General features: G+C 68.9%; 106 protein-coding genes and 1 tRNA gene (2 of these 107 cut by a window edge). 57 read left to right on the top strand and 50 right to left on the bottom strand.

The genetic code is table 11. The features are described 5' to 3' along the window. Positions 1-1970: the 5' portion of a carbon starvation CstA family protein gene (locus GDJ08_RS15805; protein ID WP_153165229.1), read on the bottom strand. Its footprint begins 112 nt before the window's first position; the window shows 1970 of its 2082 coding nt (coding positions 1-1970); the start codon lies at positions 1968-1970; the stop codon falls past the left edge of the window. Positions 1971-2232: 262 nt separating this feature from the next. Between GDJ08_RS15805 and GDJ08_RS15800 the strand changes: the two genes are divergently transcribed. After that, positions 2233-3084, top strand: coding sequence for a pirin family protein (locus GDJ08_RS15800; RefSeq protein WP_136003115.1), 852 nt, complete (start codon positions 2233-2235; stop codon positions 3082-3084). 59 nt (positions 3085-3143) lie between these two features. Here the strand turns inward: GDJ08_RS15800 and GDJ08_RS15795 are convergent, their stop codons facing one another. The 4 genes from GDJ08_RS15795 to GDJ08_RS15780 all read right to left on the bottom strand — a co-directional run bounded on the left by GDJ08_RS15795 (position 3144) and on the right by GDJ08_RS15780 (position 7827). After that, the gene (locus GDJ08_RS15795; RefSeq protein ID WP_153165228.1) at positions 3144-3605 is read right to left on the bottom strand and encodes a hypothetical protein; all 462 of its coding nucleotides are present in this window, start codon (positions 3603-3605) and stop codon (positions 3144-3146) included. A 250-nt stretch (positions 3606-3855) separates the two neighbouring features. Then, entirely contained in the window at positions 3856-4578 is a 723-nt protein-coding gene (aqpZ, locus tag GDJ08_RS15790) for an aquaporin Z (protein ID WP_136003117.1), read from the bottom strand. A gap of 101 nt (positions 4579-4679) precedes the next feature. After that, positions 4680-5543, bottom strand: coding sequence for a pirin family protein (locus GDJ08_RS15785; RefSeq protein WP_136003193.1), 864 nt, complete (start codon positions 5541-5543; stop codon positions 4680-4682). Positions 5544-5763: 220 nt separating this feature from the next. Next, positions 5764-7827 (bottom strand): 3-hydroxyacyl-CoA dehydrogenase NAD-binding domain-containing protein, encoded by a 2064-nt coding sequence (locus GDJ08_RS15780; protein ID WP_153165227.1) that lies wholly within the window; start codon positions 7825-7827, stop codon positions 5764-5766. 237 nt (positions 7828-8064) lie between these two features. On the opposite strand from GDJ08_RS15780, the gene rpoE reads away from it, so the two are divergent. The 9 genes from rpoE (at position 8065) to recO (ending at position 16750) form a co-directional block, all read left to right on the top strand. Beyond that, entirely contained in the window at positions 8065-8685 is a 621-nt protein-coding gene (gene rpoE / locus GDJ08_RS15775) for an RNA polymerase sigma factor RpoE (protein ID WP_136003119.1), read from the top strand. Positions 8686-8693: 8 nt separating this feature from the next. Beyond that, positions 8694-9563 carry a sigma-E factor negative regulatory protein gene (locus GDJ08_RS15770; protein WP_229296543.1) on the top strand — a complete coding sequence of 290 codons (870 nt, stop codon included), beginning with the start codon at positions 8694-8696 and terminating at the stop codon, positions 9561-9563. Positions 9564-9649: 86 nt separating this feature from the next. Continuing rightward, positions 9650-11176, top strand: a complete 1527-nt coding sequence (locus GDJ08_RS15765; RefSeq protein WP_136003121.1) for a DegQ family serine endoprotease — start codon at positions 9650-9652, stop codon at positions 11174-11176. 167 nt (positions 11177-11343) lie between these two features. Next, the gene (gene lepA / locus GDJ08_RS15760; protein WP_017356783.1) at positions 11344-13134 is read left to right on the top strand and encodes a translation elongation factor 4; all 1791 of its coding nucleotides are present in this window, start codon (positions 11344-11346) and stop codon (positions 13132-13134) included. A gap of 24 nt (positions 13135-13158) precedes the next feature. Beyond that, positions 13159-13953 (top strand): signal peptidase I, encoded by a 795-nt coding sequence (gene lepB, locus GDJ08_RS15755; RefSeq protein ID WP_017356784.1) that lies wholly within the window; start codon positions 13159-13161, stop codon positions 13951-13953. A 32-nt stretch (positions 13954-13985) separates the two neighbouring features. Further along, entirely contained in the window at positions 13986-14369 is a 384-nt protein-coding gene (locus GDJ08_RS15750) for a DUF4845 domain-containing protein (RefSeq protein WP_017356785.1), read from the top strand. Continuing rightward, positions 14359-15039 (top strand): ribonuclease III, encoded by a 681-nt coding sequence (gene rnc, locus GDJ08_RS15745; RefSeq protein WP_017356786.1) that lies wholly within the window; start codon positions 14359-14361, stop codon positions 15037-15039. Before GDJ08_RS15750 ends, rnc begins: the two co-directional genes overlap by 11 nt. Continuing rightward, positions 15036-15932 (top strand): GTPase Era, encoded by an 897-nt coding sequence (gene era / locus GDJ08_RS15740; protein WP_153165225.1) that lies wholly within the window; start codon positions 15036-15038, stop codon positions 15930-15932. The genes rnc and era overlap by 4 nt, the downstream gene beginning before the upstream one ends. A 95-nt stretch (positions 15933-16027) precedes the next feature. Further along, positions 16028-16750 carry a DNA repair protein RecO gene (gene recO / locus GDJ08_RS15735; protein WP_136003124.1) on the top strand — a complete coding sequence of 241 codons (723 nt, stop codon included), beginning with the start codon at positions 16028-16030 and terminating at the stop codon, positions 16748-16750. Positions 16751-16766: 16 nt separating this feature from the next. On the opposite strand, the gene GDJ08_RS15730 is transcribed toward recO, so the two are convergent. Continuing rightward, the gene (locus tag GDJ08_RS15730) at positions 16767-17492 is read right to left on the bottom strand and encodes a response regulator (protein WP_136003125.1); all 726 of its coding nucleotides are present in this window, start codon (positions 17490-17492) and stop codon (positions 16767-16769) included. A 128-nt stretch (positions 17493-17620) separates the two neighbouring features. Here GDJ08_RS15730 and rlmD point away from each other — a divergent pair, with 128 nt between their 5' ends. Then, a complete protein-coding gene (gene rlmD / locus GDJ08_RS15725; RefSeq protein WP_153165224.1) occupies positions 17621-18955 on the top strand; it encodes a 23S rRNA (uracil(1939)-C(5))-methyltransferase RlmD in 1335 nt (444 codons plus the stop codon). 23 nt (positions 18956-18978) lie between these two features. Here rlmD and GDJ08_RS15720 read toward each other — a convergent pair whose 3' ends face one another. Further along, positions 18979-19623, bottom strand: a complete 645-nt coding sequence (locus GDJ08_RS15720) for a hypothetical protein (RefSeq protein WP_153165223.1) — start codon at positions 19621-19623, stop codon at positions 18979-18981. Between the two features lie 59 nt (positions 19624-19682). Between GDJ08_RS15720 and GDJ08_RS15715 the strand changes: the two genes are divergently transcribed. The 8 genes from GDJ08_RS15715 to GDJ08_RS20375 all read left to right on the top strand — a co-directional run bounded on the left by GDJ08_RS15715 (position 19683) and on the right by GDJ08_RS20375 (position 25475). Then, on the top strand, positions 19683-20174 hold the full coding sequence (locus GDJ08_RS15715) for a CYTH domain-containing protein (RefSeq protein WP_153165222.1): 492 nt from the start codon (positions 19683-19685) through the stop codon (positions 20172-20174). Between the two features lie 138 nt (positions 20175-20312). Next, positions 20313-20963, top strand: a complete 651-nt coding sequence (locus GDJ08_RS15710; RefSeq protein WP_153165221.1) for a DsbA family oxidoreductase — start codon at positions 20313-20315, stop codon at positions 20961-20963. 100 nt (positions 20964-21063) lie between these two features. Continuing rightward, positions 21064-22071, top strand: coding sequence for a beta-N-acetylhexosaminidase (gene nagZ / locus GDJ08_RS15705; protein WP_153165220.1), 1008 nt, complete (start codon positions 21064-21066; stop codon positions 22069-22071). Further along, on the top strand, positions 22071-22625 hold the full coding sequence (locus tag GDJ08_RS15700; RefSeq protein WP_017357286.1) for a hypoxanthine-guanine phosphoribosyltransferase: 555 nt from the start codon (positions 22071-22073) through the stop codon (positions 22623-22625). The genes nagZ and GDJ08_RS15700 overlap by 1 nt, the downstream gene beginning before the upstream one ends. Continuing rightward, on the top strand, positions 22625-23371 hold the full coding sequence (locus GDJ08_RS15695) for an S-methyl-5'-thioinosine phosphorylase (RefSeq protein ID WP_026070968.1): 747 nt from the start codon (positions 22625-22627) through the stop codon (positions 23369-23371). The genes GDJ08_RS15700 and GDJ08_RS15695 overlap by 1 nt, the downstream gene beginning before the upstream one ends. 88 nt (positions 23372-23459) lie before the next feature. Further along, a complete protein-coding gene (locus GDJ08_RS15690) occupies positions 23460-23666 on the top strand; it encodes a cold-shock protein (protein ID WP_017357288.1) in 207 nt (68 codons plus the stop codon). A gap of 88 nt (positions 23667-23754) precedes the next feature. Beyond that, a complete protein-coding gene (locus GDJ08_RS15685) occupies positions 23755-24990 on the top strand; it encodes an FAD-dependent oxidoreductase (protein ID WP_153165219.1) in 1236 nt (411 codons plus the stop codon). Between the two features lie 215 nt (positions 24991-25205). Next, positions 25206-25475: a hypothetical protein gene (locus GDJ08_RS20375; RefSeq protein ID WP_153165242.1), complete on the top strand. Its 270-nt coding sequence runs from the start codon at positions 25206-25208 to the stop codon at positions 25473-25475. 30 nt (positions 25476-25505) lie between these two features. Here the strand turns inward: GDJ08_RS20375 and pdeM are convergent, their stop codons facing one another. From pdeM to GDJ08_RS15660, 4 genes are read right to left on the bottom strand one after another with little or no spacing between them, the layout of a single operon-like run. Continuing rightward, positions 25506-26150 (bottom strand): ligase-associated DNA damage response endonuclease PdeM, encoded by a 645-nt coding sequence (gene pdeM, locus GDJ08_RS15675; protein WP_153165218.1) that lies wholly within the window; start codon positions 26148-26150, stop codon positions 25506-25508. After that, a complete protein-coding gene (locus GDJ08_RS15670) occupies positions 26140-28584 on the bottom strand; it encodes a ligase-associated DNA damage response DEXH box helicase (protein ID WP_153165241.1) in 2445 nt (814 codons plus the stop codon). Before GDJ08_RS15670 ends, pdeM begins: the two co-directional genes overlap by 11 nt. Positions 28585-28598: 14 nt before the next feature. Beyond that, positions 28599-30203, bottom strand: a complete 1605-nt coding sequence (locus GDJ08_RS15665) for an ATP-dependent DNA ligase (RefSeq protein ID WP_153165217.1) — start codon at positions 30201-30203, stop codon at positions 28599-28601. After that, positions 30200-31207, bottom strand: coding sequence for a ligase-associated DNA damage response exonuclease (locus GDJ08_RS15660; protein ID WP_017357467.1), 1008 nt, complete (start codon positions 31205-31207; stop codon positions 30200-30202). The genes GDJ08_RS15665 and GDJ08_RS15660 overlap by 4 nt, the downstream gene beginning before the upstream one ends. A gap of 109 nt (positions 31208-31316) precedes the next feature. On the opposite strand from GDJ08_RS15660, the gene GDJ08_RS15655 reads away from it, so the two are divergent. After that, on the top strand, positions 31317-32945 hold the full coding sequence (locus GDJ08_RS15655) for an acyl-CoA dehydrogenase family protein (protein ID WP_153165216.1): 1629 nt from the start codon (positions 31317-31319) through the stop codon (positions 32943-32945). Positions 32946-33024: 79 nt separating this feature from the next. Here the strand turns inward: GDJ08_RS15655 and GDJ08_RS15650 are convergent, their stop codons facing one another. The 3 genes from GDJ08_RS15650 to GDJ08_RS15640 all read right to left on the bottom strand — a co-directional run bounded on the left by GDJ08_RS15650 (position 33025) and on the right by GDJ08_RS15640 (position 35204). After that, positions 33025-33429: a hypothetical protein gene (locus GDJ08_RS15650; RefSeq protein ID WP_136003133.1), complete on the bottom strand. Its 405-nt coding sequence runs from the start codon at positions 33427-33429 to the stop codon at positions 33025-33027. Between the two features lie 133 nt (positions 33430-33562). Continuing rightward, on the bottom strand, positions 33563-33904 hold the full coding sequence (locus GDJ08_RS15645; protein WP_136003134.1) for a hypothetical protein: 342 nt from the start codon (positions 33902-33904) through the stop codon (positions 33563-33565). A 124-nt stretch (positions 33905-34028) separates the two neighbouring features. Beyond that, positions 34029-35204, bottom strand: a complete 1176-nt coding sequence (locus GDJ08_RS15640) for a thiolase family protein (protein ID WP_017356163.1) — start codon at positions 35202-35204, stop codon at positions 34029-34031. A gap of 176 nt (positions 35205-35380) precedes the next feature. Here GDJ08_RS15640 and GDJ08_RS15635 point away from each other — a divergent pair, with 176 nt between their 5' ends. Further along, a complete protein-coding gene (locus GDJ08_RS15635) occupies positions 35381-38233 on the top strand; it encodes an autotransporter serine protease (protein ID WP_153165215.1) in 2853 nt (950 codons plus the stop codon). A gap of 73 nt (positions 38234-38306) precedes the next feature. On the opposite strand, the gene GDJ08_RS15630 is transcribed toward GDJ08_RS15635, so the two are convergent. Continuing rightward, positions 38307-39404 carry a Glu/Leu/Phe/Val dehydrogenase dimerization domain-containing protein gene (locus tag GDJ08_RS15630; RefSeq protein WP_136003136.1) on the bottom strand — a complete coding sequence of 366 codons (1098 nt, stop codon included), beginning with the start codon at positions 39402-39404 and terminating at the stop codon, positions 38307-38309. A gap of 309 nt (positions 39405-39713) precedes the next feature. Between GDJ08_RS15630 and GDJ08_RS15625 the strand changes: the two genes are divergently transcribed. Continuing rightward, entirely contained in the window at positions 39714-40844 is a 1131-nt protein-coding gene (locus GDJ08_RS15625) for an HDOD domain-containing protein (protein WP_136003195.1), read from the top strand. Positions 40845-40850: 6 nt separating this feature from the next. Here the strand turns inward: GDJ08_RS15625 and GDJ08_RS15620 are convergent, their stop codons facing one another. The 3 genes from GDJ08_RS15620 to GDJ08_RS15610 form a co-directional block, all read right to left on the bottom strand. Continuing rightward, positions 40851-42428: a phospholipase D family protein gene (locus GDJ08_RS15620; protein ID WP_153165214.1), complete on the bottom strand. Its 1578-nt coding sequence runs from the start codon at positions 42426-42428 to the stop codon at positions 40851-40853. Between the two features lie 60 nt (positions 42429-42488). Further along, positions 42489-43199 carry an rRNA pseudouridine synthase gene (locus GDJ08_RS15615; protein ID WP_017356540.1) on the bottom strand — a complete coding sequence of 237 codons (711 nt, stop codon included), beginning with the start codon at positions 43197-43199 and terminating at the stop codon, positions 42489-42491. Positions 43200-43260: 61 nt separating this feature from the next. Continuing rightward, a complete protein-coding gene (locus GDJ08_RS15610) occupies positions 43261-43758 on the bottom strand; it encodes a YgjP-like metallopeptidase domain-containing protein (RefSeq protein ID WP_017356541.1) in 498 nt (165 codons plus the stop codon). A gap of 74 nt (positions 43759-43832) precedes the next feature. Between GDJ08_RS15610 and GDJ08_RS15605 the strand changes: the two genes are divergently transcribed. Together GDJ08_RS15605 and GDJ08_RS15600 are read left to right on the top strand one after the other, a co-directional pair. Next, complete coding sequence (locus GDJ08_RS15605; RefSeq protein WP_017356542.1) at positions 43833-44387, top strand: DUF2058 domain-containing protein; 555 nt, start codon at positions 43833-43835, stop codon at positions 44385-44387. Between the two features lie 124 nt (positions 44388-44511). Beyond that, the gene (locus GDJ08_RS15600) at positions 44512-44778 is read left to right on the top strand and encodes a DksA/TraR family C4-type zinc finger protein (RefSeq protein ID WP_017356543.1); all 267 of its coding nucleotides are present in this window, start codon (positions 44512-44514) and stop codon (positions 44776-44778) included. 10 nt (positions 44779-44788) lie between these two features. On the opposite strand, the gene GDJ08_RS15595 is transcribed toward GDJ08_RS15600, so the two are convergent. Together GDJ08_RS15595 and GDJ08_RS15590 are read right to left on the bottom strand one after the other, a co-directional pair. Next, positions 44789-45370: a mechanosensitive ion channel family protein gene (locus tag GDJ08_RS15595; RefSeq protein ID WP_017356544.1), complete on the bottom strand. Its 582-nt coding sequence runs from the start codon at positions 45368-45370 to the stop codon at positions 44789-44791. 79 nt (positions 45371-45449) lie between these two features. After that, a complete protein-coding gene (locus GDJ08_RS15590; protein ID WP_153165213.1) occupies positions 45450-45638 on the bottom strand; it encodes a hypothetical protein in 189 nt (62 codons plus the stop codon). A 122-nt stretch (positions 45639-45760) separates the two neighbouring features. On the opposite strand from GDJ08_RS15590, the gene GDJ08_RS15585 reads away from it, so the two are divergent. Genes GDJ08_RS15585 through GDJ08_RS15575 form a run of 3 tightly spaced genes read left to right on the top strand, consistent with a single transcriptional unit; the run spans position 45761 to position 47771 of the window. Then, on the top strand, positions 45761-46345 hold the full coding sequence (locus GDJ08_RS15585) for an RNA polymerase sigma factor (protein ID WP_017356546.1): 585 nt from the start codon (positions 45761-45763) through the stop codon (positions 46343-46345). Continuing rightward, entirely contained in the window at positions 46342-46875 is a 534-nt protein-coding gene (locus GDJ08_RS15580) for a hypothetical protein (protein WP_017356547.1), read from the top strand. The genes GDJ08_RS15585 and GDJ08_RS15580 overlap by 4 nt, the downstream gene beginning before the upstream one ends. Positions 46876-46886: 11 nt before the next feature. Further along, complete coding sequence (locus GDJ08_RS15575) at positions 46887-47771, top strand: DUF4097 family beta strand repeat-containing protein (protein WP_026070840.1); 885 nt, start codon at positions 46887-46889, stop codon at positions 47769-47771. A 48-nt stretch (positions 47772-47819) separates the two neighbouring features. Here the strand turns inward: GDJ08_RS15575 and GDJ08_RS15570 are convergent, their stop codons facing one another. The 3 genes from GDJ08_RS15570 to GDJ08_RS15560 all read right to left on the bottom strand — a co-directional run bounded on the left by GDJ08_RS15570 (position 47820) and on the right by GDJ08_RS15560 (position 50001). Continuing rightward, complete coding sequence (locus tag GDJ08_RS15570) at positions 47820-47999, bottom strand: hypothetical protein (protein ID WP_017356549.1); 180 nt, start codon at positions 47997-47999, stop codon at positions 47820-47822. 11 nt (positions 48000-48010) lie between these two features. Further along, positions 48011-48310, bottom strand: coding sequence for a YkgJ family cysteine cluster protein (locus GDJ08_RS15565; protein WP_082316410.1), 300 nt, complete (start codon positions 48308-48310; stop codon positions 48011-48013). A gap of 320 nt (positions 48311-48630) precedes the next feature. Continuing rightward, complete coding sequence (locus GDJ08_RS15560) at positions 48631-50001, bottom strand: Hsp70 family protein (RefSeq protein ID WP_153165212.1); 1371 nt, start codon at positions 49999-50001, stop codon at positions 48631-48633. Positions 50002-50132: 131 nt separating this feature from the next. Between GDJ08_RS15560 and GDJ08_RS15555 the strand changes: the two genes are divergently transcribed. Then, positions 50133-50468, top strand: a complete 336-nt coding sequence (locus tag GDJ08_RS15555) for a zinc ribbon domain-containing protein YjdM (protein ID WP_136003141.1) — start codon at positions 50133-50135, stop codon at positions 50466-50468. A gap of 9 nt (positions 50469-50477) precedes the next feature. Here the strand turns inward: GDJ08_RS15555 and GDJ08_RS15550 are convergent, their stop codons facing one another. Then, complete coding sequence (locus tag GDJ08_RS15550; protein WP_153165211.1) at positions 50478-51629, bottom strand: tetratricopeptide repeat protein; 1152 nt, start codon at positions 51627-51629, stop codon at positions 50478-50480. Between the two features lie 245 nt (positions 51630-51874). On the opposite strand from GDJ08_RS15550, the gene GDJ08_RS15545 reads away from it, so the two are divergent. The 4 genes from GDJ08_RS15545 (at position 51875) to GDJ08_RS15530 (ending at position 54793) form a co-directional block, all read left to right on the top strand. Then, positions 51875-52480, top strand: a complete 606-nt coding sequence (locus tag GDJ08_RS15545) for an HD domain-containing protein (protein ID WP_153165210.1) — start codon at positions 51875-51877, stop codon at positions 52478-52480. Between the two features lie 50 nt (positions 52481-52530). Then, complete coding sequence (locus GDJ08_RS15540; protein ID WP_026070810.1) at positions 52531-52725, top strand: oxidoreductase-like domain-containing protein; 195 nt, start codon at positions 52531-52533, stop codon at positions 52723-52725. After that, the gene (locus GDJ08_RS15535) at positions 52722-53369 is read left to right on the top strand and encodes a DUF998 domain-containing protein (RefSeq protein WP_229296539.1); all 648 of its coding nucleotides are present in this window, start codon (positions 52722-52724) and stop codon (positions 53367-53369) included. The genes GDJ08_RS15540 and GDJ08_RS15535 overlap by 4 nt, the downstream gene beginning before the upstream one ends. Before the next feature lie 80 nt (positions 53370-53449). Further along, complete coding sequence (locus GDJ08_RS15530; RefSeq protein ID WP_153165209.1) at positions 53450-54793, top strand: virulence factor family protein; 1344 nt, start codon at positions 53450-53452, stop codon at positions 54791-54793. A 296-nt stretch (positions 54794-55089) separates the two neighbouring features. Here GDJ08_RS15530 and mprF read toward each other — a convergent pair whose 3' ends face one another. Next, a complete protein-coding gene (mprF, locus tag GDJ08_RS15525) occupies positions 55090-57648 on the bottom strand; it encodes a bifunctional lysylphosphatidylglycerol flippase/synthetase MprF (RefSeq protein WP_153165208.1) in 2559 nt (852 codons plus the stop codon). 158 nt (positions 57649-57806) lie between these two features. Here mprF and GDJ08_RS15520 point away from each other — a divergent pair, with 158 nt between their 5' ends. Next, positions 57807-58154 (top strand): RidA family protein, encoded by a 348-nt coding sequence (locus GDJ08_RS15520; RefSeq protein ID WP_017357406.1) that lies wholly within the window; start codon positions 57807-57809, stop codon positions 58152-58154. Positions 58155-58176: 22 nt separating this feature from the next. Here the strand turns inward: GDJ08_RS15520 and rnfB are convergent, their stop codons facing one another. The 9 genes from rnfB to GDJ08_RS15475 form a co-directional block, all read right to left on the bottom strand. After that, positions 58177-58611, bottom strand: coding sequence for an Rnf electron transport complex subunit RnfB (gene rnfB, locus GDJ08_RS15515; RefSeq protein WP_017357407.1), 435 nt, complete (start codon positions 58609-58611; stop codon positions 58177-58179). Between the two features lie 25 nt (positions 58612-58636). Further along, complete coding sequence (locus GDJ08_RS15510) at positions 58637-59227, bottom strand: HAD family hydrolase (protein ID WP_017357408.1); 591 nt, start codon at positions 59225-59227, stop codon at positions 58637-58639. Positions 59228-59284: 57 nt separating this feature from the next. Further along, the gene (gene metG, locus GDJ08_RS15505) at positions 59285-61354 is read right to left on the bottom strand and encodes a methionine--tRNA ligase (RefSeq protein WP_017357409.1); all 2070 of its coding nucleotides are present in this window, start codon (positions 61352-61354) and stop codon (positions 59285-59287) included. A gap of 193 nt (positions 61355-61547) precedes the next feature. Then, complete coding sequence (locus GDJ08_RS15500) at positions 61548-61991, bottom strand: DUF2147 domain-containing protein (protein ID WP_017357410.1); 444 nt, start codon at positions 61989-61991, stop codon at positions 61548-61550. A gap of 99 nt (positions 61992-62090) precedes the next feature. Then, positions 62091-62510: an SMU1112c/YaeR family gloxylase I-like metalloprotein gene (gloA2, locus tag GDJ08_RS15495; protein ID WP_017357411.1), complete on the bottom strand. Its 420-nt coding sequence runs from the start codon at positions 62508-62510 to the stop codon at positions 62091-62093. Further along, positions 62507-63592 carry a serine hydrolase domain-containing protein gene (locus tag GDJ08_RS15490; RefSeq protein WP_153165207.1) on the bottom strand — a complete coding sequence of 362 codons (1086 nt, stop codon included), beginning with the start codon at positions 63590-63592 and terminating at the stop codon, positions 62507-62509. Before GDJ08_RS15490 ends, gloA2 begins: the two co-directional genes overlap by 4 nt. A gap of 17 nt (positions 63593-63609) precedes the next feature. Continuing rightward, the gene (locus tag GDJ08_RS15485) at positions 63610-65532 is read right to left on the bottom strand and encodes a DUF885 domain-containing protein (RefSeq protein ID WP_017357413.1); all 1923 of its coding nucleotides are present in this window, start codon (positions 65530-65532) and stop codon (positions 63610-63612) included. A gap of 95 nt (positions 65533-65627) precedes the next feature. After that, a complete protein-coding gene (locus GDJ08_RS15480) occupies positions 65628-66401 on the bottom strand; it encodes a queuosine precursor transporter (protein ID WP_017357414.1) in 774 nt (257 codons plus the stop codon). A 1-nt stretch (position 66402) separates the two neighbouring features. Continuing rightward, a complete protein-coding gene (locus GDJ08_RS15475) occupies positions 66403-67080 on the bottom strand; it encodes a DUF502 domain-containing protein (protein WP_017357415.1) in 678 nt (225 codons plus the stop codon). Between the two features lie 120 nt (positions 67081-67200). Between GDJ08_RS15475 and GDJ08_RS15470 the strand changes: the two genes are divergently transcribed. After that, a complete protein-coding gene (locus GDJ08_RS15470) occupies positions 67201-68457 on the top strand; it encodes a hypothetical protein (RefSeq protein WP_229296538.1) in 1257 nt (418 codons plus the stop codon). 20 nt (positions 68458-68477) lie between these two features. Here the strand turns inward: GDJ08_RS15470 and GDJ08_RS15465 are convergent, their stop codons facing one another. From GDJ08_RS15465 to trxA, 4 genes are all read right to left on the bottom strand, one after another. Further along, positions 68478-68951, bottom strand: coding sequence for a DUF4442 domain-containing protein (locus GDJ08_RS15465; protein WP_017357014.1), 474 nt, complete (start codon positions 68949-68951; stop codon positions 68478-68480). A gap of 70 nt (positions 68952-69021) precedes the next feature. Continuing rightward, positions 69022-70653: a CHASE2 domain-containing protein gene (locus tag GDJ08_RS15460; protein WP_423666208.1), complete on the bottom strand. Its 1632-nt coding sequence runs from the start codon at positions 70651-70653 to the stop codon at positions 69022-69024. Continuing rightward, on the bottom strand, positions 70650-72311 hold the full coding sequence (locus tag GDJ08_RS15455; protein ID WP_229296537.1) for a FecR family protein: 1662 nt from the start codon (positions 72309-72311) through the stop codon (positions 70650-70652). The genes GDJ08_RS15460 and GDJ08_RS15455 overlap by 4 nt, the downstream gene beginning before the upstream one ends. A gap of 143 nt (positions 72312-72454) precedes the next feature. After that, a complete protein-coding gene (trxA, locus tag GDJ08_RS15450; protein ID WP_153165206.1) occupies positions 72455-73318 on the bottom strand; it encodes a thioredoxin in 864 nt (287 codons plus the stop codon). A gap of 143 nt (positions 73319-73461) precedes the next feature. On the opposite strand from trxA, the gene GDJ08_RS15445 reads away from it, so the two are divergent. From GDJ08_RS15445 to GDJ08_RS15410, 8 genes are all read left to right on the top strand, one after another. Next, positions 73462-74073 carry a DUF998 domain-containing protein gene (locus GDJ08_RS15445; protein ID WP_136003151.1) on the top strand — a complete coding sequence of 204 codons (612 nt, stop codon included), beginning with the start codon at positions 73462-73464 and terminating at the stop codon, positions 74071-74073. Positions 74074-74229: 156 nt separating this feature from the next. Beyond that, positions 74230-76875 (top strand): leucine--tRNA ligase, encoded by a 2646-nt coding sequence (leuS, locus tag GDJ08_RS15440; RefSeq protein ID WP_017356012.1) that lies wholly within the window; start codon positions 74230-74232, stop codon positions 76873-76875. A 103-nt stretch (positions 76876-76978) separates the two neighbouring features. Beyond that, the gene (locus tag GDJ08_RS15435) at positions 76979-77575 is read left to right on the top strand and encodes an LPS-assembly lipoprotein LptE (protein WP_017356013.1); all 597 of its coding nucleotides are present in this window, start codon (positions 76979-76981) and stop codon (positions 77573-77575) included. Positions 77576-77602: 27 nt separating this feature from the next. Continuing rightward, positions 77603-78640: a DNA polymerase III subunit delta gene (holA, locus tag GDJ08_RS15430; RefSeq protein WP_136003152.1), complete on the top strand. Its 1038-nt coding sequence runs from the start codon at positions 77603-77605 to the stop codon at positions 78638-78640. A gap of 3 nt (positions 78641-78643) precedes the next feature. Further along, positions 78644-79309, top strand: a complete 666-nt coding sequence (gene nadD, locus GDJ08_RS15425; RefSeq protein WP_136003153.1) for a nicotinate-nucleotide adenylyltransferase — start codon at positions 78644-78646, stop codon at positions 79307-79309. A 58-nt stretch (positions 79310-79367) separates the two neighbouring features. Further along, positions 79368-79802, top strand: coding sequence for a ribosome silencing factor (gene rsfS, locus GDJ08_RS15420; RefSeq protein WP_136003154.1), 435 nt, complete (start codon positions 79368-79370; stop codon positions 79800-79802). An 84-nt stretch (positions 79803-79886) separates the two neighbouring features. Next, positions 79887-80357 (top strand): 23S rRNA (pseudouridine(1915)-N(3))-methyltransferase RlmH, encoded by a 471-nt coding sequence (rlmH, locus tag GDJ08_RS15415; RefSeq protein ID WP_136003155.1) that lies wholly within the window; start codon positions 79887-79889, stop codon positions 80355-80357. Positions 80358-80426: 69 nt separating this feature from the next. Next, positions 80427-80503: transfer RNA gene (locus tag GDJ08_RS15410), tRNA-Asn, on the top strand. A gap of 201 nt (positions 80504-80704) precedes the next feature. Here GDJ08_RS15410 and GDJ08_RS15405 read toward each other — a convergent pair. From GDJ08_RS15405 to GDJ08_RS15395, 3 genes are all read right to left on the bottom strand, one after another. Beyond that, a complete protein-coding gene (locus tag GDJ08_RS15405) occupies positions 80705-83503 on the bottom strand; it encodes a TonB-dependent receptor (protein WP_153165205.1) in 2799 nt (932 codons plus the stop codon). A gap of 174 nt (positions 83504-83677) precedes the next feature. Further along, positions 83678-84346: an energy transducer TonB gene (locus tag GDJ08_RS15400; RefSeq protein WP_153165204.1), complete on the bottom strand. Its 669-nt coding sequence runs from the start codon at positions 84344-84346 to the stop codon at positions 83678-83680. 211 nt (positions 84347-84557) lie between these two features. After that, on the bottom strand, positions 84558-85292 hold the full coding sequence (locus tag GDJ08_RS15395; RefSeq protein ID WP_153165203.1) for an SIMPL domain-containing protein: 735 nt from the start codon (positions 85290-85292) through the stop codon (positions 84558-84560). A 130-nt stretch (positions 85293-85422) separates the two neighbouring features. Between GDJ08_RS15395 and GDJ08_RS15390 the strand changes: the two genes are divergently transcribed. Genes GDJ08_RS15390 through tldD form a run of 4 tightly spaced genes read left to right on the top strand, consistent with a single transcriptional unit; the run spans position 85423 to position 92922 of the window. Further along, positions 85423-86031 carry a Maf-like protein gene (locus GDJ08_RS15390; RefSeq protein ID WP_153165202.1) on the top strand — a complete coding sequence of 203 codons (609 nt, stop codon included), beginning with the start codon at positions 85423-85425 and terminating at the stop codon, positions 86029-86031. Continuing rightward, a complete protein-coding gene (gene rng / locus GDJ08_RS15385) occupies positions 86024-87511 on the top strand; it encodes a ribonuclease G (RefSeq protein WP_136003158.1) in 1488 nt (495 codons plus the stop codon). Before GDJ08_RS15390 ends, rng begins: the two co-directional genes overlap by 8 nt. Positions 87512-87556: 45 nt before the next feature. Further along, positions 87557-91423: a YhdP family protein gene (locus GDJ08_RS15380; RefSeq protein WP_153165201.1), complete on the top strand. Its 3867-nt coding sequence runs from the start codon at positions 87557-87559 to the stop codon at positions 91421-91423. 53 nt (positions 91424-91476) lie between these two features. Beyond that, positions 91477-92922, top strand: coding sequence for a metalloprotease TldD (gene tldD / locus GDJ08_RS15375; RefSeq protein ID WP_017355120.1), 1446 nt, complete (start codon positions 91477-91479; stop codon positions 92920-92922). An 80-nt stretch (positions 92923-93002) separates the two neighbouring features. On the opposite strand, the gene yjgA is transcribed toward tldD, so the two are convergent. Next, positions 93003-93614, bottom strand: a complete 612-nt coding sequence (yjgA, locus tag GDJ08_RS15370; protein WP_136003161.1) for a ribosome biogenesis factor YjgA — start codon at positions 93612-93614, stop codon at positions 93003-93005. Positions 93615-93682: 68 nt separating this feature from the next. Here yjgA and pmbA point away from each other — a divergent pair, with 68 nt between their 5' ends. Both pmbA and GDJ08_RS15360 read left to right on the top strand, forming a co-directional pair. Continuing rightward, positions 93683-95050, top strand: a complete 1368-nt coding sequence (gene pmbA / locus GDJ08_RS15365) for a metalloprotease PmbA (protein ID WP_136003162.1) — start codon at positions 93683-93685, stop codon at positions 95048-95050. Between the two features lie 75 nt (positions 95051-95125). Continuing rightward, entirely contained in the window at positions 95126-95509 is a 384-nt protein-coding gene (locus tag GDJ08_RS15360; RefSeq protein ID WP_017355123.1) for a DUF4870 domain-containing protein, read from the top strand. 107 nt (positions 95510-95616) lie between these two features. On the opposite strand, the gene GDJ08_RS15355 is transcribed toward GDJ08_RS15360, so the two are convergent. Genes GDJ08_RS15355 through GDJ08_RS15335 form a run of 5 tightly spaced genes read right to left on the bottom strand, consistent with a single transcriptional unit; the run spans position 95617 to position 100418 of the window. Next, positions 95617-96495: a polyprenyl synthetase family protein gene (locus GDJ08_RS15355; protein WP_017355124.1), complete on the bottom strand. Its 879-nt coding sequence runs from the start codon at positions 96493-96495 to the stop codon at positions 95617-95619. Continuing rightward, entirely contained in the window at positions 96485-96745 is a 261-nt protein-coding gene (locus GDJ08_RS15350; protein WP_136003164.1) for an exodeoxyribonuclease VII small subunit, read from the bottom strand. The genes GDJ08_RS15355 and GDJ08_RS15350 overlap by 11 nt, the downstream gene beginning before the upstream one ends. Before the next feature lie 36 nt (positions 96746-96781). After that, on the bottom strand, positions 96782-98080 hold the full coding sequence (gene tilS / locus GDJ08_RS15345; protein ID WP_153165200.1) for a tRNA lysidine(34) synthetase TilS: 1299 nt from the start codon (positions 98078-98080) through the stop codon (positions 96782-96784). A gap of 56 nt (positions 98081-98136) precedes the next feature. Continuing rightward, positions 98137-98706: a WG repeat-containing protein gene (locus tag GDJ08_RS15340; protein ID WP_229296536.1), complete on the bottom strand. Its 570-nt coding sequence runs from the start codon at positions 98704-98706 to the stop codon at positions 98137-98139. Next, positions 98706-100418: an alkaline phosphatase gene (locus GDJ08_RS15335; RefSeq protein WP_153165199.1), complete on the bottom strand. Its 1713-nt coding sequence runs from the start codon at positions 100416-100418 to the stop codon at positions 98706-98708. Before GDJ08_RS15335 ends, GDJ08_RS15340 begins: the two co-directional genes overlap by 1 nt. Before the next feature lie 149 nt (positions 100419-100567). On the opposite strand from GDJ08_RS15335, the gene GDJ08_RS15330 reads away from it, so the two are divergent. The 7 genes from GDJ08_RS15330 (at position 100568) to GDJ08_RS15300 (ending at position 107868) form a co-directional block, all read left to right on the top strand. Further along, the gene (locus GDJ08_RS15330; protein ID WP_017355798.1) at positions 100568-101896 is read left to right on the top strand and encodes a dicarboxylate/amino acid:cation symporter; all 1329 of its coding nucleotides are present in this window, start codon (positions 100568-100570) and stop codon (positions 101894-101896) included. Between the two features lie 356 nt (positions 101897-102252). Then, complete coding sequence (locus GDJ08_RS15325; RefSeq protein WP_153165198.1) at positions 102253-102783, top strand: hypothetical protein; 531 nt, start codon at positions 102253-102255, stop codon at positions 102781-102783. Next, the gene (locus GDJ08_RS15320; RefSeq protein ID WP_229296535.1) at positions 102780-103418 is read left to right on the top strand and encodes a hypothetical protein; all 639 of its coding nucleotides are present in this window, start codon (positions 102780-102782) and stop codon (positions 103416-103418) included. Before GDJ08_RS15325 ends, GDJ08_RS15320 begins: the two co-directional genes overlap by 4 nt. Positions 103419-103462: 44 nt before the next feature. Continuing rightward, positions 103463-104896, top strand: coding sequence for an adhesin (locus GDJ08_RS15315; RefSeq protein ID WP_153165197.1), 1434 nt, complete (start codon positions 103463-103465; stop codon positions 104894-104896). 134 nt (positions 104897-105030) lie between these two features. Continuing rightward, a complete protein-coding gene (locus GDJ08_RS15310) occupies positions 105031-105741 on the top strand; it encodes a C39 family peptidase (protein ID WP_136003169.1) in 711 nt (236 codons plus the stop codon). 9 nt (positions 105742-105750) lie between these two features. Further along, entirely contained in the window at positions 105751-106512 is a 762-nt protein-coding gene (locus tag GDJ08_RS15305) for a hypothetical protein (protein WP_153165196.1), read from the top strand. Positions 106513-106557: 45 nt separating this feature from the next. Beyond that, entirely contained in the window at positions 106558-107868 is a 1311-nt protein-coding gene (locus tag GDJ08_RS15300; protein WP_017355803.1) for a hypothetical protein, read from the top strand. A 19-nt stretch (positions 107869-107887) separates the two neighbouring features. On the opposite strand, the gene GDJ08_RS15295 is transcribed toward GDJ08_RS15300, so the two are convergent. The 3 genes from GDJ08_RS15295 to GDJ08_RS15285 form a co-directional block, all read right to left on the bottom strand. Next, the gene (locus GDJ08_RS15295; protein WP_153165195.1) at positions 107888-109231 is read right to left on the bottom strand and encodes a sigma-54 interaction domain-containing protein; all 1344 of its coding nucleotides are present in this window, start codon (positions 109229-109231) and stop codon (positions 107888-107890) included. Between the two features lie 247 nt (positions 109232-109478). After that, entirely contained in the window at positions 109479-110249 is a 771-nt protein-coding gene (locus tag GDJ08_RS15290) for a C40 family peptidase (protein WP_017355805.1), read from the bottom strand. Between the two features lie 131 nt (positions 110250-110380). Beyond that, positions 110381-110923: a C40 family peptidase gene (locus tag GDJ08_RS15285; protein WP_026070738.1), complete on the bottom strand. Its 543-nt coding sequence runs from the start codon at positions 110921-110923 to the stop codon at positions 110381-110383. 110 nt (positions 110924-111033) lie between these two features. Between GDJ08_RS15285 and GDJ08_RS15280 the strand changes: the two genes are divergently transcribed. Together GDJ08_RS15280 and GDJ08_RS15275 are read left to right on the top strand one after the other, a co-directional pair. After that, positions 111034-111513 (top strand): FKBP-type peptidyl-prolyl cis-trans isomerase, encoded by a 480-nt coding sequence (locus tag GDJ08_RS15280; protein WP_026070739.1) that lies wholly within the window; start codon positions 111034-111036, stop codon positions 111511-111513. A gap of 88 nt (positions 111514-111601) precedes the next feature. Beyond that, a protein-coding gene (locus tag GDJ08_RS15275) for a DUF418 domain-containing protein (RefSeq protein WP_153165238.1) crosses the window boundary here: on the top strand, positions 111602-111766 show its 5' end (the start). Its footprint extends 1095 nt past the window's final position; the window shows 165 of its 1260 coding nt (coding positions 1-165); it begins with the start codon at positions 111602-111604; its stop codon lies off the right edge, out of view.

Below are 111766 nucleotides of genomic sequence, written 5' to 3'. Positions count from 1 at the left end.
GAGAACACCACGAACAGGAACAGCACGGTCAGGCCGGTGTTGACGTAGGCGTTGACCACGATCTGATTCATCTGCCCGACGGTCTTGGCCGGCGCGGTGATGGTGCCGGTGGCGATCGCATCCTGGAACTTGTGCGCCTGGGCGAGGAAGCCCTGGGCCGGGTTGCTGTCGAATATCTTGATCAGCCCGGCGTAGGTGGTGCAGATCAGCAGCCATACCGCCGGCACGGCCGTGACCCAGGCGAAGCGGTCGCGCTTCATCTTGAACAGCACCACTGTGCCCAGCATCAACGCGATCCCCGCCAGCATCTGGTTGGAGATGCCGAACAGCGGCCACAGCGTCTGGATGCCGCCGAACGGATCGACCACGCCGGTGTAGAGCAGGTAGCCCCACAACGCCACACAGCCGCCCGTGGCGATGATGTTGGCCGTCCAGGACTCGGTCTTCTTCAGTGCGGGGATGAAGTTGCCCAGCAGGTCCTGCAGCATGAAGCGGCCCGCACGCGTACCGGCATCCACTGCGGTGAGGATGAACAGCGCCTCGAACAGGATCGCGAAGTGGTACCAGAACGCCATCATCGCGTTGCTGCCGCTGGGGATGGCTTCATGCAGGATCTGCGCGATGCCCACGGCCAGCGTTGGTGCGCCACCGGCGCGGTGCAGGATGGTCGGTTCGCCGATGGCCGCCGCAGTGGCCTGCAGCTGCTCCGGCGTGATCGTGAAGCCCCACGTGTTGGTGATGTAGTGCGCGGCCGATACCGCATCGGCACCGATCACCGCGGCCGGGCTGTTCATCGCGAAGTAGATGCCCGGATCGATGATCGAGGCCGCCACGAGCGCCATCACCGCCACGAACGATTCCATCAGCATGCCGCCGTAGCCGATGTAGCGCATGTGGCGTTCATTGGCGAGCAGCTTGGGCGTGGTGCCCGAGGCAATCAGCGCATGGAAGCCTGAGACCGCGCCGCAGGCAATGGTGATGAACAGGAACGGGAACATCCCGCCTTTCCACACCGGGCCGTCGCCGCTGGCGGCGAACTGGGTCAGCGCCGGCATCTTCAGTTCGGGCATGACGATCAGGATGCCGATCGCCAGCGCCACGATGGTGCCGATCTTCAGGAAGGTGGACAGGTAGTCGCGCGGGGCCAGCAGCAGCCACACCGGCAGCACCGAGGCGACGAAGCCGTAGCCGATCAGCATCCAGGTGATCTGGATGCCGGTGAAGGTGAAGGCCGGGCCCCACACCGGATCGGCCGCGACCTTGCCGCCGTACCAGATGGCCAGCAGCAGCAGGATCAGGCCGACGATGGAAATCTCGCCGATCTTGCCCGGGCGGATGTAGCGCATGTAGATGCCCATCAGGATCGCGATGGGCATCGTGGCGATCACCGTGAACATGCCCCAGGGGCTCTCCGCCAGCGCCTTGACCACCACCATCGCCAGCACCGCCAGGATGATGATCATGATCAGGAACGCGCCGAACAGGGCGATGGTGCCGGGCACCTGGCCCATTTCCTCACGCACCAGGTCGCCCAGTGAACGGCCGTTGCGGCGGCTGGACAGGAACAGGATCATGAAATCCTGCACCGCGCCGGCCAGGACCACGCCGACCACCAGCCACAACAGACCCGGCAGGTAGCCCATCTGCGCGGCCAGCACCGGACCGACCAGGGGGCCGGCGCCGGCGATGGCGGCGAAGTGGTGGCCGAACAGCACGTGCTTGTTGGTCGGGACGTAGTCCAGGCCATCGTTGTTGATCACCGCCGGTGTCGCCCGGGTCGGGTCGAGCTGCATCACCTTGTCGGCGATGAACAGGCTGTAGAAGCGGTACGCGATGAGATAGATGGAGACCGCGGCGACCACGATCCACAAGGCATTGATGTGTTCGCCCCGGCGCAGCGCGACGGTGCCAAGACAGAATGCGCCGAGCAGCGCGAGCGCCGCCCAGCCCAGCTTGGAAAAACCTTTCATGAGTGTGCGTCTCCCTGGAGAACATCGTAAGAGTCCGCCTTGGCACCGACAGGGTCAATGCGAAGACGGGGGCGTGCCGCTAGTACTTTGGTCGTAGGTCGCAACGCGGGCGGCGTGGGGATGCGGACAGCGGCAGCGGTCATGCGCGCGGCCTGCACGGTGGGCGCACGCCACCACTGGAACAATCGGTTGCGGGCGTGGCGGTTGGCGGCAGCGGGCGCGGCGCCCATGTTGTATCCCGTCCCCACCCGTCGGAGTCGACATGAGCAGCCCCAACCCCGTGCGCGTGCTGCGCACCATCCGTGGCATGGCCACCTCCGATGGCGCCGGCGTGCGCCTGACGCGCGTGATCGGCGGGCCGTCGCTGCCCGACCTGGATCCGTTCCTGCTGCTGGATGAATTCGGCACCGATCGCGCCGAGGACTACATCGCCGGCTTCCCGAGCCACCCGCACCGTGGCTTCGAGACCGTGACCTATATGCTCGATGGACGCATGCGGCACAAGGACAACCACGGCAACGAGGGGCTGCTGACTCCCGGCAGCGTGCAATGGATGACCGCCGGGCGCGGCTTGGTGCATTCGGAAATGCCCGAACAGGAATCCGGCCAGATGCGCGGCTTCCAGCTGTGGGTGAACCTGCCGGCGCGCGACAAGATGACCGACCCGAAGTACCAGGAGTTCGCGCCCGAGCGCATTCCGGTGGCGCAGCCGGCCGACGGCGTGCAGGTGAAGGTGATCGCCGGGCAGGTCGGCGACGTGACCGGGCCGATCGTCCAGCCGGCGACCGATCCGGTGTACCTGGACATCACCCTCGGCGCCGGTGCCGGTTGGTCGTACGATCTGCCGGATGGGCACAGCGCCTTCGCGTACGTCTTCGAAGGCGGGCTGACGGTCGGGCAGGGCGAGGATGCGCGGCCGGTGGCACGCCAGGAGCTGGCGGTGCTCGGCGGCGGCGAGCGCCTGGACCTCCAGGCCGGTGCCGACGGCGCGCGGCTGATCCTGGTGGCGGGCCGGCCGCTGCGTGAGCCGGTGATGCGCCACGGGCCGTTCGTGATGAACACCCGCCAGGAGCTGATGCAGGCCTTTGTGGACTTCCAGGAAGGCCGTTTCTGAGCTCCTGACACCCGGAAGCGGACGGTGACGCCGAGCCTGGCTCGGCGGCTGCTGCACCGTCAGCGCCCCGCGGCAACCGCCGTCGGCGTCAGGTTCATTCCTTGGGTGAGCGACTGCAGCGTGTCCAGTTCCTGCGCGTTGTCGGCGTACAGCGCGATCTGCGCATAGCGGTTCTTGTCGAACTTCACCACCGCCACGCGGCGGGTGTCGTAGCCCGGCGGTTTCTGGCCGCCCAGGTCCGGCTGGTACCAGTACATCGACTCGCCGGCGAAACCGCCTTTTTCCTGGCGCAGCGTACGGGTCAGGGTGAGCGCGGGATCGCGCGCACTGAGAATCAGGCTCAGCACCTCGCGTCCATCGGCGGTGCTGGCCTTGCACAGCATGAAGTCGGACTGTGCCTGCTGATGCCATTGCAGGCCGCTGCCGGCAGGCAGCGAAGGACACTCGGACGGCGATTGCGCCCATGCCACGGCGGCGGACGACAACAGGCTCAGGCATACAGCGGCGCGCAGGACGTTCATGCTTTCCCCCAGGGTCGGAATGGCCGGGTCCGCGTCAGGCAGGCGCGATCCGGTGGCCGCGGAAACCCAGGCCGATGGCTGCGCATATCCCCATGCGCGTCCCGGAGGCGCCAGCCGTCAGGTGACGGACTGGTGATTCGGACGGTAGCGGAATGTGATTCGATCTACAAATATCAGTTTCAAATGAATGTGAATCCGTAGTGCAGCGTGCCCTATCGGGCAGCCCGTGGCGGCCTGCCCGTCGCCCGGCTCAGCGCGGCTCGGCGCCGATCCATTTGCAGGCCACGCCGCCGATCAGGCCGCCCAGTACCGGTGCCAGCCAGAACAGCCACAGCTGCCCGACCGCGCCACTGCCGGCGAAGAACGCCACTGCGGTGGATCGCGCCGGGTTCACCGAGGTATTGGTGACCGGAATGCTGATCAGGTGGATCAGCGTCAACGCCAGGCCGATCGCGATCGGGGCGAACCCGGCCGGTGCCCGGCCATGCGTGGACCCCATGATCACGATCAGGAACACCGCCGTCAGCACCACCTCGCACAGGAAGGCGGCCGCCACGCTGTACCCGCCAGGCGACAGTGCACCGTACCCGTTGCTGGCGAATGCACCGGCCTGGCTGCCATCGATGGCGAAGCCGGGTGCGCCCGAGGCGATCTGCAGCAGAATGACGCCCGCCAGCAGGCCACCGAGCACCTGGGCGACGATGTAAGGCACCAGGTCGCGCGCCGGAAAGCGGCCGCCGGCCCAGAGGCCGATGCTGACGGCCGGGTTGAAGTGCGCGCCGGACACATGGCCGAACGCATAGGCCCCGGTCAGCACGGTCAGGCCGAAGGCCAGCGCCACGCCGAGAAACCCGATGCCGAGGGGATTGCCGTCACCGCCGAACGTGGCCGCCAGTACCGCACTTCCACAACCACCCAGCACCAGCCAGAACGTGCCGAGGAACTCGGCCGCAAGTCGCTTGCCCATGCTCATCGATGCCTCCACGCGGTCTGCCCGGGATGGGCAGGCAGACCGTAGCTGAATCGATGTTCATCGGTGTGAGTGTGGCGTCAACGTGCCGACGAACGGCAGGGTCAGGCCTGCGGCAGGGGAATGAACTCTTTGTCGTCGCCGGGAATGGTGCCGAAGGCGCCGGCTTCCCAGTCGTGCTTGGCCTGCTCCAGGCGCTCCTTGGAACTGGAGACGAAGTTCCACCACAGGTGGCGCGGGCCATCCAGCGGTTCGCCGCCCATCAGCATCGCCTTGACCGGGGTCTTGGCGCGCAGGCGGCCGCGTGCGCCCGGTTCGGGCAGGATCAGGTGCTGGGCCGGCACGTCCACGCCGTCCAGCTGCGCCTCGCCTTCGAGGATGTACAGCGAGCGCTCCACGTGGCCGGTATCCAGATCGATCTCGCCGTCCGGGTCCAGGTCGATGGCCACGTTGAGGGTGTCGCTGAACACCTTCACCGGCGACTCCTCGCCGTACGCACGCCCGGCGATCACGCGCAGCCAGGCACCGTTGCGGCGCTGCTGGGGCAGGGTGGCGGCGGCATGGTGATGGAAGGCCGGGTCGGTTTCTTCGGCGCTCCTGGGCAGCGCGATCCAGGTCTGCATGCCGTGCAGCGGATGGTCGTGTTCGCGCTCCACCGGCGGGGTGCGCTCGGAGTGGGCGATGCCGCGGCCGGCGGTCATCCAGTTGACGTCGCCGGGACGGATCACCTGGTCCGAGCCGAGCGTGTCGCGGTGGCCGATGGCGCCGGACCACAGAAAGGTGACCGTGGCCAGGCCGATATGCGGATGCGGGCGCACATCGATGCCGGTACCGGCACCGAGCACGGCCGGGCCCATCTGGTCGACGAACACGAACGGCCCGACGCTGCGTGCCTGCAGGGTAGGCACCGCGCGGCGCACCTGCAGGCCGCCGATGTCGTGCACGCGGGGGGCGATGATGGTGGTCATGCGGGCGATCTCGCTGGCGGGGACAGACGCAAGGATGGCATGCGGGTGGGGCAGGCGCATGACCCGTGCGGGCAACAGGGTGTTGCGTTGGGCGGGTCAAAGGCCGTGGTGCGGCGGCCCGTGACCGTCTGACGCGCAGACAGCAACGCCACCTTGCGGTGGCGTTGCTGCATCCGTAGCGCCGGGGTCTATCCGGCGGCCCCTGATCGTGCGGCGTGCGTCAGATCACCGGCTCGCGCAGCACCGCATCGTCCCAGCCCGGGCGCGGTGCGAAACGGTCGCCGTAACGCTGCTGCAGCGCCTTCAGGCGTTCCACCAGCACATCGGCGCCGGTGGCGCGGATGTACTGGATCGGGCCGCCGCGGAACGGGGCGAACCCGGTGCCGAAGATCACGCCCGCATCGAGCAGGTCGGCGTCGGCGACCACGCCTTCGTGCAGGCAGGCCACGGCTTCATTGAGCAGCGGCAGGATCAGGCGGTCCTCAAGGTCGGCAGGCACTGCGTAGCCCGCCGGCACGTCCGGCTTCTGCGCGCGGCCGTTCTCCCACTTGTACAGGCCCTGGCCATCCTTCTTGCCGCGCTTGCCCTGTTCAACGGTCTGCAGGGCGGCGGGAATCTGCAGGCCCAGGAACGGTGCCAGTTCCTTGCCCACGCCGGCGGCCACGTCGAGACCGACGGTGTCGAGCAGTTCGATCGGGCCCATCGGCATGCCGAACTTCACCGCCGCCTTGTCCAGCACCGGCCCGGGAACGCCTTCGGCGTAGGCGGTGGCGGCTTCGAGCATGTACGGGAACAGCACGCGGTTGACCAGGAAGCCGGGCGTGCCGGCCACCGGCACCGGGAACTTGCCCAGCGCCTTGCAGAACGACGCCAGCCGGCGCTCGGTTTCCGGGGCCATGCCGTCGTGGTGGATGATCTCCACCAGCGGCATCTGCGCCACCGGGTTGAAGTAGTGCAGGCCGGCGAACTGGGCCGGGCGCTGGATGTGGTCGCGCAGTTCCACCAACGGAATGGAGGATGTGTTGGTGGTCAGCAGTGCGTCGGCCTTCATCGTCGGCTCGAGCGTCTGGTACAGGCTGCGCTTGGCGTCGGCATCTTCGATGATCGCTTCGATCACCAGGTCGGCCACGGCCACGCCGTCGCCGGCCAGGTCGGCCTTGAGCCGCGCGGCCACGGCCGGGCGCTTGCTCTCGTCCTTCACCTTCCTGGCGAACAGCGCCTGCGCGCGTTCCATCGCCGGGTCGATGAAACGCTGTTCGCGGTCCTGCAGGGTCACGTTGAAGCCCTTGTAGGCCGACCAGGCGGCGATGTCGCCGCCCATCACGCCGGCGCCCACCACGTGCACATGGGTGATGCCGTGGTCCTTGCCGCCCAGCGCCTTCAGCCGCTCGGTCAGGAAGTAGATGCGGATCAGGTTGCGCGCGGTCGGGGTGCTGGCCAGTTTGACCACAGCTCGGCGTTCGGCATCCAGGCGGGTCTGGATCGGGCTGCCGCCGGCGCGCGCCCAGGTGTTGATCAGCGCGTAGGGCGCCGGGTAGTGCTCCTTGCGGGCCTTGCGCGCGACCTGCTTGGCCATCTGCGGGGCCAGCAGCCTGCGTGCCAGCCAGGTGTTGGTCGCCCAGGCGGTCGCGCGCTGCTTGAACGGGCGGGTCGTGCCGGTCAGCGCCAGCGCCACGGCGGTATCGAGCAGCACGGCCGGTGCCACCACCTTGTCGACCAGACCGATGTTGCGCGCAGCCGACGCCGACAGGTTGCGGCCGGTCAGCATCATGTCCATCGCCGCCGGCGCGCCCACCAGCTGCGGCAGGCGTGCACTGCCGCCCCAGCCCGGGAAGATGCCCAACTGGGTTTCCGGCAGGCCGATCCGGGTGGAGGGGTCGTTGGAGGCCACCCGGTAGCGGCAGGCCAGCGCCAGCTCGGTGCCGCCGCCCAGGCAGTGGCCGTGGATCGCCGCCACGGTCGGGCAGGGCAGCTCGGCCAGCTTCTGGTATGTGCTCTGGCCGCGGCGGATCGCGTCATTGACGGTACCGCGCCGGTCGAACTCCTGGAACTCCTTCAGGTCCGCACCGGCGATGAAGCCGGCCGCCTTGATCGACTGGATGACCACCGCCTTGGGCGGGTCGATGGCGATGCGCTCGATCAGGTCGCCCAGTTCCAGCAGCACGTCCTGCGACATGGCGTTGACGCTGCTGTCCTGGCGGTCGAGGCTGAGCACCACGACACCATCGTCACGGATCTGCGGGTGCCAATGTGAGAAGCGGAGCCCATCGAAGCCTGAGAGCATGGGACGTTCCATCCGGTTGTGTATGGAGAAGGGGGCTATGATCCAGAGGTTGTTTCCTCCCCGTCAAATCCCTATAGCTGGGGGGAGAACGACCGCCGGTTCACTGCCTGGATCGGAAACCTTAACGGAACGGTGGTTAAAAGCTGGTGCGGCGTCGTTGATCGGTCGCTGAACTTTTCCCGGGATTGGCAGTCTCATTGCCCGACGTCGGTTGGGCTGACAGGAGTGCGGCCCCCAATGGCCGAGGTTGAAACACCACAGGAGCTGGACCTGGAACTGGTCCGGCGCGTGCAGCGCGGCGAAAGTGCGGCGTTCGATGTCCTGGTGCGCAAGTACCAGCACCGGATCGTCGCCCTGATCGGGCGTTACATCGCCGACTGGAGTGAATGTCAGGACGTGGCCCAGGACACTTTCGTCCGCGCGTATCGCGCGATCGGCAGTTTCCGTGGCGACGCCCAGTTCTATACCTGGTTGCACCGGATCGCCGTGAACACTGCCAAAAACCATCTCGCCGCCCACAACCGCCGCCCGCCCACCGATGACATCGACATCGGGGACGCCGAGCAGTACGACAGCGGCACCCGCCTGCGCGACACCGACACGCCCGAGCGCGAACTGATGCGCCAGGAGCTGGAACAGACGGTGATGAAGGCGGTGGCGGCATTGCCGGAGGAACTGCGTTCGGCCATCACCCTGCGCGAGGTGGATGGCATGAGTTACGAGGAAATCGCGCAGAAGATGGGGTGCCCGATCGGCACCGTGCGGTCGCGGATTTTCCGTGCCCGCGAAGCCATCGACACTGAACTTCGGCCGCTGCTGGATATCGGCAGCGCCACCCGCGAGAAGAGCCGCGTATGACCCCCAAGATGCCTACCCCTGGAAACGCCGGCACCCCGCCGGACAAACTCGATGCCCACAACCGGCAGCAGCTGTCGGCGCTGATCGACGGCGAACTGTCGGCCGATGAGGCGCGCTTCATGCTGCGCCGGCTGGAACACGACGAGGCGCTGTCCGGCTGTCACGAACGCTGGCAGATGCTGGGCGATGTGCTGCGTGGGCAGGCCTGCGCGCCGGCGCCGCAGGCGTTCGCCGAGCGCATCCGCGTGGCGGTGGCTGCCGAGCCGCGACCGCAGCCGCAGCCGGCTGCCGCGCCGGCCACGGTGCGTCGCAGCGGCTGGCGTCGGTGGGGCGGCGGCGCTGCCCTGGCCGCGTCGGTGGCGGCGGTGGCCATGTTCATGACCCGCGAGCAGCTGCCCGGCGAGACCCCGCTGCCTGCGCCGACCACGGTGATCGCCAGCCAGGCCGAGCTGCCGCCGGCGCCGCCCGCCGCCCCGGTCGCCCCGGCCGATGCCGCCCTGGCCGTGGCCGCCGCGCCCGCCGCTGCGGTCGCGGCGGCCAGCCGCCGACAGGACGTGGCGGCCGCGCGCCGCAACAGCGCCACCCGTACCCAGCAGGCCGCGCGCGGTGCGCTTGAGCGCAGTGCCGAGCCGCAGCGCGCTGTCGCCGCCAGCCCCCTGCCGGTAGTGCCGGCTGCGGCCGCGCGCGCCTATCCCTTCGGTGACGTCGGCAGTCTGCAGGCCAAGCCCTGGCCACGCTCCACGCTGGCCCCGGCCGGTGGCGGTGCACTCAATGCCAGCTTCTCCACGCAGGAGCCACGCGCCGCGTTCTATCCCTTCGAGCCGCGCCTGCAGGAGGCCGAACCGGCCGTGCCGGCCAGCCGCAGCCATCGCGACTGAGCCGCGTGGCATCCCGATGTTCGCGCTGCGGCCGTACGGCCGCAGCGTCCCTCTCCCTTTCTTCCTGACCCGGAGGCTCGCGTCTGATGACCCCTCGCATGCGTAAGCAGGCTCTGTCCCTGCTGGCCCTGTCCCTGACTCTTCCCCTCGGGGCATGTGCCCAGTCGCCGTCCCCGACCGCGCCGGTCGCCGCGGCCCCGGCCGCGGCGCCGCGCGCGCCGGCCCCGCAGCTGGTCAGCGGACTGCCGGACTTCACCCACCTGGTCGAACAGGTCGGGCCCGGCGTGGTCAACGTCGAGACCACCATCGTGCGCAACAACCGCGCGGCCCGTGCGATGGGCCCCGGCGATGAGGACATGCCCGAATTCTTCCGCCGCTTCTTCGGCCCGGACTTCCAGATGCCCGGCCAGCCGGGCGGGCAGGGCGAGGCCCCCCGCGGGCGTGGCATGGGCTCGGGCTTCATCATCTCGGCCGACGGCTATGTGCTGACCAACTACCACGTGGTCGCCGATGCCAGTGAAGTGAAGGTCAAGCTGGGCGACCGCCGCGAGTTCACCGCCAAGGTGATCGGCAGCGACCAGCAGTACGATGTGGCCCTGCTCAAGATCGACGCGAGGAACCTGCCGACCGTGCGGGTGGGCGATTCCAATACGCTCAAGCCGGGTCAGTGGGTGGTTGCGATCGGCTCGCCGTTCGGCCTGGATCACTCGGTCACGGCCGGCGTGGTCAGCGCGGTCGGCCGCAGCACCGGCGGTCCGGACCAGCGCTACGTGCCGTTCATCCAGACCGACGTGGCGATCAACCAGGGCAATTCGGGCGGCCCGCTGCTCAACACCCGCGGTGAAGTGGTCGGCATCAACTCGCAGATCTTCTCCGCCTCGGGCGGCTACATGGGCATCAGCTTCGCGATCCCGATCGACCTGGCGATGGGCGCGGTCGAGCAGATCAAGACCTCCGGCCGGGTCAGCCGTGGCCAGCTGGGGGCCGTGGTCGAGCCGATCGACGGATTGAAGGCCCAGGGCCTGGGCCTGCCCGACAGCCGTGGCGCGCTGGTCAACCAGATCGTGCCCGGCAGTGCGGCGGCCAAGGCCGGCGTGGAAATCGGCGACGTCATCCGCTCCGTCAACGGCAGCATGGTCAATGCCTGGTCGGATCTGCCGCCGGCGATCGGTGCGCTGCCGCCGGGCAGCAAGGTGCGCCTGGGCGTCGTGCGCGATGGCAAGGAGCGCGAGCTCACCGCCACCCTGACCGAACTGGCCGAGGACGCCGAGCGCGCCAGCAGCCGTCCGGCGACGGCCGACGCGGCCACGCCGCAGACCGGTGCCAACGCCCTGCTGGGCCTGGAGGTGATCGACCTGACCGCGGCCCAGCGCAAGCAGCTGGGCCTGGAGTCCGGTGAAGGCGTGCGCATCACCCGGGTGACCGGCCAGGCCGCGCGGGACGCGCAGCTGTCGCAGGGCATGGTGATCCTGCAGGTCGGGCGTACCCCGGTCGGCAGCGTGGCGGCACTGGATCGCCAGCTGTCGGGCTACAAGAAGGGTGACGTGGTGATGCTGCTGGTCCGCACCGGCGCCGGCAACAGCGCGTTCGTGGCGATCAAGACGGGGCAGTAACCCCCGCCACTGCTGCGTTTCCGGGCCCGCTTCGGCGGGCCCGGTCGTTTCTGGCCGGTATTGGCGACAATCGGACGTAGGCCCACGCGGGAGCCGGCCGGCCATGCGATAATGTGTCGTTATCCTGACGACGCGACGCGCCGCCGCCACCTATGTCCTCTGATTCGATGCGGAACATCCGCAACTTCTCCATCATCGCCCACGTCGACCACGGCAAGTCCACGCTGGCCGATCGCATCATCCAGCTTTGCGGTGGCCTCCAGGCCCGCGAGATGGAGGCGCAGGTGCTCGACTCCAATCCGATCGAGCGCGAGCGCGGCATCACCATCAAGGCCCAGTCGGTCTCGTTGCCGTATGTCGCCAAAGACGGCCAGACCTACCACCTGAACTTCATCGACACCCCCGGGCATGTCGACTTCTCCTATGAAGTCAGCCGCTCGCTGGCCGCCTGCGAAGGCGCGCTGCTGGTGGTCGATGCGGCCCAGGGCGTGGAAGCGCAGTCGGTGGCCAACTGCTACACCGCGGTGGAGCAGGGGCTGGAAGTGGTGCCGGTGATCAACAAGATCGACCTGCCTACGGCCGACATCGAGCGCGCCAAGGCCGAGATCGAGGCCGTGATCGGCATCGACGCCACCGATGCGGTGCCGGTCAGTGCCAAGACCGGCCTGAACGTGCAGGACGTGCTGGAGGCGATCGTGCATCGCATTCCGCCGCCGGTGCCGCGCGATACCGACAAGCTGCAGGCGCTGATCATCGACTCGTGGTTCGACAACTACCTGGGCGTGGTCTCGCTGGTGCGTGTGATGCAGGGCCAGATCAAGGCCGGCGACAAGCTGCAGGTGATGTCCACCGGCCGCAACCACCAGGTCGACAACGTCGGCGTGTTCACGCCCAAGCGCAAGGTGCTGCCAGCCCTGCGCGCCGGTGAAGTGGGCTGGGTCACCGCCAGCATCAAAGATGTCCACGGCGCGCCGGTCGGCGACACCCTGACCCTGGCGGCCGATCCGGCGCCCAAGCCGCTGCCGGGCTTCCAGGAAATGCAGCCGCGCGTGTTCGCCGGCCTGTTCCCGGTGGATGCCGAAGACTACCCGGACCTGCGCGAAGCGCTGGACAAGCTGCGCCTGAACGACGCCGCGCTGCGGTTCGAGCCGGAAAGCTCCGAGGCGATGGGCTTCGGCTTCCGCTGCGGCTTCCTCGGCATGCTGCACATGGAAATCGTGCAGGAGCGCCTCGAGCGCGAGTACAACCTGGACCTGATCAGCACCGCGCCGACCGTGGTCTATGAAGTGCTCAAGACCGACGGCTCGATCATCAACATGGACAACCCGGCCAAGCTGCCGCCGGTGAACCAGGTCGAGGAAATCCGCGAGCCGATCATCCGTGCCAACGTGCTCACGCCCGAGGAGTACATCGGCAACATCATCAAGCTGTGCGAAGAAAAGCGTGGCAGCCAGATCGGCATCAACTACCTCGGCAGCCAGGTGCAGATCAGCTACGAGCTGCCGATGGCCGAAGTGGTGCTCGACTTCTTCGACAAGCTCAAGTCGGTCAGCCGCGGGTACGCCTCGCTGGACTACCACTTCGTGCGTTTCGACGCCGGTCCGTTCGTCCGTGTGGACGTGCTGATCAATGGCGACAAGGTCGATGCGCTGTCGCTGATCGTGCACCGCAGCCATGCCGACCGCCGCGGCCGCGAGCTGTGCGAGAAGATGAAGGACCTGATCCCCCGACAGATGTTCGACGTGGCCATCCAGGCCGCCGTGGGCTCGCAGATCATCTCCCGCACCACGGTCAAAGCCATGCGCAAGAACGTTCTGGCCAAGTGCTATGGTGGCGACGTTTCGCGCAAGAAGAAGCTGTTGGAGAAGCAGAAGGAAGGCAAGAAGCGCATGAAGCAGGTGGGCCGCGTGGAGATCCCGCAGGAAGCCTTCCTGGCCGTGCTGCAGATGGACAAGTAAGGCACCCGATCCCAAGGACACCGCATGAAATTGTTTGAAATCCTCCTGGTCGTACTGACGCTGGCCTCCGGGCTGATCCTGCTGGCCGACAAGCTGTACTTCGCCAGGCGCCGTGCCGCGCGTGCCGGCCTGCTGGATTCCGAACCGGTGCTGGTCGACTACTCCCGGGCGTTCTTCCCGGTGCTGGCGATCGTGCTGGTGGTGCGCAGCTTCATCGCCGAGCCGTACAAGATTCCGTCCAGCTCGATGATGCCCAACCTGCTGATCGGCGATTTCATCCTGGTCAACAAGTTCTCCTACGGTCTGCGCCTGCCGCTGAACAACGCCAAGATCGTTCCGCTGGGCGAGCCCAAGCGTGGCGACGTGGTGGTGTTCCACTTCCCGGGCCATTCCGACGCCGACCCGGCCAAGGGCGAGAACTTCATCAAGCGCGTCATCGGCGTGCCGGGGGACGAGGTCGCCTTCCAGGGCGATGGGCTGATCCTCAATGGCGAGCCGGTCAAGTACGACAACAAGGGCATCTACGCGGGCCACCTCGGCCAGGGCGACGGCAGCACGCTGCTGGTGGAGCACCTGCCGGGCCGTACCCACACCGTGCTGGAGACCGACTACCCGCGTGGCCAGGGTCAGTGGACCGTGCCGGCCGGCAAGTACCTGGTCATGGGCGACAACCGCGACAACAGCGACGATGGCCGCTTCTGGGGCCTGCTGCCGGAGGAAAATCTCCGTGGCAAGGCGTTCCTGATCTGGCTGAACTGCTCGGGCTGGTTCTGCAAGGACGGCTTCGAGCCGTCGCGGATCGGCTCGACCATCAACTGATCCATCACACCGGCGTATCTGGGGAGAACGCAATGAAGACGATGAACACGCAGCGCGGCATGACCCTGACCTCGTTCCTGGTCGTCCTGATCGTGGTTGCCTTCGGCCTGTACATCGGCATGAAGCTGTTCCCGATGTACCAGGAGTACTACTCGGTGCGGTCGGCGATGAAGAGCCTGGCGAAGGAGCCGGGGGTGGGCAACATGGAGCCCGGGCGTGTCCAGGACCTGTTCTTCAAGCGTCTGTACATCAACTACTCCGAGAACGTGAAGCCGGCCAACGTCACATTCGATCGCATCGATGGCGGCTGGAACATGAAGGTCAACTACGAAGTGCGCCGGGCAATGATCGGCAACCTCGACGTGGTGGGCCGGTTTGATACCAACCAGGAATTGACCCGTAGCGGTGCCGAATAAACCTTTCCAACGCGGTGACCTGATCGGTCACCCCTTCCGCGATCCGGGTCTGCTGCAGCAGGCCCTGACGCATCGCAGTGCCGGTACGCCCAACAATGAGCGGCTGGAGTTCCTTGGCGACAGCATCGTCAACATGATGGTGGCCCAGGCGCTTTACGAGCGGTGGCCCAAGGCCGACGAGGGCGCGTTGACCCGCGCCCGGGCCGAGCTGGTGCGCGAAGGCGCGCTGGCGGTCATCGCCCGCACCCTGCAGCTGGGCGACCGGCTGACGCTGGGACCCGGCGAGATGAAGTCCGGCGGCCAACGCCGGGACTCGATCCTGGCCGACGCGCTGGAGGCGGTGGTCGCGGCGATCTACCTGGACGCCGGCTTTGCCGCCTGCCAGACCGTGGTGCTGCCCTGGTTCAGCCCCTCGATGGAGGCGCTGCCGGCCACGGGCAAGCCGGAGAAAGACCCCAAGACGCGCCTGCAGGAATGGCTGCAGGCCCGACAGAAGGCGCTCCCCCAGTACGAACTGGTGTCAGAATCGGGTGACGATCACGCCAAGACCTTCCGGGTACGCTGCGGCGTAACCGATCCTGCCGTCAGCACCGAAGGCGAAGGTGCCTCGCGACGGCTGGCCGAACAACAGGCGGCCGCCGCCGCCCTCGAGCAACTGGATTCCAAGTGAGCGAAGCAACCCCCCATCGTAGCGGCAGCGTGGCCGTCATCGGCCGCCCCAATGTCGGCAAATCCACTCTGACCAACGCCCTGGTCGGCGCCAAGGTCAGCATCGTGTCCAACCGGCCGCAGACCACGCGCCACCGGCTGCTCGGCATCGCCAGTTATCCGGAAGGGCAGCTGGTGCTGGTCGACACGCCCGGGCTGCACAAGGTGCAGAAGCGCGCCATGAACCGGGTGATGAACCGGGCGGCGCGCGGCTCGCTGGAAGGTGTCGACGCCGGGCTGCTGGTGATCGAGGCCGGCCGCTGGGACGAGGAAGACACCCTGGCCTTCAACGTTCTCAGCGATGCGGGCGTGCCGGTGGTGCTGGTGGTCAACAAGATCGACCGCCTCAAGGACAAGGGCGCGTTGCTGCCGTTCCTGCAGGAAGTGACCACCGGCCGCAGCTTTGCCGCCGTGCATCCGATTTCCGCGCAGAAGCGCAACGGCTTGGACGCGCTGGTGCGCGACGTGCTGAAGCTGCTGCCCGAAGCCCCGCCGATGTTCGGCGAGGACGAGATCACCGACCGCAGCCAGCGGTTCCTGGCCGGTGAGCTGGTCCGCGAGCAGCTGATGCGCCAGCTGGGCGAAGAGCTGCCGTACGCCACCACGGTGGAGATCGAGCGCTTTGTCGAAGACGGCAACCTGCTGCGCATCGGTGCGGTGATATGGGTCGAGCGCGAAGGCCAGAAGGCGATCGTGATCGGCAAGGGCGGTACCCGCCTGAAGGATATCGGTGCCAAGGCCCGCATGCAGATGGAACGTCTGTTCGGTGCCAAGGTGTTCCTGGAAACCTGGGTGCGCGTGCGCGAGGGCTGGTCCGACGACGAAGCCGCGCTGAAGGCCTTCGGCTACGAATGAACCGCCCCGGGCGCGCGCAGCGGCGCGGCGTCCGTCGTGTCCCGGCGTGCGCCGCGGTGGGACCCCACCGGCCGGCGCCGGTCGGGAGGTAGGCCGTGCGCATCGAGGATGAACCCGCCTTCGTTCTGCACGCCCGCCCGTGGCGGGAGACCAGCCTGCTGGTGGAAGTGCTGACCGAGCAGCATGGTCGCATCGGCCTGCTCGCGCGGGGCGTGTCCAGTGCCCGCAGCCAGCCGTTGCGGGCGGCCCTGCAGCCCCTGCAATGGATCCGGCTGACCGCGGTACAGCGCGGCGAACTGGCGCAGCTTCGCGGTGCCGAGGCACTCGACGCCGCACCGCGGCTGCTGGGCGATGCGATGCTCGCCGGCTTCTACATCAATGAACTGCTGCTGCGGCTGGCACCCCGCCAGGACCCGCTGCCCGACCTGTACGACGCCTATGCCGTGGTGCGCCAGCGGCTGCGCGACGGCGACCCCCTGGCATGGACCCTGCGCCGCTTCGAACGGGATCTGCTGGATGCGCTCGGGGTGGGGTTCGACCTGAGCCATGACGGCGATGGCGAGCCGCTCGATCCCGCTGCCCGCTACGAACTCGACCCGGGCGATGGCCCGCGCCGTCTGCTCAGTGACCGGGGCGCCGACCAGCGACGCGGGGCGGCCACCGGCAGCGCGCTGCTCGCGCTGGGCGCTGACCGTCTGCCCGGCGCGGAGGACCTGGCCAGCCTGCGCCGCAGCATGCGCACGGTGCTGCTGCACCACCTCGGGGGCCGCGGCCTGAAATCCTGGGAAATGCTCGACGACCTGTCACGCCGGCGCTAGCGCCGGGGGCTGAGACTCAATGCAGCAGGGCTTCCACCGCCGCGCGGAACTGGGTCTGTGCGCCGCCGGACTCCGGTGCTTGGTGCAGCTGGCGTACCGCCCGGGCCAGGCGCGCGGCGCCGACGAAGCCGCAACTGGCCTGCAACCGGTGCAACTGCCCGCGGAGGGCCCGTACATCCTGCTGCAGCAAGGCCTGCGCGACGGCGTCGCGCACCCCGGGCAATTCGGCCAGGAACAGTTCGCGCAGGGCGATGAGATGGTTGCGCTGCCCATTCAGGGCTGCCAGGGCGGTGGTTTCATCCCAGTCCTGGCGCTCGTTCTCGGTGCTGCTCCCGGGACCGGCCGCCATGCCGCCGGGGCTGTTGACCAGCGCGCGGCGCACCGCCTTGAGCAGCTGTTCGCGGGTCAGAGGCTTGATCAGGGTCTCGCTGAAGCCGGCCTCGCGCAGCCGGGCATGGATGCCGCTGTCGCCATCGGCGGTATGCGCCAGCGCCGGGGTGTCCGGCCGCGAACGGCGCAGGGCCTGCAGCAGCTCGGTGCCGTTGCCGTCGGGCAGGTTGACGTCGATCAGCCACAGGTCATGGCCGCCGCCGTTGGCGCGGTCCATTGCGCTGGCCAGCGAATCGGCGGTATCGACCTCGGCGGGCAGGGTCTCCAGCGCAGCCTTGAAGAAGCCGCGGCTGATGGTGTCGTCCTCGACGAGCAGGAATCGGGGCATGGGATCCCGCGGGGTCATCTGCATTGGGGCTGCCTCCATGTCAGCTGTGTCCCATATTAAACACGTCCGGGGCCGCTGCAAACGGTTTCCGAGCAGGGCAATGCCTCCATCTGCGACAATACGCACCCTTTTTGCCCGCAGCCTGTTGCCACGTGGCCCGAACCCGCTCCCGCCTCGACCGTACGCCCTTCCAGACCGACATCCTCGACCTCAGCCACGATGGCCGTGGCGTGGCCCGCCGTGATGGCGAGGGTGGCAAGGTCACCTTCATCACCGGCGCGCTGCCGGGCGAAGTGGTGACCGCCGAACCGACCGCCCGCAACCGCCACTTTGACGAGGCGCGGACGCTGGAGGTGGTGACCGCCTCGCCGCAGCGGGTGACGCCGCGCTGCCCGCATTTCGGCGTCTGCGCCGGCTGCGTGCTGCAGCACCTGGAGGAATCGCAGCAGATCGTGGCCAAGCAGCGGGTGCTGATGGACAACCTGACCCGTATCGGCCACGTCACCCCGGGTACCGTGCTGCCGCCGCTGGTCGGCGACAGTTGGGGCTACCGCCGCAAGGGCCGGTTCTCGGTGCGTCGGGTCGAGAAGAAGGACAAGACCCTGGTCGGCTTCCGCGAGCAGGACCCGCGCTTCGTCGCCGATCTGTCGCAGTGCCTGACCGTGATCCCGGAGATCGGCAGCAAGGTCGGCGCGATGGCCACCTTCATCGAGACCCTGGACGGCAAGCGCGATATTCCGCAGGTTGAGTTCATCGCCGGCGACGACGCGATCATGCTGACCATCCGCCACATGCAGCCGCTCAGCGACGCCGATCGTGCGGCGTGGACCGCCTTCGGGCAGGAACACGGCTTTGCGATCTCGCTGCAGCCCGGCGGCGTGGAATCGGTGCAGCCGCTGTGGCCGGCCGAGGTGCCGCTGTCGTTCAAGCTCGCGCCGTGGGATGTCGAGCTGGCCTTCCGGCCGCTGGACTTCATCCAGGTCAATGCATCGCTCAACGTGAAGATGATCGCGCTGGCGCTGGAACTGCTCGACGCCGGCCCGGACGAGCGGGTGCTCGATCTGTTCTGTGGCCTGGGCAACTTCACCCTGCCGCTGGCGCGTACCGTGCGTGAAGTGGTCGGCGTGGAAGGTGATCCGGGACTGGTCGCGCGTGCACGGGAAAACGCCGAGCGCAATGGCCTGTCCAACGCCCAGTTCCACGCCGCGGACCTGACCCAGGACCAGCGCCAGACGCCGTGGATGCGCCAGGGCTTCGACAAGCTGCTGCTGGACCCGCCGCGCTCGGGGGCCATCGAAGTGCTGCAGCAGCTGCCGCTGAAGCAGTTCAAGCGCATCGTCTACGTCAGCTGCCATCCCGGCTCGCTGGCGCGCGATGCGGGCTATCTGGTCAACGAACAGGGCTTCACCCTGGTCTCGGCCGGCGCAATGGACATGTTCCCGCACACCGCGCACGTGGAAAGCATCGCGGTGTTCGAGAAGCGCTGACGCCCGTTCGCCGGCCGCGTCCGCTACTGCGCCGTGGCCGGTGCGTTGTGCCACTGTCCGTCCCCCCACACGAACGCCATCGGCTGGCGGCCGCGCTCGCTGGCGACGATGGCGTCGACCTCGCATTCGATCACCGGCGCGTCCTCGCCGATGTCGCACGCATGCACCGCGACCACGTCGGCCGTGCGCGCCGCCTGTGCCAGCTCGGCACGCGCGGCAGGGTCGGCCTCCTGCGCGGCGCGCGCGATGAATGCCTCGCGCAGCAGGACCTGCACACGCTCCTGCGGCGGCACCGGCACCGGCACCGGGATCCGGCGCTGTTCGACAGGCATCGTCCAGCGCTGCTCCGTGTAGACGAAGCGCAACAGGCGATACACCGGCTCCGGACCCGCCTGGGCGGTCGTGATGCAGTCCACCGTGGCCGCGGCGGCGCCGTCGAGCGGCATGCAGCTGGACAATCCCAGCAGGCGGGGACGAAACGCGTCGGCGACCATGCGGCTGCTGTCGGTGGCGGGGCGGTCGGCGATGGCGGCATCGAACAGCGCGTCCATCGCCGACTGGGCCTGCGTGAGCGTGGGGATGGCCGGCGCGGCAGCGCTGGCGGCCAGCGGGAGCAGCGCCAGGGAGGCGAGGGCGATGCGGCGCAGGGTGGGGCGATGGCGTGTCATCGTGGCTGGATCCTTGCAGGGGGCGCGCAGTGTAGGCGCCGCGCCGCCATACTGTGCGCATGGGCATTGAAATCGAACGCAAATTCCTCGTCACCGGCGACGGCTGGCGCACCGCCGCGCACGCGGTGATTCCGATGGCGCAGGGCTACATCAATGACGCCGCCGCGCTCGACAGTGGCGCGCAGAAGGCCTCGGTGCGTGTGCGCATCCAGGGCGCGCAGGCCTTCCTCAACCTGAAGTCGCGCGAGATCGGCCACACCCGGCAGGAGTTCGACTACCCGATTCCGGTGGACGATGCCCGCGCGCTGCTTGCGCTGTGCGTCGGCGGGCTGATCGACAAGCGCCGGCATCTGGTCGAACACGGCGGGCGGATCTGGGAGGTCGATGAATTCCTCGGCGACAACGCCGGGCTGGTCGTGGCCGAGATCGAGCTGGAGCGCGCCGACCAGTCCATCGCCCTACCGGCATGGGTGGGTGAGGAAGTCACCGACGACGTGCGCTACTACAACCTGGCGCTGGCCGCCCATCCCTTCAGCCGCTGGGACAGATAGCCGCGGGCGCGCGGCGGTGTCGCCACCCGGGTTCAGCGCGAGCGTGAAGGGCCCGTCGGCGATGATCACGTCCAACGCGGCGCTTTGAGGCGCCGCTGCCCCCTTTTTTCCGCAGGCCGTCATCCCCATCTTGGCCGCATGAACATTGAGATCTGGTCCGACGTGGTGTGCCCCTGGTGCTGGATCGGTAAACACCGGTTCGAGCAGGGCCTGGCCCTTCTGGGCGACGAAGCACCCGAGATCGAGGTGCGCTGGCGGCCGTTCCTGCTGGATCCGGACGCCGGCACCACTCCGGTGCCGCTGCGCGAGGCCTATCGGGCCAAATTCGGCAGTGCCGAGCGCACCGAGCAGATTCTGTCCCAGACCCAGACCACGGCGCGCGCCGAAGGCCTGCCGATGGACTTCGACCAGGGCCAGGTGCGGGTCACCACCCTGCCGGCGCATCGCCTGCTGTGGCTGGCGGGTCGTGAGGGCGTGCAGGCGGCGGTCGGCGAGGCGCTGTTCCGTGCGCATTTTGTTCACGGGCGGAATCTGGCCGATCCGCAGACGCTGATCGAGGCCGCCGCCGCCGGCGGAATCGGGGCCGACCGGGTGACGGCGTTGCTGGCCAGCGAGGAAGGGCTGGAGGAGATCCGGGCCCAGCTCGACCAGGCCCGTGCAGTGGGCATTCAGTCGGTGCCCACCTTTGTGATCAATGGCCGCTACGCCGTGCAGGGGGCCCAGCCGCCTGAGGCGTTTGCCCAGGCACTGCGGCAGATCGCGGCGGAAGGCGCCGCGGACGCGTCCTGACCGAGACGTGGTCACAGCCGCGCGGTCGTGGCCCACGGCGCGCGGGTTCTGCGACAATGCGGCGGTGCGCCATCGCGGCGCCCCGTATTGGAGATGACCCATGCTCGTGATCGGCGTCGCCGGGACCGAACTCACCGCCCAGGAGCGGCACTGGCTGCAGCATGACGCCGTGGCCGGTGTCATCCTGTTCAAGCGCAATTTCGCCTCGCGCGAGCAGGTTGCCGCGCTGTCGGCCGCGATCCGCGCCGCCGCCCCGCGCCCGGTGCTGATCTGCGTGGACCAGGAAGGCGGCCGCGTGCAGCGCTTCCGTGACGGCTACAGCGCGCTGCCGCCGCTGCAGGGCTTCGATGCGCAGTACGCCAGGGACCCCGAGGCCGCGCTGGCCCTGGCCGAGCAGCACGCCTGGCTGATGGCCAGCGAAGTGCGCGCCAGCGGCGTGGACCTGAGCTTTGCACCGGTGGTCGATTTGGGCCGGGGCAACCTGGCCATCGGCGACCGCGCCTTCAGCGCCGATCCGGACGTGGTCGCGGCCTTCACCCGCGCCTATGTGCGCGGCATGCACAGCGTGGGCATGGCGGCCACGCTCAAGCACTTCCCCGGCCACGGCACGGTCAAGGAAGACACCCACGTCGACGATGCCAGCGATCCGCGCACGCTCGATGAACTCCGTGCGCTGGACCTGGTGCCGTTCGTGGCCGGTATCGACGCCGGTGCCGACGCGGTGATGATGGCCCACGTGGTCTACCCGCAGGTGGCGCCGGAACCGGCCGGCTACTCGCCCCGCTGGATCGGCGAGATCCTGCGCGGCGAGATGGGCTTCCGCGGCGTGGTGTTCTCCGACGACATCGGCATGGCCGCGTCGTTCTCCGCCGGTGGCGTGAAGGCGCGCGTGGATGCGCATCTGGACGCCGGCTGCGACGTGGTGCTGGTCTGCCACCCCGAACTGGTGGAAGAATCGCTGCGCGCGGTCGAAGGCCGCACCCTCAATACCGCCGCGTTGCTGGGCCTGATCGGCCGCGGCGCGCTGGGCTGGGACGGCCTGTTGGCCGACACCCGCCACGGCACTACCCAATCCCGTTTGCTTGACACCCTTGGAAGAACCGTCTGATGCCCAACCTCACCATCCCCCAGGCCCTGGCCCAGGCCGACCTGCTGGTCGACCGCCCCACCATCGACAAGGCCATCGCCGGCATCGCTGACGCCATCGCGCGCGATTACAAGGGCGAAGTGCCGCTGTTCCTGTCGATCATGCATGGCGCCCTGCCGTTCGCCGGACAGCTTGCGCTGGAACTGGGTGCCCGCGGCCAGGACGTGCAGTTCGATTACCTGCATGCCACCCGCTACCGCGGTGAGACCACCGGCGGCGACCTGGTCTGGAAGCACAAGCCGGCCACCGCGCTGTTCGGCCGTCGCGTGCTGCTGGTCGACGACATCCTCGATGAGGGCTACACGCTGCAGGGCGTGCGCACCTGGTGCCTGGAACAGGGCGCGACCGACGTGCGCATCGCCGCGCTGACGGTCAAGCAGCACGACCGCGCGCTGCCGGACATCAAGGCCGACTACGCCGGCATCGACCTGCCGGACCGTTACGTGTTCGGCTTCGGCATGGACGTCAATGAGACGCTGCGCTGCGTGCCGGCCATCTACGCGATGAAGGAATGATGGAACACATCGCACTGGCCGTCATCGGCGGCACCGGCGTCTACAAACTGGCCCAGCTCGACGATGTCAGCAGCCACCAGGTCGAGACCCGCTACGGCACGCCGTCCGGCCCGATCCGGGTCGGCACGCTGCTCGGCCAGCGCGTGGCGTTCCTGGCCCGCCACGGCGAAGGCCACTCGCTGCCGCCGCACAAGATCAATTACCGCGCCAATCTCGCTGCGCTGCAGCAGATCGGCGCGACGCGCGTGCTCGCACTCAATACTGTTGGCGGCATCACCGATGCGTTCGGACCGCGCGTGCTGGCCTGTCCGGACCAGTTGATCGACTACACGTGGGGTCGCATCTCCACGCTGTGTGAAGAGCCGGGCAGCGAGGTGCTGCACGTGGACTTCGGGCATCCGTACACGCCGATGCTGCGCAGCAAGGTATTGGCCGCAGCCAAGGTCACCGGCGTGCGTCTGCAGGATGGCGGATGCTACGGCGCCACGCAGGGGCCGCGCCTGGAAACCAATGCGGAGATCGCCCGCATGCGTCGCGACGGCTGCGATCTGGTCGGCATGACCGGCATGCCCGAAGCCAGCCTGGCGCGCGAGCTCGGTCTGGACTATGCCTGCCTGGCGATCGTGGCCAACTGGGCGGCCGGGTGTGGTGATGGCGACGAAATCACGATGGCCGAAGTACTGGCCAACGTCGATGCCGCGTCGGCGGGTTTGCCGGAACTGATCGGTGAATTGGCGCGGGGGTGATTGTCATTGCGGAACAAGCTTTGCATACTCCGGCAGTGCGCTGGTTGAGCGTACACCACCCATTCATTGAAGAAGGTCTCGCATTACCATGCCGAACGGTACCGTCAAGTGGTTCAACGACGCCAAGGGATTTGGCTTTATCTCGCCGGAGGACGGCAGCGCCGACGTCTTCGCGCACTTCTCCGCGATCAACGCCAAGGGCTTCCGCAGCCTGCAGGAAGGCCAGCGTGTCACGTACGACGTGACCCAGGGCCCGAAGGGCGCCCAGGCTTCGAACATTGTGCCGGCTGAGTGATTCTCTCGGTTGAGCATTGAAAACCCCGCTTCGGCGGGGTTTTTTTTGCGCACGATGTGAACTTGATCACGCTCATAGGGAACATGACATGACGCAGCCGCGCACGGTGGCGATCATCGGCTACGGCACCGCCGGTCAGGCATTGTCGATTCTGCTTTCACGCGATCATCACGTGGTGCACGTGTTCGAGCGTGCGAAAGCGCCCGGCCCCGTCGGGGCCGGCTTCCTGCTGCAACCCAGCGGCCTGGACGTGCTGTGGCAGATGGCGTTGTTGCCGCAGGTGCTGCAACATGGCGCGCCGGTGCAGCGGCTGTACGGGGAAACGCCCTGCGGGCGCGCGGTGATGGACCTGCGCTACGCCGCGCTGGACGCGCATCTGCATGGCGTGGGCATGCAGCGCGGTGCGTTGTTCACAGTGTTGGCGCAGGCCTGGGAGCACCCGGGCAACCTGCAGGCCGATACCGCGATCGTCGAGGTGGACAGTGAGAAGGGGCGCGTGCGTGATGCACGCGGACAGTGGCACGGGCCCTACGATGTGGTGATCGCCGCCGATGGCGCCGCCTCCACGCTGCGCGCGCAGGTGGCGGGTGCGCGGCACGATCGCGAGTACCCGTGGGGGGCACTGTGGTGCCTGCTGCCGCGCGGTGACTGGCCGCATGTCGACGAACTGCGCCAGCGCTACCTGATGGCGCGCAGGATGATCGGCCTGCTGCCCGTGGGAACGCGGCCCGGCGATGACACGCCACGGCTGAGCTTCTTCTGGAGTCTGCCGCGTGATCGCTTCGCGCACTGGGAACGCGATGGCATGGCGCGCTGGCTGGACGATGTCGCTGCGCTCTGGCCGGCGGCACACGGGTTGCTGCAGGACGTAGCGCCGGAGGCGCTGGCCCGCGCGAGTTATCGCGACACGCGCATGCGGCAGTGGCATCGCGGGCGGCTGGTGCTGGCCGGCGACGCGGCGCATGCGATGAGCCCGCAGCTGGGGCAGGGGGTGAACATGGCGCTGCTGGATGCGATGGCGCTGCGCGATGCGCTGCGGGCGCACCCCGATCTGACGGCCGCATTGCAGGCGTACCAGCAGCGGCGACGCGCGCATGTGGCGATCTATCACTACTGGAGCCACTGGCTGACGCCGCTGTTCCAGTCCGAACGCGACACGCTGGCGCGTGCCCGCGACGTGTTCTTCGGGCCGATGGGGCGCGTACCCGGCGGGCGCGGGCACATGCTGCGCGTGCTCAGTGGCACGCAGCATGGCTGGATGGGGCGCCTGCCGTTGTCGCCCGGGTTCGTGACGGCAATGCGCGAATACCGTGCTGCACGGTGATGCCCGCGTCAGGCGCTGAATGCGCGCGCGTGAAGGCGGATCTGCATTGCGTTGACGGTGAAATCACCGTCGACATGAGACAACGGCAGCGCAGACGCAGCGTGCGTGTGCGCCTGGCGCCACCCGACCCGGATATGCCTTGCACCACGGATCGTTCCGTGCCGGTGCGCCTGCGCCCCAGGTCCCGTGTGGACCGCCATCCCAAGGAGATTGACATGTTGTTCTCGGCCGACACTCTCGAAAGCGAACTCAGCAAACTGCGCGGTCTGTTGCAGATGCTGCACGAGGATCAGCCGGATGTGATGGAAGACGTGTTCGAATTCCATGTCACCAGCCTCATCACCCATACCGCAGCGGAGCATCATCCGCACATCCGCCAGGCGGCCCGCGACATGCTGGCGGCGATCCAGCAGCAGCCGGTCCGCGCCGTGTCCCGCACGCCGGAGATCCTGTTGATGCCGGATACGCTGGTCCCGGCCATGTGAATCGCACCGCGTTCGGCCGCCGTCCGGCGGCTAGCGCGGCGGCAGCGCGATGGCCTCGTCCTCGACGCACGCCACCAGCCGCTCCCCATTGGCCAGCACCGGCGCGATGCCGGCGGTGAACCGCGAGAAGGCCGGCAGTATCGTGAGGTCTTCGCGCAGCCAGAATGCCGGCCAGCGCCGCTGCATGCCCGGCAGCCGTGCCAGTGGATGCAGGTGACCGCACAGTACGTGCAGGCGCGCATGCGGGCGCGGGTCGTGGCGCAGCAGGAACGGCCCTTCCTGCACGCTCTCACCCAGCAGTTCGATGCCGAGGTCCGCTTTGGGCAGCGCACGGTCGTGGTTGCCGGCCAGTGCGCCGATCTGCAGCGACGGGTGCTGCTCACGCCATCCCTGCCACTGCCGGTACCACGCGGCGCGATGCGCCACACCGTGCAGTACATCGCCCAGAATCCACAGCGTGTCCACGCGCTGCTGCTGCAGCAGGTGGGTCAGGCGTGCGAGATCATCGCCCGTGCCGCCGCTGGGCAGGCCGATGCCGGCGCGCCGGAACAGGTCGGCCTTGCCCAAGTGCAGGTCGGCGATCAACATCGCGCTGCGCGTGGGCCAGTAGAGCGCACGCGCACCCAGCAGGTGCAGCGTCTCGCCGGCGAGCGTCAGCGACAGGTCATTGCCCATGCCGTTTCTCCAGTTGCTGTGCCGCGCGCAGCACGCGGGTTTTCCAGTCTTCGTTGCTGAGCTGGCCGCGCATGCGCTCGGCCCAGAGCGGGAACGAGAATGGCCCGAGGCTGCCCAACGCCTGCACATGCAGCGCGCGCGCCTGACAGCGCTGCAGTGCGGCGGCCAGAGCGCCGAGGTCGAGCTGACTGTGCAGCACCTCGTGTTCGGCGAGCGTCAGCAGGATGTGATCCGGATCGTGCTGGCGCAGCACGTCGTACAGCAGGCCGCTGGACGCCTGCAACTGACGCAGGCTGCGCGGCGTGCGGCCCGGCAACGCAGGCACCAACATGCCGGAGACGCGCGCGATATCGCGGAACTGACGGCGTGCCAGCTCGCCAAGGTTGAGGCTGTCGCGCAGGTCCTCGAACAGGCTGTCAGGCTGCAGCAGCCGGCGTATCAGCGCCGGTTCCACCGCAACCGCATGCGCCGGCGCCAGCACGAAGCCGTAGTCGTTGGCGGCATAGGCGAAGGTGTTGGTCTGCAGGCGCGTCCAGCGCATCGCCATCAACGCGGCGATGCCTTCGTTGACCTGACGGCCCGCGAACGGATACACGAACAGGTACTGGCCCTCGCGGCGGAGCAGTGTTTCCACCAGCAGGCGTGAGGAGCCGGGCAGCACGGACAGGCGCGCCTGCAACTGCAGCAACGGCGCCAGCCAGCGCAGTTCGGCGCTCTCGCCGGGCGTCTCCAGTACCGCTTCCATCTCGCGGCCTAGGGCATCGGACAGTGGCAACCGGCCGCCCTGCCAGCGCGGCACTACGCCCTCGCCGCCACGGGCCAGCCGCACATACGCGGTCATCTGCTCCAGGCGGACCAGTTCCAGCAGGCGCCCGGCAAACTGGAAGCGGTCCCCGGGTCGCAGCCGTCCGACGAACTGCTCTTCCACCGCGCCCAGCCGGCCGCCGCGCAGGAACTGGACCGTTACGCTGCCGTCGCTGGTGATGGTGCCGATCGACAGGCGGTGACGCAGCGCCACGCGGCGGTCGTGGACGCGGTACACGCCATCATCGTCACGAACGACGCGGTGGAAGTCCGGGTACTGCGCCAGCGCACGGCCCCCCTGCACGATGAAGGCCAGCACGCCTTCCCACTGCGTCATCTCCAGGCTGGCGAACGCGTGCGTGCGTCGCACCTGCGCGAACAGCGCATCGGCGTCGAAACCGCCGCCTAGCGCGCAGCTCACGCAGTGCTGGGCCAACACGTCCAGCGACAACTGCAGCGGACGTCGTGCTTCGATCACGCCCTCCGCCAGCGCGCGTCGCGCTGCCGCATACTCCACCAGCTCCAGCGCATGCGAGGGGACGCAGATGATGTGTCCGGATTCACCGGGACGATGACGCGCCCGGCCGGCACGCTGCAGCAGGCGCGCGATGCCTTTGGGGCTGCCGACCTGCAGCACCTGGTCCACAGCGGGGAAGTCCACGCCGAGATCCAGGCTGGACGTGGCGACCACGCAGCGCAGGCGACCTTCGCGCAGTCCCTCCTCGGCATCGCGCCGCAGCGCAGGGTCCAGCGAACCGTGGTGCAGTGCCAGGGTCGCCAGCTCCTCCGGCCATACCGCCGTCAATGCCTGGTGCCACAGTTCCGCCTGCGCGCGGGTGTTGGTGAACAGCAGGCTGCTGCGTGCCGACAGCAGCCGCTCCAGCACGCGCTGCAGCTGTGACAGGCCCAGATGCCCCGCCCACGGAAAGCGTTCGCCGTGCGCCGGCAGCAGCGTTTCCAGCGTCATCGGACGGGGGCGGGCGCCTGACACCTGTGGCGCGTCGGGCTGGTCGGGCAGCAGCACCTGGCGCGCTTCGTCGAGGTTGCCGAGCGTGGCCGACAGCCCCCACACCTGCAGCGCCGGCAGCGCATCGCGCAGGCGACGCAGGTTCAACTGCAGCAGCACGCCCCGCTTGTTGCCAAGCAGCTCGTGCCACTCGTCGACCACCACGCAGCGCAGCTGCTGCAGGCGCGCCATCGTATCGGGATAGCTCAACAGCAGTGCCAGCGATTCGGGCGTGGTGACCAGTACATCCACGCGCCCCTCGCGCGCCAGACGCTTGTCGCGCGCGCTGGCATCGCCGGTACGCAGGCCCACCTGCCAGTCCAGGCCCAGTGCGGACAACGGCTCGCGCAGCGCACGCGCGGTGTCGGCGGCGAGTGCGCGCAGCGGGGTGATCCACAGGACCTGCAGGGCCGGCACCCGCCTGCCGCCGCGGCCCGCAATGCGCGGCGGCGGATCGGACAGCGCCTGCAGCAGGGGGCCGCCGAACATTGCCAAGGTTTTGCCGCTGCCGGTGGGCGTGTGCAGCAGCCCCGACGCGCCGGCCAGGTAGTGACGCCACATGGTTTTCTGGAACGGCAGCGGTGCCCAGCCGCGGCTGGCGAACCACGCCACCAGGCGTGCCATCGCCTCGCGCCGCGTCACCGTGCCAGCGCCTGCAGCTGGGCCAGCGTGTCTGCTTCGCTGGCCGGCTTGTCCTGCCGCCAGCGCAGGATGCGCGGAAAACGCACCGCGATGCCGGACTTGTGCCGGCTGCTGCGGTTGACGCCTTCGAAGCCGAGTTCGAACACCTGTTCGCCACGCACACTGCGCACCGGCCCGAAGCGTTCGAGCGTGTTGGCGCGGATCCAGCGGTCCAGCGCCAGGATTTCCGTGTCGTCCAGGCCCGAGTACGCCTTGGCTACCGGTACCAGCCTGTCACCGTCCCACACGCCGAAGGTGTAATCGGTGTACAGCGTGCTGCGTCGGCCGTGGCCGGACTGCGCGTAGATCATCACCGCATCGACGGTGAGCGGGTCGACCTTCCATTTCCACCAGTCGCCGCGACGCCGTCCGTTCTGGTAGGGCGAGCTGCCGCGCTTGAGCATCAGTCCCTCGACGCCGCGCTCGCGGGCACCTGCCCGCAGGGCGGCGGCGGCGTGCCAGTCGTGGGGATGCAGCTGCGGGGAGAGCTGCAGCCGCGGATCGCCCAGGCTGTCGAGTACGGTCGCCAGCGCGGCGCGCCGCTGCGTCAGCGGCTGCAGCCGCAGGTCCTGCCCGTGCAGCTCCAGCAGGTCGTAGGCGAGCACGCGCACAGGTGTATCGCGCAGGGTCCTGGGGCCGGGCGCGCGGCGCTGGATGCGGGTCTGCAGCGCGGTGAACGGCAACGGCTGCGGATCGTCATCGCGCCAGGCAAGCAGTTCGCCATCGATCACGCAGCCGTCCGGCAACGCCATCGCGGCCGCCTCGATCTCCGGGAAGCGGCCATCCAGACGTTCCTCGCCGCGCGACCACAGCGCCACTTCGCCCTGGCGCCGCAGCAGCTGCAGGCGGATGCCATCCCACTTCCATTCCACGTTCCAGCCGCCGATGTCGCCCAGGCGGTCGGCGTCGCTTTCCAGTGGAGATGCGAGGAAAAACGGGTAAGGCTGCTGGCGGTCCTCCGGGCGTTCCTCCGGCGTCAGCAGGTCGGCCAGCAGGCCGGGCGAGGGTACCCACGCGCCGAGCATGCGCTGGGCGATGCGGGCAATGTCGATGCCGGATAGTTCCGCCAGCGCCTGCTGCACCAGCCGCTGCGACACACCCACGCGCAGCGCGCCGGTCAGCAGCTTGTTGAATACCAGCCGCTCGTCGAACGCCAGGTCCCGCCACGCCTCCACCACTGTGGCGCGGCGGACCGGCTCGGCCTGGTTGGCGACCGGCAGCAGACGCTGCTCGATCCAGTCGGCGAGCGCCATGTCGGACGCGCGGTCGGCCGGATCGTCCAGCAGCAGGGTCAGCGTTTCGGCGAGGTCGCCGACCTGGTCGTAGCTGTCGTCAACCAGCCATGCGGGGGTGTCGGAGACGTCGGCGATCCACGCGCGCAGTTCGGCGCTGCCGGCGATCTTCTGCCGCGCGCTGGTGACCTTGCCACCGGACAGCAGGAACAGCGCCCATGCCGCGTCATGCGCTGGCGCGTCGCGGAAATAATCGACCAGCGCAGCGCGTTTGTCGCCGGTGGCGGTGCTGCGGTCCAGCGTGCGGTACAGCGCGGCGAAGCGTTTCATTCCTCGTCCCCGTAGCCGGTGGCGAAAGCTTCGGCGGCTACGCCCCGCTCGCGCAGAAAGCGGATCAGCGCATCGGTATTGCCGTGCGTGGCGATCACCCGACGCGCCCCGGTCTGCGCGATCGTACGCAGCAGGTCCGGCCAGTCGGCGTGATCGGACACCACAAAGCCGCGGTCGTAGTTGCGGCGCCGGCGGTTGCCGCGCAGGCGCATCCAGCCCGACGCAAAGCCCAGTTGCGCGCTCTTGAAACGCCGCATCCAGGCGCTGCCGGCGGCCGAGGGCGGCGCCAGCACCAGCTTGCCGGCAAGGTCGCTGCCGCGCGCCTGCTCACCGACGGTTTCGGTGGCGAGCATGGCGATGCCGGCCTCGCGGTACACCGCCACGCCGGCGGCGATCGCGCCGTGCAGCAGCGCCGGCTGCGTGTCCAGCGGCAGCAGCTCGGCCAGCACCCGCTGCGCTTTGCCCAGCGCGTAGCAGAGCAGCACGGCGGCTTCGCCGCGCGCTTCGCATTCCCTGCGCCAGGCCACGATGTCGGCGGCCACCTGCGGCGTGGGCGGCCAGCGGTACACCGGCAGTCCAAAGGTCGCCTCGGTGATGAACGTATCGCAGGGCACCACGTCGAACGGCGCGCAGGTGGGATCGGGTTGCCGCTTGTAGTCACCGGAGGCCACCCAGACCTGGGTGCCGTCGTCGATGCGCACCTGCGCCGACCCCAGCACGTGTCCGGCCGGATGCAGCGACACGTCCACATCGCCCAGGCGGAAGCGCGCGCCGTACGCATGCGCGTCCAGCGGCACTTCGCCGAGCCGCCAGCGCAGGATCGGCACGCTGTCGGTGCTGCAGTGGTAGTGGCCCATGCCGCTGCGGGCATGGTCGCCGTGCCCGTGCGTGATCACCGCGCGCGGGACCGGGCGCCACGGGTCGATGTGGAAGTCACCGGCCGGGCAGTACAGGCCTTCCGGGCGCAGCACCACCAGGTCCGGTTTTGCAGAGGAGGACGTCATGCCTGCACTGTGCCGCCGCGTTCGTGCAGGAGGTGAGAATCCGGCTGAACGGACGCCTGCGCGTGGATGCGGCAGAATCGGGCGGTCCCCTGCCACGAGGCCCGCCACGATGCCCGAGCTGTCCGCCTTCGAGACCCATGCGGTGACCAACCAGCCGCCACCGTTCGGGGGCCGGCATCTGTGGGCCGACGATCTGGCTTTGGCCGAAGCGGTGCAGCGCGAGGGTGGCGCGGCGTTCGTGCCACGCCTGGCGGTATACGGCGGGCTGGCTGGCGACGCGCTGTACCGGCTGGGATTCGATGCCAATCGGGACCGTCCGCGTCTGCGTACCCACGATGCACAGGGCCATCGTATCGACACCGTCGAGTTCCATCCGGCCTACCACGCGCTGATGGAGGCGGCCAAATCGCACGGCGTGGCAGGCCTGTCCTGGCACGAGCCGGTGCCGGGTGCGCACGTCGCGCGCGCGGCGCTGAGCTATCTGCACCATCAGGCCGAAGCCGGCACCAGTTGCCCGCTGACCATGACCCATGCGGCGGTTGCTGTGCTGCGCCAGGACCCGCTGCTGGCCGAGTGGGCCGACAAGGCCGCGGCACCGCACTACGACCCGCGCGACGTGCCCATTGCCGACAAGGCCGGCATCACCCTCGGCATGGGCATGACCGAAAAGCAGGGCGGATCGGATGTGCGCGGCAATACCACCCGCGCCGAACCGCAGGCCGACGGCAGCTATGCCCTGGTCGGGCATAAATGGTTCTTTTCCGCGCCGATGTCCGATGGCTTCCTGGTGCTGGCACAGGCGCCGGGCGGGCTGACCTGTTTCCTGATGCCGCGGCGCCTGGCCGACGGCAACCGCAACGCGTTCCATCTGATGCGCCTGAAGGACAAGCTCGGAGACTGGGCCAACGCGTCCAGCGAGATCGAGCTGTGCGGTGCCTGGGCGCGGCGGGTGGGCGAGCAGGGGCGCGGGGTGGCCACCATCATCGGCATGGTGATGATGACGCGGCTGGACTGCATGCTCGGCGCCGCGGCGGAAATGCGCATGGCGCTGGCGCAGGCGCTGCACCACACGCGTCATCGCAGCAGTTTTGGCCGCCGTCTGTGCGACCACCCGCTGATGGCCAATGTGCTGGCCGACCTGGCGATCGAATCGGAGGCGGCCACCGTGTTCGCCCTGCGTGTTGCGCGCGCGGTCGACCTGGCGCCGCAGGATGCACAGGAGGCCGCCTTCGCCCGCATCGCCACAGCGGTGGGCAAGTACTGGGTGTGCAAGCGCGCGGCGGTGTTCGTCAACGAAGCGCAGGAATGCCTGGGCGGTGCGGGGTACGTCGAGGAATCTATCCTGCCGCGGCTGTACCGGCAGGCACCGTTGAATTCGATCTGGGAAGGCAGTGGCAACATCCAGTGCCTGGACGTGCTGCGCGCGCTGTCGCGCGAGCCGCAGGTGCTGCCGGTGCTGGAACAGGAACTGGGCAGAGTGGCCGGACGCGACACCATCTACGATGCGGCATGGCAGACGCTGCGTGCGCAGTTGGCGGCCGGCCCGGGTGAGGCGCAGGCGCGTCGCATCACCGAGCGGCTGGCGCTGCTGCTGCAGGCGGCGGTACTGCTGCGCGCCGACAGCCCGCTGGCGGCTGTCTTCATCCGCTCCCGGCTCGGTGCCGAGCACGGCATGGCATTCGGAACGCTGCCGTCGGATCTGGATTACGCTGCGGTCCTGGCCCGCGCGCTGCCCTGAGCCACCATTCCAATGCAGCACGCCCCTCCGGAGAGGGGCGTGCGGATGACGACATCCTGCCGTGATGCGGCGGTGTGGCTCAGTGCTTGGCCTCGTCGGCGTTCTGCTTTGCCTCGTTGGCGACGTCGCGCGCCTTGTCGGCTACCTTCTGCGCGGCATCGGCGGTGGAATCGCTGGCATGCGCGGCAGCATCCCGGGCAGCGCTCTTGGCCTCGCCAGCGGCTTCGGAGGTCGCAGCGGCGGCCCGATCCAGTGCCTGCTGCGTATCGGCGGCGGCGCGGTCGGACGCGGCCGCGGCATCATCGGCCGCGCTGCGGGTGGCGGCGGCGGCCTTGTCGACGGCCTCGCGCGCGGCGGCGTTGGCGCTGTCGGCGGCCTGGGCCGCATCCTGGCGTGCCTGTTCGGCTTCCGGGCCCTTGCAGGCGGCCAGGGCCAGCAGCAGGGAGGCAGCCAGCAGGGAAGTGGTGATAGGACGGATGTTCATGGCGGTCTCCAGGACGGGAATCGTCGGGGAGGCCAGCCTATTCACGCCGGTGTGAAGGGCGGGTTGTGGCGGCCAAAGAAAAAGCCGCTGGCGAACCAGCGGCTTCTTCAGACTTGCTTGAAGAAAGAAGTGATTACTTCTTGGCTTCTTCAGCAGCGTCCTTGGCCTGCTCGGCGGTGCCTTCGGCAGCCTTGGCAGCGTCAGCAGCCTGGGCGGCAGCAGCGTCGGTGGCAGCGCCAGCAGCGGCAGCAGCGGCATCGGCCGAAGCGTCAGCAGCGGTGGTGGCGGTGTCGGCAGCAGCCTGGGCAGCGTCGGCAGCCGGGGCGCCAGCAGCAGCGGCCTGGTCGGCAGCGACCTGGGCGTCAGCGGCGGCTTCGTTGGCCGAAGCAGCAGCGTCAGCAGCCTGTTCCTGCTTGGAGCAGGCGGTCAGAGCCAGGCCCAGGGCCATCGCGATCAGCAGCTTGTTGATGCTCATTAGTGTGAATCCTCGTCGTTAGATTAGGCAACGCGCTATTGCGCGCCCGGCAACATGATGACAAGCCACGATTGGCTGTCAAGCGATCGCGCATTCATTTTTGAGAAATGCGCGTTAAACCAAATCAAATCAATTCGATAGCGATGGCGGTTGCTTCGCCGCCGCCAATGCAGAGAGTCGCAATGCCGCGCTGGGCCCCACGCTTGCGCAAGGCGTTCACCAGGGTCACCACCAGCCGCGCGCCCGAAGCACCGATCGGATGGCCCAGCGCGCACGCGCCACCATTCACGTTGACCTTGTCGTGCGGAATACCCAGTTCGAGCATGGGCGCCATTGCCACGACGGCAAACGCTTCGTTGATCTCGAACAGGTCGACCTGGTCCAGCGTCCAGCCGGTCTTCTCCAGCAGTGTGCGCAGCGCGCCGATCGGCGCGGTGGTGAACCATTCCGGTTCCTGGGAGTGGGTGGCGTGGCCGACGATGCGGGCCAGCGGCTGCACGCCGCGTGCGCGGGCGTCGTCCTCGGACAGCAGCACCACGGCGGCGGCGCCGTCGGAAATGCTGGACGAACTGGCGGCCGTCACCGTGCCATCCTTCTTGAAGGCCGGGCGCAGGGTGGGAATCTTGGCGATGTCCGAACGGCTGGGCTGTTCGTCCTGGGCCACGCTGACCTCGCCCTTGCGGGTGGTCACAGTGACCGCGACGATCTCATCGTCGAACGCGCCATTGGCCTGCGCGGCCTGCGCGCGGCGCACCGACTCGATCGCATAGGCGTCCTGGGCTTCGCGGCTGACCTGGTACTTGTCCACCGCACACTCGGCGAACTCGCCCATCGCCTTGCCGTCGTAGGCGTTGACCAGACCGTCGTGGGCCATGTGGTCCACCGCCTGGAAGTTGCCGAAGCGGTTGCCGGTACGGGAATTGGGCAGCATGTGCGGGGCGTTGGACATCGACTCCATGCCGCCGGCGACCACGATGCTGGCCGACCCGGCCTTGATCAGGTCATGGCCCAGCATGATGGCCTTCATACCCGAGCCGCATACCTTGTTCAGGGTGGTGGCGCCGGTGGACAGCGGCAGCCCGGCGGCGATGGCGGCCTGGCGGGCCGGCGCCTGGCCGAGGTTGGCCGGCAGTACGCAGCCCATGATCACTTCGGAGACATCCGCCGCCGGGACACCGGACTGTTCCAGGGCCGCGGCGATCGCGGTGGCGCCCAGGGTGGGCGTGGGAACGCCGTTGAACTGGCCGAGGAAGGAACCGATGGCAGTGCGCTTGGCGGCGGCGATGACGATGTTGGACATGGCAATCTCGTTGGTGCGTGAGCGATATTCGGAATGGGACGGCGGGCATTGGATGCCGGCGCGAATCCCGTCAGACTGCGTGGGGGTCGGCCCAGTATAGAGGGTCGGCATTGACCGCCGGTGTCTGCCCGGATGGCAGGATGCCGGTCATTGCGTATCGAACGTGGGGAGCGGGGATGAAACAGATCGTGGCAGTGAGGACAGGGCTGGCGGGCGCATTGGCCGTGGCGCTGAGTGCCTGTGGCGGGGGTGGGGGGGGCGGCAACGTGCGGGTGGATCCGCCGCCGGTCACGCCCCCGGTGACCCCGCCGGTCACACCGCCGGTGACGCCGCCGACCAATCCGCCGGTGCAGCCGGCGATCGATGCGCACCTGACCATCGTCAATGGCCGCAACGTGCAGGGCCTGACCGGCAAGGGCGTGCGCATCGGCGTGGTCGATTCTGGCGTCAACCGCGCCCATCCCGCCCTGTCGGGGCGGGTGGTGTCCAGCCGCGCCTACATCGACCCGCGCGTCAACAATCTCAACGTGGACGATGTGGTCGGCCACGGCACGACGGTGGCTTCGCTGGCGGCGGGCCGCGCCGTCGGCGCCTGGCCGGGCGGCATCGCGCCGGAAGCGCTGGTGATCTCGGCGCGGATCATCGCCGACCGGCGCCCCACCGATGACGGCAGCGGCAGCGGCAATGAAGTCAGCGGTGCGCTCGGTTTCGCGCCCATGCACCAGGATCTGATCGCCGACGGCGTGAAGATCATGAACAACTCCTGGGGCGGGCTGTACTGGACCAACCCGGCCGCGACCGCGCCGATCGCCAACGAGTACCGTCCCTTCGTGATGGCGAACAACGGGCTGGTGGTGTTCGCCAGCGGCAACGAGAGCCGCCCCAACCCCTCCAGCATGGCTGCCCTGCCAAGCCAGGCCGGTCCGAACGGCACGCGCCCGGCCGCGGACCTGGAGCGCGGCTGGCTGACCGTGACCGCGGTGGATTCGGCCGATCCGTCCAAACTGGCGTCCTATGCCAACGCGTGCGGCGTGGCGGCAGCCTACTGCCTGGCCGCGCCCGGTACCGTGGTGTACGTGGACCCGCAGAACACCGGTGGCACGCCGAGCTACCTGTGGGGCTCGGGCACGTCCTATGCCGCACCGCTGGTGTCCGGCGCCGCCGCGTTGGTGTGGGAGAAGTATCCGTACTTCACCAACGACCTGGTCCGCCAGACCCTGCTTGGCACCGCCACCGATCTTGGCGCGCCCGGCGTGGACAGCACTTTCGGCTATGGCCTGCTCAACGTCGCCAAGGCGGTCAACGGGCCGGCGCGCTTCGACTGGGGCAACACCGTGGTCGATGTCAACGTGTTGGGCCTGAACTCGGTCTGGAGCAACACCATCAGCGGCAGCGGCGGGCTGGTCAAACAGGGCAACGGTTCGCTGGGCCTGTCCGGCACCAGCACCTACACCGGCGACACGCGCATCGAACGCGGCACGCTGGCGCTGCGCGACGGCGGGTCGATCACCTCCAACGTGACCATCGTGGCGCAGCCCGATGGCGCCGAGCGCGCGGTGCTGCAGTTCATGGGCAGCAGCGCGCGGGTCAAGGGCAACGTGGACAGCGGCGGCAGCGTGCTGCTGAACGAGGCGCGCACCGTTGCCACCATTGACGGCAACTACGTGCAGCGTGCCGGCGGGCAGTACATGACGCTGCTGGGCGCCGCACCGCTGAACGTGACAGGCACGGTCGAGCTCCAGGGAGGCGTGCTGTACCTGATGGGGGCGGTGAGCGGTTACGTCCCGCAGGACGGACGCCGCCAGGAGCTGATCAAGGCGGGCCAGTCGCTGACCGGCGCGTTTGACAGCCTTCGCAAGGACACCAGCATCACCCTGCTGGAAAGCCGTTTCGGCTACGACGCGCGCACCGCATGGCTGGACATCGACCGGGTCAACGTCAGCGCGGCCGCCGCGTCGGCGGGCGTGGGCGCTGCGGCGCAGGGCGCGGCGGCCCGCGTGGAAACCGCATTCGAAGTGCTCGATGGCGGCGGGCCTGCCGCAGGCGGCTTTGCGGCCGCGGCAGGCCAACTGCAGCAGGTGCAGGGCGCCGACGGGCTGTCGGCGAGCCTGGAGAGCCTGTCCGGCAAAGCGCACGGCCTGGCGGCGGCGATGACCTTCGACACCATCGACATGCAGCGACGCGCGCTGTCCTCGCGTTTCGATGCGGTGACGGCCGCACCACGCCTGCGCGGCGCCTGGCACAGCACGCTGGGCGAGGCGGGGCAGGGCAGTTTCGCTGCCAGCGGTGTCCAGACCCAGGGCTGGATGATGGGCCAGGACACGGCATTGGGCAGTCACGGCATGCTGGGCTTCGCCTTCGGCGAAACCCGCAGCGCCAGTACCCGCGACTGGGGCAATGACAGGGGGCGTGACCGCCAGTCGCAGGCGCAGCTGTATGCCGGCTGGCAGCACGGGCGGGCCTACGCGCTGGGCCAGGTGGGCGCCGGCCGGTTCACCCGCGATATCGACCGCCAGCTGCTGCTGGGCGCCGGCCAGTACGGGGTCAACGCGCGCTACGGCGGAAGTTTCAGCACGGCCAGCATGGAATCGGGCTACCGGTTCGGCAGCACCGCCCTGTCGCTCACGCCGTACCTCGGTGCCGAGTACGCACGGGTGGACAGCGACCGCTTCAGCGAGAACGGCGGCGCCGGTTTCGGGTTGCGCACGCAGGGCGGCATTGCCAGCCGCAGCCAGGCGCTGGCTGGCATGCGTGCGCAGGCGTGGTGGGGCGACTGGTCGCTGCGCGGCTACGCCGAATGGCAGCAGCACCTGGCCAGCCACGGGCTCGACCTGCAGGCCAGCTTCGTTGGCGTGGATGCGTGGGCGCCGCTGGCCGGCCTGCAGCCGGCCCGGTCCGGGGGGCTGTTCGGGGTCTCGGTGGAGTCGTGGCTCAGCCGGAACACGCGCGTGTCGTTCGGCTACGACCAGCGCGTTGGTCCGCGCGGCGACCTGCACCAGGTGGCCCTGCGCTACGCCTCCGCGTTCTGACCCCGCAGGGCAGCAATGAAGAAGGGCGCGATCGTCGATCGCGCCCTTCTGCGTTTCCGGTAGGGCCGTGCCGTCAGTTGCGGCGCAGGGTGCCCAGTCGCGGCGTGCTGCGGCCGAGAGGCATTTTCAGCTTGCCGATCGACTGGATGCGCGATTCGGCGATCTGGTCCGCGGCGCGCTGGGGAGCGATACCCTCGCGCTCGGACAGCGCGAAAATGCGGCCGAGGTTGTGGTAGATGCTGCGGATCAGGCGCATGGCGCGCTCGCGGTTGTAGCCGTCGATCTCCAGCGACACGTTCATCACGCCGCCGGCGTTGACCGCATAATCGGGCGCATACAGGATGCCGCGCGCATGCAGCTCATCGCCGATCTCCAGGCTGGCGAGCTGGTTGTTGGCGGTGCCACAGACGATCTTCGTGCGCAGGCGGGGCAGCGTCTGCGGATTGATCGCGCCTTCCAGCGCACAGGGCGCGAAGACGTCGGCGTTGACGTCGTAGATGTCGTCGGGCTTGACCGCCTCGGCGCCGTATTCGGTGACCGCGCGCTCCACCCGGCTGCTGTCCAGATCGGTCACGAACAGCTTGGCCCCACGGTCGCGCAGCAGTTTGACCAGTTCCATGCCGATATGGCCCAGGCCCTGCACGGCGATGCTGGCCTTGCCGACTTCCTCATGGCCCAGCTTGTGCTGCATGGCGGCCATCAGGGCCTGCAGCGCGCCGTAGGCGGTGAACGGGGCCGGATCGCCGGAGCCACCGTGGACCTGGTGCACGCCGGTGACGTACTCGCTCTCCAGGTAGATGTTCTCCATGTCGTTGACATCGGTGCCCACGTCCTCGGCGGTGATGTAGCGTCCGCCCAGCGAATCGACGTAGCGGCCGAACGCGCGGAACAGCACTTCGCTCTTGTCCACCTTCGGGTCGCCGATGATCACCGCCTTGCCGCCGCCCACGTTCAACCCGGCCAGCGCGTTCTTGTAGGTCATCGTGCGGCTGAGCCGCAGCGCATCGGCGAGCGCCTCGTCGGTGCTGGCATACGGCCGCATGCGCACCCCGCCCAGGGCCGGGCCCAGGGTGGTGTTGTGGATGGCGATGATCGCCCTCAGACCCGCGTCGCGGTTGTGGCAGAACACCACTTGTTCGTGATCGGTGGTTTCGAGGGTTTCAAATAACATGGTGGCTCCGATGGTGCGAACGGTGGCGAACAGCGGCGAACGGACCAGCAAATGTTGGGTTGTAAAACAAAAAAAGCGACGTCGTCGGTTCGAGTGGACGGGTCGCGCGGCGCCATTCTAGTGCATTCCGCCGGAGGGCGGTGTCAGCCGCCGCCGGGGCCGGGCCGTTAAAGTTGGTGAAGGCGCGGCCGATGCCGTGGCTACGGTGTGCAGTATCGGCAATGTCAGGATGGATGACGTGGGCGCAGTGGCGACAAGGCAGGTGCGGGACCGCGTTTCCGGGAGACCTCGATGCTGACGTCGGCGCCGATGCTGGGTGCGTGGGGCGTGGGCGGCGTGGCCGCCGTGCTGGCGCTGGTGGCCTGGCGCAGGCGCCAGGGATCGCTGCAGCGGGGGCCGGCCGAGACACGGCCGCCCCGGGCCGACCTGCGCGTGGCGGCTCCGCTGGCGGCGCCCGCCGGGGACCCGGCGGCGGTGCTGCAGGCCGGGCTGTATGCCCTGGCCCTGGTGCCACGCGGAGGCGATCCGGCAGGTGACACCGCGCCCGCGCCGGCATTGCGTGCGGCAGTGGATGCGGCGCTGTCGGCGCGCGACTGGTCGGCCCGCCACCTGCCGCGGCGGCCGCAGCTCCTGCCGCAGTTGATCCAGACCGTCAACGACCACGAGGCCTCGGCGCGGGCGATGGCGGCGATCATCGGCCAGGACCCGGTGCTCACCGGCAACCTGCTGCGTATCGCCAACAGCCCGGTGTACCGGTTGCAGGCCCGCCCGGTGGACAGCCTGCAGCGGGCGGTGACCCTGGTGGGCACCGAGGGTATCCGCCAGATCATCAGCGCGGTGCTGGTCCAGCCGGTGATGCACCTGCAGTGCGCCGCGTTCCCGCAGTTCGATGCAGTGATCTGGGAACACGCGCTGCTGGCGTCGCGCGCGGCCGCCGACCACGCGCGTACGGTCAGCCATGAAGATGCCTTCGCGGCGCAGTGGCTGGGGCTCACCCAGGGGCTGGGCGCGGCGCTGGTGATGCGCCACCTGCTCGATGCCTGCGCCGGGCACGGTGTCGCGGTACCGCCACGGGCGCTCGCCGCCGCTCTGCTGGATGACTGGACCCTGCCGGTTGCCAGCCGTATCGCTGCAGCGTGGGAATTGCCGCCGCCGGTGCATGCCGCGCTGGAGCGGGCCGGCGCCGGCGCGCCGGACGGACTGCTCACCAGCCTGGGTTTTGCCCGCGCCGCGGCGGCGGCCAGCCTGCTGTGCCGGCACGGACGCATGGGCCAGGCGCAGGCGCTGGCGTTGCTGGAGCACCTGCAGAGCACGCCGGCCCACGCGCTGCAGTGGATCTGGCGACGTGTCCACGGGCGCGCCGTGGAAACCCTGGACGCCGACGAGGTGCATGCCGGGGATGGCGATGCCGGCGCGGACGCAGGCGTGGCCTCGCGCTGAGCGCGGCTACAACTGCGACTCCAGCGGCAGCCAGCTGATGGCACGCGCACTGACGCGCAGCCACAGGCCGGTATCCGGTTCGCGGTAGAGCCAGTGTGGCGGCTGTGCGGCGCGGTCCAGCCAGCGCACCTGGCCGTGCGCGTCCAGCGCCACCCAGTAGCTCTGCGTGGGACTGGCCAGCCGCAGGTACTCGGCGCGCAGTTGCGCCGCCAGCACCGGGTCATCGAACAGCACGCCCATTTCGGTGTTGAGGTAGGCCGAGCGCGGGTCGAGGTTGAACGAGCCGACGAACCCGCGCCGGTCGTCGATCATGAAGGCCTTGGTGTGCAGGCTGGCACCGCTGCTGCCGAACAGGCCGCCGCTGTCGGCATGGCCGCGCGATTTCAGCTCGTACAGGTGCACACCGCTGCGCAGCAACGGGGCGCGATAGTGCATGTAGCCGCTGTGCACGGCGGCAACGTCGTTGGCCGCCAGCGAGTTGGTCACCACCCCGACAGTCGCGCCGCGTGCCACCAGCGCACCCAGCCCCTGCGTGCCTTCTTCACCGGGCACGAAGTATGGGGAGATCAGCAGGGCCTTGTGGCGGGTACCCGCCAGTTCGGCCGAGAGCCGCGCGACCAGCCAGTCGCCCCGGTCGTCGCGGCGGTGTTTCATCGGCGGATCGGAGACGATCGCCACCTGGCGGGTCCAGTGCAGACCGACGGCATCACGGTAGTACGACTGCGCCTGCTGCGAACGCGCCACGCGTGCCAGGTAGGGCTTGGCGCCGTCCAGCCGCGCTTCGTGCTCGGACTGGCGCACCAGCAGGCGCAGCTGGGCCGGAGTGTAGAACGCCAGGGCCGCGATGGGGAGGGCGGTTTCGCTGTTCCAGTAGTCGTCGAAAATCATGTTGGCCTGCTGCACGGCCTTGCCGGCGACGAGCAGGTCCAGGTCGCGGAAATTGACGTCGGTGCGCGCGCTGAAATACTCCTCGCCGATATTGCGCCCACCAACGATGGCCACGCGGCCGTCGGCGATCCAGGACTTGTTGTGCATGCGGTGGTTGACGCTGAACACGCGTTGCACCATTTCCACCAGCCGCCACAGGCCATTGCGGTTGCGGAACGGGTTGTACAGGCGGATCTCGATGTTGGGGTGCTGGTCGAGCGCCATCATCAGCGCGTCCTTGTCCTGCGCGTTCATGTCGTCGAGCAGGATGCGCACGCGCACGCCGCGCTCGGCGGCCTGGTAGAGCTCGCGTGCCATCAGGTGGCCGATGAGGTCGTTCTGCCAGATGTAGTACTGCAGGTCCAGGCTGCGTCCGGCGTGCTGGGTGATCACCGCGCGCGCGGCGTAGGCATCCAGCCCATCGGCGAGGAAGGCCACGCCGGATTCGCCGGGGTGCTCGGCCTGCAGGCGTGACAGTTCGCGGTCGATCGCGGTCTGGCTGGGCTGGACTGGCAGCACCCGCGACGGGGTGCCAAGCGCCTTGGGCGTGAGGTGGTCGGCCAGCAGCAGGCCACTGAGCACCAGCATGACCAGGATCGCCACGAAGATGCCCAGCCAGCGCAGGAGCCGGCGCCAGAAGGGTGGTTTGTCGGTCATGCCCCGATCCTAAGCGGCCCGGCCGTGCAGCGCGAGTGCAGGCCGACCGGGGCCGGTCGATCAGAAGCGCTCGTCGGGGGCGAGGTAGCGCCACTGGCCGGGAACGAGCTTGCCCATCGCCACGCGTCCGATGCGCAGGCGGCGGACACTCACGACCTCCAGGCCGACCTGGCGGCACATGTCGCGCAGCTGGCCGGGATGTACCGGCTTGATGGCGAAGCGCAGGCGGGTTTCGTTCTGCCAGCTGACCTTGCACGGTGGCAGTGGCCAGTTGCGGAAGCTCAGGCCGTGCGCCAGGCGCTTCATGCCGTAGGGCACCAGCTCGCCGGTGACTTCCACCAGGTACTCCTGCTCCAGCGTGGCGCCGCGGTCTTTGAGGTGCGAGACGACCCGCCCGTCCTGGCTGACCACGACCAGGCCGCTGTCCTCGTCCGCCAGCGGCATGACCAGCTGCAGGGCGTGGAAATGGCGCTGCAGCAGAGTGACGCCGGTGGCGTCGAGTTCGCTGCGCGTGTCCGGGGTGACCAGGGCGCACAGTGCGTCGGCCGGCATGCCGGCGGGCTTGTGCAGCAGCATGCTCACCGTTTCGGCGCGGGTCGCTTCGGCGTTGTCACGCAGGACGATGACCTCGTCGGTGACCATCGCCTGGGGCTGTTCGACCACGCTGCCGTTCACGGTCACCCAGCCCCCCTCGATGTAGCGCTGGGCGTCGCCGCGTGAGCAGCCGATCAGCTGGGTCAGGCGTTTGTCGAGTCGGATCGGGTCGGTCATCGGGCAGGCAACGAAAAGCGGGAAGCGGGCGGGGAGTGTACTGGGTGGGGGCGGCCGGGCGTCAGCCGGCGGTACCGTCCAGGTGGGTGAGGTACAGCCGCAGGTCGAATTCCAGCTGGTGGTAATCCGCTTCCATGTGCGTGCAGAGCTGGTAGAAGGCCTTGTTGTGGTCCGATTCCTTCAGGTGCGCCAGTTCATGTACCACGATCATCTTCAGGAACGGGGCCGGGGCATCGCGGAACACCGTGGCGATGCGGATTTCGCGGCTGGCCTTGAGCCGGCTGCCCTGGACGCGCGAGACGGTGGTGTGGGTGCCCAGGGCGTGTTTGAGCACCTGCAGCCGGCTGTCGTAGATCACCTTGGACAGCGGGGCGGACTGGCGCAGGTAGCGGTCTTTCAGGTCCTGGGTGTAGTCGTACAGCTGGCGGTCGTTGCGCACGGTATGCAGGTCGGCGTAACGGCGCTGCAGCCACGGCCCCAGGCGGTCGCCCGCGATCAGCTCGCGCACCTGCTGCTGCAGGGCGTCGGGGTAGCCGGCAAGGTACTTCAGGGCGGTCACGGGGAGCGGTTGGGGTGGGGCGGGCAGACCAGTATGATGGCCCCCGGAATCCCGCAAAAACAGATGCAAGGCGTATGGCGAAGGCGAATCCCCTGCAGGAGCAGCTGCTCAAGGCCGGGCTGGTCAAGAAGTCCCAGGTCTCACAGGCCGCGCGTGAACAGGTCAAGGCCCGTCACGGCAAGGCCCCGGTTGCGCCCAGCGAAAGCCAGCGCGAGGCCGAACGGGCGCGCGCGGAAAAGGCTGAACGCGATCGCGCGCTGGAGGCCGAGCGCAAGGAAAAGGCGCGCGCCCAGGAACTGCAGGCGCAGGTGCGGCAGATCATCGAGACCAACAAGGTCAAGCGCGACGGGGAGATCGAATACCGCTTCAACGACGGTACCGTGATCCGCACTCTGCTGGTGAATGCCCTGCTGCGCAGGCAGCTGGCGTCGGGCGCGCTGGTCATCGCCCGCTTCGGCGAGGGCGTTGAGCTGCTGCCGCGCGCGGCGGCCGACAAGGTGCGCGAGCGCGATCCCGGCGCCATCGTGCTCGACAACGCCCAGCCGGGCAGCAGCGAGCCCAGCACCGGCAACGCCGACGACGACGCGTATTACGCGCAGTTCCAGGTCCCGGACGACCTGGTCTGGTAAGCGCGCCGGCAGTCCGGCAGCGTCGACCGCGGGTGGTGCCGCCCCCGTGCGTTCAGCCGCACGTTGGGCCCGGTCGTGCGTGCGGGTCTATGCTGGGGGCCTGATACGGCATGGGAGACACAACATGGCGACAGGGTGGGCAGGCGACGGCGCGGTCCAGGACCAGATCGACGCCACGGTCGATGACGCCATTCAGCGCGCCCGCGCGCAGCTGGGGCAGGGCCCGGGGCTGACGCACTGCGAACACTGCGAGGCCCCCATACCCGAGGCGCGGCGCAAGGCCGTACCCGGGGTGCGTCTGTGCGTGCGCTGCCAGGAGGCGGACGACGCCGCACAGCACGACGGCGGCGGTTACAACCGCCGCGGCAGCAAGGACAGCCAGCTGCGCTGATCCGTGGGCATCACCCGTCGCCCTGGATGCCGCCGGGTGCCTGCGCCGGGTCGCGCCAGCGGCGCACCGTGCGCTGGAAGAACATGTTGTTGGGCACCTGCAGCACCGTGCCTTCATGGCCGCCGTCGGTTTCCTGCAGCGTGGTGTAGATCAGGTTGACGTCGATCACCCGGCCCTTCAGACCCGGCTTTTCACCGTTCTCCAGCACTTCGATGTAGTCGTGCAGGCGGAACGGCCGGGTGGTGAAGATCAGCAGTGTGCAGAAGATGTTGGACAGCACGCTCCATGCGGCGAAGAAGGCGACCGCGCCGACGGCGGCGAAGCCGGTGAAGGCCGTCCACAGCACGGTGGCCGAAACACCGAGGATGTTCAGCACGGTGAGCAGCGCGGCGAAATAGACCACGAAGCCGGTGACCCGACGCGCGCCCATCACCATTTCCGGCGGCAGCGTGTAGTGCTCGCCAAGACGACGGATCAACCGGCGGCCAATCAGGCGCAGCAGCCAGGCGACGGCGATGGTCAGCAGAATCAGGCCGGCGGGCTCCACGTACTGCAGCCAATCGTGGGTCCAGGCGGGCAGGCGAACTTTCATGGGGGACACATTTCCTTGCGGGGTGCGGCAGACAAGGACCCATCTTAATGCGCGGCGATGCGCGCGGCCGCATGCCCGCTCAGGCCCAGCGCGGCAGGGCGACTGCCAGCTGCCGCAGCAGCGTGGAAACGCACTGTGGCGTCTGGCCGCCCGTCTGCACGCAGATGTCCGGATGCTCGTCCTGCAGGTGCAGCTGCACCGACCACGGGCCGCCGGTCAGCGACCACGCCGCCAGCGACAACCACAATGCGCACGTACTGGATGACATGACAGTTCCTGATGGCCACCGGAGTGGAACACAGGCTTGGATGCAGCCAACGTCGAAAAGGTTTGAACATCCCGGTCGATGATGCGCTTAAACCTTTTCGGTGCCGGTGGCATCCAACGGATATGCTCGACGCCACCATGCCCGCTCCCCGCCTCGCCGACCCGGCCGACAGCGCCGACGACCACGCCCTGGTGCGTGCCGCCGTCGCTGGTGACATGGGCGCGTACGAACGGATCTACCGACGCCATGCGCCGCGTCTGAACGCGGTGCTGTGGCGGCTCTGCGGTGGCCACGCGGCGCGCGCCGAGGATGCGCTGCAGGAGACCTTCCTGCAGGCGTGGCGCGCGTTGCCCACGTTCCGCTTCGAGAGCAGCCTGGGTACCTGGCTGCACCGGATGGGCGTCAATGCGGCATTGATGGAACTGCGCGGGCGCGCCGGCGCAGATGCCCTGGAAACCGGCGAGGACAGCGCCGATGCAATGGCGGCGCTGGTGGCGCCCGACCGCTGCGCGGGCACTGTGATGGACCTGGAGCGCGCGCTGGAAACCCTGCCGCCGCGTGCGCGCGCGGTACTGGTGCTGCACGATATCGAGGGCTGGAAACACCATGAAATCGCCGATCAGCTGCAGATGGCGGTCGGCAGTTCCAAAGCCCAGCTGCACCGTGCGCGCGGTCTGTTGCGCGCACGCCTTGGAGAATCCGCATGAACGAACATGACGACCTGAGCGCGCGCCTGCGGGCGCTGCCCGACCAGCGGGTGCCCCCGGCACGGGTGTGGCAGGGTATCGCCGCGCAACTGCACGAGGAGGCGCAACTGCGCCGCCTGGATGCGGTGCCGGCTGCCGTGCCGGCCGATGCGGTCACAGCAGAGAGGGCACGGCGCCGGCCACGGCGCTGGGCGCTGGGCGTGGGGCTCGGCCTGGCGGCGGCACTGGCGGTGCTGGTGGTGGTGCCGATGCCGACGCCGCATACCCCGCCGCCGTCGATGCTGCAGCGGCAGGCCGATGTCCTGGCCGGTGAGTACCAGCAGGCGATGGCGGCGTTGCCGGCGGCCACGTTGCCCGGCGACTACCAGCCGGCGCTGCACGAACTCGATGCCAGCGCGCGCAGCATCCGCGCGGCCATCGCCGAGAATCCGCGCTCGGGCTATCTGCTCGGGCAACTGCAGCGTACCTATGCGCTGCGGCTGGAACTGACCCAGCAGGCGGTGATGGCCGCCACTGGCATGCCCACATGAAGGAGAATCCGATGCGTACCCTGTTGCCGTTGAGTGCCACCCTGGCGCTGTTGCTGCCGTTGGCGGCGCTGGCCGATACCCACGTCGACGAGCGCCATCCGCTGGCGGCGGGCGGGCGGGTGGAAGTGAGCAATATCGCCGGCAAGGTCACCGTACGCGGCTGGGACCGCAACGAGGTGGCGCTGAGCGGCTCGATGGCCGACGGGCTGACCCTGAAGCAGGACAAGAGCACCAACCGCGTGCGCTGGGAAGTGGTCTACCCGCGCAACAGCAACACCCGGGGCGGTGCCACGCTGACGCTGCGCGTACCGCGTGCGGTGGAGGTGCAGCTGGGCACAGTGAGCGCCGATATCGACGTGTCCGAGGTCGATGTGCGTCGCCTGCAGGCCAATGCCGTCAGTGGCGACATCGCGGCAGCGGGACGCAGCGGCGAGACCACGCTGGGCACCGTCAGCGGTGGCATCCGTTCACGCGTGCAGACGCCACGGCTGGAGGTGCGCGCAGTCAGCGGCCAGGTGCAGGCCGGCGGCGGCATCAGCGGGGAGATCACGGCGGAAACGGTGTCCGGCAGCATCCGTGTGGAAGCCGAACGCGTACAGCGTTTGAGCGCTGAAGCGGTGTCGGGGAGCGTGGACGTGGCCGTGGGCGGTCTGGCGCCGGGCGGCAAGGTCGCGCTGCAGACAGTCAGCGGGTCGGTCGGGCTGGCACTGCCGGCGATGGTGTCGGCGCAGTTGAACGTGAAAACGTTCAGTGGTGGCATCCAGTCCGATGCGGGAAAGGTGGAACGGCCGCGCTATGGTCCGGGCCGCAGCCTGGATACGCGTCTGGGCGGCGGTGACGGCGACGTCTCGATCAATGCCCACTCGGGCAGCGTGCGGGTCACGCTCCGCCGCTGAGTCGTGCGGCCACCGCACCGGCCAGGGCCGGTGCGGTCGGCTGCGAGGTCAACCGGCTTTCTTCAGCGCCAGGGTGTTGCCCAGCACTTCGATCTTGCCGCCGCCCTTGCGGAAGGCAGCCAGGTCGGCAGCGATGCTGGCGCTGCTGACGGCGGTGTTGGACCCTTGCTTGCGGTCGACGCGAACGGTGTTGCCTGCCTTGGGGGAGGTCTTTGGCGTACGGGCCATGGATGCTCCTGCTATGGGTGGATCGGTGAAAAAAGCGTCGACAGATCGTGCTGTTGTCGACGGTAGTCCTGCCGCACGGTGCGGCAGTCATCGCCGCCCATCGAAAACTGGCGGCAGATCGCGGGGCGCTGCGAATAGATCGTGCAGCGCAGATGGTAGGGGTCGATCGCGGCACACCAGCCTTCGTCGTTGCGCGCCATCACGGTGCGGCCCAGTTCGTCGGTATCCAGCAGATGGCCGGGAACCGCGTCGTCGGGCATCACCGTGACCGAGAGCCGGCAGCACACCGCGTCGCAGCGGCGACAGTCGATGGGGTCCGGTTCGGCTACGATGGAAGGGGCTGGTGAAGCCAGGCGTTCGCCCAATGGAATCTCTCTTGGCGGCTCGGGGCAGTGCGTGCTGGGAACGAGCCGGATCGCAGCGTAAAAACGATCCCGGCGCCACAGGACGGGTCCACGGGGCGGCAGCATCGACAGAGACAGTGGCCTGGATCAGGCCCGGAAGGTCATGCGCATTGCGCATTGAAGCCGAAAGATGATAGCGCTTTCGGCGTAACGTTTTGTTAATGCGCGCGCTTCACGCGGCGAAAGCCTTGTGCGACAAGGGCTCCGGCGGCCTGGTGCGGCCCGCCTCAGCCGGCCACTGACGGTTCCGCCGCCGCCCATGCCAGGCCGTGCACCACACCGAAGGACGGGTTGCCGCGCACCAGGGTGGCACCGGGGAAGGCGGCGGCGACGGCCTGCTGCAGGTAGCCGGCGCGCGACATGCCGCCGGTCAGGAAGACCGCCGCCGGATCGTGGCCGATGTCAGCGCGGACCTGCGCCAGCAGGCCGGCCAGTTCACCCATGTAGCCGCTGGCGGCCGCTTCCAGGCGCGGAGCGTCGACGTCCACGGCCAGGTCGCGTTCGATGAAGTCCAGTGCGCTGCGGTGGCCCGGTTCGCTGCTGAGGGCAATCTTGCAGCGCTCCACCTCGCGGTACAGGCGCGCGGTGTTGCCGGTGTCCTGCAGGGCCTGCAGGCGCTTGCCGAACGGGGCGTCGACGTCGCGGTAGTCATGCTGGCGGAAATCGCGCTGTCGGGTCATGTCCTGCACCATCGCCGCCTCGACGTAGTGGTGGGTCGGTACGCGGGTGATGTTGCGGCCGAACAGCGGCATGTAGCCGCCCAGGCTCAGGGCCAGGTCGATGTCGGTACCGCCGCGCGCGATACCCCAGGCGCGGTGGATGCGCGGCGCCCGGGGGCCGCCGACGCGGGCGTGTGCGACATCGGTGGTGCCGCCGCCGATGTCCACCACCACCGCATCGTGTTCCTGCGTGCTTTCGGCGTGGTAATGCATGGCCGCCGCCGCGGGCTCCTCGAGGAAGTCGACGCTGTCGAAGCCGGCGGCGATCGCTGCGCTGTGCAGGATCTCCAGGGCCTGCGCGTTGCCTGCCTCGCCGATCGAACTGCGGAACTGCACCGGGCGGCCGAGCGTGGCGGTGCGCACCGGCGTGTCGAACTGACGCGAGGCGGTCAGACGGATGTGTTCCAGGATGTGGGTGGCGATACCGGTGATGGTCTGCCGCGCGCGCGGATGCAGGTTGTAGCCCAGCATCGATTTCGGGCTCTGCACGAGGTTGCCCTCGTTCTCTTCGAAGTAGGCTTCCAGCGCATCGTCGCCGTACACGGCGTTCTGCAGCAGGGTGGTCGAGCTGAGCGGTGCGCGCATCTGCTCTTCCATCCACTGCCGCCGCACCACCCGCAGCGCCTCGCGGCGCAGCGCGTCATGCGGCCGTTCCTGGCCCGCGGCGCGGGCGTCGCGCGCTGCCGCGTCGACCAGGCGGGCCAGTTCCTGCTCCAGCGCCGGCGTCAGCTCGAAATCGTTGGGGTCACGCATGACCTCGGGGAAGTACACCGTGGTCCGGAACTGCTGCGCCTGCCCGAACTGGATCGGGACGACCTTGCCGTCGACCACTGCCGCGGCGGCGGAATTGCTGGTGCCAAAGTCGATGCCGATTTTCATGCGGGAGGGCCGGGCCGGTGGTCAGGGGGCGCGCACTGTGCGGCAAGGCGCCCGCCGGCGCAAGGGCGCTGGGGCAGCGGGTGCCACCGGGAGGCTACAATAGTGATCGTTGAATGCCCGAGGTTGTCCCGATGTCCGCTGTTCCCGCCTGCCCCCAATGCACCCTGGAAAATACCTACGCCGATGGCGCGCTGTGGATCTGTGCCGACTGCGGCCACGAGTGGACCGCCGGCGAAAGCGCCGGGCAGGCGCTGGTCGTCCGCGACAGCAACGGCAATGCGCTGGCGGCCGGTGACACGGTCACGGTGATCAAGGACCTGAAGGTCAAGGGGTCCTCGATCCCGCTCAAGCAGGGTACGGTGATCCGCAACATCCGCCTGGTCGATGACGACGCCGAGCACATCGAAGGCAACTCGGACAAGATCAAGGGCCTGGTCCTCAAGACCTGCTTCCTCAAGAAGGCCTGATCGCGGCGGTCATCGCGCCTGCACGTTCTGCAGGCGCCAGCGGTTCAGACTGTCCAGCTTGGCCTGGTAGCGCTGCTGCAGCGCATCCCCGCCCAGCGCCCGCGCCCGCTGCATCTCCTCGCCGGCATGCTGCGTATCGCCGACCATGAAGTAGGCGCGGGCCAGGCCGAAGTGGAACTGGTGCGCTTCCTCGTACAGGCGCACGGCGCGTTTGTAATAGCGTATCGCCTGCGCATAGTCCTGCTTCTTCTCCGCGTCGGCGCCCAGCATGTACTGCACGAACGGGTCGCGACGGTGCACAAGCGCCAGCCGGCGCGACAGCCGCTCGGCCTCACGCGTGTCGCCCATGCGGGTGTACAGCGTGCTGGCGTTGGACAGCGCCGCGGCATGCTGCGGCGCGTAGCGCAGGGCGGATCTGAAGTCGACCACGGCGGCCTGCAGGCGGCCTTCGCGCGTGTCCAGCACGCCCAGGTTGTTCCACCCCGAGGCGAACTCCGGTGACATCTGCAGCGATTGGCGGAAGTAGGCGCGTGCCAGGACCAGGTCGCCGGCGGCCATGCGGGCGGCGCCGCGGTTGTTGTAGAAATGCGCCAACGCACGTTCGCGGGTGATCTGCCTGGGGCCCTCGCGGTCGTACAGCACGTTGCGGTCCAGATCGACGACCGCGCTGCGGCCGCCCAGGTTGACGCCCGCATTGACGTGGCCAACGCTGTAGATCACGCCCTGGTCCTGGTACCAGGACACCACCTGGTTGACCTCCTGCACGTGCGCATCGATGCCGGCCTCGCGGGCCAGGCTGACGAACAGCAGGGTGAAGGCCAGGCAGTTGGCCCGCCGGGTTTCCCAGGTCTCGGCCACAGTGAGGGTGGCGTCGGCGTCGTAGCCCAGGTTCATGCCCTGCGCATCGAAGATCAGGGTGATCAGGCGTTGCAGGCGCTGCTCGCGCGACAGCGACGGGGTGATCACGCGCGCGTGCAGCAGGGCCAGCAGCGCCGGCGGGATGGCCATGACCTGGTCCGGGCTGGGGATCGGCCCGGTGGCCACGACCGACACCGGGGGCAGGGGGGTGGCAGCCGGCGGCGGCGCCGTTGCGTCGGCGGCGACGGCCAGCCCGGGCACGGCCAGGGCCAGGCTCAACAGCAGGGCGGTGCTACCGGTCATGGCGGTCTCCTCGCAGCAGGGCTGGGGCCAGTCGCCGCCAGTCTATGCCCGGCGTGGGCGGTGCGCACGCCGCTCATCGGCGTATCCGGCCATCCACAGCCGGTGTGGATGGGCACCGGGTAAAGGTGTGGATAACCGTCGGCGGCGCCTGCGCCGCAAGGGCGTCACGAGGATGGTGAAAAAAACGCCGGGCGCAGGGACGGGCACGGGGTTGCCAGCGCCTGCCCGCCGGCCAATCATGGTGCATGCGCTTTGAACCGATTCCGCTGCCGCCTGCCCAGCTCGCCGAGCTGGAAGCCCGCTACACCGAGCCGCCACGGGCGTACCACAACTTCGCGCACGTACAGGCGGTGCTGCGGCACTGCCTGACCGTGGCCGTGGACGGCCCCGGCTGGCAGGCGCCGGCCGAAGTGCAGCTGGCCGCGCTGTATCACGACGCGATCTACGACGCCGGGCGCAGCGACAACGAGGCGCGGTCGGCGGAGCTGGCCCGCGAGGCGATCGCGCGCTGGCTGCCGAAGCAGGGCATCGATGTCGAACGGGTGGTGCAGCTGATCGAACTGACCGCGCGCCACGGCACGCTGGCTGCGTCGGACGTGGATGCCGAGGCCGCGTTGTTCCTCGATTGCGACATGGCCATTCTCGGCGCACCGGCGCCGGTCTTCGACGCCTATGACCGTGGCATCGCAGAAGAGTACGCCGGTCACGTGCCCGGCTTCCTGTTCCGCATGCAGCGCAAGCGGTTCCTGCGGAAGGTGCTGATGAAGCCGCGCATTTTCCTGAGCGACTTTTTCCACCGGCGTCTGGACGCACCGGCGCGGTCCAACCTGCGGCGGCTGCTTGAGCGCTGAAGGTCGCGGGCTACACTGACGGGCACACCCGTTGCCTGGTCGTCCGCACGATGTCTGCGCCTGCTTGTGATCCCACCGACCCCGACCCCACCGATCCGCGTCCGCGACCGCCGGAAGAGCCGGGGCCCAACGAATGCTGCGGCAGCGGCTGCCCGCTGTGCGTGCTGGATATGTACAGCGATGAGCTGCAGCAGTACCGCGCCGCATTGGCCGCCTGGAAACTGCGCCATCCGGAGGTGCCGTGAGCCGGCCGGTGCGACCGTCCCCGCGCTGGCAGGGGGCATTCGCGCAGGTGGCCATCCTGGCGCTGCTGCTGTTCGTGGCGACCGCGGTCTGGACGCAGGTCGCCCGTGACGACCTGGACTGGGTCCGCGCCACATTGAGCCTGTATCTGCACGGCCCCTGGGGCCTGGCCCTGCGCAGCGCCTACTGCATGCTGGCGATCGCGATCATGCTGCTGGCCATGTCGCTGCACGCCGGCAGTGGCTCGCCGCGCCGCAGTGCGGCGGCCCCGATGCTGTTCTGCGTGGCCGGGGTGGGCCTGATGGGCGTGGCGATCGGCGACAGCTGGCTGCCTGCGCATGCACCGCTGCTGGCGCCGCTGGTACACGGCATCGCCGCCAATACCGCCTTCCTGTGCGCCAGCGTGGCGATGCTGCTGCAGAGCTGGTACCTGCGTGCCGATCCTCGTTGGTCGCGCTGGGCGGGCGCGGCGTGGAGCTGGGCCTGGCTGAGCTTCGTTCTGCTGTGGCTGCATGTGCTGTGGCGCGGGCCGCCGCGCGGCGCCGGGCAGAAGGTGGTGATCGCGGCGCTGGTGGCCTGGCTGCTGGCGGTTGCCTGGCAGCAGTGGCGGCAGACCCGCGTGCAGGCCGCTCCGGCGCGGCGCTGAGCGCTGCGGCCAGTCTGTGTACATGCCCTTGGCCGGCGACCGGCGTATCGTGTGGCGCATCTATCCGAGGATGCGAGACGATGCGGCGAGCCGCGTGGGGGAAGGTGCTGGCGCTGGTGATGGTGGGCACGGCGGCAACGGCCGCGGCCACGCCGCCACGGACAGTCAGTCACGGTCGATTCCAGGACACCCTGGTGTACCTGCCCGAGGGCCATCCGCAGCGGGTGGTGGTGTGGTTCGACGGGGGCCGTGACCCGGGCCGCAGTGCCGCGCGCGTGGCCGCGCTGCGCGCGCAGGGCGCGCTGGTGGCCGTGGTCGATGTGGCCCGGCTGCGCCGCAGCGTGGCACGTGATGGCGGTGGCAGCTGCGGTTTCGGTGCGGGCGATGTCGAGAATTTCTCGCGCTGGTTCCAGGCGTACCTGCAGTTGCCCGGGTACCACCTGCCGCTGATCGGCGGGGATGGCGAAGGCGCCGAGTTGGCTTACGCGGTCGCCGCGCAGGCCGATACGCAGGTGTTCGCCGGCCTGCTGACCACCGACTTCTGTCCGGATGGCGCGCGCGAACGCATGGTCTGCGGTGCGGGCGTCAGCCACGGCCGCCTGCAGCCGACCGAATTGAGCTTCCCGTGGTTGAATGCCGCAGGTGAGGCGCATTGCCGCGCCGGTGATGCGGGGGTGTTCCTGCGCCGCGTTGCGATGGCCCGACCGTTCCAGCGCACCGCGAGCGGCGACGCCTTGCCCGGTCTGCTGGCCGCCGCGCAGGTGCTGGGTGCGCAGCAGGGTGTCAGCCTGGCGCCGCCGCCGGATGACCTCAAGGGCTTGCCGGTGGTGGAGGTGCCGTCGTCCAGGCCCGGTGACACGCTGGCCATCTTCGTGTCCGGTGATGGCGGCTGGGCGGGGCTCGACAAGGAAGTGGCCGCGGCATTGAGCGATGCGGGGGTGTCGGTGGTGGGCGTGGATTCGCTGCGCTATTTCTGGAGCGAACGCACGCCGCAGGGCTTTGCCCGCGACCTGGAGCGCATCGCTGCGCACTATCGCCAGCAATGGCAGCGCCAGCGCGTGGTGCTGATCGGGTTCTCGCAGGGCGCGGATGTGCTTCCGGCCGCGATCAACCAGCTGTCGCCGGCCACGCGCGACAGCCTGGGGATGATTGCGTTGATGTCGGTGGGGCGGAAGGCCGACTACGAATTCCACGTCAGCAACTGGCTGGGCGGTGGCGGTGACGGCCTGCCGATCGCCCCCGAAGTGGCGCGCCTGCCGCCGGGGAAGACGCTGTGCCTGTATGGCGAAGACGATGGCGACGCGTTGTGTCCGGCGTTGCCGCCGGGCAGCGCGCAGGTGATCCGGTTGCCCGGGGACCATCACTTCAAGGGTGACTACGACCGCCTGGCACAGACGCTGCTGGCGCATCTTCCGGCGCGGTAGCTGGGGGAGAGCCGACCGTGGGTCGGCTATCGCGCGCAGCGCGCGGGGTGTCGGTGGCGGTGCGGAGAGCAGCCGGGCAGAGCCCGGCTCTACGGGCGTGCGTGGGGGTGACCTGGCAGGGGGAGAGCCGACCGTGGGTCGGCTATCGCGCGCAGCGCGCGGGGTGTCGGTGGCGGTGCGGAGAGCAGCCGGGCAGAGCCCGGCTCTACGGGCGTACGTGGGGGTGACCTGGCAGGGGGAGAGCCGACCGTGGATCGGCTATCGCGCGCAGCGCGCGGGGTGTCGGTGGCGGTGCGTTATCGGCGCGGGTCCAGGGAGATCAGGCGGGTGGCGTCGAGCAGGGCGGCGGGCAGGTGCATGCCGCCCGGCGCGGCCAGGTAGCGCGAACGCCAGACCGGGGCGAACTTGGACTTGAAGCGGCGCAGCCCGCTGAAGCCATAGAAGCGTTCGCCATGCCGGGCCACCACGTTGGCAAACCGGTTCCAGCGTCCGGCCAGGCGGTGCTGGGCCAGGCCGGACAACGGCGCCATGCCCAGCGAAAAACGCTGGAAGTCGTGGTCACGGCCCCACAGGAACAGCTCGATGAACAGAAAATCCATCGTGCCCTTCGGTGCATCGTTGACGTGGCGCATCAGGTCCACCGACAGCTCGTGGCCGGCCGGCGCCTGCCACAGGTTGGCGAAGGCCACGATGCGGCCTTCCGCTTCCACCAACGCCACCGGGAAGCGCGCCAGATAGGCCGGGTCGAAGCTGCCCAGCGAGAAGCCCTTCTCGTCGCCGGCCTTGTCGTCCAGCCATGCCTGGGAAATGGCCGACAGCGCCGGCAACAGGGCCGGAACCTCCTCGGCCGGGGCCACGCGGAAACTCAGCCCGCCGCGCTTGCCGCGGTTCCAGGCCTGACGCAGGTCGGCCCGGTCGCGGCCTTCCAGTGTGAAGCCCTGCAACGGCACCATCGCCTCCTCGCCGAGCTTGACCAGGGTCAGGCCCAGGTCGAGGTAGGTCTGCCAGTGCGCTTCGCCGACCTGGTAGAACACCGGGCGCAGACCGAGCCGGTCGGCTTCCTCGCGGAAGCGCCAGATCAGCTCGCGTGCGGTCTCCGGCGGTCCCACCGGGTCGCCCATCGCGATCAGCGACCCGCCGTAGCGCTGCATCATCACAAAGCCGGTCTGTGCCGGGTCGCGCAGTACCGCCTTGTCGGCAGTGAGCACCAGGCAGGCCTGGGTGTCTTCGGCGCGCTGCAGGATCGGTGCGAGCGCGTCCAGCGTCGAGGCATCTGCCGGCGGCAGCGGGGTACGCGTGCTGTGCAGCAGCCGTGCCAGGCCGAAGATGGTCAGCGCGATGGCCACCACCAGCAGTGCGCGCAGCGCGCGCGGCGCGTTGCCGGACAGCGCGAACTGCCACCACAGCTCGTTCTGGTACTCGACATGGCTGTACACGAAGAACAGCAGCCAGATGACCGCCACCAGCACCAGCCCGAGATTGCGGATCCACGGCCACGACCAGGCTTCGTCCAGCAGCGCGCCCTGGCGGTAGAACTCGCGGCGCGAGGCCCACAATGCCGTGGCCACCAGCAGCGCGGAGAGCGCGATCAGCAGCTGGCCGCCGCGCAGCCAGATCGGCAGCGGGGCGATCACGCAGATCGCCAGCGCCAGCATCCAGGCGGCATGGCTGCGCCGCTGCAGCCCCTGGCCGATCAGCAGCAGCGCCACGCCGGCCAGACTGCCGAGCAGGTGCGAGGTCTCCAGGATCGGCAGCGAGGCGGTGAGCAGATGCCGGCGCGGGGTGGGCAGCGTGCCGTCGATGACCAGTGCGGCGCCCACGCTGAAGACCGCCAGCGCGATGATCTGCGGCAGCCACGGACGCAGCGCGGTCCAGCCGGCGCGGGTGGCCCCGGCACTGGCGCGCAATGGCCGCCGCAGCGCCGGTGCAAGCGCGAGCAGGGTGGCCAGCAGCAGGGGCACCACGTAGTAGGTCACCCGGTAGATCAGCGCGGCCGCGAGCACGGACGCAGGTGCGACCTGCGGCAACAGCTTGAGCAGGCTCCATTCAAACACGCCCAGGCCGGCCGGCACGCTGGAGATCAGCCCGGCCAGCACCGCCACCAGATACAGGCCGACGAAGCCGGGCAGTCCGGTGGGCGACTCCATCGGCAGCAGCACGTAGAACGCCGCCGCCGCCAGGACCAGTTCGACCATGCTCAACGCGGTGACGCCGAGCATGGTGCGGCGGTCGGGCAGCCACAGCGCATGGCCGCGGATGCGGAACGTGCGGCCATCGCGGCCGACCAGCAGCACGGTGACGGCATAGGCCAGCAGCCCGGCCACGCCGAACGCGCGTACGACCTGCGCCGATACAGGCAGGGCCAGCGCCGCCGCGCCGGGCTCGAGCAGGAACGCCATCGACAACAGCACCCAGGCGCCGAACACGAACCCCAACGTGCTCATCAGCACTACCTGGCCGATCTCACCCAGCGACAGGCCCGCTCCGCCATAGCCGCGCAGCCGCACCGCACCGCCGGTGAGAGCGGCGAAGCCGAGGGTCTGCCCGAGGGTGTGCGCGAGGAACGCGGTGATGCCGACGCGGGCCGGATGCAGCCGCTTGCCGCTGCGGCGCAGGCCGATCGCGTCGAAGCCGATCAGGCAGGCATAGCTGGCCAGGCCGAGCAGCACGGTCAGCGCGATCTGCCCGCCGCCCAGATGGCGGAACGCCTCACGGATGGCGCGATAGCCATGTTCGTCGAATTCGTTGGCCAGCCCGTGCAGGGCCAGTGCGAGGATGCCGAGGCTGATGATGACGGTGGCCGCGCGGCGCCAGGCGGCGCGGGAGGGCGTGGGAGCCGGGGAGGGGTCGGTCATCGGTACAGCGTGCTCCGGGGCGGGCGATGGGAGAGTCAAGGCAGCGCATGGCGGCGTGCGGGCGCATCGTGCGCCGGATGCCGGCGCTTGCCAAGGGTGCTGGCTGCGCTCACGTCGCATCGGCGACAATGCGTTCATCACCCACAGGAGTAATCGCCATGTTGGAACGCTTCGACGTCGGCCCGCGCATGTCCGAGATGACGGTGCACAACAAGGTTGCCTATCTGTCCGGGCAGATCCCCGAAGACACCAGCCAGGACATCACCGGGCAGACGCGCCAGGTGCTGGCGGAGATCGACAAGCTGCTGGCGCTGGTGGCCAGCGACAAGCAGCACATCCTGCGTGCCGAGGTGTTCCTGTCCGACATCAACGACTTTGCCGGCATGAATGCCGCGTGGGACGAATGGGTCGTGGCCGGCATGACGCCGGCGCGCGCGACGGTGGAGGCCAAGCTGGCCGATCCGTCGTGGAAGGTGGAAATCGTGGTGACGGCCGCGTTGCCGTAACCCGGCAGGGCAGGGCTCCGCGCTACGGCGTGGAGCCGTTGCCGCGGGGCAGCAGCACGATGCAGTCCACCGGGCACGGTGGCAGGCACAGGCCGCAGCCGGTGCACAGGTCGGCGATGACGGTGTGCATGTACTTGGCGCCGCCGACGATGGCGTCCACCGGGCAGGCCTGGATGCACTTGGTGCAGCCGATGCAGTCGGCCTCCACGATCAGCGCAAGCTGGTCCGGCACATGGTCGCCGCGGCTGCGGTCGAACGGAACGGCCGGCACGCCCAGCACCCGCGCCAGTGCACGCGCACCGGCATCGCCCCCTGGCGGGCAGCGCTCCACGCCCGCCTCGCCGCGTGCCATTGCCGCGGCATAGGGACGGCAGCCGTCGTAGCCGCACTGGCCGCATTGGGTCTGCGGCAACAGGCGGTCGAGGCGTTCGACCAAGGGGATGCGTGCGGTGGTCATGCGTGGCGTCGGCTGCGCGGAAGGGTCATTTCTGTGGTTTGCCGCGATACCAGCGTTCGTGGGCCAGGGCCAGCATCGGCCGGTCTTCGCGGCTGTCGCCGTAGGCATGGATGCGCAGGAAGCGCGACAGGTCGTAGCGGCGGCGGATGTGCTCGACTTTGCGTGGGCCGCAGTCGCCATCGACATAGCGACCGGTCAGGCGCCCATCGCGGATTTCCAGCCGGTTGCAGATCAGATCGATGCCGAGCGCGTCGCACCACGGGCGCAGGTACAGGTCCAGCGAACCGGACACGATCACCACGGTGTGGCGCTGCTGCAGGTGCCAGCGGATCTGTTCCAGCATCTGCGGGCGCACCACCTCGGGCAGGACGTCCCGCGCATAGCCGGCGGCCTGGGTGGCGATGTCGTCGGCATGGCGGTCGCTGAAGGTCAGGCGGGTGACGCGGGCACGGATGCGCGCGGCGGAGATCAGCTTCAGCCGGTAGGCCAGCAGCCACGGGCCGATCTTCCACCACGCCTGCGCCAACTGCTCGGGTGTGGCCACGCGGCGCAGGAAGCGGCCGTACGTGTCGCAGGTGGTGACGGTGTGGTCGAAGTCGAACAGGGCCAGTTCCATCCGATCCTCTCTGGGCTTGCGCAGGCGGGGCGGCCCTGGGGGCCACCCCGGGAGCGATCAGCGGACCGGCATGCCCGGCAGCGCGCCGCTGTCGGCATCCAGCAGCGCCAGTGCGCCACCGTCGAAACCGGCCGACAGGATCATGCCTTCGCTCAGGCCGAAGCGCATCTTGCGCGGCGCCAGGTTGGCGATGAACACCACGCTGCGGCCGACCAGCGCCTCCGGGTCGCCGTAGCTGGCACGGATGCCGGAGAAGATCTGGCGCGTGCCCAGCTCGCCGGCATCCAGTTCAAAACGCAGCAGCTTGTCCGACCCGTCGACGAACGTGCAGGCCAGCACCTTGCCGATGCGCAGGTCGAGCTTGGCGAAGTCGTCGATGCCGATGTAGCTCGGCGCAGCGTCGCCGTCGGCGGCCGGTGCCGGTGCGGCCGGCTTGGCGGCTTTGGCCGGGGTGGCGGGAGCCGGGGTGGCGGCCTGCAGGGTGTCCTTGGAAGCGTCGGTCATGGCGTCGATCAGTTTCGGGTCGATACGGGTGAACAGGGGGGCGTACACGGCGATGGTGTGGGCGACCAGCGGCGAGGCGACATCGGTCCAGGCCTGCACGGGGGCGGCCAGGAACGTCTCGGCCTGGGCGGCGGTGGCCGGCAGCACCGGCTTGAGCGCGGTGACCAGCACGCGGAACAGGTTCAGGCCCTGGGTGCACACCGACTGCAGCTGCGCGTCGGCACCCTCCTGCTTGGCGATCACCCACGGCTTTTCATCGTCGATGTAGCGGTTGGCTTCGTCGGCCAGCGCCATCGTCTGGCGCAGCGCGGCGGCCGGGTCGTTGCGCTCGTACGCCTCGCGGATCGGCGCCAGGGCAGCGACGAAACGGTCGTACTGGGCCGGGTCCGGCAGCGCGTCGGCCAGGCGGCCGTCGAAGCGCTTGCTGATGAAGCCGGCGCAGCGGCTGGCGAGGTTGACGAACTTGCCGACCAGGTCGGCGTTGACGCGGGCGATGAAGTCGCCCAGGTTCAGGTCGAGATCGTCGACGCCGCCGGAGGATTTGGCGGCGAAGTAGTAGCGCAGCGCTTCCGGTTCAAGACCGGCGTCGAGGTAGGTGCGCGCCATCACGAAGGTGCCGCGCGACTTGGACATCTTGGCGCCATCCACGGTGAGGTAGCCGTTGACGTGCAGGCGGGTGGGCGCGCGGTGGCCGGTGCCGTGCAGTACGGCTGGCCAGAACAGGCCGTGGAAGTTCACGATGTCCTTGCCGATGAAGTGGTGCAGTTCGGTGGCGGTGCCGGCGCGCAGGTGCGCGTCGAAGTCTTCGCCGGTCCTGGCGCACAGCGCCTTGAAGCTGGACAGGTAGCCGATCGGCGCATCCAACCAGACGTAGAAGTACTTGCCGGGATGGCCGGGAATCTGGAAACCGAAGTAGGGCGCGTCGCGGGAGATGTCCCAGGCACGCAGGCCGCCCTCGGCATTGAGCCACTCGCCGAGCTTGGCCTTGACGCCGGGCAGGGCGACGTCGCCCGCCAGCCACTCGCGCAGGAAACCTTCGAAGCGGCCCACCTCGAAGAAGAAGTGTTCGGAGTCGCGGATTTCCGGGGTGGCACCGGAGATGACCGACTTCGGTTCCTTCAGGTCGGTGGGGCTGTAGGTGGCGCCGCAGACTTCGCAGTTGTCGCCGTACTGGTCGGCGCTGCCGCAGGTGGGGCAGATGCCCTTGATGTAGCGGTCGGGCAGGAACATGCCCTTGGCCGGATCGTAGAACTGGGCCACGGAACGACGCGCGATGTGACCTTCCGCCTCGAGCTTGAGGTAGAAGGCTTCAGTCAGGGCCTTGTTGGTGGCCGAGTTGGTCGAGTCGTAGTGATCGAAGGCGACGCCGAACGCGGCGAAGTCGCGCTCGTGGCTGGCCTGGATGTTGGCGATGAAGGCTTCCGGGGTCACACCGGCCTTTTCGGCCGCGAGCATGATCGGGGTGCCGTGGGTATCGTCGGCGCACACGAACCAGGTCTTGCCGCCGCTCATTCGCCGCGCGCGCACCCAGATGTCAGCCTGGATGTAGCCGACCAGGTGGCCCAGGTGGAGCGGGCCGTTGGCGTAGGGCAGGGCGGTGGTGACGAGAGCGGTGCGGGTCATGGGAAGCGCTGTTGCCTTGGGGACCGGGGATTATCGCACGGAGGGGCGTATGCGCCCCCAGCCTGTGCCGCGTGGGCCAGCGCGCACGGCCAAACGTCAACGACGCCCGCTCGGGGTGGGGTGCCGGAAATGCAGAAGGCCGACGCGGAAAACCGCGTCGGCCTTCTTCACACGTGCAGCAACGGCGGACGTTTTACTCGCGCACCCAGGTCTGGGCGCGGCAGATGAAGGCCACGCAGCCGGACACGTCGAGCTTGGCGCCGCCGGTCTGCAGCTTCATCTTGGACTTGTACGTCTTGCCGTTGGCCGGGTCCAGGATGGTGCCGCCGGACCAGGCGCTGGCGCCGTCGGCCTTGAGGTTCCACAGGATGGTCATGCCCTTGACCGGCTTGTTCTTGTTGGCGCCTTCGCAGCCGTCACAGACCGGGTTGGGACCCTTGTCCGAATGCAGGATCTCGACCACTTTGCCGGTCAGGGTGCCATTGGTGGCCTGGGTGATCTCGACGATCGATTTCACCTTGCCGGTCTTGTCATCGATGGTCTTCCAGCGGCCGACGGCGCTGTCGGCGGCGTTGGCCGACAGGGCGGCCATGACCAGCGGCAGTGCCAGCAGCAGCGTCTTGAAGGTCTTGCGCATGTTCCCCTCCCAGGGATGTCCGTGAATGCCGGCGCGGGGCCGGTACAGGGCCGACTGTATACCCATTCGCTCCGGTACGGAACGTGTCGGCGGCAGGCGTCAGCCGGGGTCGGCCGGGATCTCGTACAGCTCCAGCGGCAGGCCGTCCGGATCGGCGAAGAAGGTGAAACGGCGGCCGGTGTATTCATCGGTGCGGATCGGCTCGCAGGGGACGCCCGCGGCGGCCAGGCGGGCGATCATCGGTTCCAGTGTCGCGACCCGGAACGCGAGGTGGCGCAGGCCCTGCGCTTCGGGGCGGCTGGGCCGTGGCGGCGCGTCGGGGAACGAGAACAGTTCCAGTTGACTGCCGTCGGGCAGGGCGAGGTCGAGTTTCCAGGAGTCGCGCGCGGCCCGATGGTTCTCGGCCAGCACGCGCAGGCCGAGCACCCCGGTGTAGAAGGCGCGGGAGCGGGCGTAGTCCGATCCGATCAGCGCCACGTGGTGGACGCCAAGCAGGCCGGTAGCGTCGGGAGGCGTCATTGTAGGGTGTCCAGCCAGCGCTGCGCGATCTTCAGTGCCAGCGGATAGGGTTCGGGGCCGTCGCGGTTGGTGAGGATGATCACGGTCAGGTGCCGCTCCGGGTAGCGCAGGATGACGTTGCGGAAGCCGATGCTCTCACCGCTGTGCCACTGTGCACCGCCGTTGAGGCGCCAGCCGAAACCGTAGAACGGGACATCCGGCTCGTCGGTGCGGGTGGCGGGGGTGAACGCCTGTTGCCGCCACGGCGCCTGGAGCAGGCGGTCGTCGTACAGCGCCGCGTCCCAGCGGGCCAGGTCGTCGAGCGAGGAATAGAGGCCACCGTCGCCAAGCACGGCGCTGGTGGGGCTCTGGTCGGTGCGCTGCCAGTGTCCGTCGACCGGGCTGTAGCCGTAGGCGCGGTCGGTGACGGCGTCCACGCCGTCCTGGTGGGCGACCGTCCCGGCCATGCCCAGTGGCAGGAAGATGCGCTGGCGCAGGAAAGTGGCGAAGTCCTGGCCGGACGCCCTGCCGACCACCAGGGCCAGCAAGGCATAGCCGCTGTTGCTGTAGCGGTAGGTGCTGCCCGGTGCGAACAGGGTGCGGTTCTGGCCTTCGAGCAGACGCAGCACGTCGGCATCGTGGACCTGGGCGGTACTGCCGGACGGCATCAGGTCTTCGTAGTCGAGCAGGCCGCTGGTGTGGCTGAGCAGGTGGCGCAGGGTGACCGCGTCGGCGGCGGCCGGCAGGGACGGCAGCCAGCGCCGCACCGGGTCGTCCAGTGTCAGCGTGCCGTCCTGGGCCAGCAGCAGGATCGCCGCCGCAGTGAACTGCTTGCTGACCGAGGCGAGCCGGAAGTTGCTGCGCGGGGTGACCGGGGTGGCGTCCTCGACCACGGCCAGGCCGTAGCCGCGGCGGAACACCGGCACGCCGTCGTGCAGCACCAGCACGGCCGCGCCGGGGACCTGGCCGTCATAGCGGGTCATCAGTGCATCGATGCCCGGGTCGGGCGGCGTCAGCGCCGGCGCGGCGGCCGTGTGGGCCGCCGCAAGCAGGCCGCCGCACAGCAGATGGAACCAGGCACGCGGGCGGCGGGCAGGGTGCATGGCCGGCGTCGCGTCGATCAGGGCGTGGGACTGGCGCTGCCGCCAGCCTGCTCGCTGGCAATCCAGCGGGCGATCTTGGCATCGAGGATGTCCAGCGGCATGGAGCCGTCACGCAGGATCTCCTCATGGAAGCGGCGCAGGTCGAAGCGCGGGCCCAGCGCGGCCTTCGCCGTCTCGCGCAGCTCCATCATCTTCAGCTCGCCCAGGCCGTTGGCCAGGGTCTGCCCGGGCAGGGCCATGAACCGTTCGACTTCGGCGGTGGCGTCGTCGACCGGCAGGTCGGCCGTTTTGACCAGGTAGTCCACGGCCTGGCGCTTGCTCCAGCCTTGCGCATGCACGCCGGTGTCGGCGGCCATGCGCGCGGCGCGGGTCAGCGCGCCCTGCAGGTAGGCGATGCGCTCGTACGGGTCCTGGTAGACGCCCAGTTCCTCGCCCAGCGATTCGGCATACAGGCCCCAGCCTTCGACGAAGGCAATGTCGCCACCGAGGCGGCGGAAGCGCGGCAGTTTGTCCAGCTCCTGCTGCAGCCCCAGCTGCACATGATGGCCGGGGATGCCTTCGTGCAGGTACTGCATCGGGGCCGCCCAGCGCCGGCGGCTGGGCAGCTCGCCGGTGTTGACGTAGAGGATGCCCGGACGCATGCCGTCCGGCAGCGGCGGCTGGTAGCTGACCGCGGCGGCGGTGGCGGCGCGCTCGGCTTCCACCGCGCGGATCTCCATCGGCGCCTTGGGCAGCGTGCCGAGCAGGCCCGGCAGACGCGCGTTGACCTGCCCCTGCAGCTGCTTGTACCGGGCAAGCAGCGCATCGGCGTTGGCGTACTGGAAATCGCGGTCGGTGCGCATGTTGCGCAGCATCTTCTGCTGCGAGCCGCGGATGCGGTTGTCCTTCATGATCGTGGCGATCTGCGCCTGCAGCGCGCTCACGCGCTGCTCGGCCAGGGCGTGGATCTGCACCGGCGTCAGCGTGGACGCCGTGCTCTGCACGATGTTCTGCGCATACCAGGCCTGGCCGTTGGGCAGCGCCGACAGGCCGTCGCTGGCGCGGGTGGCGGGCAGGTATTCGGTGGCGATGAAGCCGCGCAGCGCACGGTAGGCCGGCATGATGCGGTACTCGATCATGCGCTTGTATTCGGCGGCGATGCGCGCCTTGTCGGCAGCGGAGAAGTCGTCCGGGAGGTTGCGTACCGGTGCCCAGAAAATGCTCTCTTCGGCGGTCGGCTTGATCACGGCGTCCAGCTGCGGAAGCACCTTCTCCATCAGATCGCGCGGCTGCACCACGCCGGCCGCCATGCCCTGGCGCATGTTGGCGATGGCCTGATCGAACAGCGGCGGAATGCCCAGCGAGCGGCGCGACCACGTGTCGTAGTCCTGCACGGTGTTGAATGGCTGGGCGCCCGAGCCGGAGCCGAGGATGGCCATGATGCTGCCCAGGTTGTAGTACTGGCTCACCGGCAGCATCCAGCCCGGGTACTGCTCGGCGGCCAGCGACATGCGCGCGTCGCGTACGAAGATCTCGTAGCTCAGCAGGTCCTGCCCGGTCAGGCCGTCCGGGCCGATCTTCTCCACTTTGCCCAGCCACTCCACGCTGAAATCATGGGATTGCTGGCGGTAGGCGGCCGACAGGATGTTGGGCAACTGGTCGTTGTGTCGCGCATCGCCCTGGAACGTGGCCTGCAGCGGGTTGAGCCGCATCGCGGCATCCCAGTATTCGTCGTAGATGCGGTTGAGCTGGGCGGCCTTGGTCTGCTGGCGCACCAGCGGCTGGCGGGCAGGGGGCGCCGCAGGCCGGGCACGCGGTTTGGCCTTTGGCTTGGCGGCGGCGCGGGTCTGCGCGGCCGCGGGCCGGCTGGTCTTCTTCTTGGCGGCTTCGGCCGGCGCGGCAGCGCTGAACACCAGCAGGGCGGCAATGGCAAGCGCCAGGGCGCGGGCGGGGTGGGGCATCGGCTACTTCCGTGAACGCACAGACACGGGAGCTTGCCCGATTCGACCGGATACGGCCAGCGCAGGTGCCTGGTCAGGTTCGCGCCGTATGGCGCTCAGTCAGCCGCCGCGTCGGCGCGCAGCTGTGCGGCGCGCCCGGCGCCAAGATAACGGGTGATCGCACGGCGCATCAGGTACAGCACGGGAATCAGTGCGATCGCAAAGGCCATCTTGTACAGGTAATTGACGCTGCTCACCGCCAGGAACAGCGAGGTGGGCCACTGCTGCGGGCCCAGTACAAAGGCGATCCAGATCACCACGAAGCTGTCCACCAGTTGCGACACCGCGGTGGAGCCGGTCGCGCGCAGCCACACATGGCGCTCGCCGGTGGCGCGGCGGATGCGGTGGAACACGGCCACGTCGATCAACTGCCCGAACAGGAACGCCACCAGCGAGCCGGCGATGGTCCACATGCCCTGGCCGAACACCGCCGCGAACGCGGCCTGGTAATCGGGCACGCCGTGCGCGCGCATGGAGGTGACCCACCAGTCGGCAGGAACCAGCGAGATCGCGGCGAACGCGAAGAGAAACCCGTAGGTGATCAGCGCCACCGCCAGCCACGAGATGAACTTCACGCCACGCCGGCCGAAGAACTCGTTGATGGTGTCGGTCATGATGAACACCACCGGCCACAGCAGCGTGCCGGCGGTGAAGCTGAGCGAACCGGTTTGGCCGAACAGGTTCCAGTTGAACGCAGACACACCCAGTGTGTCTTCCAGCGCGAAGATCTTGACGCCGATGAACTCGGCCAGCACCGCGTTGGCGCAGAAGAACGCGGCCAGCGCGATGAACAGCAGGACCGCGCGATCCTGCAGCGGCCGCGCGCTCATGTCAGCGGTCGCCGGCGCGGGTGAATGGCACCGATTCCGGCGCGACCGCGCCGCCGGAGATGATGAAGCTCATCGCCTGGTCCACGGTCCAGTCGGTGGGCGTGAGCAGTTCCACCGGCACGATCTCCAGGTAGCCGGAGGTCGGGTTGGGCGTGGTGGGCACGTAGACGGCCGCCAGCTCGCGGCCGGTGCCCTGCTCGCGGATCACCCGCGTCACCAGCCCCACCGACTTCATGTCGCGGTGGGGGAAATCGATCAGCACCACGCGCTGGGTGCTGCCCGGTTCGGTCTGCAGCATGTCGAGCAGTTTCTTGGCGCTGTCGTAGATGATGCTGGCCAGCGGAATACGGCGGATCACCGCACCAAACCAGCGCAGCAGGCGCTGGCCGATCACGCGGCGGCTGAGCACGCCGACACTGAGGATCACCAGCAGCGTAGCGCCCAGACCGATCAGGTTCTGCATCCACTCGACCTTGATCCAGCCGAGATAGTGCGGGAAGGACGCGGCGATCTGCGCCGACAGCGGCACCACCACCGGGCTGCTGATGCCCGACAGCAGCACGAAGACGAATTTGACCACGACCCATGTCAGCCAGATCGGCAGCAGGGTCAGCAGGCCGGTCAGGAACAACCGCTGCAGGGAGGGGCGCGGAACGAGTTGGGGGGCTTCGGGCGACATCCGCGCATTGTAGCGGCGGCGTGGCTGCGTTTACGCTGGTTGATTCGGGCAATCGTCGCGAACAGGGGAAATGCTGTGACCAAACCGATGCGTGTAGCGGCAACAGGAATCGGGGTGCTGATGCTGCTGGCTGCAGGCACGTGGCTGGCCGCGCGGCTGTGGCCGGTCCCGCAGGCGCACCAGGACGCCCTGCAGCTGCTGCGCGCGGCGCCCCCGGTGGAGGGCCGCAGCGGCGCGGCGGCGGTGTGGACGCTGGGGTTTGACGGCATGGATGCGGCGGCCCGTGAGCAGGTCCTGGCCGAGGACCTGACGCGTTGGCAGCAGGGCGCGCCCGGCAGGCGACCACAGGCGTCGGTGGCCGAAGAGCGTTTCCCGCGCCCGGCCATCACCGCCGCGTTCGGTTGCGGCCAGCGTGGCATCGGCTGCCTGGCGGCGGTACGCGCCGATCCGGCCGCGTTCGCCGCCGCCCATGTTGGCCACGAGGCGTTGCACATGCGCGTGGCCGAGCTGTCGCAGTTCGACCACTACGCGCTGCCCTTCCGCGCCTACGACACCGACCTGATGACGCCGCTGCCGTCGATGCAGCCGCTGCTCGACACGCTGTCGGCCAATGCGTTGGCACATGTGCAGGGCGATACCCCGCGCGCGCTGCAGGGAACGTGCGCGGACATCCTGACCGGGCGCCGCCTGGTCGGGCGCGGCGACAACCTGTTGTTCAGCATGATCGGCGCGGCCCTGCTGGAGGGCCAGGCGCATCTGCTCGCCGACCTGCTGGCCGAGCTGCCTGCCGATGCGGCGCTGCCGCCGGTCTGCACGGCGGCCCTGCAGCCCATGACCGTGCCCGAGCAGAGTCTGTGCACGGCCATGCGCGGCGAGTTCGCGATGGGACAGGCAGCGCTGCGCACCTCCGAGCAGGGCAGTGTGCTGCAGCCACTGGTGTTCAATCTGGCACGGACCGAGGCGCGCTTCGCGCCCCACTATGCCTGGGCCTGTGACGCGGCGGCGATGCAGGCGCTGGCCGACGACCGGCCGCTGCGCGAACCGGCCCCGCAGCCAGCGGGATTCGACTGTGTGGCCAACGCCCTGGGTTGCCGTTTGGCGGCGATCGGTGCGATGACGATGCGACCCTATGCGGATCGCGCGCAGGACAGCGCGGCGATGCTGCGCCTGGTCGCCGCCCAGCGCTGGCTCCGCCAGCAGGCCGATCCGCCGGCGCAGGCACTGCCGCGGCTGCCCGCGTCGATGCGCTCCTCCGCCCGCACCCCGGTGCTCAGCCCCGACGGCCGCTGGCTGCAGATTCCGCGCCGTGCCACGGCCCGGCCGGATGAAGGGATCACGGCGATGCTGCAGGTGCCGATGCCGGCCACGGCGCCCTGACGGGGCGCGCCGGCGATCGCTCAGGGAGCCGCCTTGCCTGCCCCGCGCGCGTCGGGTTTGAGGCGCAGGTACACCTGCTTGCGCACGCGCGCCACCACCTCGCCCTGGGCATCGAGGATGTCGTTGCTGAACCAGTGCAGGTATTTCTCGCCGCCCGCCGTGGCGGCGCGCAACTGCGCCAGCAGGGCCTCGTCGAGGCGGAACTCGGCCGTGACCGTGCCGCGCCCGGGCTTGAGGAATTCAATCTCGCCGGCGCGGTCCCACACGTAGTAGTCGCGGCCCAGGTTCTGCATCACCGTGAGCATCCAGAACGGATCGGTCATCGCAAACAGGCTGCCGCCGAAATGGGTGCCGACATAGTTGCGGTTCCACGGGCGCATGCGCAGTTCGACCCGCACGTAGCGGTAATCGGCGGCAACGTCGGTGACGTGGATGCCGGTGAACAGAAACGGGGGCCACAGGTTGATGCCGTGGCGGAACAGGCGGGCGTCCATCGGGTCCGGTCGCGCAGGGAGGAGGGTCCGGAGTCTAACATTCGTATGCGTATGGTGGCGCCCGTGCGGGTCAGGCCGTGCCGCCGTCGTCCACCGCATACCCATTGCGCCCGGCGGCCTTGGCGCGATACAGGGCGACATCGGCGCCCTCGAAGAAGTGCCGCGGTTCGCTCTCCGCGGCCGGTACCCGGGTGTACACGCCGACGGTGAGGGTGATCCGGGCGATGTCGCCGCGGCCGGTCGGAATCTCCAGCTGCTGCACCCCGGCGATCAGGTCCTGTACCACCTGTACCGCGCCATCCGCGCCGGTGTCGGGCAGGATCAGGGCGAACTCGTCGCCGCCGAACCGTGCCGCCATGTCGCGCGGGCGCCGCGCGTGCGCGCCGATTTCGTGTGCGATGCGGCGTAGCAGGTCGTCGCCGGCCTGGTGCCCGTAGAGGTCGTTGTGGCGCTTGAAATGGTCCACATCGATCAGGATCAGGCTGAGCGGGCGGCAGGTCCGGCGGCCGGCATCGTGCTCCTGCTGCAGAGCCTGCTCGAAGCGCAGCCGGTTGCCGAGCCCGGTCAGCGCATCGCTGTTGGCCTGCCGGCGCCACGCGCTGACCCGCCATACGGCCCACGCCGCGATCACCAGCAGCATGCCGACCAGGCTGGCTGCCGGAGCGAACCACAGGTTGCCGCCACGCAGCAGGGCCAGGCTGAGCAGCAACGCCACCGGCAACGCCAGCAGTGCGCCCAGCCACGCCCGCGGCAGGGTCAGGGCGAGGCAGCAGAGCGCCACCAGCAGGCCGGTCAGGCCGTTCTGCCACGCGGCGGGCAGCACGCGGATGACCTTGTCATCGAGCATCATCGAGGCGACGTTGGCCTGGTATTCGCTGCCACTCATCCAGCGCTCGCGCGTGGTCGGGGTGAGCAGGGGCGGGGCGATGCCACTGGCGGTCATGCCCACCATCACCAGCCGGCCGCGCAGCAGCGCCGGGTCCACGGTGCCGTTGAGCACGTCCACATAGGACACCTGCGGGAAGCGATCCGGCGGGCCGGCGTAGCGGACCCGCACGTAATGGTCGCGCCGCCACTGGTACGGCGAGGAGACGTCGGTGCCGCCATCGCGCAGCCCGGGCAACGGGCCGCGCACATCGGCCAGCGCCAGTCCCAGCGCGGGCCAGTGTGGTGAGCCGATGCCGGCAGTGAGGTACAGCCCGCGGGCCACGCCGTCGGCGTCCACCTCGATGTCACTGTGGCCGAGGGTGGCGGCGTTGGCGGCGATCAGCGGGATCGGCAGCAGTTCCTCGGCCATGCGTGGCCCGCTGCTCGGCGCGGCGAGAACCGGCAGCACTACCTTGCCGTTGCGGCGGATCGCCGCGGCCAGCTCGGCATCCTGTGCGGCGTCACGGCGGTCTGGCTCGGACAGCATCAGGTCCAGGGCGACACGCCCTGCACCGGCCTGGGTCAGGCGGTCGAGCAGGCGCGCATGGGTGGCTCGCGGCCACGGCCATTGGCCGAGCTGCTGCAGGCTGGCGTCGTCGATGGCCACGATCAGCAGGCGCGGGTCGGGCGGGTAGTCCCATCCGCCGACATAGGTGTCGTACACCGCTTCGTCCTGCGTCCAGAACCAGTGCCAGTGGCTTGCGGCAACCGCGAGCGCTGCCATCGCCAGTGCCAGCACCAACCGGCCCGGCCATGACAGGTGCAGCGGTTTCACAGCAGCAGCCACAGCAGCAGGGCACCGCCGCCGGCGCCATAGCAGGTGCGGCATGGCAGCGCGATCTGCTGCGGTGCCGAGAACGGCCCGGCGTAGCCATCGTCCTCGATGTACTGCACGCGCACGTGCAGGTTGCCGTGCCACGGGCGCTTGAGCGTGACTTCCGGCTGGTCGACCTCGCGGTCCAGCAGCGGCCGGGCGAAGTCGCCCTTGCGATCAAGCTGCACGCGGTAGCGCTGGCCCGGCTCGCCTGCCTGCCAGCGCAGGGTCAGCTGGCCTTTGGCTGCCTCCGGCGGTTGCAGCGCCGGATCGACGGGGGTGTCGGTCAGGGTCAGCGGCAGCGTCTGGCCGAAGCGGCCCTGATGGCCGTTGCGGTCCCGGGAGGCGACGCGCCAGTAGTACGTGCCCGGTGGCAGCGGCTGCGCGGGACGCAGGTGGGTGGACGTGGTGTCCTGCTCCACCAGGGGCGAGACGAACTGCGGGTCGCTGGCGATCTGCAGCACGCTGGCCGCGGCGTCGGGTACCTGTCCCCATTCGAAGCGCGGGCGCGTGCTGTTCACGATCTCGGCGTGGCGCGGGCGCACGGTGATCGGGGCGACCGGCTGGTCGCGGACGATGAAGTCGCGCTCGCTGTCCAGGCCTTCCACGCCGTCGGCGCTGACCGCGCGCAGCAGCACGCGCAGGGTGCCTGCGGGAAGGTCGTCGAAGGTGGCGGTGGTGGCAGGGCTGTCCTGCGCGGCCAGCAGCACGTCGGGCTGGTCGGCGCGCACGATCTCGATGCGGTAGCCGGCGGCGCCGTCGACCGGCGCCCAGGCCAACCGGGCCGGCAATGGCTCCAGCCGGGTGTGCGCGATGTCCAGGTGCGGAGCCGGCAGCAACGCTTCCAGCGGCGCCGGGCGGGTCAGCGCCGAGGGCGTCCGGGTGGCCTGGCCGTGGGCGACCAGGCGCTGGCCGGCACGATTGCCGACCTGCACACGCCCCTGGACCACTTCGGTGGAGGCGCCCTGGCCGTGCTGGCCTGCGCTCACCCGGAACACCGTGCCGCGCACGCTGCTGGTGGCCGTCGGCGCATCGATGATGTATCGGGAGGCCGGGCCGCGCGCCGGGGTGACCCGGTTGCTGGCGCGACCCTGTTCCAGGCGCAGGCGGGTATCGACCATGCCGGTGCGTCCATAGCGGCTGAGCTGGTCCAGGCGCAGACGCGAGCCCTCGCGCAGCTGCAGCCGGGAGGCATCGGCGAATTCGAGGGTGACGCTGGCGTCGGCGCCGGTTTCGACTTCTTCGCCGATGCCCAGCAGATCGCCTTCCTTCAGCGCGCGCAGCGTGCCACGGCCAGCCGTCGTGCCCGCCTGCACCGGGCCACGTACCGCCACCACCCGGGCCGGAGCGGGCTGCACCCGCAGCCACGCGACCGGGAACCCCAGTTGGGTGCCCGGCGGCAGCCGGTAGGGGTCATCCACGCGGTTGTGCCGCTGCAGTCGTTCCCACTCCACTTCAGGCTTGAGGTACAGGGTGGCCAGGTCCCAGAGGGTGTCGCCGGGGCGCACCCGGTAGTGCCAGTCCTGCGCCAGCAGGGGCAGGGGGGACAGCAACAGCAGGGCCAGCAGCAGGCTGCGCACGGTACGGGGGAAGCGGTGCGGCGGAATGGTCAATCTCACGGTCGATGGCGCCCTGCGAAGCGGGGCTCAGCCATGTGGACCCCAATGGCCCAGACCTCATCCCCCCGAATGGATCGCGGCCTCCACTGGGCCGCAATTCATTATTGCCCGGGACCCGTGCAGGGTTTCTGAACGCAGCCGCCTCAGAACAGCAGCGAGGCCATGCGGCGGCGGTAGCGGCCCACCAGATCGTCGTCCTGGATGACCTTGAAGGCGTCGATCAGCAGTTTGCGCGGGCGGCCATCATCGTAGGTGCGGTCGCGCCGCAGCATCTCCAGGAACTGCGCCAATGCCGCCTCGTCCTCGCCGGCCAGCAGCTGCTGCACACCGCGCAGATGGCGCGCCTGCAGGTCATCGCCATCGGCGGCAATGCGCGCGTCCAGCACATCGGCAGGTGGCGCGTCCTGCAGGGCGCTGGCGAAGTCCAGACGCGCGCGGGCACGCACGGCGCGGTCATCGGTGGACAGGTTGGCCGGCAGTGCATCGATCAGCGCGCCGGCTTCGGCGGTGGCTCCGGTCTGCAGCAGGGCCAGCGCCAGGTCGAGCTTCAGCTCTTCCTTGTCCGGCTCGGCGGCGATCGCCGCGCGCAGCACGTCCACCTGGGCCTGCGGATCCAGCGGTGCCGGCTCGTCTTCGGCGGCGGCCGCGTCGGCAGGGGCTGCCGGCACCACGCCGTGCTGGGCCAGGAACTCGCGCAGCTGGCCTTCCGGCACCGCTCCCGGGAAACCGTCGACGATCTGGCCGCCCTTGACCAGAAAGACGGTGGGCACCGAGCGGATCTGGAAGGCGGCGGCGATCTGCTGCTCCTGATCAACGTCCACCTTGGCCAGTTCGAACGCACCGTTGTACTCGCCCGCCAGCTTTTCCAGCATCGGGCCCAGGGTCTTGCACGGGCCGCACCAGGTGGCCCAGAAGTCCACCAGCACCGGGGTCTGCAGGGACTTCTGCAGGACCTGGGCTTCAAAAGACTCGGTGGTGGCGTCAAAGACGTAGGAAAGATCGCTCATGGTCGGATATCAACGGGAAACAGGTAACCGAGTGTATGGTGCCGCCGCCCGCCCGACGCAACCCCACTGCCGCGTCCGCGGCAAACCGGAGACAATGCGTCCGGTAGGCAAGGCCGGGACGTCCGGCGACTTCCGGAGTGACGATGCAGGCTGCAAAACGCTGGGAACAGGGGCTGGGGGCGGCGGCCGCGGCGGTATTCGTGCTGGCGGCGACGGGGTTCGCGCTGGCCCTGCCCGCGTTCGATCCGATGCGCCATCCGTTGGCCCTGCTCGGTGCCTTGGGGGTGCCGCACGGGCGTGCCTTCAGCCTGGTGACCCTGCTGCTGCCGGGCCTGCTGGCAGCCGGGGTGGCGTTCTGCCTGCTGCTGCGCGTGCCGCGCACCGCGCCGTGGCCGCTGCGGGTGGGGGTGCAGATGCTGATGCTGGCCGCGTTGGCCTTCGCCGCGATGGGGCTGCTGCCACTGGATGCCGACGACATCGACAGCATGGCCAGCCGTTACCACGCCAGCGCGTGGATGGTGTGGGTGCTGGCCTTCGTGCCGGGCGCGCTGATGACCGCCGGGGGCGCCTGGTCGCTTTCCGGCTGGCGCCGTGCGGCCCAGCTGCACCTGGCCGGTGGGACGACGGTGCTGCTGGCCGCGTTCGTGCTGCCCGCGCTGCTGCCGGGCCCGCTGGCCCAGCTGCTGGCGTTCGGCGGCTGGCTGGTCTGGCTGGCGGCCGCACTGCCGCTGGCCCCTGCGGCGCTGCGGCCCTGAGCGCATCCCGCGCTGCGCACGTCGTTGCCGTTTCCGCTCAATCTCCTGACAATTCAACGAGATGACCTTTTCGGCGAGGGCAGATGATCGCGCCGATTGGAGCCCTTTGCCGCACTGCGGTACCCTGTGCCGCTTTGCCGCCGCATCCGTGTTTCCATGACCAGCGTCGAACCCAACGTCTACGACCCGCAGCAGGTTGAATCCGTCGCCCAGAAATTCTGGGACGCCACCCGTGCCTTCGAGGTCAACGAGTCTTCGGACAAGCCGAAGTTCTACTGTCTGTCGATGCTGCCGTACCCGTCCGGTGCGCTGCACATGGGCCATGTGCGCAACTACACGATCGGTGACGTGATCAGCCGCTACAAGCGGATGACCGGCCACAACGTGCTGCAGCCGATGGGCTGGGATGCGTTCGGCCTGCCGGCCGAGAACGCGGCGATCAAGAACAAGACGGCGCCGGCCAAGTGGACCTACGCCAACATCGGCCACATGCGCAGCCAGCTCAAATCGCTGGGCTATGCGATCGACTGGTCGCGCGAATTCGCCACCTGCACGCCCGAGTACTACGTGCACGAACAGCGCATGTTCACCCGTCTGATGCGCAAGGGCCTGGCCTACCGCCGCAACGCGGTGGTGAACTGGGACCCGATCGACCAGACCGTGCTGGCCAACGAACAGGTCATCGACGGGCGTGGCTGGCGCTCCGGTGCCCTGGTGGAGAAGCGCGAGATTCCGCAGTGGTTCCTGCGCATCACCGATTACGCCCAGGAACTGCTGGACGGCCTGGATGAGCTGCCGGGCTGGCCGGAGTCGGTCAAGACCATGCAGCGCAACTGGATCGGCCGCTCCGAAGGGCTGGAAATCCAGTTCGACGTGCGCGACGTGGACGGCAGCGCGCTGGACCCGCTGCGGGTGTTCACCACGCGCCCGGACACGGTGATGGGCGTGACCTTTGTGTCGATCGCCGGCGAACATCCGCTGGCCCAGCACGCGGCGAAGTCGAACCCGGCGCTGGCCGCACTGCTGGCCGAAATGAAGCAGGGTGGCGTCTCCGAGGCCGAACTGGAAACCCAGGAGAAGCGCGGCATGGATACCGGCCTGCGCGCCGTGCATCCGGTCACCGGGGCCCAGGTCCCGGTGTGGGTCGCCAATTTCGTGCTGATGGGCTATGGCACCGGCGCGGTGATGGCCGTACCGGGCCATGACCAGCGCGACAATGAATTTGCCAACAAGTACAACCTGCCGATCCGCCAGGTCATCGCGCTGAAGTCGCCGCGCAAGGACGAGGGCGCCTACGACGCGACGCGTTGGCAGGACTGGTACGGCGACAAGACCCGCGAGACCGAACTGATCAACTCCGACGAGTTCGACGGCCTGGATTTCCAGGGCGCCTTCGAGGCGCTGGCCGAACGGTTCGAGCGCAAGGCCCAGGGCCAGCGCCGCGTGAACTACCGCCTGCGCGACTGGGGCGTGAGCCGCCAGCGCTACTGGGGGTGCCCGATTCCGGTGATCTACTGCCCCAAGTGCGGTGCGTTGCCGGTGCCGGAAGAACAGCTGCCGGTGGTGCTGCCTGAAGACGTCAGCTTCGTCGGCACCGGTTCGCCGATCAAGGCCGATCCGGAATGGCGCAAGACCACCTGCCCCGACTGCGGCGGCGCGGCCGAGCGCGAGACCGACACCTTCGACACCTTCATGGAGTCGAGCTGGTACTACGCCCGTTACACCTCGCCGGGCGCCCGCGATGCGGTGGACAAGCGCGGCAACTACTGGCTGCCGGTGGACCAGTACATCGGTGGCATCGAACACGCGATCCTGCACCTGATGTACTTCCGCTTCTTCCACAAGCTGCTGCGTGATGCGCGCATGGTGGACAGCAACGAGCCGGCGCAGAACCTGCTGTGCCAGGGCATGGTGATCGCCGAGTCCTACTACCGCTGGAACGCGGAGAATCCGAAGGACAAGGACTGGATCAATCCGGCCGACGTGAACGTACAGCGCGATGAGCGCGGCCGCATCACCGGCGCCACGCTGATCGCCGACGGCCTGCCGGTGGAGATCGGCGGCACCGAGAAGATGTCCAAGTCCAAGAACAACGGCGTGGACCCGCAGGCGATGGTCAGCAAGTACGGCGCCGACACGGTGCGCCTGTTCTCGATGTTCGCCGCCCCGCCGGAACAGTCGCTGGAATGGAACGAAGCCGGCGTGGATGGCATGGCCCGCTTCCTGCGCCGCCTGTGGGCGCAGGTGCAGAAGCATGCGGCCGACGGCCAGGCACCGGCGCTGGATGCGGCCGCGCTGAACGCCGAGCAGAAGGCGCTGCGTCGCAAGACCCACGAAACCATCGGCAAGGTTGGCGACGACTACGGCCGCCGCCACAGCTTCAACACCGCCATCGCCGCGGTGATGGAACTGATGAACGCGCTGGCCAGGTTCGATGATGTTTCCGCACAGGGCCGTGCGGTCCGCCAGGAAGCACTGCAGGCGGCCGTGCTGCTGCTCAACCCGATCACTCCGCATGCCAGCCATGCGCTGTGGCAGGTGCTGGGCAACGCCGAGACGCTGCTGGAAGACCAGGCGTTCCCGCAGGTCGATGCCGGTGCACTGGTGCGTGATGCGGTGACGTTGGCGGTGCAGGTCAACGGCAAGCTGCGTGGCACCATCGAAGTGGCCGCCGATGCAACGCGTGACCAGATCGAGGCGCTGGGTCTGGCCGAGCCGAATGCGGCCAAGTTCCTCGACGGCCTGACCGTGCGCAAGATCATCATCGTGCCCGGCAAGATCGTGAACATCGTGGCCGCCTGAGGGCGGTCACGAACCCTGCCTCCGGTCTCAACCGACGTTCACGCGGCATCGGGCATCTTCTATGCCTGTTGCCGCGCCCGCCCGGCTCCCCCAGACTGTGCCCATGACCCGATTCCTGCTTGCCCTCGTTCTGACCACCACCCTTGCCGGCTGTGGCTTCCATCTGCGCAACAAGCTGATGCTGCCGGCCGATGCGGCGGCGGTGAAGGTGGTTTCCACTGCCCCGTACAGCGAGCTGGCCAAGCTGCTCCGTCGCGGGCTGCAGTCTTCCGGCGCGGTGGTCGCCGATGCCGACAGTGTCGATGACAGCACCGACGGTGTGCCGGTGGCACAGCTGCAGGTGGTGTCCGAGCGTTGGGGCGACCTGCCGATCGCCATCGACGCGCAGGGCCGCGCCCAGGAATACAGCCTGCGCTACGCGGTGATTTTCGTGTTCCGCCGCGAAGACGGCAGCGTGCTGGTGCCGCAGCAGGTGATCGAACTGTCGCGCGACTACGTGTCGCCGCCCACCGACGCCACCGGTACGACCACCGAGCGCGAGATCCTCGCCGATGAACTGCGCCGGGAGATGTCCGCGTCGATCCTGCGCCGCATCGACAGCGTGGTGCGTGCCGAGATGGAACACGGCCGACTGTCGGCCAAGCCGGGTGAACCGGCGGCGACGCCGGCCCAGCCGGTCGATCCGCCGCAGGGCAACTGACCCGGTCCGCACGGACCGGGCACCGGCATGGAACTGCGCCCCGAACAGCTTGCCAGCCAGCCGGCCAGCCAGGCCCTGCTGCCGGTGTATCTGATTGCCGGGCCGGAAACCCTGCGTGTGCTGGAGGCGGCTGATGCGGTACGCGCCCGTGCGCGGCGGGACGGCATCAGCGAACGTGAGGTGTTTGACGCCGACGGCCGCGATTTCGACTGGAACCAGCTCGATGCGACGTTCAATGCGCCGAGCCTGTTCAGTGCCAGGCGCCTGGTGGAGCTGCGCCTGCCCAGCGGCAAGCCGGGCAAGGACGGCGCGGAAGTGATCAGCCAGTTCTGTGCCAACCCCGCGCCGGACGTGATCCTGCTGATCACCTGCAATGACTGGAGCAAGGCCCACCAGGGCAAGTGGGCCGAGGCGGTGGGCCGCGTCGGCGTGCTGTCCGTGGCCTGGGCGATCAAACCCCACGAGCTGCCCGACTGGATCGAGCGCCGCCTGCGCCAGCACGGCCTGCGCGCCGATCCGCCGGCCGTGCAGCGGCTGGCCGAGCGGGTGGAAGGCAATCTGCTGGCGGCCGCGCAGGAAATCGACAAGCTCGCGCTGCTCGCCAAGGGCCAGACCCTGGACGTGGAGACGATGGAGTCGCTGGTGGCCGATGCCGCCCGCTATGACGTGTTCCGGCTGGTGGAAGCCACCTTCTCCGGGCAGCCAGCGGCGGTCCTGCGCATGCTCGCCGGCCTGCGCGGCGAAGGCGAAGCCGTGGCGGCGCTGACCCCGATCGTGATCCGCGAACTGCTGGCCACGGCCGGGCTGGCGCGGGTGCAGGCGCGGGGTGGCAACCTGGCCGCGGAAATGAAGAGCCGTGGCATCTGGGAGTCGCGCCAGGCGCCCTTCAAGCGTGCCTTGCAGCGCCACCCCGAGCCCAAGCGCTGGGAGCGGTTTGTGGCCGAGGCCGGGTTGGTGGACCGCATCGCCAAGGGACGCGCCGACGGCGACGCCTGGCTGGCGCTGGAGCGGCTGCTGCTGGCCGTGGCCGAGGCCCGCGCCGTGCGCCTGCTGGCGCGCGCCTGACCGATGCCGCTGCGCATCTATTACGGCGGCACGTTCGACCCGGTGCACCTGGGCCACCTGGCCATCGCACGGGCGGCACGCGACCAGCTGCAGGTGGCGGTTCGCCTGCTGCCGGCGGCCGATCCGCCGCACCGGGCCATACCGGGCGCGTTGGCGGCCGATCGCGCCACGATGTTGGCCCTGGCGATCGACGGCGAGCCGGGACTGCTGCTGGACCGGCAGGAACTGGAGCGCGCCGAGCGCCTGCCTGGCGTGCCGTCCTACACCGTGGACACGTTGCGCGAACTGCGCGAGGTGTTGGGGCCGCAACGGCCGCTGGCATGGCTGGTGGGCGCCGACAGCCTGCTGGGGCTGCCGCAGTGGCACCAGTGGGAGGCCCTGTTCGGGCTGGCCCACTTCATTGTGGCCGATCGCCAGGGCAGCGCCCTGGACCGGGCCCTGCCGCCGGCCCTCGCCCAGGCCTTGCAGGGGCGCTGGACCCGACGCGAGCAGGACCTGCTGGAAACGCCCGGCGGCCGCGTGCTGCGGCTGGAGGCCCCGCTGCGGCCCGAGTCGGCCACCCGCGTGCGCGAGCAGATCCAGGCCGGAGGGCCGTGGCAGGCGCTGGTGCCGCCGGCGGTGGCCGGGTACATCGCCGACCGCGGCCTGTACGGCGCATCCCGGACGTGAATACGCGGGCGCCCATCGCCCCGTATAATCGGCCCCACATTTATCGAGTCTCCCCGCTTTGAGCAACCAACCCCAGCCCCAGACCATCAAGGTCCAACTGCCCAGCCCCGCACCGTCCAACGATCAGTTGCTGGAGTGCGTGCGCAAGGCCACCGAAGAACTGAAGGCCAAGGATCTCGTCGAGATCGATGTGATCGGCAAGTCCAGCGTCGCCGATTACATGGTGATCGCGTCGGGCACGTCCAGCCGCCATGTGAAGTCGATCGCCGATGAGGTGGTGAAGTTCGCCAAGCAGCTGGGCGTGATGCCGCTGGGCGTGGAAGGTGAGCGCGAAGCGGAGTGGGTGCTGGTCGACCTGGGCGACGTGATTGTCCACGTGATGCTGCCGCGCGTGCGCGAGTTCTATGCGCTGGAGCGCCTGTGGACGGTCGGCGACCAGCCGCCGAGCCTGCTCGACGACGCGGACGAAGAAGACGACTACGCCGCGCGCTGATGCCGCAGGTGTGGATCGGGACAACGGCGCCGAGGGCGCCGTTGTCGTTTTTGCGGCAGACCTGCCGCCAGCAGGAGCAGTGAGATGAAAGCCAGGTTGATCGCCACCGGAGAACGCGCGCCCGCCTGGGTCGCGCAGGGCTTTGCCGAGTACCAGAAACGGCTGTCGCACTGGCTGCCGTTCGAGCTGGTGGAGATCGAGCCAGGATTGCGTGGCAAGGGCCGCGACGCGCGCCGTGCAACGGAGGACGAGGGCAAGCGGGTGATCGCGGCCCTGCCGAAGAATGCCTATGTGGTGGCATTGGACGTGCCGGGCCGCCAGCTCAGCTCCGAGCAGCTGGCACAGCGTCTTGAGCACTGGCGCGGACAGGGCAGGGACATGGCGTTCCTGATCGGCGGGCCGGAAGGCCACTCGCCGGAGGTGTCCGCGCTGGCAGATGAAACCTGGTCGATCGGGCCGCTGACGCTGCCGCACATGCTGGTGCGCCTGGTGGTGGCCGAGCAGCTGTACCGCGCCGCGGCGATGCTGGCCAACCACCCGTATCATCGGGCGTGACATCGAGCGCGAGCGAATTGCGGAAAAACGGGTTACATCCTGCGAAAAACTGGTTACAATGCGCACCCCGCCCGAATAGCTCAGCCGGTTAGAGCACTTGACTGTTAATCAGGGGGTCGTTGGTTCGAGTCCAACTTCGGGCGCCAAGTTTTGAAAAGCCTCGCAGCGATGCGAGGTTTTTTTTGCATCGCTGGTAGCGCCGACCGCGGGTCGGCTGGCTCCGTGCAGCGCGGCACTGATCGTGGTGGGGGATGCGCGCAGAGCAGCCGGGTAGGACCCGGCTCTGCGCGGGCGCCAACAAAAAGCCCGGGCAATGCCCGGGCTTTCTGCTCGCTACGTGCGGTGGATCAGTTGAAGGTGTACTTGGCGCCGACGGTGAAGTAACGGCCAACCGCGCCGCTGAAGTGCAGCGGGTTGTAGTTGACCGCGCCGTAGGTGCTCGGATCCAGCGGAGCGATCCTGTCGAACACGTTCTGCACCGAGGCGTTGAGTTCGAACGCTTCGGTCACGTTCCAGCGACCGGACAGGTCGAAGGTGGTGAACGAGGAGATCTTCTCGACCGGCGTACCGTCTTCGTAGAAGGCCAGGTACGAACCGCCGCGGGCATCCTTGTTGTCCAGGCTGGAGATGTAGTTGGCGACGCCGCTCACGCTCCAGTTGCCCTGCTTCCAGGTGGTGCCGAAGTTGATGCGGTCCTGCGGCGTGCCGATGCAGTTGGTCACATCGCAGTTGCCGTGGGTGCCCACGTAATCGACCGTGCTGCTGCCTTCGGTGCGCTCGAACTTGAGCACGTGGCTCCACTGCATGTCCAGCTCGAGCTGGCCCGGACCGAGGTCGAAGGTCTGGCGGATGTCGGTGTCGATACCACGCACGCGCGACGAGTTGGCGTTCACGTAGGCGGTGTTGACGGCCAGGATCGTACCGGTGTTCGGCACCCCGTTGAGGTTGTTGCTGTCGCGCAGAACATTGCCGGCGGCGATCGCGTCGGCGGTGCTGCCCTGGGCGATTTCGTTGGTGCGCTTGATTTCCCACGCATCGACGGTCAGCGAGGTGGTGGAGGTCGGCTGCAGCACGATGCCCACCGAGTAGCTCTTGGACTCCTCCGGCTTCAGGCCCGGGTTGGGACGGGTGATGATGGCGACCTGACGGGCGCCGCACTCGGCCGGATCGTTGCCGCTGGCGGCGCAGCGGGCCGGATCGCGGGCGTTGGAGAAGGCGGCCAGGCCACCGTCACCGTTTTCAGCCGGGTTGGGGGCACGGAAGCCTTCGGCGTAGCTGGCGCGCAGCGCCACCCAGTCGACCGGGGTCCACTTCACGCCCAGCTTCGGCGTTGCCTTGCCTTCGCCGCTTTCGTACTTGTCGTAGCGGACGGCGGCGGACAGTTCCAGCTGCTCCAGCACCGGTGCGGACAGTTCGACGTAGCCGGCGTACACGTTCTGGGTGCCGTCATAGGCCGAGTAGCCCAGGCCGATGATGTCGCCCACGTCGGTGTAGGTCTGCGGGGTCAGGCTGTTGCTGGTACGACGCCATTCGGTACCCAGGGCCAGGCCGAGCGGGCCGCCCTTGAGGTCCATCAGGCTGCGCGACACGGTGAAGTCGAACATGTCCAGGCTGGACTTGGCGCGGGCGCTGATGGTCGGGGAGATGAAGTCATACAGCGCCTGCGTGTTCTGCCCGGCGTTGTCGCCGATGCGCCACACGCCGCCGGCGCAGTTCGGGTCGCCCAGCGCACAGCGGACCGCGCTGTAACGCAGGAAGCCGGTGCGCTTGTTGGTCAGGTCGGTACCCGAATGCAGGTAGGCGGTGTCGTAGCTCCACTCACCCCAGTTGCCCTTGACGCCGACCAGGAAGCGGTTGAACTCGTTGGTGTTGTTGGTGACGCGCGGACCCACGTCCCAGGCCGAGTAGCGCAGGCGCGAGGCCTGGCCGGGAATCGGGTTGTCCGGGTGGGTGGGGCCGAGCACCGTGGCGCCCGGGCCGCTGTTGGCATTGACCGGGCCACCGGGATAGCCCCAGCCGCCGGACACGCCGGACGGCGTATTGGAGAACACGGTCTCCTTCTTGGAGTAGCCGATCTCGGTGTAGACCTCGCCGCCTTCGCCGAAGGCGAAGCTGGCACGGCCGAACACGTTGACGTACTTCTCTTCGGGGGTCAGGTCGCGGAACTGCTGCGCCGGATCCCACAGGCAGCCCTGGGCCTGGGCGGTGGCATCGGTCTGGCCGGGAATGGTGGTCAGGCCGGCGCAGCCGGGCAGGGCGACCAGATGGCCGGTGCTGTCGAACACCGAGCCGTTCGGGCCGGTGCCGCCGGCGGTGCCGCCGCTGAGGTAGGCGCCACCGAGGAACTGCGCATCGCCGGCATCGTAGCCCCAGCGGCGGATGTCGCCGGTGCCGATCCACTTGCGGTTCTTGCGGTCGCTGATCTTGATGGCGCCGGTCTTGCCCACGTCAAGGCTGAAGAACGCGTTCCAGCCATCGGTGGCCAGGTCGCCGGTACCGGCGGTCAGCGTGGCCTTCTTGGCATCGCCGTCGCTGTCGCCGGACAGGCCGTAGGACGCGCGCAGGATGGCGCCGTTGAAGTCGCTGCGCAGGATGATGTTGACCACGCCGGCGATGGCGTCCGACCCGTAGATGGCCGAGGCGCCGTCCTTGAGGACTTCGATGCGCTCCACCGCGTCCAGCGGAATGGTGCTCAGGTCGGTGAAGACCTTCTGGCCGTCATCGGCCAGGCCATAGGTGGCCATGCGGCGGCCATTCAACAGCACCAGCGTGGAGCCGGCGCCCAGGCCGCGCAGCGAGATGCCGGCGCCGCCGCCGGCAAAGCCGTTGCCGAAGGTCTTGGGGATGGAGCCGGCGCCGTCGGCGGTGAGCGTCTGCAGGTATTCGGCCACCGTGGTCTTGCCGGTGCGGTCGATTTCCTGGCGGGTCACCACCTGCACCGGGGAGGGGGTCTCGGTGTTGGTGCGCGGAATGTTGGAACCCGTGACCGTGATCCGGTCCAGGTTGGTGGCCTGCTCCTGGGCGAAGGCAGAAGAGCTGGCCAGTGCGCCCGCCAGCAGCAGCATGCTGCCGGTCAGGGAGGTGGAAATGGAATGGGCCAGAGTATTGCGGCGGCTGCTGTCGAGCCGTTGGACCGGGTGTTTCACAGCTTCTCTCCTGACTGGAAAACCTACGATGGCGAAAGATCGGCACCGGAACGGCGGCCGACGGCGCCAATCTAGGTTTCCAGCAGGTGACGTAAGTGTGAAAAATTGCTTAACCCGCCACGCCGTCCGTCGGGAGATGGGCGGGGCGTCGTCCAGGCGCCCCGCCGTATGGACTCATCGGGGCAGCGAGAAGTCCACCGGCACCAGGCCGTCGGCGACCACCGCCTGGCCGTCACGCATGGCCGGGACGAAGCGCCAGTGGCGCAGTACCTGCAGGCGGGCGGCGCTGTCCAGGGTGCGCGAGCCGCTGCTGCGCTCGATCGTCACCTCGCTGGGGCGGCCGTCGGTACCCACCCGGACCCGCAGCAGCACCGTGCCCTGCTGACCGTCGCGAATGGCCTGGATCGGATAGGCCGGTGGCGGCGCGCTGCGGTACTGCAGTTGCACGCCCCGCGCGGGCGGCCCGCCGCTGACGGCGGTGGACGGCTCCAGCGAGGGCATGGCCGGCTCGCTGGCCGGCAGCGGCGGCACGGCCAGGCGATCGTCGGCGCTGGCGGTCGGCGGGGCCTGCGGCGGCGCGACCCGTGGCGTCGGGACCGCCGGGGCGGGCTTCGGCGGCGTCGGGTCGACGGTCACGATGTCCGGTGGCGGCACCGGCGGGGTGGGCGTGGCGGTCATCCAGCGCACGGACAGGCGGTCGCGCTGGGCAGGCGCGGCCACGTACGCGGCCGGAATCAGCAGCAGCATCAAGGCCAGCACGTGCAGGGCCAGCGCCGTGCTCCAACCGAGCACGCGGGAAACATCGAGTTGCAGGGGCATCACGGGGGGCTGCGTACGGACCATGCTCCACTCTCCTTGCCAGATGTGCGGGAACATCAACGTGCCAGCGCGGCCTGCGGGGTTGAGAGGAGGCCGCGCAATGACAGCAATACCGGAGCAGGGCATGCCCCGGAAGCCATGCGCGGGGGAGCCGTTTCACTGGCGCTCAGGAACCGGCGCCGGACAGGACGACGGCGCCCTGGGGCGCCGTCGTGGGAACCGCCTGGCGGCAGGCTCAGCGACCGAGGTCGAAGACCACGTCCAGGTTGACCGAGACGGTCGATTCGCCCGGCGAGACAGGGGTGGCGACGTCGGCGGCCATCGGCGCAGCGGCGGCACGCATCATCACCGGGCGGAAGTTGCCGCCACCGCTTTCAGAGATGCTGACAATGCGGCGCACGCGCAGGCCGAGCGACTTGGCATAGGTCTCGGCGCGGGCCTGGGCCTTCTTCAGTGCGGCCAGGCGGGCCTCGTCGTACACCGGCTCGGGCTGGTCGATCTCGAACTGCGGGCCGTTGATCTGGTTGGCGCCCTGCGCGGCCAGCGCATCGAGCACCTTGCCGAGCTTGGCGATGTCGCGGACCTTCAGGCTGACCGTGTTGCTGGCCTGGTAGCCGGTGATCTTCGGCGCTTCATTGTCCGCATATCGGTACTGCGGGCTGAGGTTGACGCCGCTGGTCTGCACGTCGCGCTCGGCGATGCCGGCGGCCTTGATCGCCGCCAGCACCTTGACCATCTGTTCGGCGTTCTGTCGCATGGCGGTGTTGCCATCGACGGCCTGGGTGACCACGCCGGCCGAGAGCGTGGCCACGTCGGGCACGCGCCGGGCCTCGGCGTTGGCCGAGATATTGAGCAGGGTGCCGTCGGCTGCGACGGCAACGGCGGGCTGGGACTGGGCGTGTGCGGTCATCGAGGTTCCCAGGGCAAGGGACAGGGCAAGCAGCAGGGGGGACAACGAATGGCGGCGCATGTACATCTCCTTGTGAAGGCGTTGAGGTTGGTGTCGGGGCGATGAACGTGTCGTGAGCTTTGCCGGGGTCGATCACGTTTCGACACGGTTGCTCGCGATTCAGACAGTAGCCACAGGTTATGCTTCCGCGATGTTTTATCTTGCCTCCCGATCTCCCCGACGCAACCAGCTGCTCGCGCGCCTGGACCGGCCCTTCCGCGCGCTGGACCTGGACGTGCCTGAAATCCGCGGCCCCGCCGAATCGGCCACCGACTACGTACAGCGCGTGGCGGCCGACAAGGCGCGCGCGGGTCTGGCGCTGGTCGCCGACGACGCGCAGGCCGTGGTGCTTGGCTCGGATACCGAGGTGGTGCTCGACGGCCGCGTGTTCGGCAAGCCCGCCGATGCCGCCGATGCCCGCGCGATGCTGCGCGCCCTGTCCGGGCGTACCCATCAGGTGATGACCGCGGTGGCGCTGGCCGCGGCCGGGCGCCACGACAGTGTCCTGGTGGTGTCGGAGGTGAGTTTCATCGACATCGACGACGACGCGATCGCAGCCTACGTGGCCAGCGGCGAGCCGATGGGCAAGGCCGGCGCCTATGCCATCCAGGGCGGCGCCGAACGATACATCCGCCATCTGGCGGGAAGCTATTCGGGTGTGATGGGATTGCCCCTGCAACAGACCGAGCAGTTGCTGCAGGCGTTTGGCGTTCCGCCCGCTGCTTCCACCACGCCAACGGAGGGTGTCGTCCATGTCTGAAGAAATCCTGGTCAATGTCACCCCGCGCGAAACGCGCGTTGCCGTCATCGAGAACGGCATGCTGCAGGAACTGCACATCGAGCGCGGCTGGCGTCGTGGCGTGGTCGGCAACATCTACAAGGGCAAGGTGCAGCGGGTGATGCCGGGCATGCAGGCGGCGTTCGTCGAGGTCGGGCTGGAGCGCGCCGCGTTCCTGCACGCCAACGATGTGATCCGGCCCGCCCCGGTGGCCAGCGCCGATACCGAAGGCACCACGCTGCCGCCGCCGTCGTCGGTGCCGATCGTGGAACTGCTGCGTGACGGCCAGGACATCGTGGTGCAGGTGGTCAAGGACCCGATCGGCACCAAAGGGGCGCGCCTGACCACCCAGATCAGCATTCCCTCGCGCTACATGGTGCTGCTGCCGCAGTCCAAGGTGGTCGGGGTCTCGGCCCGGATCGAGGACGAGGCCGAACGTGCCCGCCTGAAGAGCCTGGTGACCGAGCTGTCGGCCCAGCACGGCGGCTACGGCTACATCGTGCGCACCAACGCCGAAGGCCAGCCCGCTGAAGCCATCGCCGAGGACGTGGCCTATCTGTCGCGGGTGTGGAACGTGGTCGAGCGGCGCGGCCGCGATGCCGCGCCCTGCAGCGTGATCTACGAAGACCTGAGCCTGCCGCTGCGCTCGGTGCGCGACCTGATCCGCAAGGACGTGGACAAGGTCAAGGTGGACTCCAAGGAGACCTTCGCCCAGCTGCAGGCCTTCGTGGCCAAGTACATGCCGGTGCTGGCCGAGAAGCTGGAGCTGTACAGCGGCGACCGGCCGATCTTCGACATGTTCGGGGTCGAGGACGAGATCGGTCGCGCGCTGGACAAGCAGGTGCCGCTCAAGTCGGGCGGGTACCTGGTGATCGACCAGACCGAGGCGATGACCACCATCGATGTGAACACCGGTTCGTTCCTGGGCCAGCGCAACCTCGAGGAGACGGTGTTCCGCACCAACCTGGAGGCGGCACAGGCCGTGGCGCGCCAGCTGCGGCTGCGCAACCTGGGCGGCATCATCATCATCGACTTCATCGACATGGACGATGCCGAGCACCGCCGCCAGGTGCTCCGCACCCTGGAAAAGGCACTGGCCCGCGACCATGCCAAAACAACCGTGTACGAGTTCTCGCCACTGGGCCTGGTGGAGATGACACGCAAGCGCACCGTGGAAAGTCTGGAGCGGCAGCTGTCCGAGCCCTGCCCGGAATGCAGCGGCCGCGGCTCGATCAAGACCGCCGAAACGGTCACCTACGAGATCTTCCGCGAGATCACCCGGGCCGTGCGCCAGTTCGATGCCGCGCGGCTGCTGGTGATCGCCTCGACCAAGGTCGTGGCGCGCATCACCGACGAGGAATCCTCGGCGGTGGCAGAGCTGGAGGAATTCCTGGGCAAGTCGATCCGCTTCCAGGCCGACGAGCAGTATCTGCAGGAGCAGTTTGATGTCGTGCTGCTCTGACCGTCATCCGCCTGCGCCGCGCGGCGCGGGCGTCCACGCGTTGCGATGAGTACGCCGCTTCGACTGCGACTGCGAAGGATTCGCCGCCATGCTGTGTATGCCGTGGCGATCGTATTGGTCTGCGTGGCGGTGCTGGTGGGCACCGTCAGTCAGCTGCTGCCCCTGGCCGAGCGGCACCCGGACAAAGTGGCGGCCTGGCTGAGCGCGCGCGCCGGTCAGCCGGTCCGGTTCGATGGGGTGGACACCGCCTGGACCCGGCGCGGCCCGCTGCTGCAGCTCAAGGGCCTGCGCATCGGGGCCGGCGAGGGGCTGCGCATCGGCGAAGCCGAGGTGCTGGTGTCGATGTATGCCGGCCTGCTGCCGGGCCACTCGTTGACCGAGCTGCGCCTGCGCGGCGTGGCGCTGGTGCTGCAGCGTGCCGCCGACGGGCGCTGGTCGGTGCGCGGCCTGCCGCAGGCTGGCGGCGGCGATCCACTGGACACGTTGCGACGCCTCGGCGAACTGCAGGTGATCGGCGGCCGGTTGAGCGTGGATGCGCCGTCGATCGGCCTGCAGGCCGAACTGCCACGCATCGACCTGCGCCTGCGCGTGAACGGCCAGCGGCTGCGGGTGGGCGCCCGCGCCTGGGCCGACCCGGCCGCGCAGCCGCTGACCGCCGTGGTGGATTTCGACCGTCACCACGGCGACGGGCAGGCCTGGCTGGCGGCTGATCCGGCGGATTTCCGCGCCTGGTCCGGCCTGCTCAAGGCGGGTGGCGTGTCGCTGCAGCAGGGCACCGGTGAGTTCAATGCCTGGGTGGACCTGCGCGACAACAAAGTAGTGATGGTGACCTCCGATGCCGACCTGCAGGGCGTGCGCCTGCGCGGCGCACCGCTGGCCGACGGTACCCGCCCGCAGCTGGCCCTGGATACCCTGCAGCTGCGCGCCCGCTGGCGCTGGGTGAAGGGGGGCTGGCGGGCGGATGCGCCGCGGTTGCGGATCGGCATGGAAGGCCGGACCCAGCAGCTGGATGGCCTGCTGATCGCCGGCGGCCAGCAGTTCGCGCTGTCCGGCGACAACCTCGATGCCACCGCACTGCTGCGTGGCCTGGCGCTGAGCGACCGCATCGACCCGGGTTTGCGCGGCTGGCTGCACGCCGCCGCGCCGCAGGTGCGGATGAGCCGTGTGCGGGTGGCCGGGGAGCAGGGCGGTCGGCTGTCGATCGAGGGTGAACTGGATGAGATCCGCTTCGCGCCGGCCGGGCATTCCCCGGGCCTGAGCGGCGTGGGTGGCCACGTTACCGGTGACGCCGATGGGTTCGCGCTGGACCTGGTGCCGTCACGGGTGATGCATTTCGACTGGCCGACCGGTTTCGGCCAGCGCCATGACGTGCGTCTGGCCGGACGCATGGTCGCCTGGCGCGACGAGGCCGGCGGCTGGCGGATCGGCACTCCGGCACTGCGCGTGCAGGGCACCGACTATGCCGCCGATGTGCGCGGTGGGGTGTGGTTCCAGGGCGATGGCACGCGCCCGTGGCTGCAGTTGGCGGCGAAGATCGATGACGTGCCGATGACCACCGCCAAGCGCTTCTGGATCCATTCCAGGATGAGCAAGGGCGCCACTGACTGGCTCGACGCCGCGCTGGTGTCCGGGCAGGTGCGCGGCGGCGTGGGGCTGGTCACCGGCGACCTGGAGGACTGGCCGTTCGACCACAACAACGGACGGTTCGAGGCGACCGGCCACATCGACAACGGCAGCATCCGTTTCCAGCACGACTGGCCGACGATGGACAAGGTCAACGCCGGCATCGCCTTCATCGGCCCCGGCTTCGAGCTGCACGGCAGTGGCGACCTGGCCGGGGTGGCGGTGAACCACTTCGATGCCGGCATTGCCGATTTCGGCCAGACCGGCCTGTACGTAAAGGCGACCACCCGCAGTGATGCCGGCGCGCTGCTGGCCATGCTGCGCCGCAGCCCGCTGCAGGCCACTTACGGCGACACCCTGGACAACCTCACCGCCAAGGGACCGGCCGCGGTCACCTTCGACCTGCTGCAGCCGCTGCACCACGGCGACCCCGGTGGGCACCTGCAGGGCACCGTCGAGCTGGACGGTGCCAGTCTGTCGGACAAGCGCTTCGAGCTGGCCTTCGATGCCATGCGCGGGCAGGCGCGCTACGGGCGCGGCGGCTTCGACGCCAACCTGCTGTCGGTGCGCCACCTCGGCCAGGACGGCGTACTCAGCCTGCGCGCCGGCGATTATGTGCAGGACCCCCAGAAAGCCTTCGAATCCGAACTGACCGCCTCGCTCGACGCCGGCGGCCTGCTCGACCGCGCGCCGGAGCTGAACTGGCTCAAGCCCTACATCCACGGAACGTCGCGCTGGACCATCGGCGTGACCCTGCCCAAGGTCGCCGCCGGCAGCAGAACGCCGGCACCGACCGAGCTTCGTCTGCATTCGGACCTGGTCGGCACGCGCCTGGAGCTGCCGGCGCCGCTGGACAAGCCGGCCGACGTGCCGCTGGCCACCTCGGTGGCAGCGCAGTTGCCGATGGGCAGTGGCCGGGTGGATGTGGCGTTCGGCCAGCGCCTGGCCCTGGCCGCGCGCATGCACAACAACCAGACCGGCGTGCAGGTCACCCTCGGCAGTGGCCAGGTCGATCGCGAGCCGCCGGCCAGCGGCCTGGTGGTCAATGGCCGCAGCGGCTCGCTGGATGCGCTGGAGTGGATCGGCCTGGCGCGCTCGCCGGGCGGCGACGACGGCAAGGACCCGATGCCGCTGCGGCATGTGGATGTGCAGGTCGGCCAGCTGCTGCTGGCCGGTGGCGTGTTCCAGCAGACCCGTCTGCAGCTGCGCCCCACCGGCAACAGCGTGGACGTGCGCCTGGACGGGCCCTCGCTGGCCGGCCGCCTGGATGTCCCCAATGCCGATGGCGGCACCATTTCCGGCACGCTCAGCCGCGTGCATTGGCAGTCGCTGCCGACGCCGGTCAAGGCGCCGGGCGATGGCGCGCCGATCGTGCTGCCCAGCGACGCGCTGCTGGCGGCACGGGTGCAGGCCAGCGCCAACGACACCGACCCGGCCAGGATTCCGCCGCTGTCGCTGGACATCGACGACCTGCAGTTCGGCAAGGCCACGCTGGGCAAGGCGGTGCTTCGGACCCGCCCGATGGCCAATGGCCTGAGCGTGGACCAGCTGCAGTTCCGCTCGCCCAAGCAGGCCATCGATGTCCGTGGGCGCTGGATGGGCATGGGCGCGGCCGCCCGTACCCAGCTCACGGTGGACGTGAAGAGCGAGGATCTGGGGGGCTTGATGAAGAACCTGGATTACGGCGGCCAGCTGCGCGGTGGCCAGGGCCAGCTGCAGCTGCAGGCCGGCTGGCCGGGCGGTCCGTCGGACTTCCAGCTGGGCGCGCTGGAAGGGCGCCTGGACGTGCATGCCCGCAATGGCCAGCTGCTGGAGCTGGAGCCCGGCGCCGGACGCGTACTGGGCCTGCTCAGCGTGACACAGCTGCCGCGCCGGTTGATGTTCGATTTCCGCGACTTCTTCTCCAAGGGATTCGCCTTCAACCAGGTCGAAGGCACGCTGGCATTCGCCGGCGGCATGGCCACCACCGACAAGGTGCTGATCGAAGGGCCGGCGGCCAACATCAGCATCCGCGGCCAGACGGACCTGCGCCGCCAGCAGTTCGACCAGACGATCGACGTGAATCCGCGTGCCGGCAACCTGCTGACCGTGGTCGGCGCGGTCGCCGGTGGCCCGGTCGGCGCCGCCGTGGGCGCCGCCGCCAACGCGGTGCTGTCCAAGCCGCTGGGCGAAATCGGCGCCAAAACCTATCGTGTGACCGGCCCCTGGGCCGAACCCAAGGTCGAAGTGATCGACCGCGACGATGCGCTCAAGCCGGCCCCGGCCCCTGCCCGCCCGACCCCGCGCTGACCCTTTTCCCGCGCCCGGGTTGCGATGGCGACCGGCGCCCTCAGATAGATGACATGACCGACAACGCACTCTCGCTGGCCCACGACCGACTGCTCCTGCCCGCCGGGCTGGACGCCAATGGCCTGGAACGCACCTTCGGCACCCTGCTGGGGCCGGGGATCGACTTTGGCGACCTGTATTTCCAGCACGCCCGGCGCGAAAGCTGGAGCGTGGAAGACGGCATCGTCAAGGACGGTGCCCATTCGATCGAGCAGGGCGTGGGCGTACGCGCCATCGCCGGTGAGAAGACCGGTTTTGCCTATTCCGACGACATCCATCGCGATGCGCTGCTCGCCGCGGCACAGTCCGCACGTGCCATTTCCCGCGAGGGCGGGGCGCAGTCGGCGCGATCGCTGGTGCGGGGCACCGGTCGCGCCCTGTACCCGGCGCTGGACCCGATCGACGGCATGGGCAACGAGGCCAAGGTCGAGATGCTCAAGCGCCTGGACCAGTACCTGCGCGCGGCAGACCCCCGCGTGCAGCAGGTGATGGTGAGCCTGTCCGGCGGCGTGGATACCGTGCTGATCGCGCGCAGCGACGGCGTGCTGGCCGCCGATATCCGGCCGCTGGTGCGCCTGAACGTGCAGGTGATCGTGGAACAGCACGGCCGGCGCGAATCCGGCTATGCCGGCGGCGGCGGCCGCTACAGCTATGCCGATCTGTTCGCCGACGGGCGCCCGGAAGCCTTCGCCCGCGAAGCGCTGCGCCAGGCGCTGGTCAACCTGGAGGCGATCCCCGCGCCGGCCGGGGTGATGACCGTGGTGCTCGGCCCGGGCTGGCCCGGGGTGCTGCTGCACGAGGCGGTCGGCCACGGTCTGGAAGGCGATTTCAACCGCAAGGGCACCAGCGTCTACGCCGGGCGTGTCGGCGAGCGCGTGGCCGCGCCGGGCGTGACCATCGTTGACGACGGTACCCTGGACGGGCGCCGCGGCTCGCTGAACATTGACGACGAAGGCCACCCGACCCAGTGCACCACGCTGATCGAGGACGGCATCCTCGTCGGTTACATGCAGGATTCGCTCAATGCCCGCCTGATGGGCGTGGCGCCGACCGGCAACGGCCGCCGCGAATCGTTCGCGCACATGACCATGCCGCGCATGACCAATACCTACATGCGCGCCGGGCAGCACGATCCGGAGGAGATGATCCGGTCCGTCAGGAAGGGGTTGTACGCGGTCAACTTCGGTGGCGGCCAGGTCGACATCACCAGCGGCAAGTACGTGTTCTCGGCCACCGAGGCCTACCTGATCGAAGACGGGCGGATCACCGCGCCGGTGAAGGGCGCGACCCTGATCGGCAATGGCCCGGAGACGATGCAGAAGGTGCGCATGATCGGCAACGATCTGGCCCTGGACGAGGGCGTGGGCATCTGCGGCAAGGATGGCCAGAGCGTGCCGGTGGGTGTGGGCCAGCCGTCGCTGCTGATCGATGGCATCACCGTGGGCGGCACCCAGGCCTGAGCCGCCGGATGCGCCTGTCCCTGTCGCCACACCGCGCGCGGGCCAGCACATTGCTGGCGCCGCCGCGTGGGCGCGTGGACTCAGTCGTCGGCGCGATCGTCGCCGTCGGTGTCGCCGTCCGCGTCCGCGTCGGCCGCGGCGTCCGCCGCGTTCAGGTCTTCCAGGCCCAGCGCGGCGGGCAGCATCAGCCCGCGCAGCACCTGGTAGATCTCGCGGTAGGCCCGCGGCGGCTTGTTCTTGGCCCGGTCGGCCTGGGCGTTGCGCACCAGCGTGCGCAGCTGCTGGCGGTCGGCGTGCGGGTACTCGGCCAGCAGCAGGCCCAGCGCCTTGTCGCCGTCCTTCATCAGGCGCTCGCGCCAGTCCTCCACGCGGTGCATGGTGGCCACTTCACGGCGCGAGGTCTCGCTGTTGGCGTCCAGCGCGTCGCGGATCGCATCCAGCACGGCGTCGTCCTCGCGGCGCATGTGCTTGGCCAGAAACGCCAGCTGGCGCTTGTGGGCGATGTGCGCGGTGATGCGCTTGGCCTCGGCGATGTGCGGCAGCAGGTCTTCCGGCACCGGCACGCGGGCCAGCTGGGCCGGGGTCAGCGAGACCAGCTTTTCGCCCAGAGCCAGGACATCCAGCGCGTCGCGCCGGTTCTGGCTGCGGCTGATATCAAGGAATTCACCGGTTTCTTCGTCGCGTCCGCGCATCGTCTTATTTCCACATCCAGAACTGTGCCCGGCGTCGCGCCAGGCACTCACCCGTACAGGATAAAGCATTGAACGTGATCTCCCCTGAAGTCTCCCCGGCCGACGACAGCCTGCAGCGCCTGGAGCAGCTGGCCGACATCTCCCAGCGCCTGCTGGAGCGGGCCAGGGCCCTGGGCGCCAGCCAGGCCGAAGTCAGCTGCAGCGAGGAACGGGGGCTGGATGTGAATGTGCGCCTGGGCGAGGTCGAGACGGTGGAATCCACCCGCGATCGCGGCATCGCGGTGACCGTCTACTTTGGCCAGCGCAAGGGCAGCGCCAGCACCGCCGACCTGCAGGACGCCAGCCTGGAGTCCACCGTGGCCCAGGCCTGCGCGATCGCCCGGCACACCGAGGACGACGCGGCGGCCGGGCTGGCCGACGCGGCCCTGATGGCCCGCACGTTCCCCGACCTGGACGGCTGGCATCCGTGGGCGCTGGGGGCCGACGAGGCGCTGGACCTGGCCCTGGCCTGTGAAGCGGCCGGGCGCGAAGCCGACCCGCGCATCAGCAATTCCGATGGCGCCTCGGCGGCCACCGCGACCAGTCTGTCGGTGTACGCCAACTCGCACGGGTTCATCGGCCGCGAGCGCAGCAGCCACCATTCGATCGGCTGCGCGCTGATCGCCGGCCACGGCGACGGCATGCAGCGCGATGGCTGGTACAGCAGTGCGTTGGCCCGGGAGGACCTCGAATCGGCGGCGGCGATCGGCCGCCAGGCCGCACAGCGGACCGTGGCCCGGCTGCAGCCGCGCTCGATGGCGACCGCGCAGATGCCGGTGCTGTACGCACCGGAGGTGGCACGCTCGCTGATCGGCCACCTGCTGGGTGCGGTCTCCGGCGGTGCGCTCTACCGCCGTGCCAGCTTCCTGCTCGACAGCGCAGGCACCCGCCTGTTCCCGGACTGGTTCGGCATCGAGGAACTGCCGCTGCTGCGCCGTGGCCTGCGTTCGTCGGCGTTCGACGGCGACGGGGTGGCGACCCGCGACTCGGCGCTGGTCAGCGACGGGATCCTGCAGCGCTACGTGCTGGGCAGTTACTCGGCGCGCAAGCTGGGCCTGCCGACCACGGCCAATGCCGGCGGCGTGCACAACCTCAAGGTCACCGCCAATGCGGGCGACCTGACTGCCATCGCGCGGCAGATGGGCGAGGGGCTGCTGGTCACCGAACTGATGGGGCAGGGGGTCAATGGCGTCACCGGCGACTACTCGCGCGGTGCAGGCGGGTTCCGCGTTGAAAACGGCGAGATCACCTATCCGGTGGACGGGATCACCATCGCCGGCAACCTGAAGGACATGTTTGCGAGCATCGAAGCGGTAGGCACCGATATCGACCGCCGCTCCCATGTTCACGTGGGGTCGATTCTGATCGGGCGGATGACCGTTGCCGGTAATGATTGACGTATTCTATTCAAGCTGCCCTGGCAGGCGGGGAGCCTGCCGCGCACTACCCACTTACCGCACAAGGAGCTTTACGTGAGCGAATTCGACAACGTCACCGCCCCGCCGCCGCCGCCGGCCCACACCGATCCGGTGCCGAGCGACCAGCGCACGATGGCGCTGGCCGCGCACCTGCTGGGCATCTTCACCTGGTTCATCGGCCCGCTGATCATCTGGCTGGTCAACAAGGACGACAGCAGCAAGGCATTCGTCAACGACCAGGCCAAGGAAGCGCTGAATTTCCAGATCACCATCACCATCGCGATGCTGATCTGCTTCGTGCTGATGATCGTGATCATCGGCGGCCTGCTGGCGCCGCTGGTCGGCATCCTGAATCTGGTCTTCTGCATCATCGCAGCCGTGAAGGCGAACAACGGCGAAGCCTACCGCTACCCGTTCGCGCTGCGTCTGGTGAAGTAAGCGGCCCGCTGCACGCGCGGCGGTCCCAAGGAAAACGCCCGGCACTGCCGGGCGTTTTTTTTGTGTTCTTCCCGGTAACGAAAGGCCCGGCATCGCCGGGCTTCACATCAATGATTGCGCTCGACCGCCAGCCGTCCCAGGGCACGCAATGCATCGGCGCGGTCGTCGTAGCCGGCCAGGCTGTCGTGCATGCGCGCGCTGAGTGCAGCCAGTTCGGCCTTGGCACCCTCCATGCCGAGCAGCGCGGGGAACGTCGATTTTTCCTGTGCCTGGTCCTTGCCGGCGGTCTTGCCGAGCTGCTCGGAGCTGGCTTCGACATCGAGGATATCGTCGCGCACCTGGAACGCCAGGCCGAGCGCGTTGGCGAAATCGTCGAGCTGCAGCAGGTCGGTCTGCGGTGCATCGCCGCACAGCGCGCCCATCCGCACGGCCGCGCGGATCAGCGCGCCGGTCTTCAGTGCATGCATGCGCTGCAGCGCCTCCAGCGGCTGTGCATGGCCGGTGGCGTCGATGTCGAGTGCCTGGCCGCCGCACATGCCTGCGGCGCCGGATGCATGGGTCAGCGCCTGCAGGCAGTGCACGCGCAGCAGCGCCGGCAGTGCGGCATCGGCAAGCAGCCCGAAGGCACGGGTCTGCAGCGCATCGCCGGCCAGGATCGCGGTCGCTTCGTCGAAGGCGATATGCGTGGTGGGGCGACCGCGGCGCAGCGCGTCGTCATCCATCGCCGGCAGGTCGTCATGGACCAGCGAATAGGCGTGGATCAGCTCGACCGCCGCGGCCGGCGCATCCAGCGCGTGTTCGTCCGCGCCAAATATCCGCCCACTGGCGTAGACCAGCAGCGGGCGCATCCGCTTGCCACCGCCGAGCACGGCGTAACGCATCGCCTGGTGCAGGCGCTGCGGCGAGGATTCCGGAGAAGGCAGGCTGGCGTCGAGCTGGCTTTCAATGCGGTCGCGCCATCGCGCGAACGTGGACTCAACCGTCATGGCCGGGCGGATCGAAGCTGTCGGCCGCGTCCGGCTGGGCCGGATCGCGGAGCAGGCGCACGCGCAGTTCGGCCTGTTCCAGCGCCTGCTGGCACTGGCGGTACAGGCCCACACCACGTTCGTAGGCGCTGAGCGACTGTTCCAGGCTCATCTCGCCGGTTTCCATCTTCTCCACCAGGTGCTCGAGTTCTTCCAGCGACTGCTCGAAGTGGGCGACCGGGGAGGTTTCGTTGGGGGACTTCTTGGGCATGCCGCAAGTGTGATGCGCGCGCCCGGTGGGGTCAATTCACGCGCTGCCCGGCGTCCACTGCAGGTGGGCGTGGTGTTCATCCAGCCACTGCTGCAGCGTTGCGGCGATCACCCGGTCGCCAGCGGCAACGAGCGTGTCGTCCTGGAACAGCAGCGGCAGCTGGCGGCGCTGCCACGGTGGCAGTCCACGCTGCTGCAGCAGGTCTTTGAGCGCGTGTGAATGGGTGCGGCCGGGCAACTGGATGCGTTCGCCGCCCCGCCGCGCACGGACCTGGACCGGCGTGGGCAGGCGTGCGGCGCCGAGCAGCGCCAATTGGCCACCGTCGGGCAGCGCCAGCACTGCCCGCCCGTCCCAGTGCACGCTCCAGTGCGGGGGCAGGGCCAGGGTAACGGAGAGCAGGTGCAGCTCACCGCGCCAGCGACGGATGCGTGCGCCCTGCCAGGCGAACTGCGCATCGGCGTCCGGTGCGGCAGGCAGCAGGTCCTGCTCGATCGCGTCCACGCCTGCGGCCGGCAGCGGCGGCAACCCGCTGTTGCGCACCCAGCGCCGCAGCAGGCGCGCCCGGCGCTCGGCAGGCAGCCGTTGCAGCGGGGTGATGGACATCACCCCCGGGGCGATCAGGCAACGTCGCAGCGCGTCGCGATCGGTGCTGTCCAGCAACCGCTGCGACTGCGCGCACAGTGCGGCGCTGCGCGCGAACGCGGCATCGGCCTGTGGCCAGCGTTGCTGCAGCAGCGGCATCACGTGCAGGCGCAGGAAATTGCGGTCGGCATCGTCGCGCGCATTGCTGGGGTCGTCGATCCAGTGCAGGCCGTGCGTGCGGGCGTGGTCGAGCAGGGCGCTGCGCGGCACCTGCAGCAGCGGGCGCCAGACCGAACCGGCAGCGAACCCGGCATGGGCCTGGATCGCCGCCAGCCCATCCACGCCCGAGCCGCGCAGCGCACGCAGCAGGAAAGTCTCGGCCTGGTCGTCGCGATGGTGGGCCAGCGCCAGGCGCTCGCCGGGGCGCAGGGCATGGGCGAAGGCGTCGCGGCGTGCGTTGCGGGCGGCCGCTTCCAATCCCTGGCCGCTGTCGCGCGCCACATCGACATGGATCACCTGCAGCGGAATCTCCCAATCGGCGCAGATGGCCCGGCAGTGGTCGACCCAGCCATCGGCGGCGGCCTGCAGGCCGTGGTGGACGTGCAGCGCGCGCAGCCCGGCCGCGCGCTGTGCGGGCATCGCCGCCAGCCAGTGCAGCAGGACGGTCGAATCCAGCCCTCCACTGAAGCCGACCAGCACCGGAGTGGGGGTGTCGGGAGAAACGGGCAGGTCGATCGGCATCGGGTCCGGCATGGCTCAGGCAGGCCGGCAGTATCGGGTCTGGCGGTCATCGCCGCCATGTGCGCCCGTCATGGCGTGGCGGGAGCGGGAACGCGGCGTCCCTGGCGGTCGATGTGGAACCACTCCCCGCCCTCCATCGGGATGTGGCCCTGGGCGTCGGCCGGGCCGCGGCGGCAGCCGTTGCAGACCTGCGCGATGCCGTCGGTGAACGGCCAGCCGAAGTCGAAGGTGGCCGGGAAGGCCTGCCCCAGGCGGGCATCGAAGTAGCCGATGCGTGCGCCGACGCGGCCGCGCATCAGGCCTTCAGCGAGCGGGTCCGGACCGTTGTCCCACGTGATGACCGCCTGGGTGCGGCCCTGCCGGTTGACGTAATGGAAGCTGTCGCCGGCCCACACGACCGCCAGTCCGTCGTCGTCGTAATCGAGCTGGGCCAGCGTCTGTTCCTCGATGCGGGGGCTGCCTGTCTCCAGGGTGCAGCCGGGCAGCATCCACAGCCCGTGTTCCTGGGTGAGTACCTTGCACTCCGGCGCCTGGGCATGCGCTGCAACGCATGCGAGCAGGCTGGCGAGCAGGCTGGCGGGCAGCCGCAGGCGCCGCGCGTGGCGCCTGCGGCGTGCCGGATGCGGGGTGCCCGTCATCAGGGCGCCCCGGCCTTGCGCTCGAAGGCCGCTGGCGTCGGCAGGTTCACCGGTACGCCCTTGGCATCGCAGGTGCCGGCCGCACACAGCCGCTCGCGCAGGCGCGGGGTGGCCTGGACGATCATGTGATAGATGGCGTTCTGCTCCATCGTGCCGCGGATGGCCTTGCTGCCGGGGCCGCGCGCCCAGATGCCGACGTCTTCGCCGCCGTGGGTTTCGCTCTTGCTCGGAACCAGTGCTTCCTGCATGTAGTCGGGGTGTTCGGTATCCACATGGGACAGGTCCGGCCGGCCGGTGGCTGCCTCGAAGCTGCTGGGGTTGTGCGGGTAGGTCTTGGGGCCGGCCGGCTGCTGGTTGGTGGTGCCGGTGTAGCCGGGACCATTGGCATAGCTCAGCGTTGTGTAAGGCAGGCCGAGGCCGTCGCGGGCGACGTCGAGCGCACCGGAACCATCTTCGCCGCCCTTGTCCTTGACCTTGCCGAGGATCGGATTGCCGCGCGCCGGGTAGCCGACGAAGTTCAGCGTGTGCGAGTGGTCGGCGGTGACGATGATCAGGGTGTCCTGGTCGGACGTCGCGTCGACGGCGGCGCGCACGGCATCGGAGAGGGCCACGGTGTCGCTCAGGGCACGGTAGGCGTTGCCGCTGTGGTTGGCGTGGTCGATACGCGCGCCTTCGACCATCAGCACGTAGCCTTCCTGGTGGCGGGACAGGTTGGCGATGGCGGCCCGGGTCAGCTCGGCCAGGCTCGGTTCGCCGGCCGGGTCGTCCTTGCGCTCGATCTCATAGCGCATGTGGTCCGGTTCGAACAGGCCAAGGATTGCCGGTGCGTTGGCGGCAGCCTGCAGCTGTTGGGCGTTCCAGACATAGGCGCCCTGCGGATGGGCCTGCTGCCATTCGGTGACCAGGCTGCGGCCGTCCAGCCGCTGGCCGACCTTGTCGTCGTACTCGGGGTCGCGCTCTTCAACGGTGGTGAATTCGCCGCGCCCGCCGCCGAGGGCCACCAGCGGGCCGCGTCCGTACCGCGACGTGGACAGCAGCTGCTGGGCGATGTCCTTGCAGCCGGCTGCCTTGGCGGCCTCGGGCAGGTCGGTATCGTTTTCCCAGTTGCGCTCGGGCGAATGGGCATAGGTCGCCGCCGGGGTGGCGTGGGTCAGGCGGGCGGTGGAGACCACGCCGGTGGCCATGCCGGCACTGTCGGCCAACTGCAGCCAGGTCAGCAGTCCCTTGTCCAGGCTGTCGGCGCAGTCGGTGCGCTGGCCGGCGCTGACGCCGATGGCACCCATGTGGGTCTTCACGCCGGTGGTGATGGCGGTCATGGTGCCGGCCGAGTCGGGGGTCTGCGAGTCGGTGTTGTAGGTTTTGCTGAATGCGGTGGCCGGGAAGCGCTCCCACGACAGCAGGTTTTCTTCGCCCGGGTTGCCGTTGCGCTGGCCCTCAAAGATGCGTGCGGCCGCGACGGTGGTCAGGCTCATGCCATCACCGAGGAAGAGGATCACGTTCCTGGCCCGCCCCTGCATGGCCCCGTTGCCGGCCGCGCGGGCAGCCCCGCTGCGGTACCACCACTGCGGGGTTTCACCGGCAGGATGGGCCACGGGCGGCACATCGACCTGGATGGCGGCCGGGCCGTTGCGGGAGGTAGAGGCGGGGGTGGCACAGGCGCCGAGCAGCAGCGTGGTGGCGATGGCCACCACCAGGGACGTGGAACGGGACATGGACAGGCATATCTCACAGGTGAATCGGGCGTTCATTATGCAGAACGGCGCAAGGCACGCCGATGACACGCTGATTTTCTGTCCACACCTCGTTCCGGGCGCCGGCTTGGGCTATCGTGCCCAGCTGTCAAATCCTCTCTGGAATGCTCATGAAGCTGGTCTCTGCGTGGTTGCGGATTCCGTTCTGGCAACGTGTGCTGGGCGGCTTCGTGCTGGGTGCGCTGGCCGGCTGGTTGCTTGGGCCGGCGGCGGAAACCTGGTTCGGTCCGCTTGGTGATCTGTATGTCACGCTGATCAAGATGATTGCGGTGCCGCTGGTGTTCTTCGCGGTGATCAATGCCATTTCATCGCTGCACGGGCAGAAGTCGGTGGCGGCGCTGGGCGGGCGGACGTTCCTGTGGTTCATCATCACGGCGGCGTTGGCGGTGTGCGTCGGCCTGGCGGTAGGCACGCTGATGCAGCCGGGCACCGGCAACCTCAGTCTGAGCATGGACCACGGCTACACGCCACGGGAGGTGCCGAGCATCGTGAAGGTGCTCATGGACGTGGTGCCGTCCAATGTGTTCTATGCGCTGACCGGCATCGGCACCAAGGTGAATGCCGCCGGTGAGACGGTGCTCGCTGCCGGGCGCGGGTCGATCCTGCCGGTGATCTTCTTCGCGGGCCTGCTCGGCTTTGCGATGGTGAAGCTGGGCGACAAGGTGGCCGAGGCGCGCAAGCTGACCGGTCAGCTGAGCGACATCATGATCCAGGTGACGCGCTTCGTGCTGGAGATCACGCCGCTGGGAACGTTCGGCCTGATCGCCGGGCTCGTCGGCAGCTACGGGTTCGAGAAACTGCTGCCGCTGGGCAATTTCGTCCTGGCGCTGTACGTGGCCTGTGCGCTGCACATCGTGGTGGTCTATGGGAGCCTGCTGCTGGCACACGGTCTGAATCCGCTGAAGTTCTTCCGGGGGGCTGCACCGGGCATGCAGGTGGCGTTCGTGAGTTCGTCCAGTTTCGCGGCGATGCCGGCGGCGATGCGCTCGATCACGCACAACCTGGGCGTCAACAAGGACTACGCCTCGTTCGCGGTGCCGCTGGGCGCGAGCATCAAGATGGACGGCTGCGGGGCGATCTATCCGGCGCTGTGCGCGGTGTTCATCGCCCAGTACACGGGCGTGCCGCTGACGCCGGAGCAGTACATCGTGGTGTTGATCGCCTCGGTGCTGGGCAGCTTCGGGACCGCGGGCGTGCCGGGCACGGCGGTCGTGATGGCGACGGTGGTGCTGAGCGCGGCGAACCTGCCGCTGGAGACGATCGGCTACCTCTACGCGATCGATCGCATCCTGGACATGATGCGGACGATGACGAACGTGACCGGGCAGATGCTGGTGCCGGTCCTGGTGGCCAAGGAAACCGGGTTGCTGGATCGTGCGGTCTACGACAACCCGTCGACCAACCTGGGTGTGGACGAGGGCGAAGAACGCCCGTCCTGATCGCACACCGTGCGGATGGGCACGTCGCACAGGGCCGGCATCTGCCGGCCCTGTCTGTGTGGGGCGGACACCGCCTGCCGCCCGAATCTGATGGATGCTCCTTCTCTCCTCGCTGACCACGCACCGTAACGCGGTGTATCAGGGGGGTGTAACAGCGTTGATACAGGCCCGCCACCGTTGACGCTGCGGGGCGCACCGCCTGTCCCCGCGCACGTTCAGGCAACGATTTTCCCACGCGGCTGTAACACCGATGAAGCGGCTGCCGCGTGCGAACGCCGGCAAGGCCTTGTCGTACGGGCCTGCTGGACTTGGCACGATTGCTGCGATGTCCCTGCGCATGTTTTCGGGAGTTCGCCATGGACAGCATCGCCGCACGCAGGACACCGCGCTTCAGCCCCTGGTGGCTGGCCGCAGTGATGGTACTGCCGCTGGCCGCCACGGCCTCCGGCGCACGTCAGGGAGTGAAGGCCCAGCCGGGTGAAATCGTGCTGCTGCGCGATGTGTCCACCCGGCCGGCGTATCGTCCCGCACCGCCCGGGATCGCCCTGATTGCCGAGCCGTCGCCCCGTCGCGAAGTCGGCCAGGCGCTGGGCACCTCGACCGGGATGGATGAACTCAGCGACGACGACTATGCCTCGCTCGGGTCCAATACCGGCGCAGGCGCCGCCCACGGGTCGACCACGATCGAACGCGTGACCGGCCAGACCGTCAACAACACACTGGGCAAGGTCACCGACAACGGCATGCTGTCCGGCGGTCAGTTCAGCAACACCATCAGCGGCTCAATGGGCGCGGTGGGCAATGCCACGCGCGGCATCGGCGACCAGGTGCGGGGCGCGCTGGCGCAGTTCCCGCTCGGCCAGCCTGCAGGCGGACCCGGCAAATGAGCGCCTGGCTGCGGGGCAGTGCGCTGGCGCTCGCGCTGATCGTTCCGGCTGTCGCCGCGGCGCAGTCCGGCGACGATTACGCCGCGATGCTGTCCTACCTCAACCACAGCCGCATGGACGGCCGTGCGCTGGCCGGCGCCAACGGTGCGATGAGCGTGAACATGGTGGCCGGCGATCTCAACCAGCAGGCCAACCTCATCGGCATCGCCAACGGGCAGCGCGCCAGTGTTGCCGTCCAGGCACAGCAGCGCCAGACCGGCGACCGCGTGCTCGCCGACGGCCCGATGGATGCCAGCGCGAGCATCGGCGGACAGGCACTGCGCGGCGCCAGCGGCGTCGCATCGATCAATCAGGCCAGCGGCAACGGCAACGCGACGCTCAACGTCGTGACCGCGACGCTGGCGCAACAGGGCATACGCGAAACCACCGACGAGGCTCTGGCCGCGTCGGGTGCGCTCGCGTCAGCAGGGGGGCAGGCGACCGTCAACGACGGCCGGCCGGCTGGAACCCGCAGGGTGGCGGTGGAAGCAACCGCACTGCAGGGTTTCGACGGCGTCCTGCAACTCAATCAGATCGCGGGATCCGGCAACGCCACCGCAAATCAACTGAGCATCTCGGTGCAGTCCACCCCGTGAGTAGTCACATCCACCCGATTGTCTGTGATGAGAGAGAGGGCACCATGAACACCACCATGAAGCGGACCGTACTCGCAGTCGCCATCGCTGCGGCATCGGCCACGGCCGGCGCCAACGGCTGGGGCAATGACCGTGACAACCAGAACCAGAGCGCGAACATCAATCACCTGCACAATGTGAGCGAGACCCGCACCAACACCAACACCGAAACCAACACCGAAACCAACACCAACACCGATTCGCGGACCTGGAACCGGACCTGGAACAACACCCGCAACACCAACACCACCACCAACACCACCGTCAACGAAGACGTCACCCGCAACCGCGATGTAACGGTCAACGAAGACGTCAACAAGACCAGCAACATCCAGGCCGACGAGCGCAAGGAAAAGAACAACCACGGCGTGGACGTGAACCTGGAGAAGGATCTGCGTCTGAGCTCGGACATCAACTTCTCCGGCGATCCGGAGATCACCGGCTCGATCGACCTGGACTCGGCCGCCATCGCCATCATCGACAACCGCCAGTCGGTCACCAACAACATGGCGGGCAACAGCCTGGTGACCAACAGCGCTTCGATCGCCGATGACGTCGGCGCCGATGCGTCCGGCAACCTCGGCTTCAACGTTGCCGCCGGCGACAACAATGCCCAGGACAACGCCGCATCGCTGTCTGCGGCTGATGCGTCCTTCAGCTTCGGCATGGCCGACGCCGAAGTGTTCGTCAACCAGTACGGCGCAGGCAACACGACCCTCAACTCCGGCGTGACCAACGCGGCGGGCCTGGGCGGCAATGCCTTCAGCGGTGCGTCCGGCAACATCGGCGTCAATGCCACCTCCGGCAACAACAACGAGCAGAAGAACGCGCTCGCCGCCTCGGTGGCCACCGCGGCCTATGCCACCTCGAGCATCAGCTCCAACCAGGTCTCCAGCGGCAATACCGTCAGCAATGCCGGCTATCTGCAGCGCATGACCGATACCGTGGACGTGAGCCTGCGCGGCCGTGTCGCCGGTGGGACCCTCGCGGTGGGTGCGGGCCGCTACAGCGGTACCGGCAACGCCTACCAGAAGGACAACTACTACCTGGATACGTGGAATGGCGAGCTGGACCATCCGAGTGGCAATGCAACGGGCCACATCGACATGGATAACGACATCCAGAACGCGACGGCGAATCCGAATCGCCAGGGTGTGGGCGGTATCGCCTTCGATACCGACGAGAGCGGCACCAGCCAGTTCGTCGAACTGGGCGTGGCCGACCTGTACGCGAGCCTGAGCGGCACCGTCTCCACCACCCGCTGGGTGGCGGTGAATGCAACCAACACCGCGGCCCTGTCCGGCAGTGCGTTCTCCAATGCCTCCGGCAACATCGGGGTGAACGTGTCGGCGGGTACCGGCAACCTGCAGGCCAACAGCCTGGCGCTGGCCGTGGCGCAACCCTCCACCGGCGGCGGTGGCGGCGGCACCGGCGAGTAAGTCTGTCCGTTTTCGCAAGCAGTACGCGTTGAGCGCAACAAACCCGGCCATCCGCCAATGGCCGGGCTCCCCGGGAGCCCCTGTCCCTTCTCCCCCTTTCGGGGCAGGGGCTCCTTCCTGAGCCGGAGAAGGCAATGTCCAACCGTTTTCGCATCTGGATGCTGGTGTGGGCGTTGTCGCTGCTGATGCTGCCGATGGGCGCGGTACGCGCCGGCGATGTCGGCTTCAGTGGCGTGCTGCCCAATGGGGCGGTGCTGACCCAGCGTGTGGAAAGCATGCAGGAACGGCGCTTCCGCAACATCGTGCGGCAGCACACCGACTACAGCTGCGGCGCGGCGGCGCTGGCCACGATCCTGCGCTACGCCTACCACCTGGAGGCGGACGAAGGCACGGTGATCGAAGGGATGATGGGGGTGTCGGACCCCCAACTGGTGCACCAGCGCGGATTCTCGCTGCTGGACATCAAACGTTATGTGGAATCGATGGGCATGCGCGGGCGCGGCTACCGCGTCAACGAAGAGCGGTTGCGATCGCTGCGCGTGCCTGGACTGGTGCTGATGGACGTACGCGGGTTCCGTCACTTCGTGGTCCTCAAGCAGGTCCGTGGCGATGTGGTGGACGTGGCCGACCCGATCCTGGGCAACCGCAGCCTGCCCGTCAGTGAATTTCTCAAGGCGTGGCCGTCGCGCGCCGTGTTTGTCGTGATCGGCAGTGATTTCGATCGCAACACGGTGCTGCTGCAGCCTGGCGAACGGCCCAGTGCGCGTTCGCTGTATGCCCGGCAGGGCCCGATCACCGACGCGGAACTGGTCGACTTCGGATTCACCCATGCCGACCTGTTTTAAGGAGTCAACATGAACATCGCAACGTGGACGCCCGGCGTGGTGCTGCTGGCCGTGCTCGGCATGGCACCGGCGCATGCCGACGAAAGCCGGCCCGGCAAGGGACTGAGCGAGATCCCCGATCCGGAATTGAACCTCATGCGGGGACGCTACACCGTCGGTGGCAATACAGTGGCCTGGTTCGGCGTCACCATGATCTCGCAGTGGCAGACCGCCGGCGGCCAGTCGGCGCAGAGCGCGCTGAAACTGGGCATGGACTTCACCCAGGGCAGCACCCCGCGTATCACCTTCGCGCCCAGCGTCAGCGTTACCGCCGCCGATGCTCCGCTGCCGGTCACCACCGGTCGCAGCATCGATGCCAGTGGCCTGCATAACGTGGCCGGACTCAGCCAGACCATCCAGGTCGCCGGCGACGGCAACCAGGCCAGCAATGCCACCCGGCTGACCGTGCGTGACGGCGTTGCGCCGCCGGCCGGTAGCGACAGCGCGCACGTGGCCTCACTGCAGCGCGATGGGGTCAGTGCCATTGCCCAGCTGGACGGCAACAGCGCCAAGGTGCAGTTGCAGATCGAGGGCGCCGGCGCGGTGCAGCAGTGGATCCGCAACGGCAGCGTCGGCCAGAGCATCGCGCTCAGCAGCGACGGCCAGGCGGTGAGCAATCGCCTGCAGATCGATCTGGTCAGGCAGTCCCTGGTCAACAACGTCCCGCTGAGCCAGAACGTGGCCCAGGCGATGACGCTGGTACGGGGTGTAGGCATGGGGCCGGGCCAGTAAGGCAGGACCGGCAAGGGGGCGACAACACAACCGTGGGCCAAGGCAATGCACACTTCGATACGGGCAACACCGCTGGCGCTGGCGGCGCTGGCACTGATGGCAGCGGCGGGCGCGCACGCGCAGCAGCCAGCCGGCAACGACCAGGCCGACGTGAAGGCACTGATGGCGCAGCTGGAAACCCTGAAGGCGAATTACGCCCAGGAAGTGCGGCGGTTGCGCGAGCTGGACATGCAGGTCCAGGCGATGCAGGCACGCCTGACCGGCAAGACCGCACCGGTCGCGGCGGCGGGTGCTGCGGCACCCCCGCCACTGCCTGCCGGCACACCGGCGGCACCGGTGGGCGGCGAGGGCTATGCGAGCAGCGCCGAAGAGGCGCGGCAGGCCAAACAGGAATCGCGGCGCAGCGTGGATGACGTCAAGCAGCAGCAGGCCGCGTTGTTCAGCCGTCGCTTCACCCTGGAAAACAGCCTCACCTACGCCCGCTACGATCGCAAGCAGCTCAGCCTCAACGGCTTCCTTGCCCTGGATGCGATCTTCCTCGGCAACATCGCCATCGAGAACGTGGAGTCCGACACGCTGACCTACAACCTGGCCGCGCGCTGGGGTGTCAGCCCGCGCCTGACCTTGAACATGGACGTGCCCTACCTGGCGCGAAAGACGGTCTTCCAGAAGGGCGGTGCCGGTGGCTCGGCCGCGGCGATCGCGCAGGAGGAAACCACCGGCAACGGAATCGGCGATATCGGCGTCAGCGCCAATTACAAGCTGTTTTCCGAACACGGGCGGTGGCCGGAGACGGTGCTGACCGTGGGGGCCACCGCGCCCACCGGGCGTGCGCCGTACGGGTTGGACTGGAAGGTGCTGGAACGCGATGACGACGACTTCATCCGCTTTGCGGTCCCCGAGCAGCAGCCCACCGGCAATGGCGTGTGGCAGGCCAACGTGGGCCTGTCGGCGGTGAAGACCGCCGATCCGGCGATCCTGTTCGCCAACATCGGCTACATCCATTCCTTCCCGCGCAGTTTCGACGACATCGATGCCAATCCGGATACGGTCAACCCCGGCGACGTGAAGCTCGGCGGCTCGTACTACTTCGGTGCCGGCGTCGCCTTCGCATTCAATGAGCGCACCAGCCTCAGCATCTCCTTCAGCGACAAACTCAGTGCGCGCGCCTCTACGCGGTATCGCAACGGCCAGTGGCTGAAGGTGATCGGCAGCGACGCCAATGCCGGCACGCTCAACCTCGGCATCACCTATGCGCTCAATCAGAACACCACGCTGGTGAGCCTGCTCGGCATCGGCCTGACGCCGGACGCGCCGGACTTCACCTTGGCGTTCAAGGTGCCGTACATGCTGTAAGGCATCTCGACGCCAGGCCCTACCGCAGTTCCGGCAGGGCCAGCTGGTGCTTGCGACACAGGCGGTAGATGGTGACCCGCGAGACCTGCATCGTGCGGGCACAGGCGCTGATGTTGAAGTCGCTCTGGCGCAGCGCATGCAGCAGCGTTTCACGCTCGGCCACCTGGCGGGCGTCGTGCAGGCCGCGGTGCGCGGTCGGCAGCAGCGGCTGCCCCAGCTCCAGGTCGGTGGCGCTGATCAGCTCGGTTTCGGCGACGATCGCCGCGCGCTGCACGCGGTTGAGCAGCTCGCGGACATTGCCCGGCCAGTGGAAGCGCTCAAGCGCACGCAATGCGTCGGCGCTGAAGCCGCGCGCGCGGGTGGCATGGCGGTGGCGGAAGCTGTCCAAGAAGTGACGGGCCAGCAGCACGATGTCGCTGCCGCGCTCGCGCAGGGGGGGCAACGGCAGCCGCAGCACGTTGAGCCGGTAGAACAGATCGCGGCGGAACCGGCCCTGTTCCACCGCCGTTTCCAGATCCACATGGGTGGCGGCAAGCACGCGCACGTCCACGGCCAGCGGGCGGTTGCTGCCCACGCGTTCGACCGTGCCTTCCTGCAGCACACGCAGCAGGCTGGTCTGTGCGTCCAACGGCAGGTCTCCGATCTCATCCAGCAGCACCGTGCCGCCATTGGCGGTTTCGAACAGGCCGAGCCGCCGCGCTGCCGCGCCCGTGAAGGCACCGCGCTCGTGCCCGAACAGTTCCGACTGCACCAAGGCGGCCGGGATGGCCCCGCAGTTGACCGCCATGAACGGGTGCGCGTGGCGGGGCGACAACGCATGCAACGCCTGCGCGGCCAGTTCCTTGCCAGTACCGGTTTCGCCGGTGATCAGCACCGGCAGCTCCACCGGCGCGAACTTGCGCAGCGCCGCGCGGGTGACCTGCAGCACCGCACTGTCGCCGATCAGTGCCTGTGGACCGGGTCCGCTGCGCGCGCCGTCGCCGTCGCCGTCGGCGAGTTCCTGCAGGCGCAGCACCAGGTGCGGCATGTCCACCGGGGCACGATAGGTGGCCACGCAGGCCTCCAGCAGCGCGTCCAGGGCCGGCGAGGGGGGCAGCCCGGTGGAGGGAACGATCGCCAGCAGGCTCATGTGGCGATGCTCCACCAGCAACTGCTGCAGAGGGGCCAGTTGGGCCGGCACGCCATCGCGCAGGTCGAGCAGACCGACGATCTGGTCGCTGCCACGCATGCCGATGCTGGCGCACTGCTCGGGCGCCACGCCCCGGACCTGCCAGCCTGCCGCCGCCAGCGCGGCACGTTCGTTGGCCAGGGGGCGCCCAAACCAGATCACACACCGGGCCGGGAATTCAGGGACTGCCGCCATGCGTCACCTTGTCGAGAAGAACAGGGGCGGCATCAGGTCCTGGACGGGTGCTCCGAACGTGCCGCCCCACGCCCGGTCCGCTACTCCCCGGCGTTTGGCACGGGGAGATCGCCAGCGAAGAATGCCTGCACGACAGAAGGAACAACGCCGGTTGGCGGCGGTACCGGCCAGCGGCAAGGGCCGGTTCGGAAACCAAAAAAAAGCCGCTGCAAGGCAGCGGCTTTCCCGGCGGGCGGTGGCGGCAGGCTCAGAGCTCGACGCGACGGGCCTGCATGAACTTGGCGCTCCAGTAACCCGTGACCAGGCTGTCCACACGGACGTCCTTGCCGGTGCTGGGGGCGTGCAGGAAGCGGCCTTCACCGACATAGATGCCGACGTGGTCGACCCGGCCCTTGCGGCCGAAGAACACCAGGTCGCCGGCTGCCAGAGCGTTGCGGTCGTTGATCAGTTCGGCCTCGCCGTCATGGGCCATCTCGCGCGAGACGCGCGGCAGTTCGATGCCCAGGGCGGTACGGAACACGTAACCGACCAGGCCGCTGCAGTCGAAGCCGCTGTCCGGCGAGGTGCCGCCCCAGCGGTACGGGGTGCCCAGCAGGGTCATCGCGCGGCGCAGCAGGGACTGCACCTTGCCGTTGTCGGCGGCGCTGCCGACCACGGCGCCGGTGCTGGCATCGTAATTGGCGAGCAGGCGGCTCAGATCGCCGGCGACCATCGCCGAGCGGTCCATCAGGGGAATGGTGTCGTTGGCCGCCAGGTGCGGAAGCAGGGCGGCGAGGGTGGCGCTGGCAGCGGCATCGGCCTTGCTGCGGGCCGGCGCTTCAGCCTTGGGACGGGCCGGCGCGGTGGAATCGGGGGTAGCGGTGACGGCGGGTGCAGCAGCCTCGGAGCCGGTCGTCGGAGCGGTCTGGGCCCAGGCCGGAAGGCTGGCCAGGCAGAGCGCGAAAGCGAGGAGGGCGGGTCGGGCGCTTCGCCGGGAAGCGGCGGTCTGGCCTTTGCAAGTCAGGTCGTCTGTCGTCACGCGGCGGTCACTGAATAAAAACGATGGGTGATCATGCCGTGTAAGACCTGTGATTTGGTACAAATTCCGTTAAATTTTCGTTTTACTTGGCGTGATATTCGTCACAAATTTGGACCTTGCCCCTGTTCAGCTTAGTGCAGGACACGTTTCGCCCCCGTGTAATGGTCCTTCCAGTACGCGCCACCGAGCGAATCCAGCCGCACCGTTCCACCGGTGCTGGGGGCGTGGACAAACCGCCCTTCACCCACATAAATGCCGACGTGCGAGACGCTGCCGCGGCTGCCGAAGAAGACCAGATCGCCCGGCGCCAGCCGCTGCGGGTCGATCTTCGGCCCTTGGACGGCAGCCAGGTCGCGCGAGGTGCGCGGCAGGCGCAGGTCCAGCATTTCCCTGTACACGTAGGCGACCAGGCCGCTGCAGTCGAAGCCGGACTCGGGCGTGTTGCCGCCGTAGCGATACGGGGTGCCGACCAGACCGATGGCGCGCATCAGCACGGCGTTGGCCGCCGCCGGGTCGCTCGGTGCCACTGTGGGCCAGACCTGGCTGGCGGCGGGCGGGGACGAGGGACGGACCGCCTTGCCGCCACCGCAACCGGCGAGCAGGGCGACCGCGAGCAGGGCCAGCGCCCGGCGGACGGGCAGGCGGGTTGCGGGCGAAACTGGCGTCAGCTGCATGTTGTCCGGATAATGCGCCACCTTAGATGGCCGTCATCATGGCGGCGTATCCGGCGGGCGACAACCCGCCTCACCCGTCTGCCCGATGGCAGTCCCAGACAGAGTTGCGCATGAAGATCGAAAAAGACCGCGTCGTCCGTTTCCATTACACCGTCTCGGAACTCGGCCAGGAGCCGATCGAGAGCTCCAGGGATCGTGATCCGCTGGCGATCCTGATCGGCCACGGCAACATCATCCCGGGCCTGGAAAACGCCATGATGGACAAGGAAGCCGGTGCGACCTTCGCTGTCGACGTGAAGGCGGCCGATGCCTACGGCGAGCGCCGTGACGGCCTGAGCCAGCGCGTGCCCAAGAAGCACTTCGGTACCACCCGCCTGGTGCCGGGCCAGCAGGTCGTGCTGCAGACCAACTTCGGCCCGCGCGCGGTCACCGTGCAGAAGGTCGGCATGAGCGTGGTCGACGTCGACCTGAACCACCCGATGGCCGGCAAGGATCTGCACTTCGATGTGGAGATCGTTGAAGTGCGCGAAGCCAGCAAGGAAGAAATCGAGCACGGCCACGTGCACGGCGACGGCGGCCACCAGCACTGATTTTCCGCCAACGCGCTGTACCGCAACGGCCCGCTTCGGCGGGCCGTTTGCGTCTGCGGCGCCGCCATGCCGCGTCTGCGGCGCCATACTGTCCGCCCTTGCCCCCGGAACGCCCGTGAACGCAGCCGCTCCTTCCTTGCAGCCGATCGGTGCCGGCGAGCGCATCGCGGTGATCGACATCCTGCGCGGTTTCGCCCTGCTGGGCATTCTGCTGATGAACATCGAAGCGCTCAGCGGTCCGCTGGATCTGTCC

Source organism: Stenotrophomonas nematodicola (genome assembly GCF_009467805.1).
Taxonomy (GTDB): Bacteria; Pseudomonadota; Gammaproteobacteria; order Xanthomonadales; family Xanthomonadaceae; genus Stenotrophomonas; species Stenotrophomonas nematodicola.
Note: the sequence above shows the minus strand (reverse complement) of the source record. Positions and strands in the feature narration are given on the sequence as shown.

Excerpts from the sequence above, each read along its gene's own strand:
- GDJ08_RS20375 (WP_153165242.1), top strand. The coding sequence starts at position 25,206 with ATGTTGTTCTCGGCCGACACTCTCGAAAGCGAACTCAGCAAACTGCGC.
- GDJ08_RS15500 (WP_017357410.1), bottom strand. The coding sequence starts at position 61,991 with ATGCGCAAGACCTTCAAGACGCTGCTGCTGGCACTGCCGCTGGTCATG.
- GDJ08_RS15690 (WP_017357288.1), top strand. The coding sequence starts at position 23,460 with ATGCCGAACGGTACCGTCAAGTGGTTCAACGACGCCAAGGGATTTGGC.
- GDJ08_RS15795 (WP_153165228.1), bottom strand. The coding sequence starts at position 3,605 with ATGAACGTCCTGCGCGCCGCTGTATGCCTGAGCCTGTTGTCGTCCGCC.
- tldD (WP_017355120.1), top strand. The coding sequence starts at position 91,477 with ATGACCGACAACGCACTCTCGCTGGCCCACGACCGACTGCTCCTGCCC.
- GDJ08_RS15570 (WP_017356549.1), bottom strand. The coding sequence starts at position 47,999 with ATGGCCCGTACGCCAAAGACCTCCCCCAAGGCAGGCAACACCGTTCGC.
- GDJ08_RS15575 (WP_026070840.1), top strand. The coding sequence starts at position 46,887 with ATGCGTACCCTGTTGCCGTTGAGTGCCACCCTGGCGCTGTTGCTGCCG.
- pdeM (WP_153165218.1), bottom strand. The coding sequence starts at position 26,150 with ATGGGCAATGACCTGTCGCTGACGCTCGCCGGCGAGACGCTGCACCTG.
- GDJ08_RS15750 (WP_017356785.1), top strand. The coding sequence starts at position 13,986 with ATGAAGACGATGAACACGCAGCGCGGCATGACCCTGACCTCGTTCCTG.
- GDJ08_RS15695 (WP_026070968.1), top strand. The coding sequence starts at position 22,625 with ATGGAACACATCGCACTGGCCGTCATCGGCGGCACCGGCGTCTACAAA.
- GDJ08_RS15510 (WP_017357408.1), bottom strand. The coding sequence starts at position 59,227 with ATGGAACTGGCCCTGTTCGACTTCGACCACACCGTCACCACCTGCGAC.
- GDJ08_RS15605 (WP_017356542.1), top strand. The coding sequence starts at position 43,833 with ATGGCGAAGGCGAATCCCCTGCAGGAGCAGCTGCTCAAGGCCGGGCTG.
- GDJ08_RS15350 (WP_136003164.1), bottom strand. The coding sequence starts at position 96,745 with ATGCCCAAGAAGTCCCCCAACGAAACCTCCCCGGTCGCCCACTTCGAG.
- GDJ08_RS15340 (WP_229296536.1), bottom strand. The coding sequence starts at position 98,706 with ATGACGGGCACCCCGCATCCGGCACGCCGCAGGCGCCACGCGCGGCGC.
- GDJ08_RS15530 (WP_153165209.1), top strand. The coding sequence starts at position 53,450 with ATGCGGCGAGCCGCGTGGGGGAAGGTGCTGGCGCTGGTGATGGTGGGC.
- GDJ08_RS15715 (WP_153165222.1), top strand. The coding sequence starts at position 19,683 with ATGGGCATTGAAATCGAACGCAAATTCCTCGTCACCGGCGACGGCTGG.
- GDJ08_RS15305 (WP_153165196.1), top strand. The coding sequence starts at position 105,751 with ATGAACATCGCAACGTGGACGCCCGGCGTGGTGCTGCTGGCCGTGCTC.
- GDJ08_RS15635 (WP_153165215.1), top strand. The coding sequence starts at position 35,381 with ATGAAACAGATCGTGGCAGTGAGGACAGGGCTGGCGGGCGCATTGGCC.
- GDJ08_RS15325 (WP_153165198.1), top strand. The coding sequence starts at position 102,253 with ATGGACAGCATCGCCGCACGCAGGACACCGCGCTTCAGCCCCTGGTGG.
- GDJ08_RS15595 (WP_017356544.1), bottom strand. The coding sequence starts at position 45,370 with ATGAAAGTTCGCCTGCCCGCCTGGACCCACGATTGGCTGCAGTACGTG.
- GDJ08_RS15700 (WP_017357286.1), top strand. The coding sequence starts at position 22,071 with ATGCCCAACCTCACCATCCCCCAGGCCCTGGCCCAGGCCGACCTGCTG.
- GDJ08_RS15720 (WP_153165223.1), bottom strand. The coding sequence starts at position 19,623 with ATGACACGCCATCGCCCCACCCTGCGCCGCATCGCCCTCGCCTCCCTG.
- GDJ08_RS15490 (WP_153165207.1), bottom strand. The coding sequence starts at position 63,592 with ATGCACCCTGCCCGCCGCCCGCGTGCCTGGTTCCATCTGCTGTGCGGC.
- GDJ08_RS15650 (WP_136003133.1), bottom strand. The coding sequence starts at position 33,429 with ATGAACATCCGTCCTATCACCACTTCCCTGCTGGCTGCCTCCCTGCTG.
- GDJ08_RS15670 (WP_153165241.1), bottom strand. The coding sequence starts at position 28,584 with ATGGCACGCCTGGTGGCGTGGTTCGCCAGCCGCGGCTGGGCACCGCTG.
- GDJ08_RS15555 (WP_136003141.1), top strand. The coding sequence starts at position 50,133 with ATGTCCGCTGTTCCCGCCTGCCCCCAATGCACCCTGGAAAATACCTAC.
- GDJ08_RS15310 (WP_136003169.1), top strand. The coding sequence starts at position 105,031 with ATGTCCAACCGTTTTCGCATCTGGATGCTGGTGTGGGCGTTGTCGCTG.
- GDJ08_RS15600 (WP_017356543.1), top strand. The coding sequence starts at position 44,512 with ATGGCGACAGGGTGGGCAGGCGACGGCGCGGTCCAGGACCAGATCGAC.
- GDJ08_RS15380 (WP_153165201.1), top strand. The coding sequence starts at position 87,557 with ATGAGTACGCCGCTTCGACTGCGACTGCGAAGGATTCGCCGCCATGCT.
- nagZ (WP_153165220.1), top strand. The coding sequence starts at position 21,064 with ATGCTCGTGATCGGCGTCGCCGGGACCGAACTCACCGCCCAGGAGCGG.
- GDJ08_RS15660 (WP_017357467.1), bottom strand. The coding sequence starts at position 31,207 with ATGACGTCCTCCTCTGCAAAACCGGACCTGGTGGTGCTGCGCCCGGAA.
- gloA2 (WP_017357411.1), bottom strand. The coding sequence starts at position 62,510 with ATGACGCCTCCCGACGCTACCGGCCTGCTTGGCGTCCACCACGTGGCG.
- GDJ08_RS15630 (WP_136003136.1), bottom strand. The coding sequence starts at position 39,404 with ATGTTATTTGAAACCCTCGAAACCACCGATCACGAACAAGTGGTGTTC.
- trxA (WP_153165206.1), bottom strand. The coding sequence starts at position 73,318 with ATGAGCGATCTTTCCTACGTCTTTGACGCCACCACCGAGTCTTTTGAA.
- rlmH (WP_136003155.1), top strand. The coding sequence starts at position 79,887 with ATGAAAGCCAGGTTGATCGCCACCGGAGAACGCGCGCCCGCCTGGGTC.
- GDJ08_RS15295 (WP_153165195.1), bottom strand. The coding sequence starts at position 109,231 with ATGGCGGCAGTCCCTGAATTCCCGGCCCGGTGTGTGATCTGGTTTGGG.
- GDJ08_RS15550 (WP_153165211.1), bottom strand. The coding sequence starts at position 51,629 with ATGACCGGTAGCACCGCCCTGCTGTTGAGCCTGGCCCTGGCCGTGCCC.
- GDJ08_RS15665 (WP_153165217.1), bottom strand. The coding sequence starts at position 30,203 with ATGAAACGCTTCGCCGCGCTGTACCGCACGCTGGACCGCAGCACCGCC.
- GDJ08_RS15655 (WP_153165216.1), top strand. The coding sequence starts at position 31,317 with ATGCCCGAGCTGTCCGCCTTCGAGACCCATGCGGTGACCAACCAGCCG.
- GDJ08_RS15615 (WP_017356540.1), bottom strand. The coding sequence starts at position 43,199 with ATGACCGACCCGATCCGACTCGACAAACGCCTGACCCAGCTGATCGGC.
- rpoE (WP_136003119.1), top strand. The coding sequence starts at position 8,065 with ATGGCCGAGGTTGAAACACCACAGGAGCTGGACCTGGAACTGGTCCGG.
- nadD (WP_136003153.1), top strand. The coding sequence starts at position 78,644 with ATGCCGCTGCGCATCTATTACGGCGGCACGTTCGACCCGGTGCACCTG.
- GDJ08_RS15395 (WP_153165203.1), bottom strand. The coding sequence starts at position 85,292 with ATGCGCCGCCATTCGTTGTCCCCCCTGCTGCTTGCCCTGTCCCTTGCC.
- GDJ08_RS15355 (WP_017355124.1), bottom strand. The coding sequence starts at position 96,495 with ATGACGGTTGAGTCCACGTTCGCGCGATGGCGCGACCGCATTGAAAGC.
- aqpZ (WP_136003117.1), bottom strand. The coding sequence starts at position 4,578 with ATGAGCATGGGCAAGCGACTTGCGGCCGAGTTCCTCGGCACGTTCTGG.
- GDJ08_RS15435 (WP_017356013.1), top strand. The coding sequence starts at position 76,979 with ATGACCCGATTCCTGCTTGCCCTCGTTCTGACCACCACCCTTGCCGGC.
- GDJ08_RS15545 (WP_153165210.1), top strand. The coding sequence starts at position 51,875 with ATGCGCTTTGAACCGATTCCGCTGCCGCCTGCCCAGCTCGCCGAGCTG.
- GDJ08_RS15645 (WP_136003134.1), bottom strand. The coding sequence starts at position 33,904 with ATGAGCATCAACAAGCTGCTGATCGCGATGGCCCTGGGCCTGGCTCTG.
- GDJ08_RS15465 (WP_017357014.1), bottom strand. The coding sequence starts at position 68,951 with ATGGACGCCCGCCTGTTCCGCCACGGCATCAACCTGTGGCCCCCGTTT.
- GDJ08_RS15335 (WP_153165199.1), bottom strand. The coding sequence starts at position 100,418 with ATGTCCCGTTCCACGTCCCTGGTGGTGGCCATCGCCACCACGCTGCTG.
- GDJ08_RS15580 (WP_017356547.1), top strand. The coding sequence starts at position 46,342 with ATGAACGAACATGACGACCTGAGCGCGCGCCTGCGGGCGCTGCCCGAC.
- GDJ08_RS15280 (WP_026070739.1), top strand. The coding sequence starts at position 111,034 with ATGAAGATCGAAAAAGACCGCGTCGTCCGTTTCCATTACACCGTCTCG.
- GDJ08_RS15285 (WP_026070738.1), bottom strand. The coding sequence starts at position 110,923 with ATGCAGCTGACGCCAGTTTCGCCCGCAACCCGCCTGCCCGTCCGCCGG.
- holA (WP_136003152.1), top strand. The coding sequence starts at position 77,603 with ATGGAACTGCGCCCCGAACAGCTTGCCAGCCAGCCGGCCAGCCAGGCC.
- GDJ08_RS15445 (WP_136003151.1), top strand. The coding sequence starts at position 73,462 with ATGCAGGCTGCAAAACGCTGGGAACAGGGGCTGGGGGCGGCGGCCGCG.
- GDJ08_RS15770 (WP_229296543.1), top strand. The coding sequence starts at position 8,694 with ATGCCTACCCCTGGAAACGCCGGCACCCCGCCGGACAAACTCGATGCC.
- GDJ08_RS15800 (WP_136003115.1), top strand. The coding sequence starts at position 2,233 with ATGAGCAGCCCCAACCCCGTGCGCGTGCTGCGCACCATCCGTGGCATG.
- GDJ08_RS15475 (WP_017357415.1), bottom strand. The coding sequence starts at position 67,080 with ATGTCGCCCGAAGCCCCCCAACTCGTTCCGCGCCCCTCCCTGCAGCGG.
- GDJ08_RS15730 (WP_136003125.1), bottom strand. The coding sequence starts at position 17,492 with ATGCAGATGACCCCGCGGGATCCCATGCCCCGATTCCTGCTCGTCGAG.
- mprF (WP_153165208.1), bottom strand. The coding sequence starts at position 57,648 with ATGACCGACCCCTCCCCGGCTCCCACGCCCTCCCGCGCCGCCTGGCGC.
- GDJ08_RS15640 (WP_017356163.1), bottom strand. The coding sequence starts at position 35,204 with ATGTCCAACATCGTCATCGCCGCCGCCAAGCGCACTGCCATCGGTTCC.
- GDJ08_RS15300 (WP_017355803.1), top strand. The coding sequence starts at position 106,558 with ATGCACACTTCGATACGGGCAACACCGCTGGCGCTGGCGGCGCTGGCA.
- yjgA (WP_136003161.1), bottom strand. The coding sequence starts at position 93,614 with ATGCGCGGACGCGACGAAGAAACCGGTGAATTCCTTGATATCAGCCGC.
- rnfB (WP_017357407.1), bottom strand. The coding sequence starts at position 58,611 with ATGACCACCGCACGCATCCCCTTGGTCGAACGCCTCGACCGCCTGTTG.
- GDJ08_RS15315 (WP_153165197.1), top strand. The coding sequence starts at position 103,463 with ATGAACACCACCATGAAGCGGACCGTACTCGCAGTCGCCATCGCTGCG.
- GDJ08_RS15585 (WP_017356546.1), top strand. The coding sequence starts at position 45,761 with ATGCTCGACGCCACCATGCCCGCTCCCCGCCTCGCCGACCCGGCCGAC.
- GDJ08_RS15590 (WP_153165213.1), bottom strand. The coding sequence starts at position 45,638 with ATGTCATCCAGTACGTGCGCATTGTGGTTGTCGCTGGCGGCGTGGTCG.
- GDJ08_RS15390 (WP_153165202.1), top strand. The coding sequence starts at position 85,423 with ATGTTTTATCTTGCCTCCCGATCTCCCCGACGCAACCAGCTGCTCGCG.
- leuS (WP_017356012.1), top strand. The coding sequence starts at position 74,230 with ATGACCAGCGTCGAACCCAACGTCTACGACCCGCAGCAGGTTGAATCC.
- GDJ08_RS15620 (WP_153165214.1), bottom strand. The coding sequence starts at position 42,428 with ATGACCGACAAACCACCCTTCTGGCGCCGGCTCCTGCGCTGGCTGGGC.
- lepA (WP_017356783.1), top strand. The coding sequence starts at position 11,344 with ATGCGGAACATCCGCAACTTCTCCATCATCGCCCACGTCGACCACGGC.
- GDJ08_RS15480 (WP_017357414.1), bottom strand. The coding sequence starts at position 66,401 with ATGAGCGCGCGGCCGCTGCAGGATCGCGCGGTCCTGCTGTTCATCGCG.
- GDJ08_RS15785 (WP_136003193.1), bottom strand. The coding sequence starts at position 5,543 with ATGACCACCATCATCGCCCCCCGCGTGCACGACATCGGCGGCCTGCAG.
- metG (WP_017357409.1), bottom strand. The coding sequence starts at position 61,354 with ATGACCCGCACCGCTCTCGTCACCACCGCCCTGCCCTACGCCAACGGC.
- GDJ08_RS15400 (WP_153165204.1), bottom strand. The coding sequence starts at position 84,346 with ATGGTCCGTACGCAGCCCCCCGTGATGCCCCTGCAACTCGATGTTTCC.
- GDJ08_RS15330 (WP_017355798.1), top strand. The coding sequence starts at position 100,568 with ATGAAGCTGGTCTCTGCGTGGTTGCGGATTCCGTTCTGGCAACGTGTG.
- GDJ08_RS15765 (WP_136003121.1), top strand. The coding sequence starts at position 9,650 with ATGACCCCTCGCATGCGTAAGCAGGCTCTGTCCCTGCTGGCCCTGTCC.
- GDJ08_RS15560 (WP_153165212.1), bottom strand. The coding sequence starts at position 50,001 with ATGAAAATCGGCATCGACTTTGGCACCAGCAATTCCGCCGCCGCGGCA.
- GDJ08_RS15485 (WP_017357413.1), bottom strand. The coding sequence starts at position 65,532 with ATGCCCCACCCCGCCCGCGCCCTGGCGCTTGCCATTGCCGCCCTGCTG.
- GDJ08_RS15320 (WP_229296535.1), top strand. The coding sequence starts at position 102,780 with ATGAGCGCCTGGCTGCGGGGCAGTGCGCTGGCGCTCGCGCTGATCGTT.
- GDJ08_RS15540 (WP_026070810.1), top strand. The coding sequence starts at position 52,531 with ATGTCTGCGCCTGCTTGTGATCCCACCGACCCCGACCCCACCGATCCG.
- GDJ08_RS15685 (WP_153165219.1), top strand. The coding sequence starts at position 23,755 with ATGACGCAGCCGCGCACGGTGGCGATCATCGGCTACGGCACCGCCGGT.
- GDJ08_RS15520 (WP_017357406.1), top strand. The coding sequence starts at position 57,807 with ATGTTGGAACGCTTCGACGTCGGCCCGCGCATGTCCGAGATGACGGTG.
- rng (WP_136003158.1), top strand. The coding sequence starts at position 86,024 with ATGTCTGAAGAAATCCTGGTCAATGTCACCCCGCGCGAAACGCGCGTT.
- GDJ08_RS15780 (WP_153165227.1), bottom strand. The coding sequence starts at position 7,827 with ATGCTCTCAGGCTTCGATGGGCTCCGCTTCTCACATTGGCACCCGCAG.
- GDJ08_RS15710 (WP_153165221.1), top strand. The coding sequence starts at position 20,313 with ATGAACATTGAGATCTGGTCCGACGTGGTGTGCCCCTGGTGCTGGATC.
- GDJ08_RS15625 (WP_136003195.1), top strand. The coding sequence starts at position 39,714 with ATGCTGGGTGCGTGGGGCGTGGGCGGCGTGGCCGCCGTGCTGGCGCTG.
- GDJ08_RS15470 (WP_229296538.1), top strand. The coding sequence starts at position 67,201 with ATGCTGCTGGCTGCAGGCACGTGGCTGGCCGCGCGGCTGTGGCCGGTC.
- tilS (WP_153165200.1), bottom strand. The coding sequence starts at position 98,080 with ATGCCGGACCCGATGCCGATCGACCTGCCCGTTTCTCCCGACACCCCC.
- lepB (WP_017356784.1), top strand. The coding sequence starts at position 13,159 with ATGAAATTGTTTGAAATCCTCCTGGTCGTACTGACGCTGGCCTCCGGG.